This window comes from Rhodoglobus sp. G.S.4 (assembly GCF_056619605.1).
Genome location: NZ_CM152748.1, coordinates 862,422 through 977,764, shown reverse-complemented (window position 1 = coordinate 977,764; position 115,343 = coordinate 862,422). Strand labels below are relative to the sequence as shown.

Here is a 115,343-nt window from a genome sequence, read left to right as displayed (position 1 = left end):
CTGGAGCAAAGATGTTCAGGAGTCCAAGTGCGAGATGGACAGCAACAAAGGTGAGTCCGAGCGCTAATGCTCCGGCAGACCGCATGGCACTCACTCGGAAGCGGCGACGGAAAGGTCGCCAGCGGCAAGTTCCGCAATCACGGCGGGCACGGCTCGACAGAGGTCAAGAATCGTCAGTGGTCCGCCAGCGCTGGCTCGCTGCGCGGCCCTGCCATGAACGTACGAGGCTGTTGCTGCGAGACCGACGAGCAGGCTGGGGTCATCAAGCACCCGCCCACTGTGGGTTGCCACCAGCGAACCGAGGATGCCGCCGAGCGCGTCTCCCGCGCCCGCGGTTGCCAACCACGCTGGCGCTGCCTCAATCGCGACAGTGGTGGTTCCATCGCTCACGTAGGTGGTGTGACCTTTGAGGAGCACAGTCACTCCGAGTCGCTGGGCTGCCTCAATAGCCCACTTCTGAGGATCAGCGGCGACAGCGTCGGCACGCTCATCCAGCAACCTTCCGAGTTCGCGATAGTGCGGGGTTATCACGACGGGGCTAGATACGCGGTGTACGACGTCTAACGCACCGCCATCGAGCACAAAAGGGACGTTCTGGGTGAGTGCGTGCGTGATGCGCTCATCTGCAGCTGCTTCGCGATTCGCGAAGTCCATGCCTGAACCAATGAGCCATGCTTGAACACGCCCGTCTGCCATCACAGCTTCAGGCCGGCGTTGCAAGATGAGATCTTGCGCACGCTCTGGCCCGACATAGCGAACCATGCCGACGCCAGTATGCAGCGCCGCATCAACACCCAGCACTGCTGCGCCGGGATACTGAGCAGAGCCAGTGATCACACCGAGAACTCCGCGAGTGTATTTATCGTCGCTGAGCTTGGGCACAGCAATGTGACGTGCTGCTTCCTTCGCACCCCACGTCGCGTTTCGTCCCATGGTCGTTAACGATAGTTGACTGGGCTCTTAGCGTCGCCGGGTCGCGTCTTGCACCTCACCGACAAGCACTTCGATGATGTCCTCAAGAAACAGCACTCCCGTGGTCTCACCGGAGGCATCAAAGCTGCGGGCAACGTGAACTCCCGAGCGACGCATTGTCGCTAGCGCATCTTCAATGTCGGTCTCTTGGTACATCGAAATCAACTGGCGAATCCGCTTAGGCGGAACCGGCTCGCTGAACTCGCTCTCGTCAAGATCGATCACGTCTTTCAAATGCAGGTAGCCTGTCGGCTCGCCAGCATCATTCAGCAGGATGTAGCGCGAGAACCCGCGCTGAGCAACAGCTTTCTCGAGATCGGCTGGTGCGGCATCCTCAGGCAAGGTCACAAGACCAGACATCGGGATCGCGACGTCCTGCACCTTCTTCGAGGTGAATTCGAACGCTCCAGTCAGGGTCCCACCAGCATCGTGAAGCACTCCTTCACGAGTGGACTGCGCAACGATCGTGGCCACCTCATCGAGGGTGAACACACTGTTCGCTTCACTCTTCGGCGTCACTCCGAACATTCGAAGGATGCCGTTTGCCGCTGCGTTCAAGGTAACGATGATCGGGCGGAACACCGTTGCGATAAACACCAACGGGGGTGCGAGCAAGAGAACAGCTCGGTCGGGAACAGAGAACGACAAGTTCTTCGGAACCATCTCACCCAAAACAACGTGCAAGAACGACACGATAATGAGCGCGAGAATGAACGCAATAGTGCCGATGAGCTCTTCGCTCAATCCGGTCAGTGCAAGCGGGATCTCCAAGAGGTGGTGAATCGCCGGTTCTGACACGTTCAAGATGAGCAGAGACGCGATCGTAATTCCGAGTTGGCACGCCGCCAACATGAGCGTGGCATGTTCCATCGCCCACAGCGCAGTCTTTGCCGAACGAGAGCCAGAGTGAGCCAGCGGTTCAATCTGAGATCGACGTGCCGAAATGACGGCAAACTCAGCCCCAACGAAGAACGCGTTAACGAGCAAAAGCACGCCAAGCCAGACAATTCCCCAGACGTCCATCAGTTGGTCACCTCCGTGTCACTAGCGCTGACAATCGGATCGGGGGTAAACCTCACGCGGTCGATTCTTCGGCCTTCCAATCGTTCGATGCGGAACACCCCACCAGCGGCAGTAATCGTGTCGCCCGTGCGCGGAACGCGACCGAGTTCACTCATGAGCCAACCAGCAACAGTCTCGTACGGGCCCTCTTCTGGCACCTCGACTCCTGTGCGCTCTAAGAGTTCATCAGGGCGCAAGATGGCGGGAAAGGTAAACCAGTCTCGAGATCGCACAACATCGGCCTTCGACCGGTCATGTTCGTCAGACACCTCACCGACAAGCTCTTCGACGAGGTCTTCTAGCGTTGCGACACCCGCGGTTCCGCCGTATTCATCAACGACAACTGCCATTTGGTATCCACGGCCACGCAATTCGGCAAGGAGGGCATCCAACCGCATCGTCTCGGGAACAAGGAGCGCTTCAGTCTGCAGCGCTGAAACAGGAACGTCGGCGCGTTTCTTGTGGGGAACCGCTACCGCCTGCTTCACGTGCACAAAGCCAACAACGTCGTCGATGCTGTCGTCAATTACAGGAAAGCGCGAGAAGCCGGTGCGCTTAGCAAGATCGATGACATCTTGAGCACTATCGGTGCGATCGATACTGTCAACGCGCGGGCGAGGAGTCATCACATCCTGTGCCGTGTGATCGGCGAACGCGAGAGTGCGTGCCAATAGTGTTGCGGTGTCGTTGTCGAGGCTTCCCTGGCTGGCCGATCTCCGCACAAGTGACGTGAGCTCCTCCGCGGTACGGGCACCAGAGAGTTCCTCTTTCGGCTCGATACCAATGCTGCGAAGAATACCGTTTGCCGTGTTGTTCAGGAGAGTGACCGCGGGACGAAAGACAGCGGTGAACACCACTTGAAATGGCACAACAGCCTTCGCTGTGGCCTTCGGAAGAGCGAGCGCAAAGTTCTTGGGAACGAGCTCGCCAATGATCATGGAAAGCAATGTCGCGAATGTGATCGCCACGATGGACGCGACAATCGTTACCGCAGCCTCTGGCAGCACTGCACCGAACGGAACCGACAACCAGGTGCTGAACGCTGGCTCGAGCGTATAACCCGCGAGCAGGGTTGTCAGAGTGATGCCCAATTGCGCGCTAGAGAGATGCGTCGACGTGTGCTTCAACGCGGAGATTACAGGGGCGAGTCGCTTCTCGCCACGCTCCTGCCGAGCTTCCAGCTCGGAGCGATCGAGATTAACGAGTGCGAACTCTGAGGCGACAAAGAGTCCGGTGCCTATCGTGAGAACGATGCCAGCGGCAAGGAGCAGCCACTCATTCATGAGTAGTCACCCCACAGCGGGAGTGAGAGAAAGGGCGAGAGACAGGTGATGATCGCGCGGGATTTCGGCCCCGGCGACAACTAGAGGGAGGGTCGTCCATTATGGGCTTGAGTATAGGCCAAATTCCTGCGAAACCGCTGCTGAGTTACCAACTCACGGGCAACGCTTTGCCTTCTTCATAGCCTGCTGCCGACTGGATTCCCACCAGAGCCCGATCGCGGAACTCACTGAGTTGTGATGCTCCCGCATAGGTGAACGAACTGCGAACGCCCGAGGTAATCATGTCGACCAGATCATCAAGAGATGGCCGCGACGGATCGAGGTAAATTTTTGACCCCGAAATTCCTTCAGCGAACAGTTCCTTGCGTGCTAGCTCATAGGGATCGAGACCACCGAAACGAGCACGGACAGCCTTCGTCGATGCCATTCCCCAACTGGTCTTATAGAGCGCACCAGCATCATCGTGGCGCAACTCCCCCGGGGCTTCGATCGTGCCAGCAAACCACGAACCAACCATGACGGATGCCGCACCAGCAGCGAGTGCCAAAGCGACGTCTCGCGGGTAGCGAACTCCCCCATCGGCCCACACGTGGGCTCCGAGTTCACGCGCGGCTGCCGCTGTCTCCAGTACTGCTGAGAACTGTGGACGGCCAACCGCGGTCATCATGCGAGTCGTGCACATCGCGCCGGGGCCAACACCGACCTTAATAATCGTTGCACCAGCGTGTACAAGGTCGCGAACCGCGGCAGCAGTCACGACGTTTCCGGCCGCAATGGCGACCCCAAGATTGAGGGCGGCGACTTTCTCTACTGCTCGGACCATGCCATCTTGGTGGCCGTGGGCCGTATCGAGCACGAGGGTGCTCACTCCGGCGTCGACGAGGGCGCGAGCACGAGTCGCAACATCACCATTGATTCCGAGCGCAGCAGCAACCGCGAGTTTTCCCTCGCTGTCCAGTGCCGGTGTGTACAGCGTCGAACGGAGAGCACTCTTGACGCTAGTAGCGCCAACTACCGTGTCGCCGTCGGTGACAGGAACGAAGTCAAGATCCCGCTCGATGAGCAAGTCGAAGAGCTCACGCGCACTCGAAAATTCTGAGCGGTCGATGGCTTTGGTGTCGTGCCGCGCCAGATCGCCAAGGGCTGCCGCAGGCATGGCCTCGCCGAGGCGTTCAGCATCGATGACGCCTGCGAGCGCACCATTCTCGATCAGCACCACTCCGTGCCCGGCGAGCGGGGGAACCTGTAGCAATGCCTGCTCTACCGAATCACTCGGGCTGAAATAGACAGCCGAATCAAGGTCGATCGGTTGCGAACGCACCCACGCGATTGCGGCATCCATATCTTCGCCACTGAGATCTTGGGGCAAAACGCCAAGGCCACCGCGCCGCGCAATGCTAGCCGCAAGGCGTGGGCCCGTGACAGAGTTCATGTTGGAGGCAACGAGCGGAATAGTCGCCGAGGTTCCATCTCCCGGGGCAAGGGAAACAGCCATTCGGCTACCAACCGAAGAGTGGCTGGGAACCAGAAACACGTCTGAATAAGTCAGGTCGTGCCGTGGGGTTGTTTCATAGAAATCCATAGTTACTAGCGTAATCGCCGCGGAATGGGAACATTCGTGAAAATTGCGTCAAAAAAGCACGATCTGTGCGTCTCGCGGCCAGCGGACACACAACAAAGCGATTAAGATTGATCGGGATGTCCGGCGTACGGAATGTGCGCCACTTTTTCACACACCAGAACTGAAAGTAGGCGGTTTGACGTGTCAGGCCAAGTAACCGGAATCGCACCAGAAGGTGACTCCTCGGGCGAGTTCGGGGCCAACGAATGGTTGGTCGACGAGATGTACGAAAAGTACCTCGAAGACAAGAATCTTGTGGATGAAGCGTGGTGGCCGTTCCTCGCGAACTATCAACCAGCGGTAGACCCCACGCCGACAGAGGACTCTTCCACCGCGACCGTAGACACTCCAGCCGCTGCACAGGCAGAGTCGCCTCAGGCAGCGAAGGCAGCAGAGCCCTTAACAACCGAGGAGCCAGAGGCCCCCGAGCCGAAGGCTGCTGCGCAAGCTCCTGCCGACGAGAAGCCGTTCGTCGACGAAGCCAATCCGAGCACCGGCAGCCAGCCCGTCGCACGCACGACGTCTGTAGAACCGAAGCCTCAGCCGATTCCGGCCGAAGCGCCGACCACAACGCCGGTCGATACGACCCAGACACCTGCTGCCCCGAAGCCACAAGCCGAGAATGTTGTTGCGCCTCTGCGCGGTGCCGCAAAGGCACTCGCGTCGAACATGGACTCAAGCCTCACTGTCCCGACCGCAACAAGCGTTCGTACGATCCCGGCCAAGCTCATGATCGACAATCGCATTGTCATCAACAACCACCTCAAGCGTGCTCGCGGTGGAAAGGTGTCGTTTACGCACCTCATTGCGTGGGCGATCATCCAGACTCTCAAAGAGTTCCCCAGCCAGAACGTCTACTACGACGAGCCAGAGGGCAAGCCTTCGGTTGTAACCCCGGCTCACATCAACTTGGGTATCGCTATCGATATGCCCAAGCCCGATGGCACTCGCGCGCTCGTTGTTCCCGGCATCAAACAGGCCGAGACAATGGGATTCGGTGAATTCCTTGTTGCATATGAAGATGTCGTTTCGCGTGCCAGAGCCAACAAGCTCACCGGTGCCGACTACATGGGCAACACGATTTCGTTGACGAACCCCGGAGGCATCGGTACTGAACATTCTGTTCCTCGCCTCATGCGCGGTTCGGGAACAATCGTCGGCGCTGGCGCGCTGGAATACCCGGCGGAGTTCCAAGGCGCAAGCCTTCGTACGCTCACCGAGTTGGGTATCGGCAAGACCGTAACGCTGACGAGCACGTATGACCACCGCGTCATCCAGGGCGCCGGTTCTGGTGAGTTCCTTAAGAAGATTCACGAGCGCCTCATTGGCGAAAATCACTTCTATGAAGACATTTTTGCCGCGCTACGCATCCCCTACGACCCCATTCACTGGGCAAATGACATCAGTGTCGACCTCGCGGACAACGTCAATAAGACGTCGCGCGTTCAAGAACTCATCAACTCGTTCCGGGTTCGTGGCCACCTCATGGCAGATACCGATCCGCTCGAGTACCGCCAGCGTTCCCACCCCGACCTCGATATTTCGAGTCACGGCCTGACGTTCTGGGATCTTGATCGTGAATTCGTCACGGGTGGATTCGGCGGCAAGCGTCAGGCTCTGCTGCGCGAGATTCTCGGAATGCTGCGCGACGCATACTGTCGCACTGTCGGTATCGAGTACATGCACATTCAAGACCCTGAGCAGCGTCGCTGGATTCAGGATCACGTCGAGAAGCCGTACACCAAGCCTGGCCACGACGAGCAGATGCGCATCCTCGGCAAGCTCAATGAAGCCGAAGCATTCGAGACGTTCCTTCAGACCAAGTATGTCGGCCAGAAGCGCTTCAGCCTTGAGGGTGGAGAGTCAACAATCGCCCTGCTGGATGCCGTCATTCAGAAGGCAGCAGAAGCAAACCTTGAAGAGGTCGCCATCGGCATGGCGCACCGTGGTCGCCTCAGCGTTCTCACGAACATCGCTGGCAAGACTTACGGTCAGATCTTCCGCGAATTCGAGGGCACTCAAGACCCGCGCACCGTTCAGGGTTCTGGCGATGTGAAGTATCACCTCGGCACCGAGGGAACTTTCACTGCTGCCGATGGCCGACAGATCCCTGTCTACCTTGCGGCTAACCCTTCACACCTTGAGGCCGTCGATGGCGTTCTTGAGGGCATCGTTCGGGCAAAGCAGGATCGCCGCCCGATTGGGTCCTACGCTGTTCTTCCTGTGATGGTTCACGGTGATGCTGCTATGGCTGGTCAGGGCATTGTCGTTGAGATTCTGCAGATGTCTCAATTGCGTGCGTACCGCACCGGCGGAACCATCCACGTGAACATCAACAATCAGGTTGGCTTCACTACCCCTCCCGGCGAGGCACGCACTTCGCAGTATTCCAGCGATGTCGCTAAGACGGTTCAGGCACCGATCTTCCACGTGAACGGCGACGACCCCGAAGCTGTGGTTCGCGTTTCTGAGCTGGCTTTTGCGTACCGTCAGAAGTTCCACCGCGACGTTGTCATTGACCTGATTTGCTACCGCCGCCGTGGCCACAACGAGGGCGATGACCCCTCGATGACGCAGCCGCTGATGTACAACCTGATCGAGGCCAAGCGTTCCGTTCGTACTCTCTATACCGAGGGTCTCGTCGGTCGAGGCGATATCACGCAGGAAGAATACGAAGCCAGCCACCAGGACTTCCAAGATCGTCTTGAGCGCGCATTTGCGGAGACTCACGCGGCACAGACCGGTTCCATGCCGATCCTTACTCAGGATGGAAATGCAACGTCTGATCTAGAGCGTCCAGGCTCGCAGCGCGATGATGCTGTTGGTGAACCCATCACCACCGGTATCGACGAAAGCATCGTTCAGCTCATCGGTGACGCGCACGGCAACCCACCGGCGAACTTCACGGTTCACACCAAGCTGCAGGCTTTGCTGCGCAAGCGCGTCGATATGAGCCGCAAGGGTGCTATCGACTGGGCATTCGCCGAGTTGTTGGCGATTGGTTCAGTGCTGCTGGAAGGCACTCCGGTCCGCATGGCCGGTCAGGATGCTCGCCGCGGCACGTTTGTACAGCGTCACGCCGTTCTCCATGACCGCCAGAATGGTCAAGAGTGGCTTCCTCTGCAGAACCTCTCCGAAAACCAGTCGCGTTTCTGGATCTACGACTCCCTGCTCAGCGAATACGCCGCTTTGGGCTTCGAATATGGCTACTCAGTGGAGCGTGCGGACGCTCTCGTCATGTGGGAAGCCCAGTTCGGTGACTTCGCTAACGGCGCCCAGATCGTGATTGACGAGTTCATCTCCAGCGCCGAACAGAAGTGGGCGCAGCGCTCGAGCGTTGTCATGCTGCTTCCGCACGGTTATGAGGGCCAGGGGCCAGATCATTCGTCTGCCCGCATCGAACGCTACTTGCAGATGTGCGCCGAGAACAACATGATCGTGGCTCGCCCGTCAACACCTGCGTCGTACTTCCACTTGCTACGTCGTCAGGCCTATTCGCGTCCACGCCGCCCGCTAATCGTGTTCACCCCGAAGGCGATGCTTCGTCTGCGCGGTGCAACGAGCGATGTTGCTGACTTCACGAGTGGTCGCTTCGAACCCGTTATCGATGATGTCCGTCTCGAAGACAAGTCGGGCGTCACACGCGTCATCGTGACTTCAGGAAAGACGTACTACGACATCGTTGCCGAGCTCGACAAGCGCGAGATCAAGCACATCGCGGTAGTGCGCATGGAGCAGTTCTACCCGCTGCCCGTTACTGACATGACAGAGGTACTCGCGAAGTACCCGAACGCTGACATCGTGTGGACTCAAGATGAGCCCGAAAACCAGGGTGCTTGGCCGTTCATTAGTTTGGAACTGGCTCGTCACCTCAAATCAGGCGAAATCAAGCTTGCGTCACGTCCAGCTGCCGCCTCGCCGGCAACCGGATCGTCGAAGCGCAGCGCGCTTGAGCAAGCAGAACTGATCGATCACGCGATTACGCAGCCTTAGGGTCGCGGTTACGCCTTAACAGCGAAAGCGGGCGCCTTCTTCGGAGGATGCCCGCTTTCGCTGTTAAAGCGTTACTTCACGAGTACTCACTTATAGATCGCTACAAGTGACGTAAACGATAGAGCGATTTAGGCGTCTGCCAGCTTCGACAGGATCGCGTTACGCAGATCTTCTGGAGCCTTCTCGCGGCATGCCTGCTTGACTTTCAACTTCAGTGCGAGAGCAACGAGATGTTCACTCGAGCATGATTCGCAGTTATCCAGATGATCAGAAACATCTTGGAAATCGGCTTCGTTCAATTCGCGGTCGAGGTATTCCTCGAGCTCCGCTTTCGCTTTCTCGCAACCACAGTCGGTCATTTCGTGCTCCTAGATGATGCGGGCGTGCCGGGGGTGCGGTCACGCGCATAGTCGGCCAGTAGTTCACGCAGCATGCGACGGCCACGGTGCAGTCGGCTCATTACGGTCCCTACGGGGGTTTTCATGATGTCGGCGATCTCTTGATAAGAGAAGCCTTCAACGTCGGCAAAGTAGACAGCGAGTCGGAAATCTTCGGGGATCGACTGAAGAGCATCCTTCACGGCGCTATCGGGCAAGTGATCGATAGCTTCCGCCTCAGCAGAACGCGTGGAGACTGACTGGGTTATCGATTCTGCGCCACCCAGTTGCCAATCTTCCAGCTCATCAATGGTGCCTTGGTAAGGGCTGCGTTGGTTCTTGCGGTAAATATTGATGAACGTGTTGGTTTGGATGCGGTACAGCCAAGCCTTCAGGTTCGTGCCCTGCTGAAACTGCCCGAATGCCTGAAACGCTTTAACAAACGTCTCTTGCACAAGGTCGGCAGCGTCGCTGGGGTTACGGGTCATGCGCATCGCGGCGCCAAAGAGCTGGTCCATATACGGCAGCGCTTGTTCTTCGAATTGCCGTCGTTTGTCCGCCGCTGCGGTGTCGGTATCGCTCTGCTCAACTTCGTCGGTAGTCATCAGCGACAATTCTAGTTCGCTGATCACGGCATCCTGCTGAGTGCTCAGTAATGCAGTCATGCTGGTGCCTCCTCCGTAGTGGGTAAAACGTCGATACTCTTAGTAACTAATGTTCGTATCCAAGTATTCCAACCCAGAGTTCAGCCCCTACGACGACGACTCGGTTCCTGAGACGACGGTGCCCGGCAATTGGCCAGCACCGACGGTTACTCACGCCTTGGCAGAATCGTTGAGCCTCCCTGGCAGCAAGAGCCTGACGAACCGTGAGCTTGTTCTGGCAGCTTTGGCAGATGGCCCGTCGGTGCTGCATTCACCGCTTCACTCTCGTGACAGCGCGCTCATGATTGAGGCGTTACGCGCTCTCGGCGTCGGAATCACCGAAATCCCCACGGGCAACGTCTTTGGTCCGGATCTTGCCATTACCCCAGGCGAGCTCCAAGGTGGAAGCTCGATCGATTGTGGCCTCGCTGGTACCGTTATGCGTTTCTTGCCTCCAGTAGCAGCACTTGCTCTCGGGCCCATCGCCTTTGACGGGGATGAGGCGGCGCGCCGGCGACCCATGCGCACCACAATCGACTCGCTGCGCGCGCTTGGCGTTGATGTGTCCTCCGATGGACGAGGAACTCTTCCCTTCAGCCTCTACGGCATGGGGTCGGTCGCTGGCGGCGAAATTAGCATCGATGCGTCAGCCTCTAGCCAGTTCGTTTCCGGTCTGCTTCTCGCGGCTGCGCGTTTCGATAACGGCCTCACGCTGCGTCACACGGGCGAAAAACTACCAAGCATGCCTCACATCGAGATGACTATCGCCTGCCTAGCGGCGCGCGGTGTGATCGTTGACAGCCCAGAACCCGGGGTGTGGATTGTCCCGGCCGCTCCGATTCGGGCAATCGATGTCGCGCTCGAACCCGATCTTTCAAATGCTGCTCCTTTCTTAGCTGCTGCCGTAGTCGCGGGCGGAACAGTCACGATAGAGGGCTGGCCAGCATCCACGACACAGGTCGGTGCAGACCTCGAGCACCTACTAACGCTCTTCGGCGCTACGGCAACGCGCTCCGATGGTGCACTCACGATCGACGGCGGCGCTGGCATCATCGGCGGCGTCAGCTATCCAGGAATCGACCTCGACTTGAGCACCGGTGGTGAGCTCGCACCCGCAATCGTCGCGTTGGCTGCGCTCGCGTCATCGCCGAGCACGATCACGGGCATCGGTCATCTGCGAGGTCACGAAACAGATCGCCTCGCAGCGCTCAGCGCTGAAATCAACGCCCTCGGCGGAGCCGTAACAGAACTCGATGATGGCCTGCACATTGAGCCGCGCACACTCCATGGCGGAGTGTGGCACAGCTACGAAGACCACCGTATGTCGACCGCCGGCGCAATCATCGGCCTTGCAGTCGAGGGTGTCGAGGTCGAAGGTATCGACGCAACCGCAAAAACTCTGCCGCAATTCCCCGCACTTTGGGCAACGCTCGTTGGCGATGCCCCGCTCACGACCACCAGTCTTGGGTTGCTGTAACGATGAGTTGGCTCAGCGGAGATGACGAAGACGACGACCGCAAATACAGCGAATACGACGAGAGTTCGATTCGCATGCGTCCGAATCCCAAAGCGAACAAGCCGCGAAGCAAAATTCGCCCCGAGCACGCCGACGCCATCGAGGGTCGCGTGTTCAGCGTCGACCGCGGACGCTACGGAATCTGGGTTGCTGAAGGCACCGACGACGAACGCCAAATCATTGCCGCACGTGCCCGCGAACTGGGGCGAAATCAGCAAGGCAAAGTCTCGGTCGTCCCCGGCGACTGGGTCGACCTCGTCGGAGACACGAGCGGAACAGAAGGAACGTTGGCGCGTATCGTTCGCATCCGCGAGCGCAAGACCCTACTTCGCCGCAGTGCAGATGACACGGATGCCGTAGAACGCATCATTGTGGCCAACGCCGACCAGATGCTCATTGTCGTTGCCGCCGCCGACCCTGAGCCGCGACCGCGTCTGGTCGACCGCTATCTGGTGGCGGCTTACGACGCCGGAATTACTCCCATCCTGTGCATCACTAAGACTGACCTGCAAGATCCGGCTGAGTTCTTGGAGAACTTTGCGGGGCTCGAGTTTCGGGTAATCGCGAGCCGGTCAGATGAGGTTCCGCTTGAGGAGCTTCGGCAAATCTTGGATGGCCACACCACGGTGGCTGTCGGTCACTCGGGTGTCGGAAAGTCCACGCTGGTAAATGCGTTGGTTCCTGATGCGAATCGTGCTGTCGGCCACGTGAATGCGGTTACCGGCCGGGGGCGCCACACCTCATCTTCAACGATCTCTTACCGTGTTGGCTCTGGTTGGGTGGTCGATACTCCCGGAGTGCGTTCCTTCGGTTTAGGTCATATCGACCCTGGCAAGATTTTGTCGTCGTTCACCGATTTAGCGGTTCTTGCTGAGGAGTGCCCCCGCGGCTGCACCCATCTTCCGGATGCTCCAGACTGTGCAATCGCCGAAGCGGTGGCCGCTGGCGATCTTGGCGAGGTCGGAAAACTGCGATTGGATTCCTTCCAGCGACTCATCACGACGCTGGGTTCCACTAGCGTGTAGGGGTGACCGAATACACTCTCGCTGACGATCTTTCTCTTGCTCTCGCGCTGGCGGGAGATGCTGACCTCATCTCGCTCGATCGCTTCACGGCGCTCGATCTTGAGATCACCACCAAGCCTGACCGCACACCGGTAACGGATGCCGACAAGGCTGTCGAGCGAAGCATCCGTGCCGGTATTGCTGCTGCGCGCCCGGGAGATTCCATTCTCGGCGAAGAGTACGGTGAGGCAGGCAACTCGAGCCGTCAATGGATTATCGATCCCATCGACGGAACATCAAACTTTCTCCGCGGTGTTCCCATCTGGGGCACCCTGATCTCGCTCGTCATTGATGGCGTGCCTCAGGTCGGAGTCGTCAGCTCGCCCGCTCTCGGCAAACGCTGGTGGGCCGCAACCGGTCATGGTGCTTTTGCTCAGGCACACGATGGAGAGCCAGAACAGATCTTTGTGAGCAAAGTTGCGTCGCTTGAGGCCGCCTCCATTAGCTACAACAGCCTTTCCGGCTGGGATGGCGTTGGTCGACTCGATGCGGTCATCGCTCTAACTCGGGCTACCTGGCGTTCGCGGGCGATTGGCGACATGTGGGCGTATATGCTGCTGGCCGAGGGCGCGTTGGATGTCGTTGGCGAGTTCGATCTCCAGCCGTATGACATGGCTGCGCTGATTCCCATTGTGCTCGAAGCGGGTGGACAGTTCACCTCGATTGAGGGCGAGGCTGGGCCGTGGCATGGGAGCGCTTTGGCGACTAACACACTGCTGCACGATGAAACGCTAGAGCTGTTGCGTTCTTACCAATAGTTCACCCGTTTGGGGTACCTGTGAATACGCTGAGTTGACTAGGCTTAACTTATCCTCGGCATTTTTACATTCTCACGAAAGCGACTGACCCTAATGACGACAGAAAAAATCTGGCGCCGGGCGTTCGTAATCGCAACAGTGGCTACCGCAACGGTAGCCCTCAGCGGTTGCAGCATCCTCACTCTTGTAGCCAATGGATTTTCGGATGCCGTAGATCCCGGCCCCGGCACGACTCAAGATGTTTTCAGCCTCGTCGTTGGGGACTGCGAAGCCGGTGCTCCCGCTGAGGGCGAAGTCTCCCAGACGAAGACAATCGACTGCGCTGAACCTCACGAAGGCGAAATTTACGCGGCTTCGTATCTGGCAGAGGGCGATTTCCCCGGTGACGACGTCATCGCCGCTCAAGCGGAAACCGATTGCCTTGTCGAGTTCGAGTCGTTCATCGGTGTGAATTACGAGGATTCGATGTACGACTACTCCTGGTATTACCCCACTGAGAGAAGCTGGGCTGACGGAGATCGCGAGATTCTTTGCATCGCCTATGACTATGAGGGAAACCAGATCACAGGGTCTCTCGCTGGAGTCGCAAAATAAGACTGCGTGCGAGCGGCTGTCGAAGATCTGTATCTTCGATAGGCGCTCTATTCGTCAAGGGAACAATTGGTGACCGCGATGGTGTTGCAACCAGTAGCCGGATGAGAAACGCTGGTAGTTCCTCGAACACAGGGCGGTAGCAACAATGAAGATCGAATTTCCGGGATCCGACGACACTATGCTCGCTGCCCGACTGGAACTTCCTGAGGGCACACCAGCAGCATTCGCGCTGTTTGCCCACTGCTTCACGTGTTCAAAAGACTCGTTCGCCGCCTCCCGTATTTCGCGAGCGCTCGTTGACTACGGGGTCGCAGTTCTGCGCTTTGACTTCACAGGGCTTGGCGGATCTGACGGTGACTTTGCCAACACAAACTTCACGTCGAACATTGAAGATGTCGTTGCCGCGACTGAGTTTTTGCGAGACAACTACCGCGCGCCATCGTTGTTGATCGGGCACTCGCTCGGCGGCGCTGCCGTTCTCGCTGCCGCCCATCGCATTCCTTCAACTCGCGCGGTGGTGACGATCGGCGCCCCAAGCGACCCTTCGCACATCACAAACCTGTTCGGTGCTGCGAACGCTGAAATCGAGAGTCGCGGCGAAGCCCAGGTTCAGCTTGGCGGGCGTGAGTTTCGCATTCGCAAGCAATTGCTCGACGACATTGCCGCTCAGCCGCAGTCCGCGAGGTTGCGAGATTTGGATGCAGCACTCCTCGTCGTTCACTCCCCCATCGATCAGACGGTGGGCATCGACAACGCACGCGAGATTTTCGAAACTGCTCGGCACCCCAAATCCTTTGTTGCACTCGACGGAGCGGATCACCTGCTCAGCAACCGCGACGATGCGACCTTCGCTGCAAGCATCATCGCGGCCTGGGCTGCTCGCTATGCCTTCGACGGTGCTGAGACCCCGACTTCAGCCGAAGGCCCGATGACCGTCATCGAGCCGAGCGCCGCTGTCACTACCGACGGTCGTTCAGTTATTGTCCGCGAAAGCGGTCCAGCTCGATATGAACAGCGAGTACTCGCATCGGGGCATGAGTTCATCTCTGACGAGCCTGCACCGCTCAGCGAAAACCACGGACCGAGTCCCTACGATTTGATTCTTGCCGGTCTCGGAAGCTGCACGTCGATCACCATCCGCATGTACGCCGATCGCAAGAAGATGCCCTTGACGGGGGTGAGCGTGCGCTTGACTCGCGAGCGACTGGATGCCGCGACCTGCGAGCATTGCACGGCCACCGAGGGAACCGTCGAGCACATTACGCGCGAGCTCACTCTTGACGGCGATCTCAGCGACGAGCAACGTCAGGCGCTTCTCGTGATTGCCGATAAGTGTCCGGTGCATCGCACCTTGGAGGGCGAGATTTCAATCACAACCAGCGTTACCGCGGCGACAGGGTAGCGACCACCTATCGACATCGCCTAGAACTCTCAGCAGTCTCGCTATAGAGTTATTAGGCAACCCTTATTTTAAGATGAAATGAGCCGGCCCTCGCGCCAACCGCCTATGACCATTGAACGCGATTCCGCCAAGCACCCCCTAATCATCCGCCGGGTCACTGTTAGCGCGGTGAGCCACCCCACGCCGACCATCGCTCGCATCACCCTGAGCGGTGACGAACTCGACGGGTTCGTGGCCAGCGGACCTGCCGACCACGTCAAAATCTTCTTTCCTGACCCCTCGACTGGAGAGCTTTCCGCTCCCGTCATGACCGAGTCTGGCATCAGCAAGCCCCAGGGCGGTGTCGTGATTTCCCGCGATTACACGCCTCTCGGTTTCCGCAGCTCAGAGGGTCAGCACGAGCTTGATATTGATTTTGTTGTTCACGGCGATGAAGGTCCCGCTTCCGCTTGGGCCGGCCACGCCCGCATCGGGGATCCTCTCGTGATCGCTGGACCCCGTGGGTCAAAGTTGCTCCCCCGTGGCGCAACGCACGTAATCCTTATCGCTGACGAAACCGCTCTGCCAACCAGCTCGCGGTGGATCGATATGCTTCCCACTTCGGTGCACGTCACTGCGTTGTTTGATGTTGCCGATGAGACCGTCGAGAGCTATTTCAGCCCCGAACAGAAAGCACGCATGTCTGCTGAGTGGTTCTACCGCCGCGACGGGCTCGGCCAACTCGACGCTGCGCTCCGGGCACTCGGAGAGATTGGCGAATCGACCTACATTTTCCTCGCTGGCGAAGCCACAACGCTTGTCCCTTTGCGCCGCTACCTACGCCGAGAACTGGGTCTGCCCAAACAGCAGGTTTCAGCAGATGGCTACTGGCGTCGAGGAGTCACGAATGCTGACCACCATGAACCGCTCGATCCCACCGATCCGGAAGACTAAAAGAGGCACGCACTCGCGCTGCGCATCCTGACTGCTTGCTCAATTGCGCCTCAGCATCCGCCAGATAGCCGGTCGTCGTTCTCGACCGAAGTGTATGCTGATGGCACAAGTGAACAGCCGTCATACCGCTGCGGGAGAGCCCTTCCGATCGTTGGTTGGCGCCGTAGGAGCAAACCCTCTCCGGGAATCTCTCAGGCACCAGTACCGCAGTGGCTAGGCAACTCTGAAAAGTAGTCGGCCCTGTCCGACTCGCCGACGGGGCAACGTAACGCCACAAGCGTGCGGAAACTCTCAGGCCCGATACAGAGCGGAGAGGACTCAACGACGCCCGCACGAAGATGTGTGGTGAAGAAATGGAGTCACCGTGCCAATTCGCAATCTGACGCCCCGAACCGAAGTACCGACACCCTCGCTCGAAGAGGTGCCCCTCAGCAGCTTCGACCTGTTCACGGTCGGCATTGGCCCATCTAGCTCCCACACCGTCGGCCCCATGCGTGCTGCCGCATCATTCGCTGCCGACCTTGCCGAACACGGGATGCTCGACGCTGTCACGTCGCTCCAGGTCCGGCTCTATGGTTCTCTCGCCGCTACCGGTGCTGGTCACGGCACGATGAGCGCTGTGCTCATCGGGTTGGAGGGCAAACTACCCGACCAGGTTCTTCCAGCAGAGATGGAAAAGATTCTCGAACGAATTGAGAGTACGGGCGTCCTGCAGCTTGCGGAGACACACGAAGTTCCGTTCACGGAGGGCGCGATCGCACTCCACCCGCTCACAGTTCTCGACGGACATCCGAACGGTATGCGATTTGCCGCATACGACAAAGATGACATCGCAGTCCTTGAAGCGACCTACTTCTCCATTGGTGGCGGCTTCATCTACCGGGAGGGTGACAACCGCGACGGCAGCTCGTCCACCGGCCCCGCAGCGGTTGCTGATCCCCTACCCTTCCGTACTGCGGCCCAGCTCTTGGCTCACTGCCGGGCTGAGGGCCTGAGCTTCAGCGGCGTGATGCTTCGAAATGAACTCGCGCGCCGCAGTTACGACGAAGTCGCTGCAGGACTCCTTCACATTCGTGACGTCATGGATGAGTGTAAGAACAATAGCCTTGAGCGCACCGGCAACCTTCCCGGCACTCTGAATGTGCGTCGACGGGCACCCGACTGGCACGCTCGTCTCCGCCGCGAAGACCCCGACCGTGACCCCGCTTTCTGGCAAGAGTGGGTCAACTTGGTCGCTCTCGCCGTCAACGAAGAAAACGCTTCTGGTGGTCGCGTCGTCACGGCACCAACAAACGGCGCAGCAGGCATCATCCCCGCGGTGCTGTTTTATGCCACTCACTATGCTCCCGGCATGAGAGACGCTGACCAGGCAACAAAGGATGATGCGACAGTGCGCTTCCTGCTCGCCAGCGCCGCCGTTGGGGTGCTCTATAAGCGCATGGCATCGATCTCGGGTGCTGAAGTTGGATGTCAGGGTGAAGTTGGTTCCGCATCATCAATGGCCGCGGCGGGACTAGCCGAGATCTTGGGCGGAACACCAGAACAGGTAGAAAACGCCGCCGAAATCGCGATGGAACACAATCTTGGTCTGACCTGTGACCCGATCGGTGGTCTTGTACAGATCCCCTGCATCGAGCGAAATGCTATTGCGGCGGCCAAGGCAATCAACGCCGCAAAAATGGCACTGTGGGGCGACGGCACGCATCGGGTTTCACTCGATGAGGTCATTATTACGATGGCTGAAACGGGCAAGGACATGAGTTCTCGCTACAAAGAGACTTCCATGGGCGGTCTCGCTGTCAATGTTGTGGAGTGCTAACGCGCGGCACGCACATAGCGAAGTAGTAGTGCGCCGTCATCGCCACCGAGTGCTTGCGCCAGTGCCATCTCTTGCGGGGCTGCATCGGCAGCGTCCACAATGCGGCGGGCAGAACCGCCTTCGATGCGCGGGCTAATAGTCAGACAGAGTTCGTCGACCACGCCTTGAGCGATCATCGTCGCAAATAGTGTTGGCCCGCCCTCACTATGCAATTGGGGGTAGCCGCGATCGGCAAGGAGATGCTTCAACTCGACAGTATCGACCTCGGTGTCGCCGGCAACGACTACATCGGCGACTTCCTCCAGTGCGGCACGCGCCTGCGGTGACGCGCTCTCCGTTGTGATCACGAATGGACGCACAGCGTAGCCAGCAAGATCCTTGGGCTCAAGCCTCAAGGATGCACTAACGATGGCAAACCGCGGTTGGGCAGCGAGGCCGTTGGCCACTCTCCATTCCGCTGCATCATGGTCTAAGGCCAAATTTCGGTAGCCTTCCTGACGAACGGTTCCCGCACCAACGACAATGACATCGGCAAGCCGTCTCAAGAGTGCGAAGACTCGCGCGTCCGTCGCAGTCCCGAGTGGGCCTGATGTTCCCTCGTGGGTTGCTGCACCATCAATGCTTGAGACAAAGTTGGCCCGTAACCACGGCACCGAACGATCCGCGACCGCATAGCTTGCCAGTAGCTGTTGGTCGCTCAGTTCGCTGCCAGCAGTCAATGCACGAATTTCGGATGCGGCCTCCATCAGGTTCTACCTCTCATTTGCGTCGGACATGTTGTGTTTCAGCTGCGCAGGCTCGCGCAATCCTAAAATGGCTTCAGCGATGCGTATGGCTGCGACGCTCTCTGCCACTTCGTGCACCCGAACCACTCGCGCACCGTTCAATACGCAAGCCACGGCTGCGGCTAGTGAACCTTCGAGGCGCTGAGATTTCGGTTTGTCGAGCACTTCGCCGATGAAGTCTTTATTAGAAAGCGCCACGAGTGTTGGCAGGCCGAGTGCGGTGATGACATCGAGGTGTCGTGTGAGTTCAAGACTATGCAGGGTGTTCTTATTCAGGTCATGTCCTGGGTCGACAAATAGTCGTTCTTCGGAGATGCCCGCGGCAGTGGCGCGCTGCACCCGTTCGGCCAAGAAGTCACGGACTTCCTTGGCGACGTCCTCGTATTGAGGTCGCGCGAATTGGGTCCGCGGCCGCGCGCGCGAGTGCACAAGCACGAGGGATGCATCGCTCTCAGCCACTATGGCGGCGAGGTCGGGGTCGCTCAGGCCAGTGGTGTCATTGATCACGTTGGCACCGGCCGCAATGCTGCGACGCGCAACCTCTGCGTGAAAAGTATCGACGGAGATTACGACATCAGATTGCGCCCGCAGCTCTTCCACTACAGGAACAACACGCGCTGCTTCGTCCTCAACGCTCAGAGGGTCACCTGGCGCAAAGGGAACTCCCCCGATGTCGACCCAGTCAGCTCCCTGCTTCACTGCGAGAATGGCCGCAGCGACGGCATCCTCAAGGGCGAAGTTGGCCCCCGAATCGTAGAAGGAGTCAGGGGTTCGATTGACGATCGCCATCACCGCAACCTGCCGGGAAAAATCGAACGGGCGGTTACCAATGGTGCGACGGGGATGCCGGAGCGGCGGCAGCGCAAAACTCATACTCCCTATACTGGGCGATGATGCTGACAAGCGCATCGAGAGCACCCCCCTGAAGTAGGTTCTTGGTCGCATTCTTCTTTTTTGCGACGACCCGACTATCCGTCAACGACGCAGGAGTGCCGTTGAGAGGGGCCTTAGCCGATGAACAGCAGCGTTCCCGCCACAACGGATGCTGCGGCAATAAGCAACGCGATAGCGAGCAGCACCGCGTGCACCCGGTAGAACGCCGTCGGCTTGCCGGCCGCATCCCGTGCCCGAGAGTCAGCGCTTACGCGTCGGAAGAACTGGGGCCAGGCTACAACGTTGAAGGCAGCACTGACAAAGAGGATGATTGCGGCAAACAGCTCCATGATGATCCCAGCCTACGCGGCCCAGCGGCGATCTCACGTCACGCTGCTGCTCTGACGTGCGCGACAATGGGCTGATGGAGGAGCTCACTTTACGCGGCGGCATCGGCGCTCAAGTCCAGTCGGAGTTCGAGGTCAAACGCTCCCGATTTGTTGGCCGCATTGTGCGCGTTGCTACTGAGGCTGAGGCCCGCGAAGTCATTGAGACAGCCCGCAAGGAGCACTGGGATGCACGCCATCACTGCTCTGCCTTCATACTGGGATCGAGCGCAACTCCTCATCAGGTGCGGCGATCGAACGATGATGGCGAGCCGTCCGGAACGGCTGGCCGCCCAATTCTCGATGTGCTCTCCGGTCGCAATCTGATCGATTGCGTTGCCGTAGTCAGTCGCTATTTCGGCGGAACTCTGTTGGGCACTGGCGGCCTCATCCGGGCCTATTCGGATGCCATAGCACTTGCGGTCGACGACGCTAGGGCGAAGAAAATGCTCGTGCTTCGTGAGCGGCGCGAGCTTTTTCGTTTGACACTTCCCCATTCGGATGCGGGTCGCATTGAGGCGGAACTTCGGCAGAATGACGTTGCCGTTCTCGGCACTGACTATGGAGTCTCTGCTGTGATGACTGTCGCATCAACGATCGATGACGAAGGTGCGTTGGCTGCCATGGTTGCCGGCATCACCTCGGGTCATCACTCGCTCGAGCCTGCTGGAAGTGAATGGATTGACGCGGAACTGCAAGCCTAAGTAACCGAGCGTATGTCGGACCTGCGGTGTCTTCGACGGTCAATCGCTGGCGTGAGCGTCAAACTCGCGGTTTGTTCTGTGGCGGAGTTGCGCTGTTGTTGGGTGGTTAACGCAAAATAGCCACACCCCGAAGGGTGTGGCTATTTTACAATTGAAGTCCGGCGGTGTCCTACTCTCCCACAAGGTCCCCCTTGCAGTACCATCGGCGCAGAGAGTCTTAGCTTCCGGGTTCGGAATGTAACCGGGCGTTTCCCTCTCGCTATGGCCGCCGAAACACTATTGATTTATGTATCAGTCTGGGCCAGTTCACATCACAGAGCTTCCACCTAGGGTGGGGCTCAGCAGTGTGTGCTGGGCGCAGTTCCCGACCGTAAATCGGGAACCACAAAGTGGACGCGAGAATTCTTCTCAGTCACCATTCGACAGTCAAAGACTGCCCAGTGAGGTGGGGTGTTATCAATTTATCGACTTATTAGTACTGGTCAGCTCCACAGGTCGTTAGTCCCTGCTTCCACATCCAGCCTATCAACGCAGTAGTCTAGCTGCGAGTCTCTCGGCCTAAGCCATGGAAATCTCATCTTGAAGCTGGCTTCCCGCTTAGATGCTTTCAGCGGTTATCCATTCCGAACGTAGCTAATCAGCGGTGCTCCTGGCGGAACAACTGACACACCAGAGGTTCGTCCATCCCGGTCCTCTCGTACTAGGGATAGATCTTCTCAAATTTCCTGCGCGCGCAGAGGATAGGGACCGAACTGTCTCACGACGTTCTAAACCCAGCTCGCGTACCGCTTTAATGGGCGAACAGCCCAACCCTTGGGACCTACTCCAGCCCCAGGATGCGACGAGCCGACATCGAGGTGCCAAACCATGCCGTCGATATGGACTCTTGGGCAAGATCAGCCTGTTATCCCCGAGGTACCTTTTATCCGTTGAGCGACAGCGCTTCCACAAGCCACTGCCGGATCACTAGTCCCGACTTTCGTCCCTGCTCGACTTGTCAGTCTCACAGTCAAGCTCCCTTGTGCACTTACACTCGACACCTGATTACCAACCAGGTTGAGGGAACCTTTGGGCGCCTCCGTTACTTTTTGGGAGGCAACCGCCCCAGTTAAACTACCCACCATGCACTGTCCCTGAACCGGATCACGGTTCGAAGTTAGATATCCAATATGACCAGAGTGGTATTTCAACAATGACTCCACCTGAACTAGCGTCCAAGCTTCACAGTCTCCCACCTATCCTACACAGGCCACACCGAACACCAATACAAAGCTATAGTAAAGGTCACGGGGTCTTTCCGTCCTTCTGCGCGTAACGAGCATCTTTACTCGTAGTGCAATTTCGCCGAGTTCGCGGTTGAGACAGCTGGGAAGTCGTTACGCCATTCGTGCAGGTCGGAACTTACCCGACAAGGAATTTCGCTACCTTAGGATGGTTATAGTTACCACCGCCGTTTACTGGGGCTTAAATTCACAGCTTCGCCTTACGACTAACCGTTCCTCTTAACCTTCCAGCACCGGGCAGGCGTCAGTCCGTATACATCGTCTTGCGACTTAGCACGGACCTGTGTTTTTAGTAAACAGTCGCTTCCCACTGGTCTCTGCGGCCCTGCAGCGCTCCCGGAGTAAATCCGTTCACGCCTTAGGCCCCCCTTATCCCGAAGTTACGGGGGCATTTTGCCGAGTTCCTTAACCACGATTCTCTCGATCTCCTTAGTATTCTCTACCTGATCACCTGAGTCGGTTTGGGGTACGGGTAACTTGAACCTCGCGTCGATGCTTTTCTTGGCAGCATAGGATCACTGATTTCGTCTTGACGACTACCCATCGGGTCTCAGGCTTAATGAACGACGGATTTGCCTATCGTTCGCCCTACATCCTTAGACCGGGACAACCATCGCCCGGCTCAGCTACCTTCCTGCGTCACACCTGTTAATACGCTAACCGCACCAGAATAGGGTCGTACGCTAGGCCCCACGCCTCACCCCGAAGGGATTGGTCTAGGGGATTCAGATACTTAGCATTACTGGATTAGTTGGGACGGTTCTTCGTCAGTACGGGAATATCAACCCGTTGTCCATCGACTACGCCTGTCGGCCTCGCCTTAGGTCCCGACTTACCCAGGGCGGATTAGCCTGGCCCTGGAACCCTTGATCATTCGGAGGACGGGTTTCTCGCCCGTCTTTCGCTACTCATGCCTGCATTCTCACTCGTGTAGGCTCCACGGCTGGTTTACACCGCCGCTTCACTGCCCACACGACGCTCTCCTACCACTCCGTACGGCTGAACCACGAAGGCTTACCTATAATACGAAATCTACAACTTCGGTGGTGTGCTTGAGCCCCGTTACATTGTCGGCGCGGAATCACTTGACCAGTGAGCTATTACGCACTCTTTCAAGGGTGGCTGCTTCTAAGCCAACCTCCTGGTTGTCTGTGCAACTCCACATCCTTTCCCACTTAGCACACGCTTGGGGACCTTAGTTGGTAGTCTGGGCTGTTACCCTCTCGACGATGAAGCTTATCCCCCACCGTCTCACTGCTGCGCTCTCACTTACCGGCATTCGGAGTTTGGCTAACGTCAGTAACCTTTTAGGGCCCATCAGCTATCCAGTAGCTCTACCTCCGGCAAGAAACACGCAACGCTGCACCTAAATGCATTTCGGAGAGAACCAGCTATCACGAAGTTTGATTGGCCTTTCACCCCTATCCACAGCTCATCCCCTCCATTTTCAACTGAAGTGGGTTCGGTCCTCCACGTGCTCTTACACACGCTTCAACCTGGCCATGGATAGATCACTTCGCTTCGGGTCTAGAACCAGCGACTATTTCGCCCTATTAAGACTCGCTTTCGCTACGGCTGCCCCACACGGGTTAACCTCGCCACTGATCACTAACTCGCAGGCTCATTCTTCAAAAGGCACGCTGTCACAGCTACTAAGGCTGCTCCAACGGTTTGTAAGCAAACGGTTTCAGGTACTATTTCACTCCCCTCCCGGGGTACTTTTCACCTTTCCCTCACGGTACTTGTCCGCTATCGGTCATCTGGAAGTATTTAGGCTTATCAGGTGGTCCTGACAGATTCACACGGGATTTCTCGGGCCCCGTGCTACTTGGGATACTCTTCGAACCATTGCAACATTTCGACTAAGGGGCTGGCACCCTCTATGGCGTGGCTTTCAATCCACTTCGTCTATATCACTTTGTAATTCTTGCTGTACGGCAGTAACAGCTGAAAAGTCCCACTACCCCGACCATGCAACGCCTGCCGGCTATCACACATGATCGGTTTGGCCTCTTCCGGTTTCGCTCGCCACTACTAACGGAATCACGGTTGTTTTCTCTTCCTGTGGGTACTGAGATGTTTCACTTCCCCACGTTCCCTCTACCCGCCCTATATATTCAGGCGGGAGTCACTGAGTCGTCTTGCAACGCCCAGCGGGGTTTCCCCATTCGGAAATCCTCGGATCACAGCTCTATTATCAGCTCCCCGAGGCTTATCGCAGATTTATACGTCCTTCTTCGGCTCCAGATGCCAAGGCATCCACCGTTTGCTCTTAGAAAATTGATATCACATGAGTATAAGAATCGATCGCGGCACCTAAATGCCGAGATTGACCAATGAACTGCCACACCCAAAGGCATGACAGCAATTGTTATTTCTTGTGATCCGACCTTTCGGTCGAATCTAAGATGCTCGCGTCCACTGTGTAGTTCTCAAAATACGGGCGGTATCCTCCCTCATCCCCCAACCTGCAGGAAACAAGACCAGGATCCATCAGACCCAAAGACACCTTTCGATGTCCCAGGTCCTAAGGTACGAACACGAACCTTTCAGTCCGAGCCCGGTCCCTCAGGACCCAACAACGTGCAAAGACCAGCACCCCCATAAACCCTCGTTCCTACCAACCGAAGTCAGCGTACTGAAGAGAAAATAGTTCCTCTGGCCACAATGTCAATGTTCCACCCATGAGCGCCGTCTACCCCGAACAGGGCAGTACGACTTGGCAACATAATGCGTTTCCTACTAACCCTGTGTATACCGCAGGGACGAAAAAACGCGTTGCACATGCTCCTTAGAAAGGAGGTGATCCAGCCGCACCTTCCGGTACGGCTACCTTGTTACGACTTAGTCCTAATTACCAATCCCACCTTCGACAGCTCCTCCCCTTGCGGGTTAGGCCACTGGCTTCGGGTGTTACCGACTTTCATGACTTGACGGGCGGTGTGTACAAGGCCCGGGAACGTATTCACCGCAGCGTTGCTGATCTGCGATTACTAGCGACTCCGACTTCATGAGGTCGAGTTGCAGACCTCAATCCGAACTGAGACCGACTTTTTGGGATTCGCTCCACCTTGCGGTATTGCAGCCCTTTGTATCGGCCATTGTAGCATGCGTGAAGCCCAAGACATAAGGGGCATGATGATTTGACGTCATCCCCACCTTCCTCCGAGTTGACCCCGGCAGTCTCCTTTGAGTTCCCACCATTACGTGCTGGCAACAAAGAACGAGGGTTGCGCTCGTTGCGGGACTTAACCCAACATCTCACGACACGAGCTGACGACAACCATGCACCACCTGTTTACGAGTGTCCAAAGAGTGAACTATTTCTAGCCCGTTCTCGTATATGTCAAGTCTTGGTAAGGTTCTTCGCGTTGCATCGAATTAATCCGCATGCTCCGCCGCTTGTGCGGGCCCCCGTCAATTCCTTTGAGTTTTAGCCTTGCGGCCGTACTCCCCAGGCGGGGAACTTAATGCGTTAGCTGCGACACAGAAACCGTGGAATGGTCCCTACATCTAGTTCCCAACGTTTACGGCATGGACTACCAGGGTATCTAATCCTGTTCGCTCCCCATGCTTTCGCTCCTCAGCGTCAGTAACGGCCCAGAGATCTGCCTTCGCCATTGGTGTTCCTCCTGATATCTGCGCATTCCACCGCTACACCAGGAATTCCAATCTCCCCTACCGCACTCTAGTCTGCCCGTACCCACTGCAGGCTGGGGGTTGAGCCCCCAGTTTTCACAGCAGACGCGACAAACCGCCTACGAGCTCTTTACGCCCAATAATTCCGGATAACGCTTGCACCCTACGTATTACCGCGGCTGCTGGCACGTAGTTAGCCGGTGCTTTTTCTGCAGGTACCGTCATGATGTGACAAGCACATCGCTTCTTCCCTACTAAAAGAGGTTTACAACCCGAAGGCCGTCGTCCCTCACGCGGCGTTGCTGCATCAGGCTTGCGCCCATTGTGCAATATTCCCCACTGCTGCCTCCCGTAGGAGTCTGGACCGTGTCTCAGTTCCAGTGTGGCCGGTCACCCTCTCAGGCCGGCTACCCGTCGTAGGCTTGGTGAGCCATTACCTCACCAACTACCTGATAGGCCGCGAGTCCATCCTTGACCGAAATTCTTTCCAGCTCCTAGCCATGCGGCTGAAGCTCGTATCCGGTATTAGACGTCGTTTCCAACGCTTATTCCAGAGTCAAGGGCAGGTTACTCACGTGTTACTCACCCGTTCGCCACTAATCCACAGAGCAAGCTCTGCTTCATCGTTCGACTTGCATGTGTTAAGCACGCCGCCAGCGTTCATCCTGAGCCAGGATCAAACTCTCCATAAATGTTTTTTAGCAACCACAAGCAAGCTTGCAGAAGCACATTGTGTGCAAGGACTAACCGGAATAGGTCAGAACCTTGCAAGTTTGAAACTGACAGAACAAATCAATACTGACTTGCTTTGTTGTTTATATCTTTTCCAAAGGAATCCGCTGCACCAGCAATCACGACCCGAAATGGGACGATTTCACTAAGCACAGTCGGGTTTTTGGCATTTGACATTGTGCACGCTGTTGAGTTCTCAAGGATCGGACGCTCCTGACCTCCACCGCACAACGGCTTCACCCCAGGGCTTTCAAACCTGTGTTGGCAACCCCCACATACATGCGGAAGGCAACCTGTCTAACTTACCAGCTTCACCGCGCTTGTCAAACCAACCATCCGGCACCAGAACGGCACCCAACAACTGACCAACACGCGAATAAAGCGGGTTCTCATCCTAAGATCTGACACCGAAACCCACAAGAGGTAAAACGATGTTTGACTCGACCCGAACCATAAAAGATTCCGGAGAATGGTGGTCCCCACTTGAGGCCGGAAACCTAGCAGCAGAACTGCCCGGGACTTCCGCACCTTTGGGGTGACAAGAGGAAACATTACGTGCATTCCTGCCCCCTCACCAACACCAACCACATCCCGGGCGTGTCTTTGCAACATCCTCAACAAAACACTGAGACCTAGCTAACGAAGGGACTCCGGAAACAGACAACCACGCCACAGTTTTGGAAGCAGCAATAGGACGTACTGCGAGAAGATAGTTCTATGCCCAGTTTCACCACACGCGCCGCGCGGCTCGATGATGCCGAAGAGCTCGCCTCCGTGCATACGAAATCGTGGAAAGAGACCTACACCGGGCAGTTCCCCGAACAAGCTTGGAGCGACGAAGCGCGACTTCGTCGAGAAGCAATGTGGAACGAACTACTCCTCGACGCGAACGTGACAACAGTGGTCGCTGAGATCGACGCACGAATCGTGGGGTTCGCACACGCGGAACACAACCGGGATGAACCAGCTTTGCCTGCCGAAGAACTCAAGATGATTTATGTTCTGGCGGAAGCGCATGGCTCTGGTGCCGGCCAAGCACTCCTCGACGCTGCACTGGGCGGCGCAGCGGCAAGCGTGTGGGTGCTTGAGCAGAATCTTCGAGCTCGATCGTTCTATGCCCGAAACCGATTCATGCCGGACGGCAAAGTGCGAGAGATGGATTTCAATCCGAACATCCGGGAACTTCGTCTCGTTCGCCGCTGAGGTCGGGCGCGCAGAAGACTGAGGTTGGACGCACGAACCTATTAGTCATACAATTGGATCGCTCGCAGAGTGAAAAGCTGCAATCGTGGCTGGACCACTGCCCAGACACGAGGAATCCCGATGACTTGGTTGGTAACCGGCGGCGCCGGCTATATAGGCGCACACGTCGTTCGCGCATTAGTTAACGCTCAGATGGACGCCATCGTCGTCGATGACCTCTCGAGCGGTTTCGAGGGCTTCATTCCTGACGGAGTGCCCTTCATCCAGGCGAGCATCCTCGACAAGGACGCTCTTGCCGCAGCGATGATCGCCCACAACGTTACTGGCGTCGTCCACGTTGCTGGATTCAAATATGCCGGAGTCTCAGTCGAACGACCACTGCACACCTACGCGCAGAACGTCACCGGCACCCTCTCCCTGCTCGAAGCAATGCAGGAATGCGCCATCGAGCAGATCGTGTTTTCGTCAAGCGCCGCAGTCTTCGGAACGCCAGACGTCGACCAGGTCACCGAAAGCACAGCGAAAGCTCCCCTCTCCCCCTACGGCGAATCTAAACTCATCGGCGAATGGCTACTTCGTGACCAAGCAGTAGCGGCAGGGCTGCGGCACACCTCGTTGCGATACTTCAACGTCGTCGGCTCCGGAGATCCAACGATCTACGACACCAGCCCCCACAACCTCTTTCCACTCGTGTTCGAAGCCCTCGTCGAAGGTCGCGTACCGCGCATCTACGGCAACGACTACCCGACACCGGACGGCACCAACGTGCGCGACTACGTGCACGTTGCCGACATTGCGGCCGCCCACGTCGCCGCCGCTCGTCGGCTCGACTCTCGCCAAGAAATCGAGCCCGCCTACAACCTCGGAAGTGGCGATGGGCTATCTGTGGCTCAAATCATGAGCGCTGTGGCATCCGTCACTGGAATCGAATTCACTCCAGAAATAGCACCGCGCCGCGCTGGTGATCCGCCCCGCATCGTCGCCAACGGCGACCTAGCCACTCGAGACCTCGACTGGAAAATGCGGCATACCGCAGAAGAAATGGTTCGTAGCGCTTGGGAAGCACGCCTTCGTGCCACAACCGCCAACGGCACAAACGGAAGTGCAGAATGAGCCCCACAATCACGAAACGACCAACGACTCTTGCCGATGGCCGAGAGCTCATCTACTTCGACGACGCAGACACCACTCTCGGCGAAGAACGATCCGTCGACAGCCGCACCCTCGATCCTCGACCGGCCACCGCAACCATGAGGCAAGACATCATGACCGGCGAATGGGTGTCGATAGCGGCCGCTCGCCAGAACCGTGTCTTTCTTCCCCCCGCCGATCAAGACCCCCTTGCGCCCCAAACAGCGAATAATCCCTCAGAGGTTCCGGCGCTCTATGACGTCGCCGTTTTCGAAAACCGTTCGCCATCCTTTGGTCCAGCACTTGCCGGCAGTGAAAACAGTCCGACCGGTCTTGACGATCTCGCCGAGCTCGGGCTCGGACGCACTCGGAGTTCCATCGGGCGCTGTGAAGTGGTGTGCTTCAGCCCCGACCACGAAGGATCGTTCGGCACCCAGACGGCCAGTAGGGCACGAACAGTCATCGAAGCCTGGGCCGACCGAACGGAAGCCCTATCGGCACTCGATGGCGTGCAGCAAGTGTTTCCGTTTGAGAACCGCGGAGAAGCAATCGGCGTAACCCTTCTCCACCCCCATGGCCAGATCTACTCTTACCCCTACATCACACCGAAGACGCAACGCACCCTCGACTCGATCGAGCTAATCGGCTCCGACATGTTTCAGCGCATCCTCGACTTCGAACGTGCAGGAGACCGCGTTGTACTTAGCGGAGAACACTGGACAGCTTTCGTGCCATTCGCCGCTCGCTGGCCCATCGAGATCCACATGCTTCCGCATCGCCAAATCCCCGACTTCGCGGCAACCTCAGACGCAGAACGAGACGAACTCGCCACGCTCTACCTGAAACTGCTCACAGGCGTCGATGCAATCTACGACTCCCCCACGCCATACATTGCCGCGTGGCACCAGGCTCCCGTTAATCGCGCGCGCGATACCTACCGGCTCCACCTTCAACTAACGTCGCCTCGTCGCGCGGCAGACAAACTGAAATATCTTGCAGGCTCGGAATCGGCAATGGGCGCGTGGATCGCCGACGTCACACCCGAAGCCGCTGCCGCAAACATCCGAAAGGCAATTGAACGAGCATGAGCGACACAGTGGAACAACTAAGCGAACGCTTCGTCGCCGTCGCCGGGCACGCTCCGAATGGCGTGTGGTCGGCACCGGGGCGCGTCAACCTCATCGGTGAGCACACCGACTACAACGAAGGTTTCGTTCTCCCGTTCGCGATTGACCGCAGAACCCGTGCCGCCGTTGGTCTTCGCACCGACGGAATAATTCGCGTAACCAGCACCTTCGATGACACCTCGGTGGAGTTTCCGTTAGCAGATCTCGACGCGGCACGTATCGCTGGACGTATCACCGGATGGAGCGCGTACCCCCTCGGAGTCGCCTGGGCACTCGGACAACACGGCGCAGACCTCACCGCAGTTGCGGGTGTGGATATCCTCATCGATTCCACCGTTCCCGTCGGGGCCGGACTGTCATCATCCGCCGCCATCGAGAGCTCAGTGGCACTTGCGCTCAACGACCTATGGAATCTCGGATTCTCCCGCGAAAAGCTCGCGGAAGTGGGCCAGCTCGCGGAAAACGACGTCGTCGGCGCTCCCACAGGAATCATGGATCAGTCAGCATCGTTGCTCGGGGCGACCGACTCGGCAGTGTTCCTAGATTGCCGTTCGCTCGAAGTCGAAGTGGTGCCGCTCGGACTTGCACAAGCTGAGCTGAGCATCCTCGTGATGGATACGCGCGTATCCCATTCCCACGCCACTGGAGGCTACGCAGAACGCCGCGCTGCCTGCGAAGCAGGAGCGGCAGCTATGGGAACTAGCTCATTGCGCGACGTCAGCGTCGATGACCTCGAGCGTGCGCGCGAACTCCTCGACGACGTTACTTTCCGCCGCGTGCGCCACGTCGTCACAGAAAACCAACGGGTACTCGACACGGTACGTGCACTCAACGCTGACGGTCCATTGGCGATCGGTGCTCTGCTCGATGCTTCGCATGTTTCGATGCGCGACGACTTCGAAATCTCTATCCCCGAACTTGATCTCGCCGTGGAGACCGCTCAAACGCATGGCGCAATTGGCGCCCGGATGACCGGTGGAGGTTTCGGCGGCGCCGCAATCGCACTCGTGCCCCACGCTCGCGTCTCCGAAGTAGAAGCCGCCGTAAAAGTAACGTTCGCCAATCACGGATACATCGAACCGGTCACCTTCACCGTGACGCCCTCCGAGGGCGCCAAGCGCAACGAAGGTCCATCAACTTCAGCGTGAGGCTCGAGGTGCTGTGCCCTGCAGACAGGGCACGGCACCGAAAGAAACTTCACAACGCGACAACGACCGGTGGTGGAGATGGGGGGAATTGAACCCCCGTCCACTGCTGTAATTCTGTGCCTTCTACGGGTGTAGCTTGTGCAGACGTTCTACTCGGCTCTGATCTTTGCCACAAGCACCTAGATCAACAAGCCCAGCCAGAGTGCAAGTCCCACGTAGCCCTCAGGCGTAACTACGCAGCAATCTCTCTAAATTGCGCCAGAGTCCGGGTAGAGAGCATTCCCGGTCTGACGGACTTCTTTAGTGCGCTCGCTTAGGCAGCGAGGGCGAAGTCAGTGCGCTTTGAATTGGCACTTATAGTTTGCAGTCATCGTTAACGAGATAAGGCTGCATTCTCGACCCGCTTCTCACAGTTTTGCAGGCAATGTCGAAACCGATCATCCCCCTGTGTGGGTCGTTGTCGCGCTGTGGAGTTATCAAATTTGCCTAATTAACAGGCAGCCCTCAATTGTAGTTCAGAAAAAGCGCACAAGCTAGCCCGCGACTGGCTCACACGCTGGAAGCGAACGTGGGGCAGAGCATCAGCATCTCGCCCGTAAAGTTGGATTCATGAGTGAAACCACAGAGGCATTGCCAACCAAGATCCAAATGTTCGGCGCGGATTGGTGCCGCGACTGCCGCCGCTCAGAAGCACTCCTCAATTCACTGGGTGTCGAGTGGGACAAGATCGACGTCGAAAAGGATCCAACCGCTGCGGACCGTGCTCACGCCATCAGCGGACGCTTGAACATCCCCGTCGTGCACTTTCCCGACGGAACATTCCAGGTAGAGCCCAGCGACAAAGAACTCACAGCAAAGATCGAAGAACTCGCCGCGATCTAACTGACGCGAGCGACAAGCCAGGGGCTATTCGCCCATGTTCTTGCGGGCAGAGATAGCCCGATCTGACTCACGCTTGTCTTGGCGCTCTCGCAGTGTCTGCCGCTTGTCATACTCACGCTTACCCTTGGCAACCGCGAGTTCGACCTTGGCCCGACCATCCAGAAAATAGATCGACAAAGGCACGAGCGTATAGCCGCCCTGCTTGATCTTGTTGTGAATCTTGAGGATCTGCTCCTTGTGGAGGAGCATCTTGCGCTTGCGACGCGGAGGATGGTTATTCCACGAGCCCTGAAAGAACTCAGGAATGTGCACGGCATCCAACCAAGCTTCAGCATGGTCGTCGATGTAGCCGTAGCCATCGATCAGACTTGCACGACCCAAACGCAGAGATTTGACCTCAGTACCCGACAGCACAAGACCAGCCTCAAAGGTGTCTTCGATGCTGTAGTCATGGCGCGCCTTACGGTTGCTGGCAACAACCTTCCGGTCACCTTCCTTGGGCATGATTCACTTCTCTCTCAGATACGTTGGGGTGCACAATGCTACGACGGATGCCGACAGTGCAGCAGACCAGTCTAGCGCGCGAGCTACCCGCAGCCTAGACCTTCAAATATCGACTGATCGCGACGCCAGCGGAAATCGCGGCAAGACCAGCCCCAGCCACAATCAGGATGGGCACGACCAGTAGTGCTTCATCCATTCCCAACAGGCTCGTATTCACCGGCAGCGTTGAGGCCAAGTAACCCCGCACGAAGAACTGAACGATCGCAACGATCGCTCCCCCGGCCAATACCGAACCGATGAGGGAGGCGAAGACTCCTTCGAGGATGAACGGAGTCTGGATGAAGCGGTTCGAAGCCCCAACGAGCCGCATGATGCCGAGCTCTCTTCGCCGCGAGAACGCACTAAGCCGAATGGTCGTGGCAATCAACAGGACCGCAGCGACAAGCATGAGCCCAGCCACTCCAATCGCCGTGAAACTGGCGGCGTTCAAGATGGAAAAAATTGGTTCAAGATAGGCGCGCTGATCTTGCACACTCTCGACGCCGGCCAGACCAGAAAGACTCTCGATCAACACATCAGCTTGCTCGGGATCAACAAGATTGACCCGGAAACTTTCGTTAAGCGTCTCGGGCGTGATGATCCCGGCGAACGTGGTGTCAGCAAACTGTTCCGTGAAGTTTTCGTAGGCCTGCTCATGAGTCTCGAATTGAACCTCATTGATATAAGGCGCCAACGTCGCGGAATCCAGCTGCTGCTGCACAGCATCAATTTGGTCTTCGGTTGCCTCAGCAAGCGTGCAATTGCCGGTCGTATCAATATCGGTACACATGTAGACCGCAACCTGGGCGCGGTCATACCAGTAGCCCTTCATCTGCCCGATCTGCATCTGCAGCAGAATCGACGCCCCCACGAAAGTGAGGGAGATGAACGTCACCAAAACAACAGAGACCACCATCGAAAGGTTACGACGGAGCCCACTACCAACCTCGCCAAGAATCAGACCGAGCCTCATGCGTCGAGCCCCCCACCGTGCGACCGCGGTGAAACCACAGTCTGGGCCGAACCCGTGGGATCGCTAGCAGCAGGATGCGGAATTCGCTCCTGAACAGGAACCGTCTGCGTTTGGTAGCCACCCTGGCGCTCATCGCGCACAATCTGACCACCAATTAGTTCGATTACGCGGCGCTTCATCTGATCAACAATGCCCGCATCGTGGGTTGCCATAAGAACAGTCGTGCCGCCCAAATTGATTCGCTCAAGCAGCGTCATGATGCCAGCCGCGGTAGCGGGGTCGAGGTTACCTGTTGGCTCATCCGCGAGCATGATGGCTGGCTTATTGACCACCGCGCGAGCGATAGCAACGCGCTGCTGCTCACCGCCAGAAAGTTCATGAGGAAACCGTCCTGACTTGCCGGCGAGACCGACCATCTTGAGAGCATCCGGAACTGCCTCTTGAATGAAGCCACGACTCTTGCCGATCACCTGCAACGTGAACGCCACATTGTCAAAGACAGTCTTGTTTGGCAGCAGCCGGAAGTCCTGAAAAACAACGCCGAGATTGCGGCGAAAATATGGGACCTTGCGGCTCGACAAAGTATTCAAGTGCTGACCCAGCACGTGAATAGACCCCTTAGTTGGGTTCTCCTCCTTGAGGATCAACCGCAAAAAACTTGACTTACCTGATCCAGAAGCGCCAACCAAGAAGACGAACTCGCCCTTGAGAATCTCAAGATCGACCGAGTTCAGCGCCGGCCTGGTGGTGCCCGGATAGGACTTCGAAACAGCATCAAAACGAATCATTTGAAGTCAGCCTAAAGACGTGCAGCACGGAACCGGTCAACGACGCACCGGGTGACGAGACTCACAGGTGGCCCAGTTCAGGTCACACCGTGGCTGAAATGAACTCGCGGGAAGCCACGGTTGGTGAGGTCACTGGTCTGGGGTTACTTGATGACGCGCTTGCGCCACTTGATGCCAGCAGAGATAAAGCCATCCAAATCACCATCGAACACATTCGAGGGATTGTTGACCTCGAACTCGGTGCGAAGATCCTTCACCATTTGATACGGGGCCAACACGTAGCTGCGCATCTGGTCACCCCAGCTCGCGGTGATTACGCCAGCGATTTCCTTCTTCGTTGCCGCCTCTTGCTCACGCTGCAATAAAAGCAACCGTGACTGCAGCACACGCATTGCCGCAGCACGGTTCTGAATCTGGCTCTTCTCATTCTGGCAGCTCACAACAATGCCGGTCGGCAAGTGAGTGATACGCACCGCAGAGTCCGTCGTGTTGACCGACTGACCACCAGGACCGGAAGAACGGAAGACATCAACACGGATGTCGTTCTCCGGAACTTCAACAACATCCGTCGTCTCAATAAGAGGAACAACCTCGACCGCAGCAAAACTCGTCTGGCGCTTGCCCGCAGAGTTGAACGGGCTCATGCGTACCAGACGGTGGGTACCAGCCTCGACACTGAGCGTTCCGAAAGCGAAGGGAGCGTCAACCTCGAACGTCGCCGACTTGATGCCGGCTTCTTCGGCGTAGCTCGTGTCAAGAACACGCGTCGGATACGAGTGCTGCTCGGCGTAGCGCAAGTACATGCGCAACAGCATTTCGGCGAAGTCAGCGGCGTCGACGCCTCCCGCTCCAGCGCGAATGGTGATGACGGCGGGGCGCTGATCGAACTCGCCATTGAGGAGAGTTTGGACCTCGAGGTCGCCGAGAGTCTTCTTGATTCCGGTGAGTTCAGTGCGGGCATCCGCTGCCGCCTGAGCATCACTTTCTTCATTGGCAAGTTGAACCATGATCTCAATGTCATCGAGTCGACTCGAAATGGAATTGATCTTGGCAAGTTCGGCCTGACGGTGGCTGAGGTCACTTGTGACCTTTTGCGCCTTGTCGGTGTCGTCCCAGAGATCGGGGGCACCCGCCAGTTCACTCAGTTCGGCAATTTCTGCCGCAAGTCGGTCGGTGTCGACTACCTGGCGAATGTCCGCAAAAGTGGAGCGTAGTGCCGCGATGTCGTCAGAAAAGTCCAGTTCATCCATGTCACCAACCAGACTACCCGCGATGCCCAAGGGACACCCGATCGGTCGTCCGATCTGGTTGCTGAGGCTGCCAGTGATGCGTGCCCTCACGACATACGATGGACGACGATGAGCACAACAGAACAATCCTTTAGCTGGCGCTCGATAGGGCTGCCCGTTCTTTTACCGACGCTGCTGTTTTCTATTGGTGAAGGCGCGATTATTCCGCTGATTCCGATCGCCGCTGACAGTCTGGGGGCGTCGCTGGCAATTGCGGGCCTCGTTGCGGCGGTTCTGACTCTCGGCGAGTTGTTCGGCAATATTCCGAGTGGATGGCTCATCTCTCGCATCGGCGAACGCCCGGCCATGATCGGCGCTAGTGCACTCTCGATCATCGGAGTTGTTGTCGCAATTCTCGCGCCCAACCCGGTAGCGCTCGGATTCGGGGTGCTTCTCATTGGCCTCGCGGCGGCCGTATTCGCGTTGGCCCGGCACGCTTTTCTTACCAGCTTTGTTCCCGTGTCCTATCGCGCTCGGGCGCTGTCGACTCTGGGCGGCACGTTCCGTCTTGGCGTCTTCATAGGACCGTTCATCTCTGCAGGAATTATCCACCTCACCGGAACGGTGATCGCCGCTTTCTGGATCCACGTCGTTGCTGCCATCGCAGCCGCACTTGTACTCATTCTCTTGCCAGACCCCGCGACCACGTTTGGTGCCGTGCATACCTCACGGGTTAATGATCGAACCCTCCGCGACGGAGAAGCTCTCGTGGAGCAAGAAGCCCACGGACTCTTCGCCACGATCCGACGCAACCGCGCTGTGCTTTCGCGCCTCGGTCTTGGTGCAGCGGTGATCGGTGCAATGCGCGCCAGTCGCCAGGTCATCCTCCCCTTGTGGGCCGTCAGCATAGGCATCGCCGACGCCAACACCGCCATCATTATCGGAATTGCCGGCGCCGTTGACTTCGCTCTCTTCTATACCGGCGGTCAGATCATGGATCGCTTCGGTCGCCTCTGGACAGCAGTGCCATCACTCATTGGCCTCGGAATCGGGCACCTCGTGCTCTCTGTCACTCACGACGTGAGCGCTAACACAGCGTGGTTCATCTTTGCCGCCATGTTCTTGTCTCTTGCCAACGGGCTCGGCAGTGGGATTCTCATGACGCTCGGGGCTGACCTCGCTCCCCCTAAGAACCCGGCACCCTTCCTTGGCGCATGGCGATTCACCGGCGGCGTGGGCCAAGCGGCCTCGCCGCTAATGATCGCGGGAATCACCGCCATCGCATCAATATCATTCGCCGCCGGCGCGGTAGGAATCTTGGGACTGATCGGGGCCGGAATAATGCTGCGCTACGTTCCGCGCTACATCCAGAAGCCGCAGAAGTGATCCCCACCGCAAACCTGATCGCATTCGTCCTGGTGGCCATGCCCATCATCCTGATTCCAGGCCCGAGCGTGCTTTTTCTGATCGGTCGATCTCTATCGTTGGGAAAACTCGGCGGCATCATCAGTTCGCTCGGAAACGCCACTGGCGGAGTTGTGCTTGTGATCGGTGTCGCCTTTGGCGTCGGCACGATCATCGCGCAATCAGTGATCGCCTTTACCGTGGTGAAATATTTGGGCGCTGCGTACCTGATCTACCTCGGAGTGCAGGCGATTCGCCACCGAAATGCTCATGCTGCGACGGATGCCGCTTCCCCGAAGAAGAGCTCGCAGTGGAAGGTTTTCAGCCAAGGTTTCGTTGTCGGAATCACGAATCCCAAAGCGACCGTGTTCTTTGTTGCCGTGCTCCCCCAATTTGTGAGCTTCAGCTCCGGGAGCGTGCAGCTTCAACTGCTCGTGCTCGGCATGCTCTTCATGGGAATCGCCGTGATTACTGACACGACGTGGGCGGTAGCGGCGGGGTTCGCGCGCGACTGGTTTGCGCGTTCACCCCACCGCATAACCACGCTGTCAGCAATCGGCGGTGTTGCTCTTATCGTGCTAGGCGTCGGTTCGTTGTTTATCCCGCACGCTAAGCAATAGCGGCAATAGCCTCGGAGATCGGAGTTGACCCATCCATGAACTCGATGGTCTGCCCGATGGTGTTGTCGCTGTCTATCACCGTGGCAATGACTCGAGCCACATTATCGCGCGCTGCATGCTCGGCCGTCGCGGCAGCGCCAACGTCGATTTTTCCTGATGCGGGTTCGCTGGAGAGCGATCCTGGACCAACAATTGTGTACTGCAGCGGTCCCTTGCGGAGGTGGTCGTCGGCAGCAGCCTTCGATTCGGCGTAGGCGAAGAAGTCATTATCTTCCGGCACACCATGATCGAGGCTCGCGCCCTTGTACGAGAGCATGACGTAGCGGTGAACGCCAGCGTGAGCCGCAGCATCCATCGTTCGAATAGCGGCGTCGCGGTCGACGGCGTAGGTGCGTTCGGGGCTTCCACCACCCGCACCGGCAGCGAAGACTACGGCGTCGTGTCCGGTGAAGATTTCAGATAGCTCTGCGGCACTGAGCGCCTCGATATCTGCGACAACGGGCATCGCACCGGTAGCGCTAATCTCCGCTTCTTGATCGGCGTTGCGAATCAGGGAGTGCACATGGTGACCTTCGCCACTAAGTATTTCTGCGAGGCTCATGGCAATCTTGCCGTGGCCGCCGACGATAACGATTCGTTTCATGGCTATCTCCTTCGTGGGGGTTGCACACTTTCGTCAAGTGCACCCTCTACGCTACGAAGCGAAGCTCCCTGTTTGCTGCACGAACGTTTGCTAAATACTGCTGGAGCGCTTGCTGGGCATGCCCCATTACTGGCTAGGAAAACACCGATCGCGCGGTTGCAGTGACGTCAATTCGGATGCCCTCCGGCACAAGTAGCGAGACGAACGGTGGCTTCCAGTATGCGGAAAGGGAAACTGTCGCACTCGCCGCGTCGTTCGTCGTCGCTTCTTCGATCCGAAGCTCAGAAAATCCGTCGCCGCGATTCGCCGTGACATAACTGGCAACCGCCGAGGCGACTTTCGCGTTGGTGAGTTGTGGCCGATAGCCCGTTGGGGTGAGTTCGACATCATCGAGGTCATAGGACTCGGCACCGACGAGCGCTGCTCCATCGGCGAGAGTAAAGAGTCGTTTTCGTTCGAGGTAGAGCGAAGTGGCGGCGACGACCATAAAGACGAGGACGAGCGAGAGGAAGGAGTAAAAGATCGTGAGGAGGAGCGCCGACCCTCGCTCACCGTCGAATCCCTCTTCTCTCGGTGTCATCGAGAACCTCTAAATTGTGAAACTTGTTGAGTAGCCGTGGCATCAAGGGGAATCTGCGCGGGAAAGTTTCCTGTGAGCACCGGCGGCGCGAGCGGCAAAGCTATGTCAACGGCAATGGTGACCGTGACGTAGCCACGACGAGTGAGACAGTTCGCCGGGTCGGGTGAGCAGACGATCTCTACGGAGGCATCCGAGGGATCGATCCCGTAATTGTCGAGAGCAAATTCGATAGCGCGCTCCGCAGAACTTTCGGCCTCAGCGAGAGTGTCTGCCTGAACGAACACACGCACTGCTTGGCGAGCAGCGCCCTCGGCGGCCAAAGCGCCACCTTGGATCGCAGACATCGTCAGGACCAAATAAACGAGAGGGATGAGCATGATCATTCCCACGGTGATGAACTCAAGGGTTGACGAACCTGCGTCGTCGCCCAGGCTCCCCCATTTGCGTTGAGCGAGCCGGATGACGCTAGCGAACCTGTTCGATGGGGGCAAAGCCAGACACCTCCAAACCGTCGTCAATGCCGATCAAACCGAATAGCGGCAGTGGTGTGCGCACGGTGACAATCACCGAGGGCTGGCCGAGGTGGTTGGTGGCGTTTGCTGTGACGTCGGCGGCATAGCCGGGCGAGAGCGCAGTCGAAATGAGGTCTTGAGAGCGTGCAACACCATCGGCGAGTGAAGTATCGGCGAGTGAAGCGAAGCGCGCACCCTCCGCCGCGGCATCCAACACCGTGTTTCGGATGTGCAGGGCAAGCCCCAACTGGATAACGCTCAGAGTGAGCACCGTCAACAATGCTGATACGAGAACAAACTCGACAATCGCCGAGCCAGTCTCGTCAGCTCGCAGCCGCGCAACGGCCGCGTGGCCCCAAGTGTTTGAGCGCGGTGCGGAGCAAGAGCCGCTAGCAGCGGGGCACACTAGAAGCCTGTTACGCGATCAATCGCCTGTTCGAACACCGAGCTGAGTGCTGGCCCCGCAAGACCCCAAATTATGATCACAAGACCTGCGGTCATCAACGTAATCAGCACCCAGCCCGGCACGTCGCCTCGCTCTGAGTTGAGCGTTCGGGTGCCTCGGGTAAGCCCGCTCGTCAGAATGATTTGAGATGATTTCACTCTGCCATCATTGAGGGAAACACAATTGCTTGCGCGATTTTTCCACAGCTAGTCAGAGCGGGGATCGACCTCGGGCCCGTCCTGTAGACGCTGCACTTCATCTTCAACGATTGCGTCGGCCTGAGCGATGTTGTCTGGCAGGATCAGCCCCTTGTCGGCAAGAATTGCATCCTCTGTTCCCTGCGAGATTCCTCCGCCTGTCTGAACAGCCTTCTTGCGAAGACGATCAAGAGCCGCGCGCAGCGGGTTAGAGGGCTCACGCAGAAGCGGCGCCTCAACTTCGAGGCCGTAGAAATCACCAATGTGGTCGACAAATTGTGCGCGCTGAGCTCGTTCATAGGCCCGTCGCTCCCGGCTAAAGGCGATTACTGTCGCCGCGCACATCATCAACATGACGATACTGAAGGGCAACGCGGAGAGAATTGCTGCGGTCTGCAGGGTTTGAAGGCCACCAGTGATCAGCAAAGCGATCGCCAAGAACGACGCAAGCAGTGCGAAGAAAATCCGTATGCGCTTCGGCGGTTCTGCCGAGCCACCAGTGGCGATCATCGACATCACAAGCGCGCCCGAATCAGCCGAGGTGATGAAGAAGATTCCGATCAGGAGAATCGCACCGAACGTGAGAGCGGTGCCCGCTGGCAATCCGGCGAGCAGGTCGAAGAGAGCCGAGTCGGCATCCACTGACCCGTCAGCGGCAATGAGTCCGCCCTGACCGTAGAGCTCGCGATAGATCGCGTTGCCGCCGAGCACACTGAACCAGAGGAATGTGAGCACGGTGGGAACCAGCATCACACCGCCAACAAATTCGCGCACAGTGCGGCCCTTGGAAACACGGGCGATGAAGACACCAACGAACGGGGCCCACGACATCCACCAACCCCAGTAGAACGTTGTCCAGCCCGCTTGCCACTGTTCGCCAGCATCGCCGGCGTAGGCGCTGACGTTGAAAGCGAGGCCGATGAAGCCTTGGAGGTAGTTACCCATGGACTGCACAAATTCACGGAAAAGGAACGCGGTCGGGCCGACGATCAACAGGAACACAAGCAGCACGGCCGCCAGAAGCAGGTTGGTGGTCGATAACCACTTCATGCCCTTTCCGATACCGGAGACCAGGGAGAGGATCGTGAACGCGACGATAACGATGATGACCATGATCTGGGTGGTCAGGTTCGACTCGGCTACGCCGGTCTTTTCAAGACCTGCCGAGATCTGGAGCACACCTAAGCCGAGCGAGGTAGCAACACCAAAGACTGTTCCGACCAATGCAATGACATCGATGAGGTTGCCCCAACCGCCGCGAACTCGCTTGCCGAGCAGTGGCTCCAGTGTCCAGCGGATCGAGATCGGGCGGCCACGACGGTGAATCGCGTAGGCGAGTGCCAGCCCGACAACCACGTAAATCGCCCACGCGTGCACACCCCAGTGCAGGAAGGTTTGGCTCATCGCTTTTTGCGCGAGCTCAATCTCTGTTCCGGTGACGCCGGGTCGCGGGTTCGCGAAATGACTGAGCGGTTCGGCAACACCGTAGAAGACGAGACCGATGCCCATACCGGCAGCGAAGAGGAAGGAGATCCAGGAGATCATCGAGAACTCAGGCTCGTCGTCATCCTTACCCAGCTTGATGTCGCCAAATCGGCTGAAGCCGAGCCATAGCGCGAAGGCTACAAAGAATGCCGCGATAAGTACGTAGTACCAGCTGAACGAATTGATGACGCTCGACTGTAAAGTGTCGAACACTGTCTTAGAGATCTTGGGCGCGAGCATCGAGAACGCCGTGATGACGATGATGATGCCTGCGGCCGGCCAGAAGACCCACGGTGCAAGAAACTTCGTTGCTTTAGGCCTCTCCGGTGCACCTGGTTCGGTGGGGAGGGTCGATTCTGCGGTCATGGCAACTCCGATCGCGTGGTTTTGACGCTAATCAGCGTACAGACTCATTCCGCTGCACACTCACCATTTCCCCGTATTGGCTGTGCTCGCAACGCGACTTCCTCGTGGTTGATCCGGTGGCGCTACTGCTCCGAATCGAAGCGATATCCCAATTGCCAGCGAGCGCTGTCGATGGTGTCGAGGATGGCGACCGTCTCGTCGAGTGAATGCACGGGTGATTCGGTGAGCCCCTGCGCTACATAACCGGCGAGTGCTGTTGCTTGATAGCTGAGTCCGCGGTGGCCGACAACGCCTGTCTCGTCGTTCCAGTGAATTGATTCCCCACTGAAGCCGGGCTGAGAAAGAGTGAGGCTACTCGGGGTGAAGAAGGCTCCGCCGACCTGAAGTAGTGCAGCGGTGCCCGCAACAAATGCCGTGATGGGAGTGCGTGCGAGCAACGTTGTGCTGAGTTGGGCTTGAGCCGCGCCCTCGTAGCTGAGAGTAAGGAGGGATTGGGCATCCACCCCGGTCTCAATGAGCGAGCCGACGTTGTGGATGGCGGTTGGGGTACCCAGAATTTGCGAAGCGAAGGCGATCGGGTAGATGCCGAGGTCGAGCAGGGCTCCTCCCCCACTCTCGAGCGAGCGAACCCGATGCCCCTCCGGGATGAACTGGCCGTGATCGGCAGTGACGAGGTGGATTTCGCCGAAGGTGCCGTCGGCCATGAGCTGGGTGATGATCGAGGTTTGGGGAAGGTAGCGAGTCCACATCGCTTCCATCGCGAAAACTCCGGCGGCGCGGGCGGCGGCAACAATCTCGCGGGCTTCGGCCCCGGTCATTGCGAAGGGTTTCTCGACCAGAATGTGTTTGCCCGCGGCGATGGACTGAAGCGCGAGATCGCGGTGCACGTGCTGCTGGGCGGCAATGTAAACAACGTCAACGTCGGGATTGGCGAGAAGTTCGGCGTAGTCGCCGTAGGCGTTCGCGATGCCCCAGGTGTTGGCAAAGTCTTGGGCACGGTCGAGGCTGCGGGATGCCACGGCGACAAGTTTTTGCTCGGTGTGGGCTTGCACGGCGGCGGCGAACGTCGCGGCGATTCCACCGGGCGCCAGGATGCCCCAGCGCAGTGCTGGCACGGAGTCTGCAGGAGGAATGATTGGGGCTGGGAACGTGGTGGGGAACAATTTCATCCTTGTCGTTGTCGCGCCACCTGCTTACCGCAGGCCTCGACCAGTCTAGAACCCGAGCGTCACTCCAGAACATGGTGCGGTTGCTGTCAAAAAAGTTAGCGAACTGGCCCCGCACCCGGCATGCTTAAGCGGTGACCGACAATAGTGTGCCCGCGATCGTGTCACTCGAGCGCCTGCGAGCCTCGCTCGCTGATGCTGGCTTGACGGTGACTCTTGACGATGTTGCGGTGCAACGAGAAGCTGCGGCGGCGGCTGTACGACAAATCGATGATTACATTCGCCCACGGCTTGCCGATCTTGATGCTCCTCTCCTTGCGGTGGTCGGTGGGTCGACGGGCGCGGGTAAGTCAACGATCGTGAACGCTCTGCTCGGTGTCGCGACGACGCGTGCCGACGTAATCCGTCCCACCACTCGTCAACCCATTCTTGTTCATGCTCCCGTTGATGCCGGGTGGTTTGCGAGCGACCGAATTTTGCCGGGGCTCGCGCGCGTGCGCGGGCGAATTAGTGCCCCAGGCACGCCAGCGTCGAGTGCGGGAGATGCGCCCGAAAAGTCGCGCATCGGCGAGCTCATGCTGCTTGAGCATGAAAGTGTTCCCCGTTCACTCGCGATTATTGATGCGCCGGACATCGACTCGGTCGCAGACGAAAATCGCGCCCTCGCCTCGCAATTGTTGGCTGCTGCGGATTTGTGGCTGTTTGTCACGACCGCCAATCGCTACGCCGATGCGGTGCCGTGGCGACTACTCGAAAGCGCCGCAGCACGATCGATCACCGTGGGCATCGTTCTCAACCGCGTGCCGCCGGGAGCTGTTGCTGAGGTGTTGCCCGATCTGCGCGAAATGCTCGCTGAGCGTGGTCTTTCCGATGCTCCTGTGTTCTCTATTGACGAGCAGCCGCTCGACGAACTCGGAATGCTTCCCGCTGGTGCCGTCGCCGGTGCGCGCGCTTGGCTCGAGGGAATCGCCAGCGACCGCGAAGCCCGCACGCGCATCGCTGCCCGCACCCTGAGCGGCGCGATCTGTGACCTCGACCGTCACGTGAGGCTCATTGCGGATGCCCGGCAGCAGCAACTCGACTGGCTCGACTCCGTGCATGCTGCCGCCGCTGCGCACTATGAGACCGCAATCAAGGCCGTGGACGAAGCTACTCAGAACGGCGCACTGATGCGCGGTGAGGTGCTGGCACGCTGGCAAGACTTCGTGGGAACCTCCGACTTCTTTCGCAAAGTTGATTCGTGGTTCTCGCGCACCCGCGACAAAGCGACCGCGTGGATTACGGGCAAGCCGAGCCCTGTTGTCGAGGTCGAGACCCAGATCGAGACGGGATTGCAGGCTGTCATCGTTGACCAGGCCGGGCGGGCGGCTGCGGCTGTGTGGGCCGATCTTGAGCGCAGCGCTCCTGGTCGCTCGATCGCGGAGCAGCATCCGACGCTGTCAGCTGAGAGCCCGGAACTGCGTCAGGCCACGACGTCGATGATTCGGGAGTGGCAGGGCGCGCTGATGCAGCTCATTCATGACAATGCGGGCAACAAGCGCATCCGGGCACGCGTGCTTTCGCTCGGCCTGAATGTCGTAACGGTTGCGCTCATGATTGTCGTGTTTGCGTCAACCGGTGGCCTGACGGGTGGCGAGATTGCGATCGCCGGCGGTTCTGCTGTGCTCGGTCAAAAACTGTTGGAGACCGTCTTCGGCGAGGATGCCGTGCGTCACCTTGCGAGCCAGGCCCGCCTCGATCTGCAGGAGCGTGTGCGCGCCCTCTTCGATACCGAGATCGCGCGAGTGGATGCGGCGATGGAACCTCTCCGTTTCGGTGCGGACCCCGCAACCTTGCGACGCGAATCGCAGGTGCTCATCGACGACGTGGCGCGCGCGGCGAGGAACGACTCGTGAGCGCGGCCAAGCCGAGCCTCGATGAGCGCATTGTGGCTCTGCGCACGGTGACCGAGGCGGGGGTTGGGCGCATCCCCTCCGAGCTTATGGATGACGCTCGCGCGCTGTTGCAGCAAGCGGAGGCACGTCGCTCACGCTCATCCGAACACACGGTGGTTGGCGTCTTTGGTGCGACCGGTTCAGGCAAATCGAGTCTCGTGAACGCGCTCGTGGGCGCTGAGGTGGCGGTCGCTCATGTGCGCCGCCCGACCACATCGCAACCCCTTGCCGTGCTCTGGGATGCCGCGGGTTCCGCCGACCTGCTCGACTGGCTAGAGATTCGTGGGCGTGTCGAACGCCCGATGCCGATTGACCCGCGCGCCAGCAAGCTCGTGCTCGTTGACCTGCCAGACGTGGACTCGGTTGAGGCCAGCAATCGCGCGGTCGCCGAACGACTTGCTGGTCAAGTGGATGCTCTGATCTGGGTTGTTGACCCACAAAAGTATGCCGACGACGTGTTGCACGCTCAGTTCATTGCGCCTCATGCCCGTCATGCTGCGGTCACTCTGGTCGTGCTCAATCAGGTGGATCTGTTGAGCGCGGATGATCGTGTCGCTGTCGTAAAGTCGCTGCAAGCGATTGTCGAACGGGATGGCCTCCCCCGTGCCCGGGTGTTGCCGGTGAGCGCCCGCACGGGTGAAGGTATTGATGCTTTGCGCGCCGCGATCGGTGACCTTGCCGCGTCGAAGGCGGTGCGGGATGCGCGGCTGAGCGCTGACGTGCAAACTCTTGCCGCCCGCATTGACGACCCCGGCACCCCGCAGAAGGTGAGCGCGAAGAGCACGGCCCGCCTGCGCGACGAGGTCGGCACCGCTGCCGGTGTCGATCTCGTGGCATCCGCTGTTGCACGCTCGTACCGCAAACGTTCCGGGCAGGCGACGGGCTGGCCGCTCGTGTCATGGATTGGTCGCTTGCGCGCTGACCCCCTCACCCTGCTGGGTCTTGGCCCGAAGCGTCGCGGCGATGACCCCGATGTCCACCGGACGAGTATGCCGCTGTTGAGTGCCGGTGCCCAAGCTCGGATGTCGATGGCGGTGCGCACGTTCACTGACGAAACCGTGGCGAGCGTTTCGCCCCCGTGGCGGGCTGCCGCCCGCACCACTGCGGAGCAGGCTCTCGACGCTCTGCCCTCCACTCTCGATCTTGCGATCGCTCGCACACCTTTGCCCGCGAAGGGTTCCTGGTGGTGGGTGCTGGTCGGCATCGTGCAGTGGATCGCCGTTGTTGTCGGATTGGGCGGAGCCCTGTGGTTGGTCGGTGCGGCGTTGTTGCCCACCTTCGGCTTGCCGACGTTCCCGCTCCCTGCCGTTGAGGAAGGTCCGTTGGCAGGTTGGGCGATACCGACGTTATTGCTAATTGCGGCGGTACTGATCGGCATCGTGCTTGGCTTGCTTTCGGCGGCGCTCAGCGCCCTGACTGCCGGTGGCCGCCGCCGCCGTGCCCGCCGTCGCCTTCTCGCTTCTGTTGACGAGGTTGTGCAGCGGGATGTTGTGGCTCCCGTGGTCGCGGCTCTTGAGCAGGCGCGTGCGGTGTCGGCCGCGCTGCAGATCGCGCGGCGCTAGAACCCGACCTGCAACACGAAGATGCCGGGGAAAATCGCGAACGCGATCGTGATAGGCAAGATAAGGAACACGAGCGGGAAGGTACCGGGACTAAAACACGAATTGCGCTGCTAAGGGTTGCTGAGTGAGCTGAGCGGCGTGCGTGAGTGCGGACCTCGAATCATTGAAAATGATCTTCGGAGTGACGTAGCAAGATTTCAGCACTCTCAACCTCAAACGTCTGAGTCTCGTTTGGCGTTGAACACCCGCGCGGTGGTTAGCTTACTTTTCCCCAACCGCCGCTCTAGGGCGAACAGCCGTGACCGTCGGAGAAGCCTGTGCACATCCTAAAGTCTCACCAAACCGCATTTTGGACATTCCCCGACGACCTGATTGTCCCGCGCGACAGGCTCAACGCGGATCAGGCACCGCTCTCAGTTCGGAGCACCAAAGTGATCGCTCACCTCATTCGTCTGTTTCCGTATCAGTATTGTTAGCTAGCCCAGTCGGAGTAGGGATGACTACGGACGCGTGCGGGCACGAGCGATAACGTTCTGGTTACGCGGGGCGTGCTTTTCAGCAATCTCACAGATATGAGACATATTTATCTCATGACTACCCTACCGACAGACCAAGAATCCCAACCAAGTGTTCCCCCACAGGAAACGAGCCCTGCGAAAGAGAAGAACACCCTTGGCCTTATCGCCTTCATAGTAGCGATCGTCGGGTTCATTTTCGCCTGCATCCCGGGCGCGCTCATTGTTGGCTGGATTCTTTTGCCAATCGCATTTATCCTCGCGATCGTCGCTCTCTTCCTCAAAGGCAGCAGCAAGAAGTTCGCCCTCATAGGACTCATCATCTCTGTTGTCGGAACCATCGTTGCTGCGGTCGTATTCACGGCCGTAGTAGCGAGCGCATTCGACGACGCCTTCTCCGGCGGAGACACTTCAGTGACAGCCCCCGAGGGTCAAACTGAGGAAACTGAAAAAACTGACGACGAGCCGGGGACACGAGCAAATCCGTACCCGATCGGCAGCGCGATCACGCAGGGAGACTGGACAGTCACCATTAACAGCGTGAATCTTGATGCAACCGACGAACTTCTTGCAGACAACATGTTCAACGACTCGCCTGACGCTGGCAGCGTCTACATCCTCGTGAACATGACAGCCACCTACAACGGCACCAACCCAGACGGTGAATCGGTCTGGGCCACTGTGAACTACATCACCGCGGATGGGAACACCATCGACGGCACTTCGAAGTTCCTTTCGGCACCAGAGCAATTCGAAAGCCTCTCTACTCTTTATGAAGGCGCATCAATCACCGGCAACCAAGCGCTTCAGGTACCCGCCGACACCGCAGCCGACGGAGTCCTCGCAGTCAATCCGACGTTGCTGGGCGACAAGGTGTTCGTCGCCGTCAAATAACCTCGCCTCATCAACTGGACCCCCTCGCTGGATCTTCAGCAGGGGGTCCCTCTGGTTTCCTGAAGGACGATCGAGGGCAAAACCTTCATGGCGACCAAACGCAAGGACCACAGTGAAATGCATGTTGCTACAAGGTGAAGTTCATGCCAGGTTCTTTCGACGACGTGCGTGTGAACAGGTCGCTGTGGGCGCCCTAGAGGCGAAGGCATCCCGTAGTGCGATGATTGTGTGATGCGCCTCCCTGCTGGCCCTGAACGTCGCCTTCGGATCGCCGAGGAGGCGTACGATCTCATCGCAAGTGAAGTTCGTCCTTTCCTCTCCGTCGTATTCGCGACGGGCGATGCGATGCAGCTCGACCGTGGTCTGCGAATCGTGGAGCACGTCATCCCAATGAAACGGATCGTGATCGAGATTGTTGACCCACGTGAGGCCGGCCCCCGCTCCAACTCCGTCTCCGACCCGATTGCCGGCGGACCAGCAATATCACCGGACCACCTGATCTCGATCTTCGACCGTCTCCTCGTAAAATGCTGGGTTACCGCTGACGAGCACGACCGACTGAATCGCACAGGCCGAAGCTTCCAATGGGACGCCCCTGATGGCGATGGATGGTCCCGATACAGGCAGGCAGGCGTCACTGCGTACCAGCTCACTGCCGACGGCGACTTGCTGCACGATTAGACACCCGCTCCGCGAATCTAAAAAATCAGAATTCATCAGCGAATGGCTTGGTGAGCTGGCGACTCCACGCCTGCATCGACCACGCGACCCGTGAAAAACCATTTGTGACCTGGAGACTTCTGGAAAGGGCTGGAGCCAAATTCTAGAACCCCACCTGCAACACGAAGATGCCGGGGAAAATCGCGAACGCGATCGTGATAGGCAAGATAAGGAACACGAGCGGGAAGAGCATCGCGACCTCCTTCTTGCCGGCAAGCTCGAGCAGTTCGCGCTTGGACTCTTCGCGAGCATCCTGCGCCTGAGCTTGCAGCACTTCTGATAGAGGGGAGCCACGATCGAGCGCGCCCAGAACCTGGTCGACACAGCGCGCAAACGGTGGGAGTTCGAGCTCGCGCGAAAGCGCACCCAACGTTTCGCCGAACGGGAGTCCCGTGTTCACGGACGCCACAACGCGGGCGAGTTCGCGCGAAAGCTCGCCGCCACTGACCTGCGAAACGCGGCGCACGGCATCCAGAATTCCCTCACCAGCAGAGAGGCTCAATGCGAGGAACTCAAGCACTACTGGCAACTCGGAGGTGAGACGACGGATGCGGTTCTTCGCAGATCGCTGAAGAAGATAATCGCGCACCGTGATTCCGACAACGCCACCAACCACCACCAGCACCGCCTGCGCGACAAGGGGAACCTGCTGCGCGTTCGCGACTGTCACGTCGAAGACGACCCCCAACAGTGCACCGCCGAGCACCGCAAGTAGTTGCTGTGAGCGATAAGTTTCGACGCTCATCTCAGAACCGGCCTGACGCAGACGTCGCGCAATAAGATCGCCACCGCCAGCGACTGACGCCAAACTGCTGCGCAACCAGCGAACCGCAGGGACGAACAGCACCCCCAAGACAGGAAGTGGACCGATCGAGCGCGGGGCGACATGCTCGCGGGCGCCCGCCGAAACGTCGATCACATACGGGGCAACACGGTTTGCGAGTGTCGGCCGACTGAGACGCGGGATGAGACTGAGAATCGACCACAGGCCAAGCCCGCCGGCGATGCCAACAACGATGGCCCAGGCGAGAGAGTCGCTCATGCGAACCACCTCGGCTGCTCGGGAAGTCGGCCGATGCCCGCCATGATTCGGTAGGCAAGAACGGACAGCGCAAGCCCAGCGACTATGAGCGCGATTCCTCCCGTTGAGTTGTAGGCGAGAGCAGCCTCAGGACGGGTGGTGAGCAGAAACAGAACGACCCACGGCGCCGCCAGCCCAAGGCGGGCCGCGTTCATTACCCACGACTGGCGCGCCTCGATCTCGGATCGGATCGCCGCCTCCTGGCGCAAATACACGCTCAAGCTTCGCAAGACGTTGGTGAGTTCACTTCCTCCGACCTCGCGTGACATCCGCAAGGTTTCGAGGATGCGGTCGGCAACGGGATCGGCGAGCGCCACCTTCAATTCGTCGACAGCGATGGAGAAATTGCCGGTCGTTCGATAGCGCTGAGAGAAGGACACGAATGCGCTGCGCGTCACCGCTGGGCCGGTCTGCGCCAGTGTCATGAGGCTGTCGGGGAGGGCAAGCCCCGATCGCACAGCCGAAACCAGCTGATCAACTACGTCTGGCCATACAACCCGGGTTGCTCGACGTCGAACCCGCGCACGCCAACTGATTGCGAGCGTTGGCGCTACGAGCGCGGTTGCCGCGGCACAGACCACGACAGCAAGAACTGTAGTGAGCACAAGCGTGAGCGCGCCAACCGCCAGCGCGAGCACAAGAGAAACGATCACGACCACGGCGGGGCTTGTTGTGGGGAGCCCCGCCTGTACGAGTCGTTCTCGCATCCGGCGAGACCACGCTGAACGTTCACGCGCTTGGCGTTCGCGGCGTGCCGGCCACATAAAGGTCGCAGCGATCAGCACTGTGCCCACCGAGAGTGTGATGCCAAGCAGGAGACTCACGCGACTGCCGTCAACAACAGCGAAACGGGGTCGGTTCCGGCAGCATGGAATTTGGCTAACCGCGCCGGAATTGCACCGGTGTGGACGAGCGTGCCCTGTACCGTGCGAAAGAGAGCCATGCTTTCGACCGCCCCTTCGCTAACTTCACCACTGAGCGACGCGATCTCAACAACCCGCCTAGTGCCCTGTGATGTCAGCTCGCAGTGCACGACGACATCCACTGAGCTGGCAACGGTGGGTACGACAAAGCTGGAGTCGATGTTGCGGCCGGCGAGCAGGGGCAGGGTGCACAGCTTGACGAGCGCTTCGCGAGCACTGTTGGCGTGGATGCTCGACATCCCCGGCAGCCCACTATTGAGAGCGATGAGGAGGTCGAGAGACTCGGCATCGCGCACTTCGCCGACGACGATCCGGTCGGGGCGCATCCGCAACGCTTCTTTGATGAGGCGCCGCAGACTGATCTCACCGGTTCCTTCGAGGCTGGGCTGACGGCACTGCATACCGACGCTGTCGCGACTAGGAACGCTCAGCTCGAACGTCTCCTCAACCGTCACGACTCGTTCGTTGGGCCGCCCGGCAGCAAGCAGCGCATTGAGCATTGTGGTCTTACCGCTCTGCGTAGCACCAGACACCACAATGTTTTGGCCAGACAACACGCACAGTCGCAAATAGTCGGCGGCATGCTGGGTGAGGCTGCCGAGTTCGACCAAACGATCAAGGTCGCGGATGTGTTTGCTGAACTTGCGTACGTTCACCGCCCAGTGTTTGCGAGTGACATCGGGAATGACCACGTGCAGTCGCGAACCATCAGGCAGCGAGGCATCAACAAACGGAGAACTAAGGTCAACACGGCGACCGGAGGTTTGCAGCATCCGCTCGACGAGGTCTCGAACTTGAGAGTCAGTGAGGCGGATGCCCGTGAACTCGGGAACCCCGTTGCGGGCAACAAAGATCTGCTCGGGTCCGTTAATCCAGAGCTCCTCAACGGTGTCATCGTCAAAGAACGGCTGGAGCGGACCGTACCCGGTCAGCGCAGCTACCACCTCGCGGGCAGCCTGCGCCTCGTCCCCGAGCAACGGCACTGAACCACCAAGAGCACGCTCGCTGTAACGCCGCACCTCATCGCGAACGTAACGCGAGGCAAGTTCGCTGTCGCGCGAGAGGTCAACCCCGTCACGACGTACACGTTGGCGAACCTGATCGGCGATGGTCGCCAGAGCGTTAGACATGCTCATATTGTGTCGAGCGGGCGCGAGAACGCCTTCCCGTTGTCCACAGGAACCATTGCGGGGAGGCAGATCGGCAGCGCTCCTATTGTTGATATGATGATTCCATCAAGTCATCAAGCAAAGACGAGGAACGCAGCATGGATCTTCTCGATGAGCGCAGGCCGCTCTACGAAATCAAAGCGAATCTCTTCAAGGGGCTCGCGCATCCGTACCGTATTCGTGTGCTCGAAATCTTGTCGAGCACCGACGAAGCGTCGGTCACCATGATGCTCGTCGATACGGGGCTCGAAGCATCCCACCTCTCCCAACATCTTTCGGTGCTGCGCCGCTACGGCCTCGTCGTCTCCGAACGCCGCGCCAGCGTCGTTTACTACCGTCTCGCGCTCCCCCAGATCGCCGAACTACTGCGCGTAGCCCGCGTGCTCCTCAGCGAGATCCTCACCGATGCCGGCAGCCAACGCGGGCTCGTCGAAAGCCTTCCCGCGATTCCGGATGCCCGATGAAGCGCTCGTGGCGCACACTGCTCCCCAGCCTGAGCGACTACCGCGAACTGCGCACGAGCTGGCGCGGCGACCTGCTCGCCGGAGTCACCGTCGGCATCGTCGCGCTCCCCCTCGCGCTTGCCTTCGGGGTGAGCTCCGGAGTCGGCGCCGAAGCCGGACTCATCACGGCCATCGTCGCCGGCCTCGTCGCTGCCGTCTTCGGCGGCTCCAACATCCAAGTTTCCGGCCCCACCGGCGCAATGGTCGTCGTGCTCGCGCCGATCGTCGTCAGCCAAGGCGTGGAAGCGGTCGCGATCGTCACCCTGCTCGCGGGCATCATCGTCGCGATCGCCGGCGTGCTGCGGCTTGGACGCACCGTCAGCTACATCCCCTGGCCCGTCATCGAAGGCTTCACCGTTGGCATCGGCATCATCATCTTTCTGCAACAACTACCATCCGCGCTCGGCACCGAAGGCACAGACCACCCCACCAACGTCATCCTCGCCGCTGGGGCCTTCATCGCCGCCGCCGAATGGCCCGCCGCCCTCATACCCCTCGCCGTCGTCGCCACCGTGATCGCGATCATGCTGCTGCTCTCACGAATCAGCGGACGCCTGCCCGCATCATTCATCGCCATCGCGGTCGTCACGATCGCCGCTCAAGCCCTCAACCTTCCGCTGGCGACCATCGGCGAACTTCCCGCCTCGCTGCCCGCACCCTCCGTGCCCTCGTTCAACTTCGACCTCACCACCCTCATCGGGCCCGCGTTTGCCGTCGCCGCCCTCGCCGCCATCGAATCGCTACTCTCCGCCCGCGTCGCCTCGAGCATGTCCGACACTGGGCCATACAACGCCGACCGCGAACTCGTTGGCCAAGGTCTGGCATCCGTTGCCTCCAGCTTCTTTGGTGGGATGCCGGCCACCGGCGCCATTGCCCGCACCGCCGTGAACGTGCGGTCTGGCGGTCGCACTCGCCTTTCTGCTGTCGTGCATGCTCTCGCGCTGCTCGTGGTCGTGTACCTCGCCGCTCAGGTCGTCGCGGTCATCCCTCTAGCCGCGCTCTCGGGTGTCCTCATGGCCACCGCCGCCCGCATGGTCTCGCCCACCCTCATAAAAACGATGCTGCGAACCGGCAAATCTGAAGCCGCCGTCTTCGTTATCACCGGTGTGATCACCGTGAGCTTCGACCTCATCATTGCCGTCGGAATCGGCATTGCCGCCGCTGCCTTCTTCGCCCTCCGAGCGATGAGCAAAGCCAGTGGCGTTCACCGCGAAGAACTGCCCGGCTCCCCGGAACCCGGCGACGAACGCATCGCCCTCTTCCGCATCGACGGCTCGCTCTTCTTCGGAGCAGCAGAACGCCTCATCGATCGCATCAACGAACACGAAGGACTCGAAGTCGTCATCGTGCGCCTCTCACAACTGCACCTCATCGATGCCACCGGAGCGCACACCCTCACGGAGCTCATCACCGCCCTCGAAAAGCGCGGCGTGACCGTGATCATCAAAGGCATCCGCCCCGAACATCTCGATGTGCTCAGGCGGCTCGGCGTCATCCGCTCCCTACGCCACCCGAATCACCTGTTCGAAGAGCTCACGCCCGCGATCGAACACGGCCGCTCACACATTCGGCGCGCCATGCTCTCCCCGTAGGCTCGCGCCCTACTTCAGCGCCGGGGTCACCTTGGTCTTAGCCACGTCAGACACCCACAACCCACTGTCTTTCACGATGCGTTCTTGAGTGTCATAGTCGACGCGAACAATGCCGAACCGTTTTGAGTAGCCGTAGCCCCACTCGAAGTTGTCGAGCAGCGACCACACAAGGTAGCCCTGCAGATTCACCCCACGCTCGATAGCGCGATGGGCTGCAGTGAAGTGCCGGTTGAGATAGTCGACCCGCTCGGGATCATGCACCCGACCATCCGTCACCTCATCATCGAACGCGGCACCATTCTCGGTGATCATGAGGGGAAGATCAGGGAAGCGTTCGCCGAGATCGACCAACAACTCTTCGAGACCATCGGGCGCAATATTCCACCCCATCGCGGTATACGGGCCCGGCTGCTCAAGGAACTCGACATCTCTGCTGCCAGGCCACGGTGATCCGCCCATATCTTTGTGACCGTCATTGTTGCTACGCACCGTCAAGCCGTCCCACATCTTCACCGTAACGGTGGAGTAATAGTTGACGCCCAAGAAGTCGAGAGGCTGGTGGATGCTCTCCACATCGCCCGCGTGAACGAACGACCAATCGGTTACCTCACTCGTGTCAGCAATGAGGTCATCGTCGTACCGGCCAAGCAACATGGGGCTCGTGAACGCACGATTGGCGAGAGCATCGATGCGACGGGTCGCTTCGGCATCCCCGCCCCGAATCACATGGAAGTTCAGAGTCGCCGACACCTCGGGCGAACTAGTAGCGGCAGCACGGATGCGCGGAACCGCTAAACCGTGCGCCAAGTTGAGGTGGTGAACCGCGGCGAGCGCATCGGCGCCATCCATGCGGCCAGGAGCATGCGCACCCGAACCGTAGCCGAGATACGCCGAGCACCACGGCTCGTTCAGAGTTGTCCAGGTGTGTACGCGATCGCCAAGCGCTGTCGCCGCGAGTTCTGCGTAGTCCGCAAACCGCAGCGCCGTGTCACGCTCGGGCCAGCCACCCTCATCTTCAAGCTCTTGGGGAAGATCCCAATGATACAGGGTGGCAATGGGGCGGATGCCGCGGCTCAACAATCCATCGACAAGTCTCGAGTAGAACGACACTCCCTCAGGGTTTATCGCACCGGAGCCTCCGGGCTGAAGGCGCGGCCAGGAGATCGAGAAACGGTAGGCGTCGAGTCCCATCTCCGCCATGAGATCGAGGTCAGTCTCGAAACGGTAGTAGTGATCGTCGGCGACATCGCCGGTGTCACCGTTCCACGTCTTGTCCGGTGTGTGACTAAAGGTGTCCCAAATTGATTCAGTGCGACCGCCATCACGAGCGGCACCCTCCACTTGGTAGGCCGCCGTTGCTGATCCGACAATGAAGTTCGGCGGAAAAACGAGGCCACTATCGCGGTAATCAGGATTCATGGAACAACCCTAAGCCTCAGGCCCGCCAAAAAGGCAAACGTTTACACCGCAGAAGGATCGTCCAGGAGGGGCGCAAAGGCGAGTTCGGCGGCACCGATCATCAGTAGGTCTGCTCCGAGCTGCGCTGGAACGATTTTTACTCCCTCGAATGATGCCTCAAGCGCTTGCGAACCTACACGTTCAATGAGGAACTCGGGATCGGCCGAGAAAATGGATGCCAAGAAACCACCAAGCACGATGACTTCGGGATTGAGAACGTTGACAGCGTTTCGCAGCGAGGTGCCGAGCGAAAGCAATTGGCGACGCACAAGCGCACTGACTACAGGGTCGGTGGATTTGCGCAGAGCCGCATCGAAGGTTTCGGAGTCAACATTGGTCAGGCCGAGAGCGTGCAAGAGATCCGCCCGGTTCACCTCCGTCTCAAGGGTCCCCTCTTCACGCGTTCCCGTCTCGGTGGCACTGTTCACCACACGCACGTGACCGAACTCTCCCGCATAGCCGGCACGGCCTGTCAGCGGGAGTCCGCCGCTGATAATGCCGCCACCAATACCGCTGGCACCGCCGTTGAGGTAGATCAGATCAGAAATTCCGCGACCCGCACCATAAATGTGTTCCGCGAGCGCACCAACGCTGGCATCGTTCGCGGTCCAGACGGGGTAGCCGGTTGCTGCAGCCAGAAGCTGGCTTACTGGCTCATCCCGCCATTCCAGGTGAGGTGCCCACCGCACCAAACCGTCTTCGACGCGAACCAAACCGGGAGCAGCAACACCAATGCCGACCACCCGACCGGCAGTCTCGTATTCACCTTTGAGGCTCTCGATGATGACACTTGAGATCTTCACGAACTCAGTCACCGTTGATGGCGTGTCTGTTTCATAGCGGATGCGCTTGAGTAGTGTGCCGTCGAGGCCAACTACTCCAACGGTGATGGCATCGACCTCGGGGTTGATCGCAATCGCGACGGTGCGAGCATCCGCGTTCACCATCGGCGATGGACGACCAACCTGACGCGTGGGATCAGGTTCGCTTTCGTAGGCAAGCCCCAGTTCGCTCAATTCGGCTACAAGAGCCGCGATTGTTGAGCGGTTCAGCCCGGTTTGCGATGTCAGCTGCGACCGCAATTGCGCCCCGCGATGGAGGAGGGTGAGCACGCGTGACAGATTGTGGCGCCGAGTGCGATCGCCCTTGCCACCGGTGCCGCCTGACGGCGGCAGAGAGTTACTGTTCACGGGCTGATCCACTCGGTTAGCAACGAATACGTGCGACTAAGCCTAGCGACGTCCCGCGCGACGCTTGCTCATGACATCGAAAGCGACGGCGAGCAACAGCACGAGTCCCTTGATGGCCTGCTGCCACGCGGCATCCACGGAAAGAATTGACAAGCCCATATTGAGCACGCCCATGATGAGCGCCCCAATGACAGCACCGATGACTGTTCCGACACCACCGGTCACGGCAGCACCACCGATGAAGACTGCAGCAATTGCATCGAGTTCGAAGTTTTGCCCGGCAGACGCAACTGCGCCACCGGCCCGGGCTGTTGTGACGACCCCGGCAAGTCCAGCCAGCACGCCCATGTTCACGAAGACGAAGAAGTTAATCCACGAGGTCTTCACGCCGCTCATTTGGGCGGCGAACAAGTTTCCCCCGATCGCATACACGTGACGGCCGAACACCGTTTGATTGAGCACAAAAGTGAACAGCAGGATGAGCACAGCCAGAATGATCAGGATGATCGGTGTGCCGCGGTAGGCCGACAGCTGGAACGTCAGCGCGATAATGGCGACCGCAGCGATAACATTCTTAGCCCAGAACGAGATCCCGCTCTCGACCGGCAATTCGAGGCGGCGCTGTTTTGCGCGGTTGCGCAACTGCTGACCGATGAGCAACGCCGCAGCGAGAACACCGAGCAGAATCGTGAGGATGTCGCGATCACCACGCCCCTCACCGATCGTGCCAAACAGCTCAGGCAACCAGCCGCCACCAATAGCGTTGAACTCGCTGGGAAGAGCATTGATCGTTCCACCGGTCAGAAAGACCAGGGTGAGGCCGCGGAAGAGGAGCATGCCGGCCAGCGTCACAATGAAGGCTGGGATGCCGACGAAGGCAACCCAGAACCCTTGCCACGCGCCGACAGCAGCCCCCAAGAGAAGCGCGAGGATTACAGCGCCCCACCAGGGAAGCCCCCACTGGGTCATCGAGATCGCTGAGACCGCACCGACCATGGCAACCAGCGAACCGACCGAGAGGTCGATGTGGCCGGCGATGATCACGATCACCATGCCTACAGCAAGGATGAGGACGTAGGCGTTCTGCTGGATCAGGTTGTTGATATTACCGGGCAGCAGCAGCCGGCCATCCGTAAGCACTTGGAAGAGTAGGACGATTACGGCGAGTGCCGCAAGGATGCCGTACTGCCGAAGGTCGATCTGAACTTTGGGTCGCTTGCGGGCTTTAGTGGTGTCGCTCATCGGGTTAGTCCTTTCCCGCGGTCATCAAGTGCATGAGTCGTTCTTGGGTTGCTTCGGCGCGATCGACCTCGCCAGTGATTGTGCCCTCGGAGATCGCATAGATGCGGTCACACAGCCCGAGGAGTTCCGGGAGTTCAGACGAGATCACGACGACCGCTTTGCCCTGCGATGCCAAGTCGTTGATGATTCCGTAGATCTCGTATTTGGCACCGACATCGATTCCTCGCGTCGGTTCGTCGAGGATCAGGATGTCGGGGCCAGAGAACATCCACTTGCTCAGGACAACCTTTTGCTGGTTTCCGCCAGACAGGTTTCCCGAAAGCACAGAGACATTGGGAGTCTTGATGTTCATTTGTCCGCGGTAGCCCTCTGCCACCTTGTTTTCAGAGAAGCGGTCAACGATTCCCCAGCGCGAGATTTTCGATAGCGCTGCAGCCGAAATGTTGACGGCGATGCTGCCGATCAGATTGAGGCCGAAGTGTTTGCGATCTTCGGTGGCATAGGCAATTCCGTGGCGAATTGCTTCGCTGACAGTCTTGACCGAAATCTCGGCACCCTTTTTATAGGCAGTGCCGCTGATATGGCTGCCGTAGGACCGCCCGAAGATACTCATGGCCAACTCGGTGCGGCCAGCCCCCATCAGGCCGGCAAAACCAACGATCTCTCCGGCTCGAACCGAGAATGATGCGTTCTCGACCACCTTTCGAGTCGTATCGACCGGATGATGCACCGTCCAGTTCTCCACCCGAAACAACTCTTCGCCAATCTCTGGCGTGTGCGGCGGGAACATGCTGTCGAGGTCACGCCCGACCATTGCGCGGATGATTCTGGCTTCCGAAGCATCCTGTTCATCCATCGCGAATGTCTCGATCGTCTTGCCGTCGCGAATGATCGTGACTTTGTCCGCAATGTTGCGAATCTCTTTGAGCTTGTGCGAAATGATGATGCACGTGATGCCTTGACCGCGCAGGCTGCGAATGAGATCGAGTAGATGCGCAGAGTCTTCATCGTTGAGAGCCGCCGTCGGCTCATCCAGAATCAACAGCTTGACCTTCTTGGAGAGCGCTTTGGCGATCTCCACGAGTTGCTGCTTGCCGACACCAAGTTCAAGAACCCTCGTGCTTGGCTGCTCGTCGAGACCGACGCGGGCGAGCAAGAGCGTTGCTTCGCGATTGGTCTTGGCCCAGTCGACAACGCCCCTGGTGGCGATCTCATTGCCGAGGAAGATGTTTTCCGCGATAGAGAGGTAGGGACTCAACGCGAGTTCCTGATGGATGATGACGATGCCGTCGTGTTCAGAGTCATTGATCGACTTGTACGCGGTTTCGTGGTTTTCGAAGGTGATGCTGCCGTCATAGCTGCCCGCGGGGTAGACCCCACTGAGCACCTTCATAAGGGTTGATTTTCCGGCGCCGTTTTCGCCGCAAATAGCGTGAACGTGCCCGCGCTCGACCTCGAGGCTGACGCCGTCGAGTGCGCGGACTCCGCCGCTGAAGTCTTTGGTAATCGTGTTCATGCTGAGGATTGCAGTCATGATTAGCTCCGCTCGCAGTGACTTTCAGGGGACGGCAACTGCGCCGTCCCCTGATCGTCGAATCGTATTGCTTCTGACTCAGTGCGGGCTAGAGTCCTACGTCTGACGCCTTGAGGAAGCCGGAGTCAATGAGCTTGGACTGAACGTCATCCTTGACTACAACCTCAGGAGTGATGAGGAACGAAGGAACAACCTTTTCACCGTTGTCGTACGTTTCGGTGTCGTTGATCTCAGGCTCATCGCCGTTGAGGATTGCTTCGACAAATCCGAAGACAACCTTGCCGAGTTCACGGGTGTCTTTCCAGACTGTCATCGACTGCTCACCGGCGAGGATGTTGACCACGCTGGCTTTGTCACCGTCTTGACCTGTCAGCAGGGGCCAGTCGTCGCCGACCGTGTAGCCAGCGCTACGAAGTGAAGCTGCGATGCCTTGCGCCAAGCTGTCGTTCGGGGAGAGAACGACGTCGATCTTGTCTCCACCGGTGTAGAACGATGCAATGCGGTTGTCGAGCTCGGCCTGAGCCGAGTCTGACTTCCAGCCGAGGATTCCGATGCTTGCCCAGTCGTCATTGCTGGCGGGCGACTTACCGGAGGGAACAACCAACTGTCCGCTCTCGACGTAGGGAAGCAGAACATCCCAGGCACCGGAGAAGAAGAACTTCGCGTTGTTGTCGTCGGGGCTGCCGGCGAAAGGCTCGAGATTGAATGGACCTGCGCCATCAGCCAATCCGAGCTGTGCCTCGATGAATTCACCCTGGAGCTGGCCCACCTTGTAGTTGTCGAATGTTGCGTAGTAGTCAACGTCGGGCGTTCCATTAATGAGACGGTCGTAGGCGATGACGGTGATGTCTTGCGCCTTGGCGTCTGCAAGCACGGGGGCAAGCAGCTTTCCGTCAATCGCGGCGATGACAAGAACGTCGACGCCAGAAGCAATCTGGTTCTGAATCTGGCTAATCTGAGTGTCAGCCTTGTCGTCTGCATACTGAAGGTCTGCAGAGTAGCCGGCATCTTCGAGCTGAGCCTTGAGGCCCTCGCCGTCATTGATCCAGCGTTCGAGGCTTCGCGTCGGCATCGAAATTCCGACGCTGCCGAGGTTGTCGCCGCCGGCGCCTGAGCCACCGCTGCTGCAGGCAGCGAGCCCGAGTGCCATCACAGTCGCCGCTGCGACCGCAATTATCTTCTTCATTGACATCGTGTTGTCCCTTTCGAATGTGATTGCCGTACAAGAGCCGGAAGCACTGCGAGTGTTGCCGGCAGAGGGCCGAGCGTGTTCCTCGCGAAAGGGAAGGTGTCGCATCGGTTGCCCGAGGCGTGCGTTACTTCGTTGTATCGCGAGGGCTGCGCTGGGCACCCCTTTTGTTGACATTGAGAACATATATGGGTTTACGGGTTGAACGCAACATCAATTCCGAAAATCGCATAACAATTCGCTGTTAACCGCAGTAGTCGCCGAGTGTTGAGCATGCGAGCTCCACATTGACGGAATGGCTTCACCCCAGTAAGTTGTTACAAATAACTTATTGCCACAGTCGTCAACGGAGATCAAAAATGTCTACACAACCAACCCCAGCCGACAAGTTCTCCTTCGGGCTCTGGACAATCGGCTACAACGGCGCAGATCCGTTCGGCGGCCCCACCCGTGCCCCCCTCGATGTTGTGCACGCTGTCGAGAAGCTCGCCGAATTGGGCGCCTACGGCCTCACATTCCACGACGACGATCTCTTCGACTTCGGAACAACCGACGCCGAGCGCCAAAAACAGATTGACCGCCTCAAGCAGGCCCTCAGCGACACCGGGATGATCGTTCCGATGGTCACAACCAACCTCTTCAGCGCCCCCGTCTTCAAAGACGGCGGCTTCACTTCCAACGACCGCGGTGTTCGTCGCTTCGCAATGCGCAAAGCAATGCGTCAACTCGAACTCGGCGTTGAACTCGGCGCCAAAACCTTCGTCATGTGGGGCGGACGCGAAGGGGCAGAGTACGACTCCGCCAAGAACGTGCGTGCCGCGCTCGAGCGCTACCGCGAAGCCCTCAACCTCTTTGGCGACTACGTCACAGAAAAGGGCTACGACATCCGCTTCGCTATCGAGCCCAAGCCCAACGAGCCACGCGGCGACATCTTGCTGCCCACAGTTGGTCACGCGATGGCCTTCATCGAAACCCTCGAGCGCCCAGAACTGTTCGGAGTGAACCCCGAAGTTGGGCACGAGCAAATGGCTGGATTGAACTTTACGTCGGGCATCGCCCAGGCGCTTTACCAAGACAAGCTCTTCCACATCGATCTCAACGGCCAACGCGGAATCAAGTACGACCAAGACCTCGTCTTCGGCCACGGCGACCTCCACAACGCGTTCTCGCTCGTCGACCTGCTCGAAAACGGTGGGCCAAACGGTGGCCAGAGCTACACCGGTCCCCGCCACTTCGACTACAAGCCGAGCCGTACCGAAGATGAAACCGGTGTGTGGGATTCCGCAGCAGCCAACATGCGAACCTACCTGTTACTCAAGGAGCGTGCCGCGGCATTCCGCGCCGACCCTGACGTTCAAGAAGCACTGGTCGCAGCGCGCGTCTTCGAGCTCTCGGAGAACACTCTCGGCGAGAATGAAAGCTATGACGACCTGCTCGCCGACCGCGCATCGTACGAAGACTTCGACACCGATGCCTACTTCAATGGCAAAGGCTTCGGCTTTGTGCGCCTTCAGCAGCTGGCGACCGAACACCTCATGGGTGCCCGCTAAATGACGCTCGTCGCGGGGGTTGACTCGTCAACCCAGTCCTGCAAAATTGTGATCGTGGATGCCCTGACCGGAGCGCTCGTCCGCTCCGGTCGCGCGTCTCACCCCGCAGGCACCGAAGTTGATCCCGAATATTGGTGGTCGGCCCTCCGCGACGCAATTTCGGATGCCGGAGGCCTCGAGGACGTCTCCGCGATTTCGGTCGGTGGACAGCAGCATGGCATGGTCGTTCTGGATGCCGCCGGCCGCGTCATCCGCCCCGCCCTGCTGTGGAATGACACTCGCTCTGCTGCTGCCGCCAACACCCTCAGTTCGGAGTTCCCCGATCTTACCGAGCGCACAGGCTCCGCGCCGGTCGCATCGTTCACGTCAACGAAACTGCGCTGGTTGCGCGATAACGAGCCGGAGAATGCCGCTCGTGTTGCGGCGGTCTGCTTACCCCACGATTGGCTAACCTGGCGCTTGCGCGGTTTCGGCCCCGAGAATGCCGACCTGACCCAACTGACCACTGACCGATCAGATGCCAGCGGAACGGGCTATTTCAGCTCGGTGACGAACGAGTACGACGACGAGGTGCTCACCGCTGCCCTTGGTCGCGGCATGGCAGCCGATGGGGTGGTACTGCCCCGCGTCATTGCCCCAGGTGAGCCTGCTGGAACCGTGGCAGGAACTGCGACCCAGATTGCGTGCGGAGCTGGCGACAATGCCGCGGCCGCACTGGGGCTTGGCGCACGCGCCGGGGATGTCGTCGTCTCCATCGGCACGAGCGGCACAGTTTTCGCCGTTGCCGAGACTCAGGTGCCTGACGCCTCCGGCACAGTGGCCGGATTCGCGGACGCCAGCGGAAACTTCCTTCCCCTCGTCGCGACGATGAATGCGGCCAGAGTGCTTGACAGCACGGCGGCTCTCCTTGGCGTCGATCACCACGAACTCGGCGCACTCGCGCTCGTAGCTGAAGCCGGTTCTGGCGGTCTCGTTCTGCAGCCCTATTTCGAAGGCGAACGAACCCCTAACCTTCCGGATGCCACGGCAACCCTGTTCGGCATGACTCTCGCGTCAACGACCCGCCCGTCACTCGCGCGCGCCGCCATCGAGGGCCTGCTGTGTGGTCTCGCTGATGGTCTCGACGCTCTCCGCACCCAAGGAGTCTCAGCTCACCGCATCCTGCTCATCGGTGGTGCTGCCCAAAATCCTGCCGTGTCGACAATTGCGTCTCAAGTTTTCGTCGTGCCTGTCGTTGTCCCCGAGCCTGGTGAATACGTCGCGCTCGGCGCTGCAGCGCAGGCCGCGTGGGTGCTGACCGGGGCTCGACCAGACTGGAAGATTGCGACAGTGGCGGAACCGGCATCCGATTATCGCCCGGTGATTCGCGAGCAGTACGCCCGCTACTCGGTCTGAGCCGGGCCACTTTCGTGCGCGCCGAGAAGTGCACCAAGTAACTTCTCGAGTTGGCGTCTCTCGGCAGGAGTGAGCGACTCGAGCAGGCGTTCTTCGTTCTCGATGTGATCGGCGAGCGCAGCTTCGATGACTTCCGCGCCGCGCTCAGTGAGAGCCACGCATACTGCGCGGCGGTTCTCGGGGTCGATTTCGCGCGAGATGAACTCTTTTGCGACGAGTCGATCCAGTCGATTGGTGATGGCCCCTGAAGTGACCATGGCGCTGTCGGAGAGGGCTCCGGCGGTGAGTCCGCGGGGTCCAGCATCGGAGCGCAATAGCGTGGCAAGGATGTCAAACTCCCCCGGCTGCAAGCCGTGCGTCGCAAACACGTCGCTCTGCGCTCGCTCGAGCAGGCGCGTTACTCGGGAGAGGCGCCCAAGGACGCCCATCGCTGAGACGTCGAGCTCTGGTCGCACGTGTGCCCATTGGGCGAGGATGCGATCGACGCTGTCTGCCATGAGCTTCCCTAATCCCTCAACGTTGAACTGTTTGACGGATTCAGCATAACTCTCTATATTGTTTAACGTTCAACTATTTAGCATTGAGGAATTATGACGCAGCTACGCGACACCATGGTCACCGCGATCGCACCAATTGCCTGGGGCACCACGTACATCGTGACTACACAGCTGCTGCCCGATGGCCATCCGCTATTTGCCTCACTCGTGCGCGCCTTACCCGCGGGTCTCATAGCGCTCGCCCTCGCGCGACAATTGCCCAGCGGCGCGTGGTGGTGGAAGTCGCTCGTGCTCGGCATCCTCAATATCGGCGCCTTCTTCCCCCTCCTCTTCATCGCTGCATATCGCCTACCCGGCGGCGTCGCCGCCACCCTCGGTGCCGCCCAACCACTGATCGTCGCTGTACTTATCGTCGTGATTTTGCGCCAGAGTGCACCCTGGCGACTCGTCATCTGGGGCATCGTTGGCGCGCTCGGCGTGGCACTGATTGTGCTGCGAGCAACGGCGCAACTCGACACTCTCGGGCTTGTCGCCGGACTCGCGGGCACGGCATCCATGGCAGTCGGCGTAATCTTGTCGAAGCACTGGGGAAAGCCACCCGAGGTGTCGGCCCTCGGATATGCAGGCTGGCTTTTGACCGCCGGCGGAGTGTTCCTATTGCCGATCACCATCATCAGCGAAGGAATACCGGCAGCCCTGGATGGGCCAGCAATCGCTGGCTATGCGTGGCTCGGCATCGTCGGCGGCCTCGTAGCGTACACACTCTGGTTTCGGGGAATACGCCTCGTGCCGCTGACCTCAGTGGCAGTGCTCGGATTGCTCTCGCCGTTAACGGCAGCAGCACTCGGCACGCTTCTTCTCGGAGAACGCTTCAGCCCCCTGCAACTAATCGGCTTTGCGCTTGCCTTGGCCGCGATTGTCGGAGCTCAGATTCCCTCCCGGTCCGCTCGAGTCGCTCGACCAGCTCCAGAACGTACCCCGATGTACCCCGATTCTTCTCGCTAAATTGGTCTAGAAATAGGGCGAATTCTCAGCAACGGCCCCACGTGTTGAGGGGACAGACAGAACGTTCTATGCAGTAATTGTCTAGGCAATTTTCACCGACACCCAAACGGGGGGCTACTACCCCGCATCGGGGGCTTGCATGCTTCAGTAAGAAAGAAGCATAAGAACTACTCCTGGGGGGAGGTATCAGATGTCAGAGCACGTAATCCTGTTTGCAGGGCCCATGGGCGCAGGTAAAACCACTGCCATCCGTGCCCTCAGCGAGATCGAAGTTGTCAGTACAGAAGCCGCGAACAGCGACCGAGCTTCAGCAGACAAAGCGACAACAACGGTTGCTCTCGACTACGGCGAGATCAGCGTCAACGACGCAGAAAAGGTTCGCCTCTACGGCATCCCTGGCCAGAAGCGCTTTGACTTCATGTGGACCATCCTCGCGGAGCGAGCCGAAGGTCTCGTGCTCCTCGTCAACGCCGATGCCGAAAACCCCGTCGAGACCGCTATCGAGTACGTCAAAGAATTCTTCGCCCTCTATGAGCGCGGTGGAATTGTCATCGGGCTCACTCGTGCCGATCTCGTGCCCCAAGCACTCATCGAGGAGTACGCCAACACCCTGGCCGACGAAATGCCCGATGTTCTTATTCCGGTATTCACCGTGGATGCTCGTTCGAACGCAGACATGAACGTGCTGCTCATGACGGTGGTTGCCAACGTCGAACTCAAACGTGCTGTTGCCGCCAACTCAGCACTGACATCAGGGAGGGCACGATGATTGTCGCAACCCACCTGGACCCCACATACATTTCGCGCGGCGAACTTGCCCTCAGCGGACTCAAAGAACTTGCCCCGTCACTGGCCTACGCCACGGTCCTCACCGAGGATGGCTTCAGCGTCGTCAGTGTTGAAGGCAACGCAGTCGACAGCAACCGCTTCGCGAGCATGGCCAGTTCAACTCAAGCCCTCGCCGATGCTGTTGCCCGAGAACTTCAACTCGGAGACAACGAGTTTGTGATCGTCGCGGCCCAACAGGGCCACGTCGTGCAGGTACGAGTCGACGGCCATCCGCTGGTGCTCGCTGCCCTCTTCACCGACAAAGAGACGATCGGCAAATCACTTGCCGCTGCTCGGCGAACTGCACGAAGGCTCACCGTCTTTCTTACCGTCGAGTAACACACAGTTTTCACCCGCATAACCCGAACCACCCGAAGCAGGACCAGGAAATACGAACAGCGAACGATCACTCGTCTAACCCGCAGATCGAACGCTGAATCGAGGAATTTTACCCGCGAGCAGGACCGCGGTGCACCCTCGGCACCGTACACAAATTCACGCAGGAGGCGTGAAGATGACTACATACGCAACCCACATCCCTGCCGGCTGGTACCCCGACCCGCTTGGACTCCCCCAGCTTCGCTGGTGGGACAACCACACGTGGACTGACCAGATCTCTGGAGCACGCGCCCCCCTCGTGCACCAGCTTGTTGACTTCGCTGACCCCACAGAGCTCGAGGGCGACGCCACCATTCACGCCGCTGCCGAACCCGAGTCGGCAGCGACGGGTGGCGCCGTCCCTCCTGAATCAACCTCTACAACGAGCACGCTTCGCCAGCTTGAAGCACCGCTTCCCGAGGACGCCGTAGATTCGGCGACTGCAGGCGATCCCACCGCCGGCTACCGCGATCCCTCCGATGACGACACCGACTTCACCGTTGTCGCCTCTGAGTGGGCTCAGGTCGCCGAAGCCATCAAGATTGCGTCAAGCAACAAGCAAGCAACGGTGTTGGCGATCACGTCATCCAGCTTTCCCATGCTCGTCATCGATGTATTCGAACGTTCGTACTGGTGGAAAGCCGAAATCGCTGACTTCCCCATGTTCCCAGTGAGCATCAACATCCGCAGCCATGTTCGCGATGAGGTAATCATGCCCACTGGTGCAGGGTTCGATCTGAGCTCGCTGCTGTGGATGGTAGGCCTCAACGCCTACGCTCACGCTCCCGCTCCGTGGCTCACTGACGGTGCACGCTACCGTTTGCGCCGCTGGCCAAACATTACGAATCTTCCGCACGATGCCGACCAGCTGCGCATGACCTCGATCCTGAGCCACGCCCCACTCTCGGCGAAAGAACTGGCTGCCATCGCAGAGACTGAGCCTCGTTCGGCCCACGCTCTCGTTGCTGCCCTCAGCCTGATGAACATCCTGCGGGTTCTTCCCGGTGCGAACGAAGAAGAATTTGGGGCCGCCCCAGCAACACCGGCACCCCGCGGATTCTTCGCTCGCCTGCGTGGTCGCCACAGCAAATAGCACTTAACGCACGAACGCGGGCCGTCTGCCTGAGCAGACGACCCGCGTTGTGACGAACCAGCTAGCCGTAGGGCTAGCGTTGGCTCGCTATGAATCCGTGCCTTTAGCTGTGGACCGCAGCGAGCGTGCGACGATCCTCCAGCAGCTGTGGCCAGAGCTTGCGGCGGTCGCGAACAACGAAGCCACGCGCAATGAAACGGTCCTTACCGTCGAAGCGGGGGGCATACATGGAGCGACCGTGCATAGCACGCAGGTTGTCGAGCATGAGCAAGTCACCCGCCTGCAACACGTGAGCATCGCGGTGTTCGATGTAGGTCTCAACAACCTTGCCGAGAAGGCGCTGGGCTTCAGCAGTGATGCCGTGCATGAGGTCCTGGTCAACGAGAATGTACGGGTCATCTTCTGGACCGGTGAGGATCGGGAAGGGGCCGCGTACGTCATCCGGACGAGGAATGTATGGCTGGAAGGACTCGTCAATTGTGGTTGCCCACAGCGGCTGGCGCAGCTTTGCTACGTCTTCGGCTGACATGTGCTGCACAAGCTTGCGACCCGAGAATGCATAGGTCTTAGCGTTTTCGTCGCCACGAAGGGCACCGAGGATGACGTAGTCAGGCTTGAAGACCGAGAAGCATTGTTCGGTGTGGGCTTCAAGCTCAACCTTCGAGCCCTGCGACTGCTGGGTGACAGCAAGCTTCGGGTTCGGAACCATGTCTTGGATGAGGTGGCCGTTGCCCTCAGCCTCGTAAGCGACCATGCTTCCGAGGAGGTGCGCGAGCATCCCCATCTCCTTAGCGAAGACGGTGCGAGCACCGAGACCGCTCTTGTTATCGAGCGGGGTATCTGTCAGGTCTTCATCGACGTACAGTCCACGCACAACCATGATGCCGGCTTCAGAGCCAACTTCAGCAAAATTCAGAACAGCTGCACGAACCTCTTCGGGCAAGCTAAACGCTGCCGCCAGAGCCTGGCGACCGAAGTCATCCGGGTTCTCATTCGGGTGAGCGGTAATTCGCTCTGCAGCAGTATGGATCGCTTCGGCGGTAGCCGAGTCGAGAGTGAACAGGCTCGATTGGAGCTCGTGAACGGTAATGTCGCTCTCCTTGCTTCGTGCGGCGCGCAAGCTGTGGCTCATATGGCTCTTGGCAGGCGCGATCGCGGACATCGTCTCCATAGGGAAGACACCTCTCAAATTACACCCTTCGGGCCCAAAAGTAAGGGCGTCGTCAACGAATCTCGGGGCGTGCACAGCAAAAACGAAGCATTAGCAGAGGTGAACCACGGCGCCCATTTCTCGCGATAAGATTGTCCGGCCAGCGGGAGTGGTGAAATTGGTATACACGCAGGATTTAGGTTCCTGTGCTTTCGAGCGTGCGGGTTCAAGTCCCGCCTTCCGCACAACCGTTTTTCATCCATTCCGGGGGTAATCCCCACAGCGGTGACTCCGTGACTCGCGATACTCTTCTGGTAGTTCATTGCTAACGTCGCCGACTACGCGCACCTAGCCGACGATTCTGGAGAAGCTCTTGGTAGGCACCGCCCTCATCCCCTGGCTAGACCCGAACAACCTCATTGAAGGTTTCGGAGCCTTTGCCTTGCTCGGTGTTGCCTTCATCGTTTTCGCGGAAACGGGACTACTCGTCGGCTTTCTCCTGCCCGGTGACACCCTTCTGGTCATTGCCGGCGTCCTCACGTTCACCGGCGTTATCGGTTTCGACATCTGGTGGGTCTGTCTGGCCATAAGCGTCGCTGCATTCCTCGGCGGCGAAGTCGGATACCTGATTGGGCACAAGGTGGGCCCTCGGATATTCGAGCGAAAAGAAACCGGGCTTTTTAGCGTCGAAAATGTGAAACGCACCAACGCCTTCTTCAGCCGCTTCGGCGGCCTCGCCGTCATTCTGGCTCGCTTCGTTCCTGTCGTGCGCACCTTCGCCCCGGTCGCTGCTGGCGTTGGCCACATGGACTACCGCAAATACTCCATCTACAACGCCATTGGAGCGCTTATCTGGGGTTCAGGCCTCACGTTCGCAGGCTACCTGCTCGGCTACATTCCGCCGTTGCGTGACTTCATCGTCGAATACATCGACCTCATTCTTCTCGCCGCTGTCACCGTCTCAGTGCTCCCCACCGCGTACCACTACTTCCGGTCGTCCTACAAAGCGAAAAAGGCACGCGATGCGGGTCGGGCAGACGCCATCAGCGATGCCGAAGCAGAGCAGCTTTCGCTGCACCCCAAAGACTTCGACCAGAACCTCGACGACTAAGCGGGGTCTGCTCAGCGGGGTCTGCTACTCGGGTCTGCTGAGCGAGTTCTGCTAACCGAGACGCTTACGAAGAGCAGCGACAGCCTGCTGAGCGCTGCGACGAACTTCAATGTCTTCATCCTTGACGAGGGCAGACATCGCATCGATATCGTCAGCTGTGCCGACCGTGCCCAGGGCGCGGGCGGCTGAGGCGCGAACGCGGGGAGTTTCATCCGAGAGGAGCGCCACAAGCTGCTCACGAGCGTCGAGTCGACGAGTGGCAACGACACGCGTCGCCATCTCACGCACTCGCCACGCTTGATTGCTGAGGGCGGTGACTACGACATCCGCAGCACTGTCATCCCAGGCGTGCAGCAGGGCACGGGTGCCCCACAGTTCGGGCCAATAGAGCACAGGGGCGCCGTCGAGAATGCCCTGAGCATGCTCTCCTCCGACGATCAGCAGAAACTCTTTGCCCTCGTTGTTGCCCGCGATAAGCGAGACGGCGCGTTCGACAATGACAGCTTCACCATGTCGTTCGCTGGCGGCCGCGATGCGGGCGGCAATGGGGAGTTCAAGATCTACGGCGTGGGGATCATCATGTTCAGACACCCCACAACTGTACGTTGTTGTGCTGTGTGTGCCGACCGAAGCCCGCGTTTTAGCTTGTGCCGAGCAGTTGAGCGCGAACCGTGGGCATAAGTGCGGTGAATGCCTGAGCTCGGTGGCTGAGGGCGTCTTTCTGCTCTGATGTCAGATCTGCCGATGTTCCCTGCTGACCGTCCGGACGAAAAATGGGGTCGTAGCCGAAGCCCTCAGCACCACTGCGCTCGGTCGCGATCGTGCCAGGCCAGAGCGCGAGTTCAACAAACTCGTGAGTCTCAGCACCGGTGATGGCTGCAGGAACCACGAGGGCGGCGGCACAGGCAAACTGGGCGGCGCGATCATCCACGCCGTCCATATTCGCGAGCAGTAACTCAAGGTTGTCGGTGTCATCGCGCGTGCCCGCGTACCGCGCCGAATGGATGCCTGGGGCACCGCCAAGCGCATCAACACAGATTCCGGAGTCGTCAGCGAGCGCCGGTAATCCGGTGTGGGCGGATGCTGCCCGTGCCTTGATCAACGCGTTCGCCTGAAACGTGTCGCCATCCTCTACCGGCTCTGGCCCGTTGTAGGCGACGAGTTCGAGGCCGTCGAGCGCTGGGCCAAGGATGCGGCGCAACTCAGCGACTTTGTGAGCGTTGTGGGTGGCGAGGACGACTTGCATTAGTTGGCGACTGCTCCAGTGGCATCTGCATCAGGAGTGTCTCCGGCGAGCGATGCGACTTGCATTGCGGTGAGGTCAACAGCTCCGGCGAGCGCAAGGTCGAGAAGGGAGTCGAGTTCGCGACGGTCGAATGGTGCGCCTTCGGCTGTGCCCTGAACCTCGACGAAGAGACCGCGGCCGGTGACGACAACGTTCATGTCGGTCTCGGCGCAAACGTCTTCGACGTAGGCGAGGTCGAGCATCGGCTCACCGTCGATGATTCCGACGCTGACGGCAGCGAGCGAGTCAAAGAGGGCCTTCGAGTTCTTGCCGATGAACTTCTTCTCGCGACCCCACTCGATCGCGTCAGCGAGTGCAACATAGGCACCGGTGATGGCGGCCGTACGGGTACCGCCATCGGCCTGAAGAACGTCGCAGTCAATCACGATCGTGTTCTCGCCGAGAGCCTTCATGTCGACCACGGCGCGCAGGCTGCGACCGATGAGGCGCGAGATCTCGTGAGTGCGGCCGCCAACCTTGCCCTTGACGGCTTCGCGGTCCATACGGCTGTTCGTGCTGCGGGGAAGCATCGAGTACTCGGCCGTGACCCAGCCCTTGCCCTTACCCGCCATCCACCGCGGAACGCCATTGGTGAAGGAAGCCGTGCACAGCACCTTGGTCTTGCCGAAGGAAATCAGCGCTGAGCCCTCAGCCTGGTCGCTCCACCCGCGCTCGATCGTGACTTTGCGGAGTTCGTTGTTTTCGCGACCATCGTGACGTGTCATGTGCTTCTCTCTATCGGTAATTAGGGGTCGTGGTGAAGCTGCTCAGGGCAGCGGCGGGAGATTAATCACGCCAGTATCAAAAGTTTCGACGCGCACAACGTTTGGCCCCATGAATCGGGATGCCAAACGGGTGAAGCCTGACTTGTCTGGCCCGGTCGCTTCAAAGGTGTGAGTCGCTGGTTGAGAGGGGTCGCGCAGCAGATCGTGCGCCACAAGGGTGCTGTAGACGTCAAAGGCGGTCTCTTCAGCACTCGAGACGAGGGTAACGTCGCGGCCCATCACATACTGAATTGCGGCCGAAATGTGCGGATAGTGGGTGCAGCCAAGCACGAGAGTGTCAATCTCGGCGGCTTTGAGCGGTGCAAGATATTCCTCGGCCACCGCGAGCACTTCCGGCCCGGTCGTGACTCCCGCTTCTACAAACTCCACAAATCGTGGGCAGGCTTGAGTAAATAGTTCGATGTCGGATGCCGCAGCAAAAGCATCCTCATAAGCACGCGACTTGATCGTGCCCTCGGTGCCAATCACTCCGACGCGACGATTGCGGGTCTGACGCACTGCCGCCCTCGTGGCGGGCTGGATCACTTCAACAACCTCGATGCCATACGCCTCGGTGTACCGCTCGCGTGCATCCCGCAGCATCGCAGCAGAGGCGGTATTGCAGGCAATCACGAGCAACTTCACCCCATCGTCAACGAGACGATCCATCACTTCGAGGGCATAGCGCCGAACATCCGCTATCGGCTTGGGTCCATACGGCGAGTGAAGAGTGTCACCAACGTAAACGATCGACTCGTGGGGCAACTGGTCGATGATGGCACGGGCTACGGTGAGGCCGCCAACTCCGGAGTCGAAAACGCCAATGGGTGCATCAGTCACGCTCTCAATCGTAGTGGGGGATGTCCGTTGAGACCCTGACAGCCCTCACGGTCTGTCGCGTACGCTAATCAGGTGAGTACCGCTCTGCTAACTGACCAATACGAGCTCACCATGCTCGACGCCGCAATCGGCAGTGGCCGCCATGAACGCCCCTGCGTTTTCGAAGTGTTTGCCCGCCGACTTCCCGACAGCCGTCGCTACGGCGTTGTCGCTGGAACCGGTCGCCTTCTTGAACTGGTTGAACAGTTTCGTTTCGGCGACGACGAGTTGTCGTTCTTGAAGCAGAACAAGATCGTTGGACCAAACACCATCGACTGGCTAGCCAACTACCGCTTTACCGGAAACATCACGGGCTACCGCGAAGGTGATGCCTACTTCCCCGGCTCTCCCGTGCTCATCGTCGAGGGCTCATTTGCTGAGGCTGTACTGCTCGAAACTTTGGCGTTGAGCGTGCTCAACTATGACTCCGCCGTGGCATCCGCTGCTGCGCGCATGGTGTCTGCCGCCGACGCGCGACCTATCGCCGAGATGGGATCACGTCGCACGGGCGAACGTTCTGCCGTGGCATCCGCTCGCGCCGCCTATATTGCCGGGTTCAGCGCAACGAGCAATCTCGAAGCCGGTCGCAGTTGGGGCGTGCCAACGATGGGTACCGCAGCCCACTCATTCACGCTCTTGCACGATTCAGAAGAAGAAGCATTTCAGGCACAGGTTGATGCTTTTGGGCCTTCGACGACACTGCTCGTCGACACCTATGATGTCGAAACGGCAGTAGCGCTTGCGGTCAAGGTCGCTGGCCCTGACCTTGGCGCGGTGCGAATCGACTCTGGTGACCTTGCCGTTCAGGTCGCTGCCGTTCGCGCTCAACTAGATTCTCTCGGAGCAACCAACACCCGCATTACGGTCACCAACGACCTCGACGAGCATGCGATTGCTGCGCTGCGGGCGGCACCTGTCAACTCGTTTGGTGTGGGAACTTCGGTCGTAACCGGCTCGGGGCATCCCGCTGCTGGCATGGTCTACAAGCTGGTGGCCCACCACAACGACGCCGGTGAGTGGGTGTCTGTTGCCAAGAAATCGACAGCAAAAGCTACCGTCGGTGGGCACAAAGCTGCCATCAGAACTCTCGAAGGCGGTCTGGCCGAAACCGAGTTGATTTATCAGGCTTCTGAGGGCCGCCCCGCGGTGACGGGTCGCGACCTCATTGTTGACCTGGTCTCGAATGGGTTGGCGGATGCTCGTTGGCTCGGTCGCGAAGGAACCCTTGCCGCACGGGAGCACCACCAGAACGCTCTGGCAGAGCTTCCCCAAAACGCTTTCCGGCTGTCACGAGGCGAACCCGTTGTGCCAACCGTGTACCGCTAAGAGCTAGGCTTTCATCTTTTCGTAGACCTCTTTGCAGGTCGGGCACACAGGAAACTTCTCAGGGTCGCGGCCCGGGGTCCACAGCTTTCCGCAGAGTGCGCGGATGGGTTTGCCGGAGAGCGCTGATTCCATGATTTTGTTCTTGGGCGCATAGTGCGAGAAGCGTTCGTGGTCGCCCTCTTCAACCTGCTCTTGATTGAGCAGTTCTTCAAGTTCGCGGTCGAGAGTGTCGGTTCCGCCGCCAGTGTGATCGGTGTCAGCCATGCGTCAATTCTACTTCTGCAGAACCCATTTTAGTTCTGTGAAGAAAGTGCGAGCAGTTCTGGGCCTCGACGCACCATAATGCGGCCGCCCCAGTACACGCCGATGACCATGATGATCAACCCAAGCGAAACGCCAACCAAGAGCGCGGCCCAGTGGGGTTGAAGGTCGGTGAACGGGTTGAAGAACACTACGGCGAGCACGGGGACCGCGAACAGAAGGGTCAACGCGAAGGTCAAACTTTGCACTGTTGCAGCATTGGAGACGAGCGCTTGGGGCTGCATGAATGCGCCGTGACCCGGAAGCGGCGCGGCGTACGGGAACGCGGCCGAACTGACGCTCGAAATTCCGAGCCCAGTGAAGAGAACGCAAAGGCTGAGCCCGATCAGTCCTGGCAGCGCAACGGAGTTGCCAACGATGAGAACGGTGACGATGCTCCCGATGATGGCTAGGGAAATTCCGACCATCAAGTTGGGAACAATTCGCCCCCAGCGGTCGTCAGCACCGCGAGTGTGAGCTGATACGTGAGTCCACAGCGCGGTGTTGTCATGCGCTACGTCATTGTGCGCGCTCCAGCCGAGGAACAGACACATGACGGGAACGGGGATCCACGCAATGACGTCAGCTCCGATTCCTCCAACGAGGAGGGCGGCAACCATACCGATAGGAATGATGGGGATGGCAGCAAGCGCAACGAAGTAGCGGGCGTCACGCGCCCAGTAGCTGAGGCTTCGTGCCGCAATCGCCCCTAGCGGTGTTGATGGCATGACGCGGAACCAGCCCAAGCCAGAACGATAGGTCTCTACGGCACTTCTTTCCGGGCGCGAAAGCACGTAGCCGAGCAGAAAATACCATGCGGCGGCGAGCACAACAAGGAATCCCAAGGCCATCCCGAGCCGAGCGGCCGCTCCGCTTGAGTCGCCGGCTGCGCTGGCGGCCGGCGCGCTGAAGGCGACCCCCAGCGGCGTCCATTCGAGAACGGAAGCTACTCGGCGTAGCACTGGCAGTACTTGCGATTGGTAGTCAGCTAGTGCGAGCAGCACGGCGATGGGCAGCGACGCAACGACGAGGGTCACTGCTGCGAAGCCGAAGCCTTCGCGCAGTCGGCGAGTGCTCAAATAGCGTGCTGCGATAAGGCTTGCTAGGCGGGAACCAATAACTGCGGTGGCGATCACGATGAGGCCAGAGACAACGGCGACGAGGGCGGATGTAACTGCTCCCGACCAGGCAACGACCTGAGCAACCACCAAACCAACCAACATGAGGGTGGGGATGCTGATGGCGCCGGCGAGCAGTAACAGCAGCGCGAGCCGGAGCCGGCTGAGCGGCAGGTAGGAGAACCGGCGGGGGTCTAGCGCATCATCCGCGTTCCAGCCGAGCGGCATGAGGAGGAATCCCGCGAGCAACACTGACCCGAAGACAATTAGCGTGCTACTGGCGACTTCTGCGGTGGTTTCACGCAGGTTTGCGACGGCAATGACCGCAATCACAAAAAGGGCAGCGCTATAGAGCAGCACCAAGACCATGCTTGAGGCAACGAGTGGCCCTCGACGGAACGTGTTCGCGAGGAGGGTCAGTTTCAGTCGGAGAAACTGCTCAACCACTCGAGCCCTCCCCCACTGGAGTTTGTTCCGGTCAACTGCACGAAGCGATCTTCCAGCGACATACCGTTGCGAACTTCATCAATTGTTCCGTCGGCCAGCAGAGTGCCTTCAACAATTACGGCGACGTGGCTGCAGACACGCTGCACAAGTTCCATGCGGTGGCTGGAGAGCAGCACAGTTCCGCCAGCGTTCACATACTGCTTGAGGATGCGGGTGACAGTTGCGGCGGACACCGGGTCAACGGACTCAAATGGTTCGTCGAGCACCAGCAGTCGCGGTGAGTGAATCATGGCGGCGGCGAGCGCGACCTTCTTGAGCATGCCGGATGAGTAGTCGCTCACGAGCCGGCCCATCACGTCATCAAGACCGAATGCTGTTGCCAAGTCTGAGGAACGCTTGCGCACCTCAGCGGCGTTGAGGCCACGCAATACTCCCGAGTAGTACAGCAACTGCGAGCCTGTCAGGCGATCGAAGATGCGAAGACGGTCGGGAAGCACACCGATAGAGCGTTTGGCGATCTCTGGGGAATCCCACACATCGATCCCATTGACGCTTGCCGTTCCCGAATCTGGGCGCAAGAGGCCTGTAATCATCGACAGGGTTGTCGTTTTTCCTGCACCGTTTGGGCCGACGATGCCGTAAAAGACTCCAGCACGAACGTTGAGATCGATGTCGTTAACAGCAACCGTCTCGCCAAAGTCTTTCGTCAGACCGCGAACCTTCAAAACGATGTCGCCGGATGTCGGCTCAAGTGCATGAGACAGCGTCTGAACGGCAACCACACCGTCACTCTCGGACACAAGCTCTGGCTCAGGTTCTGCCTCTGGTGAGGGCTCCGGCACCAACTCGGGTTCCGGCTCTGGCTCAGGCTCTGGCTCAGGCTCTGGCTCTGGCTCTGGCTCTGGCTGAGGCTCGATTTCGGGTACGAGAACAGGCTCGAGAACAGGCTCAGGTTCGACTTCAGCCTCGAGAGCTAACCCTCGTTCGAGTTCTTCGTCGTCTGGCTCTGGCTCGGCGACTTTCTCGGGTGCGGGTGCAGCAACAGCAAATTGAGCCGCGAGCGCGCGCAACCGAGCAAGGCCTACGAGAACAGCGTCGGGCTTTTCCGTAGGTTCAGGAGCCGCAGCCTCGACTTCAGCGCTCGTGGCCTCAGCTTCAGGTGCGATCGTCGTTTCCGCAGCCACTTCCGTGACTTCGGTGGGCTCAGCATCAGGTTCTGACGTCACAGCGGGCTCAGCAGCTGCAGGAACTACCGATACTGATTTCTCGAGGTGGGCGGCAGTTGTTGCCTCGCCAGAAGAACTATGTGGGGAAGGAACAGCCTCCGCTGCGTTGGGGACGGAGTCACCAGGTGTCGCGCTAGTCGGCTGCGATTCGCTGGCGTTCGACACAATCGGCTTCCGCACCCCTGATCGTGGCGCCCTCGGCTTGGGGTCTGTCGACCTTGGCACCGTCGGCTTGGGGGCAGCTGGCTTAGGAGTCGTTGAGCGCGGCGTTGACGTTCGTGACGCTGTCGGCGTCGCGCCAGCAGCTTTCCCCGTCGACGCGCCCGATCCTGCTGCTTTACTTGCGGCAGCCTTAGTGGCGGCAGCCTTCGCCGCAGCAGCGCTCTTAGCAGGAGCGGTTTTGGATGCGGCGGGTTTCTTGGCGGCAGGCTTACGAGTAGCAGAGGATGTAGACGTGGCGGGGCTCGATTGTGCTTGAGTTCCGCGGGCCGCAGCGGGCTTCCGGGGGCTCGTTGCGGGCTTCGTTGCCGGCGTTTCTACAGTCTTCTTGCCCTCGTCGGGTGTTTGGGCGTTTTCCACTGTCCAAACCTACCAATCAGATGCCGAGCGCATGAGCGAGTATCACAAATAGACAACAACCCCGCAAAATCGATGGAGTTCTCGGCGGGCACCGTTAGCCTGACTATCGCACAAGGGTGTGTCGATATTACCAATCTCGGGTGAACAACAGGTTAATCACTTAGCCTCATCCCCGAATCCCAGAACTACTGAGGAGACCACCATGACTACACAAGTCGTAATTTTAGCTGCCGGAATGGGCAGTCGCTTGGGCCGTTCGCTCCCGAAGCCGCTTACTGAGCTCAATGATGGCCGCACCATCATGCAGCAGCAGTTCGACAACATCCACCACGCGTTTGGCACCAACGTCAAGGTGACCATCGTTGTTGGCTACAAGCTTGAGCACATCATCGAAGCGTTCCCCGAAGCATCGTTCGTATACAACGAGCAGTACGACCAGACCAACACGTCCAAGAGCCTCATGCGTGCACTGCAGGCATCAACTCCCGGTGGAGTTCTCTGGATGAACGGTGACGTTGTCTTCGACCCGACCGCTCTTGAGCGCGCCGCCGTCGTGGTCGCTCGCGACCAGTCCTTCGTGAGCGTCAACACGGCAAAGGTTTCTGACGAAGAAGTCAAGTACACGACCGACGCCGAGGGCTTCATCAAGGAACTCTCCAAGACCGTCAAGGGCGGCCTCGGCGAAGCCGTTGGCATCAACTACATTTCGCGCGACGCCAAGGCAACACTGTTGCGCCACCTCAAGAAGGTTGGCGACCAGGACTACTTCGAGCGCGGCATCGAGCTCGCAATTGACGAAGATCGTCTGCTCATCGAGCCGATCGATATCTCAGACCTCTACGCCATTGAGGTTGACTTCGCTGAAGACCTCGAGCGCGCAAACCTCTTCGTCTAGGCAAAACTTTTCGGCTCCACGAGCCATGCAGCAACGCCCGCCCCGCACACAGTGCAGGGCGGGCGTTGCTGATTAAAGCGAAGAATCGCTCACCCTGCTGCGAATGAGTACAGCTTCTGTCGAATTGCCCGCTTACTATTGGGGCGTGGCGAACACAGCATTGGGCCGGCCAGCATGGTCTCCCCTCACCCGATATCGCCGCACTCTCTGGTTGCTCACTGTCCGTGACCTGCGCGTGCGGTACTCCACCTCAGCCCTTGGCTACGTGTGGAGCATCCTCGACCCCCTGGTAATGGCGGGCATCTACTGGTTCGTTTTCACACAGGTCTTTGACCGCACCGTTGGCGAACAGCCGTACATCGTTTTCCTCCTTACCGCCCTATTACCGTGGATGTGGTTCAACGGCGCTGTGTCGGATGCCACCCGCGCCTACCTGCGTGAGGCCAAGCTCATCCGGTCCACCAAAATCCCTCGCACGATCTGGGTCGCGCGCCTCGTACTTTCCAAGGGAATCGAGTTCATTGCTAGCCTGCCGGTGCTCGCGTTCTTTGCCATCGCCACTGGAGCGGTCTTGCACTGGGAAGCGGTGTACTTCGTTCTGGGAGTAGTGCTCCAGGCGATTCTTACCGTTGGTGTCGGACTCATCGTCGCGCCGCTCGTGGTCTTTTTCCGCGATCTTGAGCGAGCAACCAAGCTTGCTTTGCGCTTTCTGTTTTATGCCTCCCCCATTATTTATGGCATCCCCGATCTTGCGAGGTTGGGGCTCGACGGACTCGCTGCGTTCAACCCGCTCGCCGGGATTTTTTCGCTCTACCGAGCAGCATTCTTCCCTGACCAACTCGACTGGTACGCCGTGCTCATCGGAGCTCTCATGAGCCTCATTTTGGTTGCCGTCGGAATTCTTGTCTTCGTGCGCACCGAACGTGCCGTGCTGAAGGAGATCTAGTGTCCGACAATTTTGTGATTCAGGTGCAGGATGCTGGCATCCGTTTTCGGCTCAATCGACGATCCCGTCGCAACTTCAAAGACCTTTTTGCCGGTCGCAAACGCCGCGCACGCGCCGATGAGTTTTGGGCGCTGCGCAATGTGAGCTTCGATGTCACCGCCGGCGAAGCAATCGGCGTCGTAGGACGCAACGGTCAAGGCAAGTCGACCCTCCTCAAACTTGTTGCAGAGGTCATGCTCGCCGACGAAGGCCATGTGCAGGTTGGCCAAGGAGTCGCCCCGCTCATCGAGATCACGGGAGGTTTCGTTGACGATCTCAGCGTGCGCGACAATGTGTACCTGACCGCTGGGCTGCACGGCATGACGAAACGGGAAATCAGCGAGCGATTCGACGAGATCATCGGTTTCGCCGAGATTGAACGCTTCATCGATACGCCGTACAAACATCTCTCGAGCGGAATGAAGGTGCGCATTGCCTTCGCAGTAATTTCCCGCCTTGAAGAACCCATCATTCTGGTGGATGAGGTTCTCGCGGTCGGGGACAAAGCGTTCCGCGAAAAGTGCTACCGCCGCATAGAAGAACTCCTTGAGGGCGGGCGAACTCTCTTCTTCGTCTCCCACAATGAGCGAGATCTGCGCCGCTTCTGCAGCCGCGGACTCTACCTCGATAAGGGTGAACTCGTGCTCGACGGACCCATCAACGATGTGCTGGCGCGATACAACGAAGATTACGGTTCCTCAACACCAACCTAATTCTCGGGATGGCATCAGATCACTCCGGTACGGTTAAACCCATGGCTTCTAGCGAACTAAACACGTCGCACCCCATGGTCGTGCGTGGCATTGACCGCGTTCTCACGGTTCAGCGCCCCGTCGTGCTCGCTCACATTCGTAGCATCCGAAAAGGCAAGCCGAACGCGAGCACCGATGAAATCATCGCGATTCTAGAACGACGCTATCTTGCCGCAGTGACAACCGGCGGTGCCCTCGTTGGCGCCAGCGCTGCCATTCCGGCAGTCGGCACCGGAGCGTCGTTGGCGCTCTCCAGCGTCGAAACGGCTGGCTTTCTGGAGGCAAGTGCCCTCTTCGCCCAATCTGTCACCGAAGTTCACGGAATCGTCGTTGACGATCCTGACCGCGCACGAGCCCTAGTAATGACAATGGTGCTTGGCACCGCCGGCAGCGACCTCGTGAAGCAGCTCGCCGCTCAAGCCACGGGAACCGGCGCTGTTCGCTCTGCCTATTGGGGTGAAACCCTCGCCAAGGGAGTGCCTACCGCGCTGATGGGCCCCCTCGCCGACCGCATCAAACGCACCTTCATGAAAAAGTTCGCAGCAGCCCAGGGCACCAATATTGTTGGTCGACTCATTCCCTTCGGTATTGGCGCTGTGATCGGCGGTGGTGGCAACCACATTTTGGGGCGACAGATCATCCGCACCGCACGCCAAGGTTTTGGTCCAGCACCAGCCACCCTGCCGTCGTGGCTCGAACCCGTACTCGTCATCAAGGCGGCCAAGATGCCCAAGCCGGCCAAAGAACCCAAAGCGCGGGGCGACCGCAAGCGTGCACGACCATTGAGCACGTTGCGCAAAAAGACAGGGTGGGTCGAACTGGAGAGCTTCGCCGACCTCAACGATCACGTCGACATTGATGCCCTAACGGATGACCGCCCCTAGTCGCTACTCGGCAGCAGGTGACTCGTCGTCGTCATCCTCAAAAGGATCGCCTTCGCTGCCCTGACGGTCACCAATGTGGATCTGGGCGTGACGGTGCCAGAGCGCTACCAGCGACTCCACTGCGTCGTGGAACCGGGCTGTCGCAGCACCGGGACTGGTATCGCCAAAGTGACGTTCCGCCCAATACCCCAAACGTTCTTGCGCTTCAGCATCAAACTGAACTCGCTCGACGATCGACAAAATATTTTCTGCCTGATCAGCGGGCAACCACTCGCACGCTCCTAGGTACCCTGCCTCATCGATATCGGCCAAAGGCGATGCCGGGCGAGCAACAATCAACGGTTTGCCCGTGGCGAGCCGGTCATAGACCATTGCCGAAACGTCAGTGATCGCGACATCCGCCGCCACCAACTGCCAACCCAGCTCATTTCCGTCATCGTAAATGTGCTGAACTGAAGGATCAGTCTCGTTGGCTTCAGCAATCGCCGCAATGATCGCAACGTTCGCATTCTTGTACTCCGTGTCAACAACGCCACTTCGGGGGTGCGGACGGTAAATGAAGCGGTGCTTGTCGCTGGCAAGCACAGCTGTGGCCAGAGCAACACCGTGAGTCGCAATGGAACCGTATGCCGCAGCTTCGCGGTCGCCCTCCCACGTTGGCGCATAGAGAACGACAATGCGGTCATCCGGTGTGTAAGGCAGCTCACCAGCGAAATGATCGGCCTGCGGTCGCCCGATCGGGATGGCCCGTTTCTTGAGATCGAAATCCCAGAGCTTATGGCTGAGGCGATCAAGGGCAGCCTCACCGGCCACGAAACTGAAGTCGTAAGCCTTGAACTGGTTGGTCGTCATGTACATCTTGTCGCTCTCACCATGATTGATGAAAACGTGCCACATGCGGCCATAGCGGAACATCTGAAAGTTTTTGGCATTCTGATTGACGTAAAACACAATCTTCAGCGGCTGCTCCGAAACGAACTGTTCAAGCTCAGAAACGCGACGCAGGTAAACAGTGGGAACTGGCGCCTCATCCCACAACGCCAACACCGAACTGGGCGACCGGGCGATGATCGAAACCGGAAAACGCTTAGAGAGCTCGGCAAGCGGTGCGTACCACTGACGCATTTGGTAAAGATTTACTTTGGTGTCAGCAAAATAGACGGCGATGCTTACGGAGCCAGGAGTCGGTAGCGGATGTTCGCCAACGATCTGGGCGACTCGACGTCTATTGCGGCGCGAGCGCAGCATTGTGCGCACCACTTTGCGGGCAGTCGTGAAGTCTTTCAGTAGCGCCATGGTCTCAATCAAATCAGTGGTGGGCCGGTGCAACGCACTTCCCACCACACCGTTATCGAGCCGATGCTGATGCGGTGGAGTGAAATTGGGCCGCTCTTTCGATAGTACTCGCCATCGTTGATCTGGCATTGGTGGGGCAGAGTACTGGAATCCGCAGGTTTTCGCAGGTTTAGAAGGTACGATTGATAGAATGACCGATTCTGATTCAACCGCACCGTCTGACTCCACCGAGACCGCGATCACTTTCTCCGACCTCGCGCTCAGCGATGCGGTATTGAAAGCGGTCCGTGACATTGGCTACGAGACGCCTTCGGCTATCCAAGCAGCCACTATTCCTACTCTTCTGGAGGGGCGTGACGTAGTCGGCCTCGCCCAGACCGGCACGGGAAAAACCGCAGCGTTCGCGCTGCCAATTCTCTCGCGCCTCGACGTTTCCCAGAGCAAGCCCCAGGCTCTCGTGCTCTCCCCTACTCGCGAACTCGCGTTGCAGGTGTGTGAGGCTTTCGAGAAGTACGCAACCCACATGCGTGGCGTACACGTGCTTCCCGTTTACGGCGGCCAGGCCTACGGCGTGCAGCTGTCGGCCCTGCGCCGCGGTGTTCACGTTGTTGTCGGTACTCCCGGCCGCATCATGGACCACCTCGCTAAGGGCACCCTTGACCTTTCCGAGCTCAAGTACCTCGTTCTCGATGAGGCCGACGAAATGCTCAAAATGGGTTTCGCCGAAGACGTTGAGACGATCCTCGCCGATACCCCAGATGACAAACAGGTTGCACTCTTCTCAGCCACGATGCCGGCTCAGATCCGCCGCATCTCCAAGAAGTACCTGAACAACGCTGAAGAAATCACCGTCAAGTCGCAGACCACGACTTCGGCAAACACGAGCCAGCGCTACCTCGTTGTCTCGTACCCGCAGAAGGTCGACGCGTTGACGCGCATCCTCGAGGTTGAAAACTTTGAGGGCATGATCGTCTTCGTTCGCACCAAGAGCGAAACCGAAAACTTGGCTGAGAAGCTGCGGGCTCGAGGCTACTCGGCTGCAGCAATCAGTGGTGATGTAGCTCAAGCTCAGCGTGAGCGAACCGTCAACCAGCTCAAGTCGGGCAAGCTCGACATCCTCGTCGCAACAGACGTTGCTGCTCGTGGGCTCGACGTTGACCGCATCAGCCACGTCGTCAACTTCGACATCCCGGTTGACACTGAGTCGTACGTTCACCGCATTGGTCGCACCGGCCGCGCAGGTCGCAGCGGTTCAGCAATCAGCTTTGTGACCCCTCGCGAGCGTCGATTGCTCACCGCAATCGAGAAGGCAACGCGCCAGCCACTCACCCAGATGCAGCTTCCCTCCGTTGAAGATGTCAACTCCACGCGACTCACTCGCTTTGATGACGCCATCACTGAGGCGCTCAACCAGCAGCCGCGCATTTCTGCTTTCCGCGACATCATTGCCCACTATGTTGAGCACCACGATATTCCTGAGGCGGATGTTGCTGCCGCCCTTGCCGTTGTAGCTCAGGGTGAGACTCCCCTGCTGCTGTCGGCAGAAGAGGAACGCGCCCAGCGGTTCACGGAGCGCGAGGAGCGCAATTCGCGCAACGACCGCCCCGAGCGTGGTGGCGACCGCGGCAGTGACCGCGGCGACCGCCCAGAACGTCGCCCACGCTCTACCAAGCCGATGACGGCGTACCGCATTGAGGTTGGCAAGCGCCAGCGCGTTGAGCCCCGCCAGATCGTTGGCGCTCTCGCCAATGAGGGTGGGCTAAACCGTGACGACTTCGGTCACATCCAGATTCGTCCAGACTTCTCGCTCGTCGAGTTGCCCGCCGACATGTCGAAAGATGTGTTGGATCGCCTCCGCGATACCCGCATTAGCGGAAAGCTGATCGAGATCAGCCCCGACCGCAAGGCAAATGGCGGCGGAGCACGGGGCGGCGACGGAAAGTACCCGAGCCGCGATCGCTCCTTCGAGGGTGGCGCTCGCGCCAACCGCGAACGTGAAGAGTCACGTGGCTACAACAAGCGCGACTCGAGCCCTCGTGATGACGCTGGACGTGACAGCGGTTCTCGTGACAGCGGCAGCCGGTACGAAGATCGTCCGACGCGCAAGCCACGCAGCTAGCAGCATCTTTGCTTCAGCGGCAGCCTCGACACGGAAACGTGGAGGCTGCCGCTGAGTCAGTTAACGGGTGTTAGAGGAACTAGATCACCGGAGGGCGACCGGCACGGGCCATCCGCATCACGGTTTCCCAACTGAGGCTGCGACGGCCACCAGGATTCTGGCTCCATCCCGCAAACCAACCGCCCCACCACGCTCGCATGCCGACAGGGTTTCTCGCTGATCTCAGAATCTGTATTGCCGTCCAACTGGCGACATAGACGGGAACGAGGAGCACCGGCAGGTTGCGTTTCGCTATCCAGATGCGGTTGCGGGCGTTGAGTCGGTAGTAGTAGCTGTGGCGGGCAGGGTCGATAGCGGGATGATTCGCGACCAGATCGCCGGCATACCAAGCTCGCTTTCCCGCTCCCCACACTCTCCACGCAAGCTCTATGCCTTCATGGGCATAAAAGTACGGGTCGCCCCAGCCGCCGATCTCATCGAACAGGGCGCGAGGCATGAGCACAGCGCCCTCCCACACCGAAAAGACGTCACTGGGGTGCCGCGGGTCGCCCTTGCGAATGCGTGGGATCCAGCGGCGAGGATTCTCTTTGCCTTCAGCATCTTCGACGCGCGGCTGCAGAAGCCCAATTGTGGGATCAGCAACTATCTTCTCAACAGCATCGCGCAAGAATGTTGGTGACGGGATGCTGGCATCGTCGTCGAGGAAGAATATCCAGTCACCGTGCACGTGGTCGACGCCGCGATTGCGACCAGCGGGAATCCCCAGGTTGTCGGCCAGGTGTAGGCCGCGCACGCCATCCGGGAGCCCAACCGGTTCCCAGCCGTTGCCGACGACGATGATGTCGAGATCAACATCCTGCTGCGCCTGAAGGGTGGCCAGTCCTCGGGCGAGGTCGTCGGGGCGCTTTCCCTGCGAAAGGGAAACAACACCAATTCGGTGGATCATGAGCGAACGCGCTTGGACGCCATAATCGCTACGAAATGCCCAGCCAACGCGAGTGCTGCGAGTGGAAGCAGGATGAGGAGCACGGTGCGTTCTGCAGCGAGTGCGGGCACAAAGAGGGCGATGATTGCTGTTGCAAACGCGATCATCGTCAGTTCTACCGAGTGGTACAGGCGGTGGAAGGGAACGAATCGCGCGAGCCGACGCAGTTTCGCGACGAGGCTGTGGCTGGGTTCTGCTTCGCCCTTGCGGTCGCTCAGTTTCTCAAGACCGGCATTGGCGCGTGCGACATGAACCATGTCGTTGAGTGCTTTGTTGAGCACGATGAGGAGTGCGAGCGCGAAGCCTGCGGTTGTCCAGGCGAAGTCTGCAGGAAAGTCGAGAGGCCAGCCTGCAGCCCGGATTCCGAGAGCAATGGGGATGAGGGCTTCGGTGCTGTAGTGCCCGACCTTGTCGAGGAACACTCCCGCTGGTGAGCGCGTGTTCCGCCAGCGGGCGACTTCACCGTCGCTGCAGTCGACGAGCATTTGCATTTGGCCGAGGATGAGAGCGAGGGCGGCGCCGGTGAATCCGGGGATGAGGAGGGCGGCGGCGGTTAGCCAGCCGGTGAGGATCATGAGGCCGGTTACGCCGTTGGCGCTGATGGATGTCTTCAGCAGCATCCAGGTCAGGTACGGCGAGATGTCGCGTAGGTAGAGCGAGGCCGTCCAGTGTTCGGCATTGGCACGCATCCGAACTTCTGGTGGTTGCGTTACTTCTCGTAGTTGCGCGATGCTCTGCGGTCGGGCTGAGGGGTCTGCTGGTGTGGGGGTGGACACGCTGTTACCTTCCCGTATGCGCAGTGATGTTCTTGGTGAGCTTGAGGAATCCGAGGATGAAGCCGGTGCCCCATCCGAAGTGGATGCACGGCAATACGATCAGATACCAAAGACCTGATCGTAGCCCCTCTTTTGCTGCGGCGATGCCGGAGGCGGCGAGCACGAAGAGTGCGTAGATGATCGGGGCGATGTAGGCGAGGCTCAGCCAGCTCGCGTTTGTGGCGCTGCCAGTGATTCCCAGGATGAGTCCGAGGAGCGTGCCGAGCACGGCTAGGGGTGGCGCAAAGTAGCGCAGAGAGTTTGCGGTGCCGAAGCGGCGGGCGAGTTCTCCACGCCAGATTCCGGTGGCCACAAATTGGCGGATGAGTTTGCGAAGACTTGAGCGCGGACGGTAAACGACTTGAAGTTCTGGGGTGAACCACACTGTTCCGCCGCTTGCGCGGAGTCGACGGTTGAGTTCCCAGTCTTGACCGCGTTTGATGTCTTCGTCGAAGAGCCCCACTTCGACGAGGCGGTCACGTTGAAACACTCCGAGGTAGGCGGTGTCTGCTGGTCCAGATTTTCCCCCGGTGTGGTGTTGGGTTCCGCCGAGACCTTCTGGTGAGCCGTAGGCGTGGGCGACGGCACGCTCGAACGGCGTGCGGCCTTCAGCTTTCATGATGCCGCCAACGTTGTCGGCACCGGTGCGTTCGAGCGTTTCGACAGCGATGCGGGTGTAGCTGGGTGGCAGCACGGAGTGGGCGTCTACCCGCACAACGATGGGATGGGTTGAGGCGCGAATGGCGGCGTTGAGGCCACCAGGGGTGGAACCAAGTTCGTTGGGGATGTGACGGATGCGCGGATCGAGGCGCGCCATTTCGTCGATGACAGCGTTTGTTCCGTCGACGCTGGGGCCGAGCGCAAGCACGATTTCGAAGGAGCCTTCGTAATCTTGCGCGGTGAGGCTGTCGACGGCGGCCTCAATGTGCTCAACTTCGTTGAGTACGGGCATCACGTATGAAACACCCGTGAGGGCTTGAGCCTTCTTTGCCATGTGTTCCAATACGTCAGACTGAATTGTCGGTCGAGCTTATCGCGTTGGCCGCCGACTGCGGTGGTTACACACGTAAACGGCACGCACAGGCGTTGGCCTGTGCGTGCCGCGCACGTGGTTCGGTTCGCGTTACTGGAGCGAACCTAGGGTGACGTCGACGGTGTATCCCTTGCCGTCGCGCATGTAGGTGATGCTGGTGGTTTCGCCGGCCGAGGACGCGCGTACTTGGGCGGTGAGGTCAGTTTTGTTGGTGATGGGGAGACCGTCGAAGCTGGTGACGATGTCGCCTACTTTGAGTCCGGCATCCGCTGCTGCTCCGCCGTCTGAGATGCCGACGATGCTTGCACCAACGACTTCGGCATCGCTCTGGGCGGGGTCGTCTGTGACGTCGGCGACGGATGCTCCGAGAAGGCCGTGGGTTGCTGTGCCGCTTTCGAGGATTTCGTTTGCGACGCGGCTGGCCAGATTTGCGGGGATCGCGAATCCAACACCGATGCTGCCTGCGGTGCCACCAGAGGAGGCAATGGCTACGTTGATTCCGATGAGTTCACCGTCTGAGTTCAGTAGTGCACCTCCGGAGTTTCCGGGGTTGATGGCGGCATCCGTTTGGATCACCGAGAGCGCCACTGAGGCTTCGTTCGCTGTACTTTGACCGCTGCCGTTGCCGTTTTCGCCGAAGAGGTCAAAGTTCCACAGGTCGGGGGCTTGGCTTCCGTCGGGCTCTGGAGCGGTTTCGGGGTCTTCTGGCAGGGCCGATGATGCGATGGTGATGCTGCGGTTGAGGGCACTGACGATTCCGCTGGTGACGGTACCGGAGAGTCCGAGGGGTGCACCGATAGCGACGGTGGCGTCTCCGACGTTGAGTTTGCTGGAGTCTGCAATGTCTATGAAGGGCATATCGCTAGCGTCATCGATGTGGATGACGGCGATGTCTGAGATGGAGTCGAAACCGACGACTGTTGCTGAAAGGAGGCGGCCATCGTTGGTGGTGACTGTGACTTTCGGGTCTGCGACTTTGCCGTCGAGGGTCACGACGTGGGCGTTCGTGATGACGTTGCCGTCTGCGCTGATAATGACGCCTGATCCGCTGCCGCCGGTGTTTTGCCCGCTCACGTTGATGGTGACGATGGCGGGTGCTGCTTTTGCTACCACGGAGGTGACGAGGGTGGCGTTGCCGGGGTCGTTGACGGTGATGGCGGCGGGGCTTGTTGATCCGCTAACGGCTGAGGTTGCTTGGTTGCCGACTGCCCAGAGTGCTACGCCTGCTCCGGATGCGCCTCCGAGGAGCGTGACGATGGCGAAGCCAGCGACGAGTCCGAGTGTCATGCCCGATTTCTTTTTGGGGGCTGCAGTTTCTGTGTTGGCGTCAGCGGCGGCGGCGGTCGCGCCGGGGCCGAAGCTTGCTCCGGTTGCAGCGTTGGGCGTACCTGCCGGGGCTGGGTAGGCGCTGGTGACGGCGGTGCCGGGTGTCGCGGGTGCTGCGGGTGCTGCTTCCACTGGTGCGGTTTCGTTTGCTACGGCATCTGTGGATGAAGTTTGTGTGGGTTCGGGGTTGTTGCTTGGGGTGCTGTTTTCTTCGGGGTTGTTGCTGGGGTCGGATTCTTGGGGGTTTTCGGTCATGGGGTGCTCCTTTCAGCGGTGCTAGCCTCCATCGCCAACCTGTGCATTCTATTTAGGTCGGCTGTGGGTGGGCTGCGCGCTAGGCAGGAGTTCGTCGGGGTGTTGCGTTGTTGTTGGTGGGTTGGTGGCTGTTGTGGTTGTTAGCAGCCGATTCCGGTGGGGTTGGTGTTGCAGTCTTGGTCGACGAGCACTGTGGTGGCGTGGCCGGCTGTTGCGGTGAGTGGTGGGGCGTTGATGGTGAGGGTTCCGATGACGTTTTGCCAGTTGGTTCCTGCGACCCGGTATTCGGCGGTGTAGGTGACGGCGAGGGTAATTGTGTAGTTGCCGGGTTGGTTGTAGATGTGGCTTGTTGGTGTTGGGTCGAATTCGGCGATCTTGTATTTGGCCCAGGTTGTGCCTGCGGAGTTGAGGCTTGCGGTGGTTCCATCGCCATAGTTCCAGTTGTATCCAACGGGCGTGAATCGCACTTGGGCGGTTCCACCAAAGAGGGTGCCGTTGACGATGTGGGCGGATGCGGTGGCATAGAAGTTGGTGTCTAGACCCACGATCATCCACTGGTTGGGTTGCATTGCCGCGACTGGCGTTTGCGGTCGGAAGCTTGCGATGTCAGAGATGGTGATGGGGCCGGACGCTGTGTCAGCGGCGGGTGGCGTCCACGGCACGCACGGAAGTCGCTGAAGATCACACCAACTCTCCCCCACAGAGTTGACTGGCTCTATGGGAGCCTCAAAACTGACGCCATCCGCAGAGTTGTCGTTCGGCGCGGTGCCGCCCGTCGCGGGCACCTCGGTTGTGGCGCCGAGCTCGACGGCGCCATCGGCGACTTCTGCGCTGGGGCATCCCGCTGCAAGAAGGACCCGAGAACAAGAGTTGTTTTGAGAGCTCAAGGCGGGGCCGGAACCTATGCTCCCTGTAATCGCCAGAAAGCTGAGAGAAATGGCAAGCCCGACTCTCAACATGGATCTTCGCTCCAACGTTCAACGCCAGAAACGCTCAGCGAGTCCTTCGACGGGACGAAATCAAAGACCACTTGCAGCATGAGAGTATCGTCGCGGTCGCTCGGCACTATCGATTTACCGGAATCATCCAGTACATCGAGCCCAGAAACGTCCTCGCACAGATAGACGACGACTATTTCGAGAGGGCTACCGACGGGCGAGTACCGCTGGAGTGTCGTGCCGCTAAAACTTGATTCGCCGCGCCCTTTCAGCCCCTTTTCCCTCACTTCAGCGAAAGACTCGAGAGACAAGTCAAGAAAGGCGCCAGTCGTGACTTCAGAAATACGCTCCGCTTCATTCCCGCCAGCGTTGAGAATCTGAGTAGACACTCTTGAGTACTCCGCATAGGCCTCCTCCGCCGCCGCAAGGGCTTCTTCGTCGGTCGCGTAGGGCGCAACGAAGGTGGAGGTCGGTTGAGGTGGGGCCGCAGCATCGGGCGGCGCGCATCCGCTCAGCAAAGTGAGGAGGAGCGCGCCACCCGACGCACGTACGAGGTTCGGTAGCCGCATATGTCGACGCTAAACAGCCCACACGAATGAGGTGCTCGACTTTCCACAGCCAAAAACTGAAACCGGCCCCGCAACTCGTTAGGCTTGCGGAACAATGACTGTTACTGGATCTTGGGAACGCGCCGCCAATGGCGCCATGCTGCTCGGCACCGACGGGCAATTGAGCCAAACAATCTTCGCCGAAATGTCGGCACTCGCCGTGAGCACCGGCGCCATCAACCTCGGGCAAGGATTCCCGGACGAAGATGGCCCCATCGAAGTTTTGGATGCCGCACGCAAAGCCATCAGCGATGGTGTCAACCAATACCCGCCAGGCAATGGCCTTCCCGTGCTGCGCAATGCAATCGCCGAACACCAAGAGCGTTTTTACGGAATCGAAATTGATCCAGACACCGAAGTGCTCGCGACAGCAGGTGCAACCGAAGCGCTAGCAGCAACAATCCTCGCACTCACTAACGAAGGCGACGAGGTCATCACCCTCGAACCCTTCTACGACGCCTACGGCGCCATAATCAACTACGCGCGCGCCACCCACGTGACCGTTCCGCTGCGGGCCCCCGACTTTCAGCCCAACCACGACGACATCGAAGCAGCGTTCAGCGGACGCACCCGACTGATCATCCTCAACAGCCCCCACAACCCCACTGGCAGCGTTCTCAGTCGCGAAACCCTCGAACTCATCGTTGAACTCGCGCACAAATACGATGCCCTCATCGTGACCGACGAAGTCTACGAACACATCACCTTCGGCCACGAACACATCCCCATCGCGAGCCTGCCCGGTGCCTTCGACCGCACCATCAGCATCTCCAGCGGCGGAAAAACGTTCAACACCACCGGCTGGAAAATTGGCTGGATCACCGCACCACAGCCCATCCTGCAAGCCATCATGGCGGTCAAGCAGTACCTCACCTACGTCAACGGTGCACCATTCCAACCCGCAATCGCTGTCGGTCTCGGGCTACCAGATGACTACTTCGACGGCCTCGCCAGCGGTCTCGCCAGCAAACGCGACACCCTCGGCGCAGGTCTACGCAGTGCAGGATTCGACGTCACCACACCCCAAGCTGGCTACTTCATCATCGCGGATGCCGCACCCCTCGGAGTCACGGATGCTGCCGACTTCTGCCGCACCCTGCCCGACCTCGCGGGTGTCGTCGGAATCCCCGTCACCGCCTTCGTACACCCCGAAAACCATGGCGACTACAACACGCTCATCCGCTTCGCGTTCTGCAAACAAACCGACGTGCTCGACCGCGCTGCCGCCCAGCTCTCCGGAATGAAACCGCGCCACTAAGTCCTGGGAGCGCTACCGCTCTTCGCGCGGATGCACACCATAACGGCGCAGCTCCAGCGCGGGATTGATCGCCCTCACCTCATCAAGGCGAGCGTGCTCAATGTGGGCGACCGCGACATCCGTTCGCTCACCAATCGTCACCAACTCAACGCCCATCGGGTCGACGACCATGCTGTGGCCAACACCAATTGGCGGTGCATGATCGGCGGCCGCCACAAAAATAGTGTTCTCAATCGCCCGTGCCGTGAGAAGTGTGCGCCAGTGATACTCCTTCAGCGGCCCACGCACCCACTCGGCAGGCACGACAATGAGGTTGGCTCCGGCATTCACCAAACGGCGAGACACTTCAGGGAAACGGATGTCGTAACAGGTCTGCAAACCGACAGTGAAGCCCTCCCACGAGAACGTCTCCGGCGCACCAATCGACCCCGGAATGACCCAGTCGGATTCTCGCTGACCAAACGCATCGTAGAGATGCTGCTTGCGGTAAGTCGCAACCAGAGCACCTGTCGGAGCGATCGCCACGAGAGTGTTCGAGAAGCGGCCGATTTCATTGCTCGACTCCAACATTCCGGCAGCGACATGAATGCGCAACCGCTGCGCTAATGACGTCAGCGCCTGAACGAAAGGACCATCGAGAGGTTCGGCCGCCGCCAACCAGTCATCACCCATTGTCGGCGTGAAGTAGGCCGAGTACTCGGGGAACACCACAAAGCTCGCACCACGTGACGCCGCCCGCTCAGCAAGCTCAGTGATCGTCGCGATGTTCCCATCGCGATCGTCACCGGGGGCGAACTGGGCTACAGCAATAGTCGAAGCGGAAGTCATTCCCCCACCCTACGACCCGACCCCAGCAACAGGCCGGGAACGAAAGCAGAAAAGCTAAACGCCACCCTCAGCAATGAGTTTGCGATACGGCAGCAGCGCGGCCTTCATGCCAACACCCAGCACGCCAACGAGACGGTTGTCGCGGTAGTAGCCCACGGCAGCCTGCTCGGTGAGATCCCCTTCGAGGATGCGGATGTCATCATCCGACACCAAACCCAAAAGGCCATAAGCCTGCAGCTTGATCTCGAACTGGTTCGACCAGAATGAGGGCATCGGAGCGAACGGTTTCGCCACGACCTCAGCAAAGGTTTCATCGTCGGCCAGGCGCGCCGCCAACACAGCACCAGCACGCTTGCCGGTGTCAGTCGGAATATTCCAGTGCTCGATTCGACGCGGAACATCATCGAACATGGGGTTCGGAAAGCGCGCAATATCGCCAACGACATAAACATCATCGCGAGCGACACCATCGACAGTCACCGCGCGCATCGCATTATCGGCGAGCACCCCATCACTCAAATCGAGATCAGTGCCCTCAAGCCACTCAATGTTGCAGTCCGATCCGACCGACTCGATCAGAACGTCAGTATCAATGACACGGCCGTCGCTCAGCTCAACAGACTCAACCGAAGTCTCGCCATTGATCGCCGCAACCGTCACGCCAGAGAAAATGTCCACGCCCTCCTCGGTGAGCCGGCGGCGCATTTCTTTCGCCACCAACGACCCAAGTGGACGAATCATCGGTTCAACGCTCGGCGTCACAATCGTGACCGAGCAACCCAACTTGCGAGCGGTTGCGCTCAGTTCGCAACCCAAGAAGCCCGAACCGACAACAACAACGCGCGCACCCTCAGTGAGCTCTGCGCGCAACGCCATCGCGTCATCCAGTGAACGAACAACGTGACGGCCAGCAATCGGGGCAAAATCCAAGCGGCGAGCTCGCAGGCCCGTCGCGATAACGAGCGCACGCCACTCCTGCACGTTGCCGTCGTCAGTGGTCAGGGTTCGCGCATCAAGGTCGACCGCGGATGCCCGCACCCCGAGCATCCACTCAACATCACCCATCTCAGCGCGCGACGGAAACGCCACAGCCTCGTGGGTCACGTCCGTGGCCAACACCTCTTTCGACAGAGGCGGACGGTTATAGGGCGCATGCAGCTCGTCGCCAACTACGCGGATCGCACCGGTGTAGCCCGAACGACGAAGAGACTCCGCCGCGCGCAGCCCACCCATCGCCGCACCGACAATAACGACCGGTGCGGCGGGGTTAGCCTCAGACACTATTCGACGATTCGAATGGCCTGCATCGGGCACACATCAACAGCGGCTTCAATGTTGTCGCGCTCCGAGTCGGGCGCTTCCGCCACATACTCAAGCTTGTCGTCGTCGTTGAGCTTGAAGTTGTCTGGTGCCTCGAACACACACTGGCCGTAGTGCTGGCACTGGTTCATGTCGACTTCAATTTTGATCATCGCTTTTCCTCAACTTTCGACGGGTAGAGATCTTTCGACGGAGTTCGAATGCCTCGGAACTCCCAGTCGCCACCCATTGCGGTCGACATTACCTCTTCACTCTCCGTGGGCTGTGCCCCCACGTCGGTGCGGATCGGAGTCGGGCCCGTAACGATACGGTTCGTGAGCTTGCCCAGGCCTTCAACTTCGACCTCGACAACGTCGCCAGGCTGCACCGGACGCGAGAACGCTGGCGTTCCCGAGAACAGCATGTCGCCGGGGCTCAGCGTGATCGTGCGTGCGATGTCGGCCACGAGGTAGTTCATGTCCCACTCCATGTTGTCGGTGTTGTCGTCTTGCTTGACCTCACCGTTCACGATGGTGCGCAACTGCTTGCCGCGGAAATCCCAGTCCGTGACGAGACCGGGGCCGACCGGGGCGAGCGTGTCGCTTCCCTTGACGCGCAGCATTGAACCGGCATCCGTGTCTCGGAAATCGTGCAGACCGTAGTCGTTGCCGATCGAGTAACCGGCGATATAGTCGCTGGCCTGCTCTGGCGAAACGTTGCGGCACGTACGACCGATAACGATGACAATTTCACCCTCGAAGTTCAACCACTTGCAGCCTTCAGGCCGCACAACATCACCCTTGTGGGTGTTGAGTGCGGTAACCGGCTTCTGGAAGTAGGTCGGAGCCGACGGCAGCTTCGTCATGAACTCTTCAGTGCGACTCGCGTAGTTCAAGTGCACAGCGATGATCTTGCTCGGCTCGGTCGGCGGCAAATGGATGGCATCTTCGACGCCAACCTCGCGGCCGTCGCCAGCGACGAGAGTCTCGCCGTGGCGCGTTACCTGCGTCGGGTATCCATCAAGAAGTATTCTGCGGAGTTCAGTCACGAGAGAGAACCACATCCTTTGCTGCTGGGAAGCCACCTTCTGGCTTCGGGAACCACACGTGCACCTGACCGGTGCCGATGGAGTTTTCGTAATCGCTGTACATTACGCCGGGAGCGGTGCACGCTTCTTCGCCAATGGCGCCAGCGGTCATGAGCCAGTGGCCGAACATGGCCTCGGGGCGAACCTTCTGGAACGCCGGCATTGTCTCAAGTACCTGAGCGTGATCGCCAGCCTTGAACCACTCGAGACGTTCGTAATCTGCCTCGCGGGCAGCATCCGAGAAAATGTGGGCCGGATCGGCCATCTCGTGCTTGCGCAGATCGCGCAGCTTGTAGAACGTGTGCGAAAGTGCACCAGAAGCGAGCAGGATGACGCGACGGTCGCTCTTGGCGATCGCCTCACCAATGGCACGCCCCGCGCGCAAGAAGTCTTCATCGGTCGCGGTCTGGCAGATCGAGACGCTCACCCACTTCTTGTCGGGGAGACCCTTGCCCAGGTACTCCCACAGGTTGATTGTGGCGTACATGATCGGCAGATATTCGTCGTCGATCGGAGTGATCCAGGTGCCGTTCTTTTCGGCCTGCTCCCCCATGAGCTTTGCGAGCTCGGGGTCTCCAATGAAGTCGTAGGGAACGCCGCTCATTCCGCGGGGCAGCTCTTCTGACGTGAACTTGCCGTGACGACGCTCGTGCGCCGTGACAACAAACTCAACCGTGGTCGCCCAGTGGCTATCGAGTACGACGACTGTGTCGTAATCGTCATTCTCGAAGTAGTCCTTGCGGAGTCGTTCGAGGCCTTCGACGAGCGTTGAATCTTTGCCCTCATTGAGTTCCATGCGGATCTCTTTGGGCAACATGATCGTAGGTACGTGAGCGATCAGCCCAGCGCCAACAACTTCTCCCATGACTATTCCTTCCATCCGTTCGGTGAAACCACCGTGTTCTTTACATCTGCGTAGAAATCAAACGACCAAGTGCCGCCCTCGCGGCCAACCCCCGACTTCTTGGAGCCGCCGAAGGGGGCCCGCAAGTCGCGCACGAAGAAGCAGTTGACCCAGATCGTGCCGGCCACCAGCTGCTTGGCGATAACGTCGGCGTGCTCGCGGTTGCCCGAAACGAGAATGGCGGCGAGACCGAATTCGGTGCCGTTCGCCATGTCGACGAGTTCGTCATCCGTCGTGAAGGTCTGCATCGTCAGCACCGGCCCGAAGACCTCCTGCGTGACAATTTCACTGCCGACCTCGGGGTTCTTGACGAGCGTCGGCGAGAAGTAGAGCCCGCCGAGTTCAGCGTTGGGGCCGCCTCCGAAGAGGATGTCTGCTCCGCCTTCTTTCGCGCGATCGACGAATCCCTTAATGCGCTCGAAGTGCACGCGGTGAACCTGCGGACCGATGTCGGTCTCGAGGTCGCGCGGGTCACCCTGGCGCAGGGTCGCGACCTTGGCCTTGAATGCTTCGGCAAAGGCATCCGCAATGTTCTCGTGAACAAGAATGCGCGTGCCCGAGAGGCAGACCTGCCCAGCGTTGTCGTACTGCTCAACCGCGAGGGTAGCCGCGAGTTCAAGGTCGGCGTCTTCCATCACGATGCAGGGGCTCTTACCGCCGAGCTCGAAGCTGCACGGAGTGAGGTTGTCAGCGGCCGCGCGGGCAATCGACTTGGCCGTCGGCACCGAGCCGGTGAACGAAATGCGGCTGAGGTCGGGGTGGGCGACAAGCGCGGCGCCCGCTTCTTTTCCGTACCCCTGAACGACGTTGAACACGCCGGCGGGAAGGCCAGCTTCGGCGGTGATGTCGGCGAAGAGGGAGGCCGTGAGCGGCGTCCATTCGGCCGGCTTCAGCACGACCGTGTCGCCAGCGGCGAGCGCCGGGGCGATCTTCCACGTGGCGAGCATCAGCGGTGCGTTCCACGGCGTGATGAGCGCGGCGACTCCCGAAGGGTCCCACGAGACGTGGTTGTTGTGGCCTCGAGTTTCGAAGTCGGGATGCCCGAGGTCGTTCACGAGGTAGTCAGCGAAGAAACGGAAGTTGTGGGCCACTCGCGGCATCACGCCGCGCAGGTGGCTGCGCAGCAGCGCGCCGTTGTCCATCGTCTCAACGTTGGCGAGGTCGCTGACACGTTCTTCGACGAGGTCGGCGATCTTGTGCATGATCGCTGCACGGTCCTGGGGGCTGGTGGCAGCCCAGCCGGGGAAGGCGGCGCGAGCGGCGGCGACGGCCAGGTCAACTTCGCGTTGACCGCCTCGGGAGATCTCACCGAGTGCGCTGGCATCGATCGGTGACACGTTGGTGAAGGTGTCGTCTGAGGCGACGCGTTCTCCATTGATGAAGTGCCGCGTATCGACGGTCACTCCGGCTACTTCAACGTTGGTCATAGTGTTCCCGTCTCGAATCGCTCGCCGTTAAGTCATTCGGATGCTAATGACTTACCTTAGCGAGTGATTCGAGCCCAAACAAGAGTTCGGGGCATCCGGCAACTAAAAAACCGCGGGAAAGCTAGTTCTTTGGCTCGACACCAGCGGTAATCACTCGAAGCATCTCCGCGAGCTCTTCACGCTTGTTGGGATCTACGGGGCCAGTAACGGCCTGCTCCTGCAGGTTGAACGCAGGAAAAAGCTCCACCATCAGTTCGCGGCCGCGATCAGTGAGCTTCACCACAACTAGACGACCGTCACTGACGCTGCGAGCGCGAGTGAGCCAGCCACGACGCTCGAGAGTGGAGAGAACGCCGGTGAGAGTGGCTTTCGAAAATCCTCCTTCGAGCGCGATCTGGCGCGTCTCGATGGGCTCCCAAATCCACGTGACCCACAGCACAACAAAAGCCGTCCACGACAGGTTGTGCTCAGAAAGCACCGTGCGTTCAAAGTGGTTCCGCACGGCGTTCGCTGCGCGAAACAGATTCGAAGCAACTGCCATCGCCGAGTAGTCCAGCGGTAACCCGCCAACTTTCTCCTGCACTTGACGCTCTGTTTCAGTGAGTGTGTGTGGTCCGGCCACGGAGGGTCCCCTCGCTCGCATTTAGCTGTCGTTACTCTATCCAACCCCCGGCGTTCAGAAAGTTTTTGTCCGCATCGCTCGCAGAATCGTGACGATGTGGCATATTGTTTGTATCCAAACAACCCACGGAGGATTGAGTTGACTTCAATGGCGAACGTCACCCTGGCAGACCTAGATCTGTTCGAGAACGGCACACCCTGGAACGTATTCGACAAGCTTCGAGCAGAGGCACCCGTGCACTGGTCGGAAGAACCGGCGCCCAACCACGGCTTCTGGTCGCTCACTCGGTACCACGACATCGTCTCCGTGTTGCGAGACACCGAGACGTTCTCGAGCGAACGCGGAACCGTCAACCTCGAAGAACTCGACGCTGACCAAATCGAAGCACGCAAATCGATGCTCGAAACCGATGGCGTTCGTCATCGTGCGCTGCGTCGTCTCATGCAGGGCGAGTTCACCCCTCGGGCGGTTGCGGGCTACGAGACCTTCCTCCGTGGTCTCACCGCCAGCACTCTCGATGCGGCATTCGCGAACAAAGAATTCGAATTCGTTGACCAGGTCGCGGCCGACTTCCCCATCCGTGTGCTCGCCAAAATGCTTGACGTGCCAGACACCGATATCTACAAGCTCATTGACTGGGGCAACCGGATGATCGGCAACGACGATCCGGAACACGCCGATGTTCTCGCGAGCTCCGCTGAGAGCGAGCAGTACCGGCTCTTGCCGTTCCGCTCCCCCGCCGCCCTCGAAGTGTTCGAATACGGCAACGCTCTTGCCAACGAACGCCGCGGCAAAGACGGCACCGACCTCGTCTCGCGCCTCGTCAATCAGACGCCAATGGACGGCAAGGAACTCAGCGAGCGCGACTTCAACAGCTACTTCCTGCTGCTCGTCGTCGCCGGCAATGAAACCACGCGCCACACGATCACTCACTCCATGAACTACCTCATGGACAACCCTGACCAGATGGCTCTCCTGCAGGAAAAGCCCGAGCTGATCCCCTGGGCTGTTGAAGAATTCCTGCGCATGGCCAGCCCGGTCTACCACTTCCGTCGCACTGCGACGAAAGACACCGAGATCAACGGCCAGGCCATCAAAGAAGGCCAGAAGGTCGTCACGTGGTTCGCTGCAGGCAACCGTGACCCCGAAGTGTTCGAAAACCCATACAAGATGGATGTCACCCGTAACCCCAACGAGCACATGGCATTCGGTCGCGGAGGCCCGCACATGTGTCTCGGAAACTCTCTTGCACGGCTAGAGATCCGTATCATGTTCGAGAACCTGTTGCCCCGGATCTCCGGAATGACGAAGCTCAGTGAACCTGACCGTCTGCGCAGCAATTTCGTCAACGGAATCAAACGACTCCCGGTAAGCGTCGAACTAGCAAAGTAGGCCCATGAGCGAGGTAGTCACATGAGTGAAGTTCGGCCACAAGGCAGACCACACGCAGTATGGGGCGACGAGACTGAAGTAGTACAGCTCGCCCTCGACTGGACCGCCAAGCGAATGGTTCGCGAAACCGACCCACTGTCGACAGCACGGCCTGCGGCCGAGTTGGCGGCAGCGGTCGGCGACGCGATCCGCCCGGAAGGCATTGGTGGCGCAGAAGCACTGCGCATTTTTGACGAAATTCTTGAGCCAGCAACCCGCGCTCAAGATGACCCGCTCAACCTCGCCTACATTGCTGCCGCTCCCACCCGAGCTGCAGTCGCCTTCGACCTCGTCACGAGTGCCGCCAATATTTTTGGCGGCCTCTGGGAGTCCGGTGCTGGCGCAATCTTTGCCGAAAATCAAGCCCTTGAGTGGATCATCAGCCTGCTCGACTGGCCAGACACCGCCGGCGGCACGTTCGTCTCTGGTGGCACCTCCGGCAACCTCTCCGCGCTCATGACCGCGCGCGAAACGGCCAAGACTCGTCGCGGCGGACGCCCGGCCGGCGGTTGGCAACTTGCCTGCACCACGAACGCTCACTCATCGATCAACTCCGCCGCGAAAGCGCTCGACGTCGACGTCGTCGATGTCCCCATTGACGAGCGAGGGCACATGACCGGGGCAGCCCTGCGGGCCGTTCTCGAACAGTCACCCAACGTCTTTGCTGTCGTGGCATCCGCTGGAACAACCAACGAAGGCCTCGTCGACGACCTTGCCGACATCGCCGAAGTGTGCGAAGAGTTCGGTGTGTGGATGCACGTCGACGGCGCCTATGGCGGTGCAGGGCTCGCAGCCCCGAGCATCCGCCATCTCTTCGACGGAATTGAACGGGCAGATAGCTTTATCGTCGACCCCCACAAGTGGCTCTTTGCGCCCTATGACTGTTGTGCCCTCGTGTATCGCCAGCCTGAGCTAGCGCGCGCCGTACACTCCCAGCACGCCAGCTATCTGGATGCGATCGACCGCAATGAGTGGAACCCAAGCGAGCTCGCCCTGCACCTCTCGCGTCGCGTGCGCGGGCTGCCGCTGTGGTTCAGCCTCGCCACCCACGGCACCGACAAGTATCGAGATGCCATCGAAAGCTCGGTGACGACGGCGCGCGAAGTCGCCCGTGCGATTGAGGCGACCGACTACCTCGAAATCGTGCGCGAACCCGAACTCTCGGTGCTGCTTTTTGTGCGCACTGGCTGGACCGCTGAGCAGTATTCCGAGTGGTCTAAACAGTCTGCGCACGACGGCGTCATCCTGTGCGTGCCGACCTCCTGGCGCGGCCAAAGCGTGTTGCGGCTTGCTTTCGTGAACCCTGACACCGAGACCGTCACAGTGATGGCGGCCCTCGAAACGCTGCGCTGAGGCGGCCCTGCGGTAGCTTTACCCTAGGGCGCAGTGCGGCGACCCGAGCAGGAAGGGCGTCACGAAATGAAGACAACGGTTTCTTTGACTGAGATGGCAGCGACGGAATTGGCGAGTGCTGTCGCGTCGAATAATGGGCGCAGCGCCGTGACCATCTGCGGTGGACGCGATGCCCAGCTCCGACAGACCCTAATGGCCCTTCGCGCCGGTGAGGGCCTCTCCGACCACTCCAGCCCCGGAGAAGCTACGTTGCAAGTTCTCCTTGGCCACATCACGCTGCGCACCGCCGACGAGTCGTGGGAGGGCACGCCAGGTGATCTCCTGCCGATCCCGACCGCGATTCATGCCGTGGACGCGCTCGAAGATTCTGTGTTTCTCCTCACCGTGGTCAAAGCTCAACCGTCAGAATCCTGAAGACTCTTTTGTCGCGATCGTGCTGTTAGCCGAGCTTGGCTACGCGGTCGAGGAAGGCATCAACGAGTGCAGCAGTGCGCTCCCCCGCGACCACTTCTTCCGCGCGCGTTTGCGCGATCATGGCCGCAGGGTTCTGCCCGTCGGCGACCACTTCGTCGATACCGCCCTGATCGAGCCAGCCCTCGAGAATTGCGGCGTTGAGCTCGGGATGAAACTGCACGGCAAGACTTCGGCCGTAGGTGAATGCTTGAGGCGCAACCGGGTTGCGGGCAATTTCGACGGCGCCGGCGGGCATCGTCCACTGGTCATAGTGAAACTGAAACCACGGGCCATTCGATACAAGCGAGGTGTCGTCACTGTGAATCGCCGTCCAGCCGATCTCAGCCTTTTCGCCCCGCGCTACGGTGCCGCCGAGGGCGCGAGCAATGAGCTGGCCTCCAAAGCAAATTCCGAGCACCGGGATGTCCGCCTCGATAGTCGCACGCACCCAGTCAAGTTCCGGAGCCAACCATCGGCCGATGCAGGTGTCATCCCACGCCCCCCACGGCGCACCCATGGGAATCACAAGGTCGTATTGCGACACATCCGGAAATTCGAAGTCCACATTGGGGTTATCGAAATTCTCCTCGGCGACAACCATGATTTCGTCAATCTCAAAGCCGCGCTCACGCAGTCGATCGCCGACTGGGCCGCTGGCGGTGACGTGATCGTGTTGCACCAAGAGAGCTCTCATCTGTGTACCTTTCAGGTAAATTTCTCGCGATGAGTGGACAGCCACACCGCTATGTGGCTTAGTATCTCACTAATCGTTCAGTGCCGAACGATTTATTTTTCGGAGGAAGAATGACTCTCGACATAGCAGCGCTTCAAGCAGACTTGCAGGCAAAAGGGATCGATGTTCTGCGCCTGATTTTCCCGGACGTGCTCGGAATTACCCGCTCAAAAGATCTTCTCGTCAGCCAACTGCACCACAGCAAGTCACCGCTGTTTTGCCAAGGAGTCTGGGTCACAACCACGGGCGGCGATGTGCTCGATGGCAACGACATCATGACATCCGGTCTTCCCGACCTTCTGACCCAGATCGACCCGAATACGCTGACGATGATGCCGTGGGAGCCTGGTGTCGCGATGGTGGTCGGTGACGCCTTCAACCCCGACCACAGTGTCAGCGAGGTTGCGCCCCGATCCGTTCTGCAGAGTGTGATCGCCCAATACAAAGCCATCGGCCTCACCCCCACCCTCGGCCCAGAGCTTGAGTTTTATATCGCGAATTACGACGAAGAGAACGGCTGGAGCCGCAGCCTCAGCCGCACCGGTCGCGTCTACACAACCGGCGAAAGCGTCGACCCAGGCGGACAGTTTCTCCACCTCATGCGCATGCTCGACGGTATGGATATCGGTGTCTTCGCCGGCAACCACGAATTCAGTCCCTCGCAGTACGAGATCAATCTTTGGCATTCCGAAGCTCTGGATGCCGCCGACCGAACCTTCCTCTTCAAAACGGCAGTCCGCGACATCGTCGCTCACACTGGCAAGCACGCTCTCTTCGTTGGCAAGCCGTGGGACGACGAAGGCGGAAGTGGATTCCACCTTCACTTCTCGGTCGTCGACGAACAGGGAAACAACATCATGTCGGATGGCGGGCAAGGCCTCTCGGAGGTCGCCAACCACATGATTGCTGGCATCCTCGAAAACGCCGGAGCCATCGCAGCGCTCTCGAACCCCACGGTAAACGCCTACAAGCGACTTGGACCAGACACGCTCGCTCCGTACCGCGCCAACTGGGGCCACGATAACCGCAGCGCAATGCTGCGAGTTCCGCCCGAGCGCGGCGCCGGCACCCGACTCGAAATGCGACTCGGGGATGCTGCCGCAAACCCGTACCTGCTCATCGCCTCCGTTCTGGCCGCCGGCCTTGACGGCATCACACGGAGCCTCACAGCCCCAGCGCCGGTCGCAGGATGGGCGTACGAAGACAACTCCGCCCCCATCCTGCCGATGTCGCTCAAGGCCGCTCTCGACGTCTTAGACGACGACACCGTCATGCGAAGCGCAATGGGCAGCACAATCATCGATGTCTTCAGTGTGCTCAAGCGTGACGAAGTGCGCCGCTACGAGGACTCAGTCGCCGACAACAACACCCGCGACGTAAGCCAATGGGAGATCGACGAGTACTTCGCCGACTACTAAATCGCTAGCGCGAATGTGTGTCTGCGACGCCCGCCTCTTGACAGAGTGTCAGTCGTCGCAGGCACACTAATTTCATGACAAATATCGCGTTGTTTCACTCCGTTCTTGGCGCACGCCCTGGCTTTGATGATGCGGCCGAGCGGCTGCGAGCCGAGGGTCACAACGTCACCGCTGTCGATCAGTACGGTGGCCGCACCTTCGACTCGTATGACGAAGCGAGCGAGTTCGCCGAAGCCATTGGTTACCCAGCGCTCATGAGTCTCGCCGCGCAGGCCGTCGAGCACCTGCCTGATGGTTTCATCACGGCAGGGTTCTCCAACGGCGGCGGCATGGCGGAGTACGTAGCGACCCAACGAATTGTGGCTGGAGTTCTGATGTTCTCGGGTGCGTTAGATCTGTCGATGCTCGGCGTCGACGCCTGGCCCGCCGGGGTTCCCGCTCAAATTCACTACGCGCTCGATGATCCTTTTCGCAGCCAGGCCGAGATAGACGCGGTCACGCAATTGGTGCGCGCTGCGGGAGCGCCAGTCGAGGTGTTCGACTATCCGGGTGCCGGCCACTTGTTTACCGACAGCTCCCTGCCAGCAGAGTTTGACGCAGAATCCACTGAACTGCTGTGGTCCCGTGTGCTGCCGTTCTGCGCGTCGCCTCCGGCCTAGCGCGTAGCGTTCATTTTTCTGGTCCCGGGCTCAATAACGCACGAAGCCCCGCCGAGCAGGTCGGCGGGGCTTCTCTTGGTACTAAAGAAACTTAGATCGCCTGTGAGCGGTCCTCTACGAGTTCGCCACCATTGAACGTGACACCGATCTCGCGATAGTAGCCGCCGAGAATCTCTTCGACGGGCAGAATCGAGTGCAGTTCATCCCACTGCGAGTCACCCAAGTGAAGTTCCGCATCGCCCTTCCAGGTTTCGCCGATCTCAACATCAGTGCCACCCATGGTGATGAGCTGGTCGAGCGACATGCCGGCATCCTTGCTAATGGATGGCATGAACCGGCTGTGCAGCATCTTGTGCCCGTTGACAAAACCATTGCTCTCGGCAGGCTCGCGCAGCGTAACAACCGCGGACGCGAGGCGGTGATCGTAGGCCGCGATGGAGGCACCGAATTGGCCGCCGTTCTCGAGCTTTGGCGTTGCCTTGCCGGCATTGAACACCCGCGTGACCGCGATGTTGCCGAGCTTCTTGGGGTAACCCTGGAACCAACCACGGCCGATGGCGAAGTCTTTGTTCACCCAAATGGCGACGCAGCGGCTGTACACGATGCCCTTGTGCGAGCAACGCACAACCATGAACGCTTCGAGATACTGGGCGCGCACGGGGTCCAGCAACTCGAGGCCGCCAGTGCTGCACGATTGCCAGTCAGCCCAGACGATGGCAACGGCGCCAGGCTGCTCAGGGGCAAGGTCAATATCGTCAGGAAGAATCGCGCGCACGTTTGCTGGATCGGTCAAATACTCGACAGTGAGTAGCGTTCCCGAGTAGTACCAGGGCATCTTCGGCACGAGCGAACTTGACCCTTGCGGGGTGAGCGGGGGAAGGAATCCTTTGAGTTCGGTCATGCGCCAGAGTGTAGCCCAAAACGGTTCGTATCCGAATGAATTTCCTAAATAGCTTGACTAAGACACCCTGTCTTCGCCATTGTTGTACCCAACTCGTTCGGATACGGACGACTTGATTCAGAACTCAACGAGGAGTTTCACCATGGCGCTTGACCAGAAATCCCAGGAAAGCCCCGATCGGACCCTGCGCAAAGGGCGACTCGGCGTAATCGGAATTGTCTTCTTTGTTGTGGCAGCAGCCGCACCGCTCGTCGGAATGACGGGCGCGGTACCCGTCGCCATTGTTCTTGGCAACGGAGCAGCAGCCCCCGGTGCTTACCTATTCGCGGGAATCATCCTTCTCTTGTTCAGTGTCGGCTATGCCGCAATGAGCCAGCGTGTAACCAACGCCGGAGCTTTCTTCGCGTACATCGGGCGCGGACTCGGTCGCAACGCCGGAATCGCAGGATCATTCGTTTCGGTGCTTGCCTACCTCACGATTCAGCTCGCAATCTACGGCTTCTTCGGCGGCGTCATGGCCGGCCAGGTCGGGCTGCTCCCCTGGTGGGGCTGGACACTTCTCGCCTGGCTCGTCGTTACCGCGCTCTCACTAGCGCGAGTCGACATCGGCGCCAAGCTGCTCGGTGTGCTGATGCTCGCCGAACTTACGGTGCTCATCATCGCGGCCGTCGCGATCCTCGCCGATGGTGGCCCAGAAGGGCTCAACTGGGCAGCATCCTTCTCCCCTGACCTGATTCTGGCCGGTGGCCTTGCCGGTTCCGCCGGAATCGCCTTCGCCTTCGCCTTTGCATCGTTCATCGGATTCGAAGCAACTGCCATCTACGGCGAGGAAAGCAAGGACCCGAAGCGCGCAGTACCCCGCGCTACGTACCTCGCGGTTGGCCTCATCACGGTGCTCTTCGCGTTCACCGCATTCGCACTTGTCACCGGAATGGGCGCCTCAAACGTTATCGAAGAGACCCTTGAACGCTCGGCAGGTCTCGAAGACCCCGCCGCAGTACTGTTCACCCTGGCCAGCCAATATGTTGGCCCGTGGCTCGCAACGCTCATGAGCATCCTCGTACTATCGAGTCTGTTTGCTGGACTTCTCGCCTTCCAGAACGCGGCAAGCCGGTACCTCTTCGCCCTCGGCCGCGGTGGCGTCATCGCCAGCTCAGTCGGAACCGTGAACGGTCGCGGAGCTCCTGGCCGCGCATCCATCATCGTGTCGGTCATCACCGGAATCGTGATGTTCCTCTTCGCTGTCTTCCAGCTCGACCCCATCGGCAACATGTTCTTCTGGTTCAGTGGCCTCGCAGTTGTAGCGATTGTGCTGATTGAAGCGCTCGTCTGCATCGCGATCATCCGCTTCTTCCTGCAGAATAAGGGCACCGAAAACATCTTCGTCACGATGATCGCGCCGATCCTGGCCTTCATCGGTCTCGTGCTCGCCGAGTACCTACTGATGTCGCGCTTCGGCCTCCTTGCCGGTGAACTCACGCTTAATGCCGGTGTTGACCCGACGGTCACCGCATTCGGACTCAACGCCTTCGGTTGGTTCCTCGTGCTCTCCCCATTCATCGTTCTCGTGATCGGCTACATCGTGTCGCTGACCCGCAAGAACCTCAACGAAGAACTACTGCAGGACGTTATTTCCTAACCTCTGCACACGAAGGGCCTCGACACTGCGGTGTCGGGGCCCTTCGTGGTTAACAGGACAGGCGCGACGTTGCGAGCTACGCAGTGGTTCGAGTTACGGGGTAGCGCCGGTCGCGACCGGTCGCTCGGGCTGGTTGGCCCACGCCGACCAGGAACCAGGAAAGAGCGCCGGTCGGAAGCCAGCAACGGTCAACGCCAGAGCATCGTGCGCCGCCGTAACGCCAGAGCCGCAATACACCCCAACCGCCCGATCGAGGCTGACACCGAGAGCCTCGTAGCGCTCGCGCAACGTTTCTGGATCGAGGAAGTGACCAGCGTCATTGAGGTTGCCCGAGGCGGGTGCACTGATCGCTCCCGGGATGTGACCGGCTCGGGGATCGATTGGCTCGACCTCACCGCGGTAGCGCTCGCCCGCCCGCGCATCAAGCAGCACACCAGTCTCGGCAAGAGCGGCAGCGTCATCCGTGCTCAATACAGGTTCGTTGCCGGTACTCAGCGTTACCGTGCCGGGTTGAGCGTTCGTGATGTCAGCTAAACCTGCTGCGAGTGGATGCCCTGCCGCCGTCCACGCGGAAAGCGCACCATCGAGCACCCGCACGTTCTCGACACCCATGTAGCGCAGCAGCCACCAAGCGCGGCCCGCGGCGAGACTATTCCAGTCGTCGTACACAACAACGGTGTCGCCATCGTTGATCCCCCAGCGTCGCGCGACTGACTGGAAATCAGCCACAGCAGGAAGAGGATGGCGACCTTCGTGAGGTTCACCGTGACGCGCGAGTTCGGTATCAAGATCGACATAGACGGCTCCGGGAATATGACCCGCCTCATAGAGAGGCAGCCCGTCTGGTCCGCCCAAACTCCAGCGCACATCGAGAACGCGAATGGGCGCTCCCCCACTGGCTGCGTCGTCGAGCAGCGCAGCGAGTTCATTCGCGGTGATGAGGGGGTGAGGCATCCGATGCTCCGATCATTGGGGTGGTTCCATGATCGCACTCAGAGCAGTCATTCGCTGCGGTGAAATTGTGTTCCCGTCGACGCGACGAACGCAGCCGACGGGAACACAAGAACTCCTTAGATGCGGGGTTCGTCCCGACCGTCGGTGGCGAGGAGTTCCTCCTCGACGGCACCGCCATAGCCCTCCTTCTGAGGATCGCCGTGGAGACCGCCAGAGATTGCGTACTCCTCCTCAGGCGAAAGCACGAGACGCTTGCGACCGTAGAGGGCAAAGATGACGAGCATCACGATGTAGACCACCGCAATTGCACCGATGGCGGGGCGAGCGGGTTCGTTGATGAAGAACCCAAAGAAGATCGCCAACGAAAGAACGCCGGCGATGATCGCACCGGGAACACCCCAAGGGCTGCGGTACGGGCGGCTCGCGTTCGGGAACTTCTTGCGCAGGATCAAGAACGACACCATCTGCAGAACGTAAGCGATCACGGCACCCCACACGGCAATGTTCAGAACGATCGCACCGGCTACACCGTCAGCGCCACCGAGCGAATCAACAAGCACGAGCGCCACGTAGCCGATGATCGCGCCTACGAGCAGGGCGACCGCGGGAGTCTGGCGCTTACCCGTGAGCGAAAGGAACTTCGGGTAGTAGCCAGCACGTGAGAGTGAATACATGTTGCGCCCATAGGCGAACATGATTCCCTGCAGCGATGCGAGTAGTCCGATCAGTGCAAACAGGGCTAGAGCTGCAGCGGCCTGGTCGCCCACAATGGCGCGGAAGCCGTCGAGCAGTGGCTCGCCCGAGCTCGAAATCGTGTCGGCTCCGACGATGCCCGTGTTAAGGAACAGCACCAACAGTCCCGTGATGATCAGGGTTGTGCGTGCGATCAAACCAGCCTTGGGAATGTCGCGAACCGGGTCGTGTGCCTCTTCAGCGGCGAGAGGAAGTTCCTCAATGCCGAGGAAGAACCACATCGCGTAGGGAAGCGCGAACAGGATCGGAATCACGCCGTGCGGCAGGAACGATGACTGCCCAGGATCCGGAGCGATGTCGAACAGGTTGTCCCAGCTGAAAAGGCCGGAGAATGCTGCCATCGCCGAGAACACAAGAAGGATAGCGATCGAAATTACCGCAACAATGATCGCGAATTTGAAGGAAATCGCCGCACCCGCGGAGTTGAGGCCGATGAAGACGGCGTAGAGGATTAGCCACCAGACGGGGGTGGGAAGCGAGAAGTCCAACAAATTGCTTGTAATGAAATCTACATAGCCCGCAGAGAAGTAGACGATTACCGCGGTAGTTGCGACGTATTCGATTGTCTCAGCGAGGCCGGTGACGAAACCGCCCCAGGGTCCCATTGCTGCTCGGGCGAAGGAATACGCGCCTCCCGTATGCGGCATGGCCGAGGCCATCTCACCGATGCTGAAGATCATTCCGTAGTACATGAAGATGAGGAGTGCGAAAGCGATCAGCATTCCGCCGAAACCGGCAAAGCCGATTCCGAAGTTCCAACCGGAGAAGTCTCCTGAGATAACGGCGGCGACGGCGAGACCCCAAAGGCCCCAGATTCCGGCGGTGCGTTTGAGGGTGCGTTTTTCGAAATACCCGGCCTCAGCCGTGGTGTATTTCACCCCGGAGACGTTCAGTGTGTCTTTGGACATCCTGTTTCCTTTGCGCTCTGGTTGGGTGCAACGACGGGTCGGGCACACAACTCTGTGAGAATCCTTGCGATGACTATACGGCGATCAATGGTTGTTGACTACCCATAATCACGAGAATTTTGCCGGTTTGACGCGAGTATTGTGACCACATCTCTCGGGTATCTGTGTTCTAATGGTTGGAAAGTGCACCATTTGACTCGCTCAATGAGGAGAAGTTTATGACCGCCCACTCCGGAAACCTCACGCTCGATGAACTGTCGGCAGACGTCGCGTCCGGCGCGATCGACACAGTCCTCGTGGCATTCACTGACATGCAGGGGCGACTCGTGGGCAAGCGACTGTCGGCACGACTCTTTCTGGAGGATGCCGCCGCTCTCGGTGCTGAGTGTTGCAACTACTTGCTCGCTGTAGACGTCGACATGAACACCGTCGAGGGCTACGCGATGTCGAGCTGGTCGCGCGGCTACGGCGACATGGTCATGGTTCCAGATCTGGCAACCCTTCGTCGTGCTCCCTGGCTCGTAGCCACTGCGCTTGTTACCGCCGACCTCCAGTGGCACGACGAATCGCCCGTCGCGCCCTCGCCCCGCCAGATTCTCAAAGCCCAGCTTGATCGTCTCGCCGAGCGCGGCCTCGACACCTTCGTCGCTACAGAGCTCGAATTCATCGTCTTCGATGACAGCTATCGGGACGCATGGAAGAAGGGCTACCGGGAGCTCTCCGCTGCCACCGACTACAACATTGACTACAACGTATTGGCGTCTACGCGCATGGAACCGCTGCTCCGGGACATCCGTAACGGCATGGATGGCGCCGGAATGTACTGCGAAGGAGTCAAAGGCGAGTGCAATCCTGGCCAGCAAGAGATCGGCTTCCGCTACGCCTCAGCACTCGACACCTGCGACAACCACTCGATCTACAAGAACGGCGCGAAAGAAATCGCCGACGCCCACGGCAAGAGCCTCACCTTCATGGCGAAGTACAACGAGAAGGAAGGCAATAGCTGCCACATCCACATCAGCCTGCGGGGAACGGACGGAACCGCAGTGTTTGCCGACAAGGATGCCGAACATGGCATGTCAAAAATGTTCCGCCATTTCATCGCCGGTCAACTCGCGGTCATGCGCGAACTCACCCTCTTCTCTGCCCCGAACATCAACTCCTACAAGCGCTATGTTCCGGGAAGCTTTGCGCCGACCGCGCTGGCCTGGGGGCTCGACAACCGCACTTGTGCGCTTCGCGTCGTCGGTCAGGGACACGGAATGCGAGTAGAGAACCGCGTTCCCGGCGGCGACGTGAACCAGTACTTGGCCGTCAGCGCCCTCATCGCAGCAGGGCTCTATGGGATCGACAATGAGCTCGAACTCGACGATGCCTACGAAGGTAATGCGTACACGAGCGACGTAGCCCGAGTGCCGTCCTCGCTACGGGAAGCCACCGAACTGTTCGCGGCCTCGACGTTCGCCAGGGAAGCGTTTGGCGATGAAGTGGTCGACCACTACCTCAACTACGCCGCCGTTGAGCTAGCGGCCTACGACTCGGCAGTTACCGATTGGGAAAAGGTGCGTGGCTTTGAGCGTCTCTGATCGGCCCGTTATCGGCCTGACTACCTACCTCGAACAAGCTCAGACCGGTGTGTGGGATGTTCCCGCCGCGTTTCTACCGAAGGCCTACTTCGAGGCGGTCACTCGCGCTGGCGGCATCGCGGTGCTACTTCCGCCACAGCCCGTGAGCCCAGAAATCGCCCGTCGGGTGCTTCAAGGGCTTGACGGACTCATCATCACCGGGGGCAAAGACTTCGACCCAGCGCGCTATGGCCAAGAACCGCACCCGACCACCGACGAACCTCGACTCGACCGCGACGCGTGGGAAGACGAACTCGTTCGCCAAGCGCTCGATGCCGACCTGCCGTTCCTTGGCATCTGCCGTGGTGCTCAAGTGCTCAACGTCGCCCTCGGTGGCACCCTGCACCAGCACCTACCTGACGTCGTTGGCCACGGAAATTACCAGGTGGGTGGCGGCATCTTCAGCCATCTTCCCGTCGAGATAGAAGCCAATTCGCAGATCGACCAAGTGCTCGGCGGTCAAGCTGAGCCTCTTGTTGTTCCGCTCTATCACCACCAAGCAATCGATCGCCTCGCCGACGGACTCGTCGTCACGGCACGCACGAGCGACGACGTGATTGAAGCTGTCGAACTGCCGTCGGCAACCTTCGCGGTCGCCGTTCAATGGCATCCCGAGGCAGCACCAGAAGACATCCGACTGTTCGAAGGGCTCGTCGAAGCGGCCCGTCACTACCGAAAGGCTCTCGCGTGAGCACCTACACCGTCATCAACCCAGCGACTGAGGCCGAGATCGGCACAGTCGATCTGCTCGATATCGAAGCGACGGATGCGGCAATCGCCCGTGCCGCCGTCGCCCAGAAGGCGTGGGCTCGCGTCTCGCCCGCCGACAAGGCGCTGATGTTGCGCCGCTTCGCGCAGACGGTAGACGGCGACCTCGAAAATCTTGCTGCACTGGAGGTCAGCAACTCCGGGCATCCGATCTCGCAGGCTCGCTGGGAAGCCGGCCATGTGCGCGACGTTCTCAACTATTACGCTGCAGCCCCTGAGCGGATGTTCGGCCAGCAGATTCCCGTGGCTGGCGGCCTCAACGTGACGTTCCACGAACCTCTCGGCGTCGTTGGTGTTATTACGCCGTGGAACTTTCCCATGACGATCGCGGCATGGGGATTCGCGCCGGCCCTTGCGGCAGGCAACGCTGTGGTGCTGAAGCCTGCTGAGTGGACTCCGCTCACGAGCATCCGACTGGGCGAACTCGCTCTCGAAGCCGGCCTTCCCGAGGGACTGTTCCAGGTTCTACCCGGCAAGGGTTCCGTCGTCGGCGAGCGCTTCGTCACCAACCCCACCGTGCGCAAAATCGTTTTCACCGGGTCGACCGCTGTGGGCAAACAGATTATGGCCGGATGCGCGGACCAAGTGAAACGGGTCACGCTCGAGCTCGGCGGAAAGAGCGCCAATATCGTGTTCGCGGATGCCGACCTGGAGAAGGCAGCCGCTGCAGCACCCTACGGAGTTTTCGAAAATGCTGGCCAGGATTGCTGCGCCCGCAGCCGCATCCTCGTCGAACGCAGTGCTTACGACCGTTTCATGGAACTTCTTGAGCCTGCCGTTGCCGGCGTGCGCGTTGGCGACCCCAATGACGAAGCGACCGAGATGGGTCCGCTGGTTTCAGCCAAACACTTGGCTTCGGTGCAGTCGTATGTGCCCGCGGATGCGCCCGTCGCGTTCCGCGGAAACGCCCCGGACGGGCCGGGCTACTGGTTCGCGCCCACCGTGCTCACCCCTGAATCGCGCCAGGACCGCTGTGTCACCGACGAGATCTTCGGGCCCGTCGTCACGGTGCTGCCGTTCGACGACGAGTCCGACGCACTCCAATTAGCCAACGATTCTGAATATGGGCTCTCTGGTTCTATCTGGACGAGGGATGTCAGCCGGGCCATCCGGGTTTCTCGCGGCGTCGAAGCCGGCAACCTGTCGGTTAACTCGCACTCGTCGGTGCGGTACTCGACGCCGTTTGGCGGCTTCAAGCAATCCGGCCTCGGCCGCGAACTCGGTCCCGATGCACCACTGAACTTCACCGAAACCAAAAATGTTTTCATCGCCGTCGACTGACAAATTCACCCCTTCCCACTCAAGGAGCACCGAATGAGCATCACCCCTATCGACCTCACGCAGCGCCTCGCCGGCAAAGTCGCCGTCATCACCGGCGGCGCGAGCGGAATCGGTCTCGCCACTGCGCGCCGATTCGCTGCCGAGGGTGCAACCGTCATCATCGGTGACATGGACGAGACAACAGGTCTCGCGGCCACTGAGCTTGTTGGTGGCCACTTCATCAAGGTCAACGTAACCAACGAGGAACAGGTGAATGCGCTCTTCGATACCACCGCCAGCACGTACGGGTCAGTCGACATCGCTTTCAACAACGCCGGCATTTCACCGCCGGAAGACGACTCGATCGTCACTACGGAGTTGCCGGCGTGGGAGAAAGTTCAAGACGTCAACCTCAAGTCGGTTTACCTCTGCTGCCGTGCAGCCCTCCGCCACATGGTCAAGCAGGGCAAGGGCTCGATCATCAACACGGCATCCTTCGTCGCTATCATGGGATCAGCGACCAGCCAGATTTCCTACACGGCGTCTAAGGGTGGCGTGCTAGCGATGAGCCGTGAGTTGGGCGTGCAGTTTGCCCGGGAGGGAATTCGAGTCAATGCACTCTGCCCCGGCCCCACGAGCACTCCCCTCCTCCAGGAGCTTTTTGCCAAGGACCCTGAACGGGCCGCTCGCCGTCTCGTCCACATCCCCATGGGCCGCTTCGCTGAGGCAGAAGAACTTGCTGCCGCGGTTGCGTTCCTTGCTAGCGATGACTCATCGTTCATCACCGCGTCGACGTTCATCGTCGATGGTGGCATCAGCTCTGCCTACACGACGCCTCTGTAATGGATGAGCCGACCGGTCTCCACGGCGAGTTGCTGCTGCGCCCTGTGCGCGGGGGCAACTCGTTCGAGGAGACCGTTCAGCGCCTCCTCCAGACGGTTCGTCTCGGGCTCGTCGCTCCCGGCGAACGGTTGCCCGCCGAACGGGAACTCGCCACGATGCTCTCGGTCAGCAGAGACACCGTGCGTGACGCTATCGCCTCGCTCAGCGACGCTGGCTATTTGGTGTCTCGACGCGGTCGCTACGGGGGAACGTTCGTCAGCGATGTTCTGCCGACACATATTCCGGGAACAGCTCACGACGATGCGCTCGAACCGGCACGCGACCTATCCCCGGAAGCTATCGAAGACACGCTGACCCTGCGAGAAATTCTTGAAGTCGGAGGGGCGCGCCACGCAGCGGGTCGTGCCCTCACCCAGAGCGAGCGCGAACTGCTGTGGCTGAGTCTTGCTGAGGCGAATGCCGCCACCGATGAGGAATATCGCCGCCTTGATTCGCGCTTCCACCTTATGATTGGCGAACTTGCCGGATCTGCCTCGCTAACACCGCTCATCGCAGACGTGCGCATGAGGGTGAACGAACTACTCGACAACATTCCCTCGCTCGGCCCCAACATCGCGCACTCGAACGCTCAGCACGAGCAGATCGCTATCGCTATCCTGACCGGGCGACCTGACGCCGCGGCACAAGCAATGAGCGAACACCTAGCAGGGACTGCTCTCCTGCTACGCGGGTTCCTCGAGTAGCAGTTACTCGTAACCAATTCGGTCTCCTGTCGTGCCCGCTACTCAGAAATCGGGCATACGCTGAAGGCATGCTCACCCCACCTGAAGCCGCAAAGGTTCCTACCGAACGCATCCAGCATGGCGACCACTACGTCGACAATTACGAGTGGATGCGCGACAAAGAGAGCCCCGAGACCCTCGCGCATCTCCATGCCGAGAATGCCTTCACATCGGCCCGCACGAGTCACCTCAGTGTGTTGCAAGAGCAGATCTTTGAGGAGATCAAGGCCCGCACGCAGGAGACCGATCTGAGCGTTCCGGTTCGCCGGGGTCAGTGGTGGTATTTCAGCCGCACTGAAGAGGGCAAGCAGTACCCGATCCACTGCCGCGCACCGATCGCGGATGCCACTGACTGGAATCCCCCGACGATTGCCGAGCCTGCTGCTGGTGCGGATGCTGCTGGCGTTCCCGCCACGCTCCCGGGCGAGCAAATACTCCTCGACGACAACATCGAAGCTGAGGGTCACGACTTCTTCAGCCTTGGCTCGTTCTCGCTCAGCGACGACGGAACGCTGCTGCTCTACGGCGTCGACACTGAGGGCGATGAGCGCTACACGTTGCGCGTGCGCCAACTCGGTGACTCCGCTGCGGCAAGCACCGCGAGCAGCGCCACTGACGCGGACGCCGTCATCCGCTTCAGTGCAGCCAATGACCTGCCTGACGAGATTCCGGGCACCGCGGGCGGCGCGCTTTGGGATGCCACGGGCAAGTATGTCTTCTATACGACGGTTGATGATGCGTGGCGCCCCGATACCGTCTGGCGCTACGAGCTGGGCACTGCTGCGGCATCCGCGGTGCAGGTTTTTCATGAACCTGACGAAAGTTTCTGGGTGGGCGTTGGTCGTTCACGCAGTGGCAAGTATGTGGCGATCGAGGCAGGCTCGCGCCTGACGAGCGAGACGCGACTGCTCGACACGAGCGACCCGACCGGCGAGTTCGAGATTGTCTGGCCGCGCGAAGTTGGCGTTGAGTACGACGTCGAGCATGTTGTGGTTGGCACGCAAGATCGACTGCTGATTGTGCACAACAAGGACGCAATTAACTTCGAATTGGTCAGTGTTGCGGCGGCGGATCCCCTCGGCGAGCGCCGCGTGATCCTCCCCCACAACGAAGCAGTGCGCCTCGAGGGTGTGGATGCCTTCAAGGACTTCGTGGCAATCGAGTACCGTCGTGAAGGCCTCACTCGTGTGGCGATCGCAATCGTTCCGAAGAATGGCGGACGGTACGA

At 59.4% G+C, this 115,343-nt stretch carries 103 protein-coding genes, 1 tRNA gene, 3 rRNA genes, 1 other RNA gene, 1 pseudogene and 1 riboswitch (2 of these 110 cut by a window edge); of the genes and pseudogenes, 49 read left to right on the top strand and 60 right to left on the bottom strand.

Annotated elements, in window-relative coordinates:
- From AC061P_RS04740 to guaB1, 5 genes are all read right to left on the bottom strand, one after another.
- On the bottom strand, nucleotides 1-85 hold the start of the coding sequence (locus AC061P_RS04740) for a glycosyltransferase 87 family protein (protein ID WP_480392158.1). 1,187 nt of this gene lie to the left of the window's left edge; 85 of the gene's 1,272 nt are visible here — the first part of the coding sequence; the start codon lies at nucleotides 83-85; its stop codon lies off the left edge, out of view.
- 5 nt (nucleotides 86-90) lie between these two features.
- Nucleotides 91-933: an ADP-dependent NAD(P)H-hydrate dehydratase gene (locus AC061P_RS04735; RefSeq protein ID WP_480391961.1), complete on the bottom strand. Its 843-nt coding sequence runs from the start codon at nucleotides 931-933 to the stop codon at nucleotides 91-93.
- Nucleotides 934-960: 27 nt separating this feature from the next.
- Complete coding sequence (locus tag AC061P_RS04730; RefSeq protein ID WP_480391960.1) at nucleotides 961-1,995, bottom strand: hemolysin family protein; 1,035 nt, start codon at nucleotides 1,993-1,995, stop codon at nucleotides 961-963.
- Entirely contained in the window at nucleotides 1,995-3,317 is a 1,323-nt protein-coding gene (locus AC061P_RS04725) for a hemolysin family protein (RefSeq protein WP_480391959.1), read from the bottom strand. Before AC061P_RS04725 ends, AC061P_RS04730 begins: the two co-directional genes overlap by 1 nt.
- Nucleotides 3,318-3,462: 145 nt before the next feature.
- Entirely contained in the window at nucleotides 3,463-4,899 is a 1,437-nt protein-coding gene (gene guaB1, locus AC061P_RS04720; RefSeq protein WP_480391958.1) for a GMP reductase, read from the bottom strand.
- Between the two features lie 180 nt (nucleotides 4,900-5,079).
- Here guaB1 and AC061P_RS04715 point away from each other — a divergent pair, with 180 nt between their 5' ends.
- The gene (locus AC061P_RS04715) at nucleotides 5,080-8,931 is read left to right on the top strand and encodes a multifunctional oxoglutarate decarboxylase/oxoglutarate dehydrogenase thiamine pyrophosphate-binding subunit/dihydrolipoyllysine-residue succinyltransferase subunit (RefSeq protein WP_449648801.1); all 3,852 of its coding nucleotides are present in this window, start codon (nucleotides 5,080-5,082) and stop codon (nucleotides 8,929-8,931) included.
- A gap of 128 nt (nucleotides 8,932-9,059) precedes the next feature.
- Here AC061P_RS04715 and AC061P_RS04710 read toward each other — a convergent pair whose 3' ends face one another.
- Nucleotides 9,060-9,290, bottom strand: a complete 231-nt coding sequence (locus tag AC061P_RS04710) for a zf-HC2 domain-containing protein (protein ID WP_339621957.1) — start codon at nucleotides 9,288-9,290, stop codon at nucleotides 9,060-9,062.
- Nucleotides 9,287-9,913, bottom strand: coding sequence for a sigma-70 family RNA polymerase sigma factor (locus tag AC061P_RS04705; protein WP_449649005.1), 627 nt, complete (start codon nucleotides 9,911-9,913; stop codon nucleotides 9,287-9,289). The genes AC061P_RS04710 and AC061P_RS04705 overlap by 4 nt, the downstream gene beginning before the upstream one ends.
- A gap of 109 nt (nucleotides 9,914-10,022) precedes the next feature.
- Here AC061P_RS04705 and aroA point away from each other — a divergent pair, with 109 nt between their 5' ends.
- The 7 genes from aroA (at nucleotide 10,023) to AC061P_RS04670 (ending at nucleotide 18,038) form a co-directional block, all read left to right on the top strand.
- A complete protein-coding gene (gene aroA, locus AC061P_RS04700) occupies nucleotides 10,023-11,429 on the top strand; it encodes a 3-phosphoshikimate 1-carboxyvinyltransferase (RefSeq protein ID WP_480391957.1) in 1,407 nt (468 codons plus the stop codon).
- Between the two features lie 2 nt (nucleotides 11,430-11,431).
- On the top strand, nucleotides 11,432-12,493 hold the full coding sequence (rsgA, locus tag AC061P_RS04695; protein ID WP_480391956.1) for a ribosome small subunit-dependent GTPase A: 1,062 nt from the start codon (nucleotides 11,432-11,434) through the stop codon (nucleotides 12,491-12,493).
- A 2-nt stretch (nucleotides 12,494-12,495) separates the two neighbouring features.
- Nucleotides 12,496-13,290, top strand: a complete 795-nt coding sequence (locus AC061P_RS04690; RefSeq protein ID WP_449648798.1) for an inositol monophosphatase family protein — start codon at nucleotides 12,496-12,498, stop codon at nucleotides 13,288-13,290.
- A 93-nt stretch (nucleotides 13,291-13,383) separates the two neighbouring features.
- Nucleotides 13,384-13,884 (top strand): septum formation family protein, encoded by a 501-nt coding sequence (locus tag AC061P_RS04685; protein WP_480391955.1) that lies wholly within the window; start codon nucleotides 13,384-13,386, stop codon nucleotides 13,882-13,884.
- Between the two features lie 145 nt (nucleotides 13,885-14,029).
- A complete protein-coding gene (locus tag AC061P_RS04680) occupies nucleotides 14,030-15,286 on the top strand; it encodes a bifunctional alpha/beta hydrolase/OsmC family protein (protein WP_449648796.1) in 1,257 nt (418 codons plus the stop codon).
- A gap of 105 nt (nucleotides 15,287-15,391) precedes the next feature.
- The gene (locus AC061P_RS04675) at nucleotides 15,392-16,219 is read left to right on the top strand and encodes a siderophore-interacting protein (RefSeq protein ID WP_449648795.1); all 828 of its coding nucleotides are present in this window, start codon (nucleotides 15,392-15,394) and stop codon (nucleotides 16,217-16,219) included.
- Between the two features lie 121 nt (nucleotides 16,220-16,340).
- Nucleotides 16,341-16,436: riboswitch (glycine riboswitch) on the top strand.
- Nucleotides 16,437-16,583: 147 nt separating this feature from the next.
- A complete protein-coding gene (locus AC061P_RS04670; RefSeq protein ID WP_480391954.1) occupies nucleotides 16,584-18,038 on the top strand; it encodes an L-serine ammonia-lyase in 1,455 nt (484 codons plus the stop codon).
- Here AC061P_RS04670 and AC061P_RS04665 read toward each other — a convergent pair.
- The 3 genes from AC061P_RS04665 to AC061P_RS04655 all read right to left on the bottom strand — a co-directional run bounded on the left by AC061P_RS04665 (nucleotide 18,035) and on the right by AC061P_RS04655 (nucleotide 20,046).
- The gene (locus AC061P_RS04665) at nucleotides 18,035-18,784 is read right to left on the bottom strand and encodes a pyrimidine reductase family protein (RefSeq protein ID WP_449648793.1); all 750 of its coding nucleotides are present in this window, start codon (nucleotides 18,782-18,784) and stop codon (nucleotides 18,035-18,037) included. The two genes, AC061P_RS04670 and AC061P_RS04665, sit on opposite strands and share 4 nt — an antisense overlap.
- A 6-nt stretch (nucleotides 18,785-18,790) precedes the next feature.
- Nucleotides 18,791-19,696 carry a dihydropteroate synthase gene (gene folP / locus AC061P_RS04660; RefSeq protein ID WP_449648792.1) on the bottom strand — a complete coding sequence of 302 codons (906 nt, stop codon included), beginning with the start codon at nucleotides 19,694-19,696 and terminating at the stop codon, nucleotides 18,791-18,793.
- 134 nt (nucleotides 19,697-19,830) lie between these two features.
- A complete protein-coding gene (locus AC061P_RS04655; protein WP_449648791.1) occupies nucleotides 19,831-20,046 on the bottom strand; it encodes an SCO4848 family membrane protein in 216 nt (71 codons plus the stop codon).
- Nucleotides 20,047-20,120: 74 nt separating this feature from the next.
- On the opposite strand from AC061P_RS04655, the gene AC061P_RS04650 reads away from it, so the two are divergent.
- Complete coding sequence (locus tag AC061P_RS04650; RefSeq protein WP_449648790.1) at nucleotides 20,121-20,786, top strand: IMPACT family protein; 666 nt, start codon at nucleotides 20,121-20,123, stop codon at nucleotides 20,784-20,786.
- Nucleotides 20,787-20,942: 156 nt separating this feature from the next.
- Here AC061P_RS04650 and rrf read toward each other — a convergent pair.
- The 3 genes from rrf to AC061P_RS04635 form a co-directional block, all read right to left on the bottom strand.
- Nucleotides 20,943-21,059: ribosomal RNA gene (rrf, locus tag AC061P_RS04645) — 5S ribosomal RNA — on the bottom strand.
- Nucleotides 21,060-21,238: 179 nt separating this feature from the next.
- Nucleotides 21,239-24,355 (bottom strand): 23S ribosomal RNA (locus AC061P_RS04640).
- Between the two features lie 509 nt (nucleotides 24,356-24,864).
- Nucleotides 24,865-26,400 (bottom strand): 16S ribosomal RNA (locus tag AC061P_RS04635).
- Together the 16S, 23S and 5S rRNA genes form the textbook arrangement of a ribosomal RNA operon.
- A 757-nt stretch (nucleotides 26,401-27,157) precedes the next feature.
- Here AC061P_RS04635 and AC061P_RS04630 point away from each other — a divergent pair.
- From AC061P_RS04630 to galK, 4 genes are all read left to right on the top strand, one after another.
- Nucleotides 27,158-27,643, top strand: a complete 486-nt coding sequence (locus AC061P_RS04630; protein ID WP_449648515.1) for a GNAT family N-acetyltransferase — start codon at nucleotides 27,158-27,160, stop codon at nucleotides 27,641-27,643.
- 120 nt (nucleotides 27,644-27,763) lie between these two features.
- Nucleotides 27,764-28,756 carry a UDP-glucose 4-epimerase GalE gene (gene galE / locus AC061P_RS04625; protein WP_449648516.1) on the top strand — a complete coding sequence of 331 codons (993 nt, stop codon included), beginning with the start codon at nucleotides 27,764-27,766 and terminating at the stop codon, nucleotides 28,754-28,756.
- A complete protein-coding gene (galT, locus tag AC061P_RS04620) occupies nucleotides 28,753-29,862 on the top strand; it encodes a galactose-1-phosphate uridylyltransferase (RefSeq protein ID WP_449648517.1) in 1,110 nt (369 codons plus the stop codon). Before galE ends, galT begins: the two co-directional genes overlap by 4 nt.
- Entirely contained in the window at nucleotides 29,859-31,049 is a 1,191-nt protein-coding gene (gene galK / locus AC061P_RS04615; protein ID WP_449648518.1) for a galactokinase, read from the top strand. Before galT ends, galK begins: the two co-directional genes overlap by 4 nt.
- 70 nt (nucleotides 31,050-31,119) lie before the next feature.
- Here the strand turns inward: galK and ssrA are convergent.
- Nucleotides 31,120-31,494, bottom strand: a transfer-messenger RNA (tmRNA) gene (gene ssrA, locus AC061P_RS04610).
- 164 nt (nucleotides 31,495-31,658) lie between these two features.
- Here ssrA and AC061P_RS04605 point away from each other — a divergent pair.
- Nucleotides 31,659-31,931 carry a glutaredoxin domain-containing protein gene (locus AC061P_RS04605; protein WP_449648519.1) on the top strand — a complete coding sequence of 91 codons (273 nt, stop codon included), beginning with the start codon at nucleotides 31,659-31,661 and terminating at the stop codon, nucleotides 31,929-31,931.
- Nucleotides 31,932-31,955: 24 nt separating this feature from the next.
- Here AC061P_RS04605 and smpB read toward each other — a convergent pair whose 3' ends face one another.
- The 4 genes from smpB to prfB form a co-directional block, all read right to left on the bottom strand.
- Nucleotides 31,956-32,435, bottom strand: a complete 480-nt coding sequence (smpB, locus tag AC061P_RS04600; RefSeq protein ID WP_009771737.1) for an SsrA-binding protein SmpB — start codon at nucleotides 32,433-32,435, stop codon at nucleotides 31,956-31,958.
- Between the two features lie 94 nt (nucleotides 32,436-32,529).
- On the bottom strand, nucleotides 32,530-33,447 hold the full coding sequence (ftsX, locus tag AC061P_RS04595) for a permease-like cell division protein FtsX (RefSeq protein WP_449648520.1): 918 nt from the start codon (nucleotides 33,445-33,447) through the stop codon (nucleotides 32,530-32,532).
- Nucleotides 33,444-34,235 (bottom strand): cell division ATP-binding protein FtsE, encoded by a 792-nt coding sequence (gene ftsE / locus AC061P_RS04590; protein WP_449648521.1) that lies wholly within the window; start codon nucleotides 34,233-34,235, stop codon nucleotides 33,444-33,446. The genes ftsX and ftsE overlap by 4 nt, the downstream gene beginning before the upstream one ends.
- Before the next feature lie 143 nt (nucleotides 34,236-34,378).
- Nucleotides 34,379-35,485, bottom strand: coding sequence for a peptide chain release factor 2 (gene prfB / locus AC061P_RS04585; protein WP_449648522.1), 1,107 nt, complete (start codon nucleotides 35,483-35,485; stop codon nucleotides 34,379-34,381).
- A gap of 108 nt (nucleotides 35,486-35,593) precedes the next feature.
- Here prfB and AC061P_RS04580 point away from each other — a divergent pair, with 108 nt between their 5' ends.
- On the top strand, nucleotides 35,594-36,850 hold the full coding sequence (locus tag AC061P_RS04580) for an MFS transporter (protein ID WP_449648523.1): 1,257 nt from the start codon (nucleotides 35,594-35,596) through the stop codon (nucleotides 36,848-36,850).
- Complete coding sequence (locus AC061P_RS04575; protein ID WP_449648524.1) at nucleotides 36,847-37,488, top strand: LysE family translocator; 642 nt, start codon at nucleotides 36,847-36,849, stop codon at nucleotides 37,486-37,488. Before AC061P_RS04580 ends, AC061P_RS04575 begins: the two co-directional genes overlap by 4 nt.
- Here AC061P_RS04575 and AC061P_RS04570 read toward each other — a convergent pair.
- The 7 genes from AC061P_RS04570 to AC061P_RS04540 all read right to left on the bottom strand — a co-directional run bounded on the left by AC061P_RS04570 (nucleotide 37,478) and on the right by AC061P_RS04540 (nucleotide 42,885).
- Nucleotides 37,478-38,131, bottom strand: coding sequence for an SDR family oxidoreductase (locus tag AC061P_RS04570; protein ID WP_480391953.1), 654 nt, complete (start codon nucleotides 38,129-38,131; stop codon nucleotides 37,478-37,480). The genes AC061P_RS04575 and AC061P_RS04570 overlap by 11 nt on opposite strands.
- Before the next feature lie 133 nt (nucleotides 38,132-38,264).
- Nucleotides 38,265-38,711 (bottom strand): Tad domain-containing protein, encoded by a 447-nt coding sequence (locus tag AC061P_RS04565; protein ID WP_449648526.1) that lies wholly within the window; start codon nucleotides 38,709-38,711, stop codon nucleotides 38,265-38,267.
- On the bottom strand, nucleotides 38,708-39,202 hold the full coding sequence (locus tag AC061P_RS04560; RefSeq protein WP_480391952.1) for a hypothetical protein: 495 nt from the start codon (nucleotides 39,200-39,202) through the stop codon (nucleotides 38,708-38,710). The genes AC061P_RS04565 and AC061P_RS04560 overlap by 4 nt, the downstream gene beginning before the upstream one ends.
- Nucleotides 39,177-39,629 carry a TadE family protein gene (locus tag AC061P_RS04555; RefSeq protein WP_480391951.1) on the bottom strand — a complete coding sequence of 151 codons (453 nt, stop codon included), beginning with the start codon at nucleotides 39,627-39,629 and terminating at the stop codon, nucleotides 39,177-39,179. Before AC061P_RS04555 ends, AC061P_RS04560 begins: the two co-directional genes overlap by 26 nt.
- A complete protein-coding gene (locus tag AC061P_RS04550; RefSeq protein WP_449648528.1) occupies nucleotides 39,629-39,826 on the bottom strand; it encodes a hypothetical protein in 198 nt (65 codons plus the stop codon). The genes AC061P_RS04555 and AC061P_RS04550 overlap by 1 nt, the downstream gene beginning before the upstream one ends.
- A gap of 48 nt (nucleotides 39,827-39,874) precedes the next feature.
- Nucleotides 39,875-41,716: a BCCT family transporter gene (locus tag AC061P_RS04545; protein ID WP_449648529.1), complete on the bottom strand. Its 1,842-nt coding sequence runs from the start codon at nucleotides 41,714-41,716 to the stop codon at nucleotides 39,875-39,877.
- Nucleotides 41,717-41,838: 122 nt separating this feature from the next.
- Nucleotides 41,839-42,885, bottom strand: coding sequence for a Gfo/Idh/MocA family protein (locus AC061P_RS04540; RefSeq protein WP_449648530.1), 1,047 nt, complete (start codon nucleotides 42,883-42,885; stop codon nucleotides 41,839-41,841).
- A gap of 131 nt (nucleotides 42,886-43,016) precedes the next feature.
- On the opposite strand from AC061P_RS04540, the gene AC061P_RS04535 reads away from it, so the two are divergent.
- From AC061P_RS04535 to AC061P_RS04520, 4 genes are all read left to right on the top strand, one after another.
- On the top strand, nucleotides 43,017-44,777 hold the full coding sequence (locus tag AC061P_RS04535; RefSeq protein WP_480391950.1) for a dynamin family protein: 1,761 nt from the start codon (nucleotides 43,017-43,019) through the stop codon (nucleotides 44,775-44,777).
- The gene (locus tag AC061P_RS04530; protein ID WP_480391949.1) at nucleotides 44,774-46,378 is read left to right on the top strand and encodes a GTPase family protein; all 1,605 of its coding nucleotides are present in this window, start codon (nucleotides 44,774-44,776) and stop codon (nucleotides 46,376-46,378) included. The genes AC061P_RS04535 and AC061P_RS04530 overlap by 4 nt, the downstream gene beginning before the upstream one ends.
- Nucleotides 46,379-46,968: 590 nt before the next feature.
- Nucleotides 46,969-47,787 (top strand): hypothetical protein, encoded by an 819-nt coding sequence (locus AC061P_RS04525; RefSeq protein ID WP_480391948.1) that lies wholly within the window; start codon nucleotides 46,969-46,971, stop codon nucleotides 47,785-47,787.
- Between the two features lie 231 nt (nucleotides 47,788-48,018).
- Complete coding sequence (locus AC061P_RS04520) at nucleotides 48,019-48,468, top strand: hypothetical protein (RefSeq protein WP_480391947.1); 450 nt, start codon at nucleotides 48,019-48,021, stop codon at nucleotides 48,466-48,468.
- 142 nt (nucleotides 48,469-48,610) lie between these two features.
- Here the strand turns inward: AC061P_RS04520 and AC061P_RS04515 are convergent, their stop codons facing one another.
- From AC061P_RS04515 to AC061P_RS04505, 3 genes are read right to left on the bottom strand one after another with little or no spacing between them, the layout of a single operon-like run.
- Nucleotides 48,611-49,549, bottom strand: a complete 939-nt coding sequence (locus AC061P_RS04515) for a type II secretion system F family protein (protein WP_480391946.1) — start codon at nucleotides 49,547-49,549, stop codon at nucleotides 48,611-48,613.
- Complete coding sequence (locus AC061P_RS04510) at nucleotides 49,546-50,412, bottom strand: type II secretion system F family protein (protein WP_480391945.1); 867 nt, start codon at nucleotides 50,410-50,412, stop codon at nucleotides 49,546-49,548. Before AC061P_RS04510 ends, AC061P_RS04515 begins: the two co-directional genes overlap by 4 nt.
- Nucleotides 50,409-51,641 carry a TadA family conjugal transfer-associated ATPase gene (locus tag AC061P_RS04505; protein WP_449648535.1) on the bottom strand — a complete coding sequence of 411 codons (1,233 nt, stop codon included), beginning with the start codon at nucleotides 51,639-51,641 and terminating at the stop codon, nucleotides 50,409-50,411. The genes AC061P_RS04510 and AC061P_RS04505 overlap by 4 nt, the downstream gene beginning before the upstream one ends.
- A gap of 137 nt (nucleotides 51,642-51,778) precedes the next feature.
- Between AC061P_RS04505 and AC061P_RS04500 the strand changes: the two genes are divergently transcribed.
- Nucleotides 51,779-52,144: an ArsR/SmtB family transcription factor gene (locus AC061P_RS04500; protein ID WP_449648536.1), complete on the top strand. Its 366-nt coding sequence runs from the start codon at nucleotides 51,779-51,781 to the stop codon at nucleotides 52,142-52,144.
- The gene (locus AC061P_RS04495) at nucleotides 52,141-53,775 is read left to right on the top strand and encodes a SulP family inorganic anion transporter (protein WP_449648537.1); all 1,635 of its coding nucleotides are present in this window, start codon (nucleotides 52,141-52,143) and stop codon (nucleotides 53,773-53,775) included. The genes AC061P_RS04500 and AC061P_RS04495 overlap by 4 nt, the downstream gene beginning before the upstream one ends.
- A gap of 9 nt (nucleotides 53,776-53,784) precedes the next feature.
- On the opposite strand, the gene AC061P_RS04490 is transcribed toward AC061P_RS04495, so the two are convergent.
- From AC061P_RS04490 to chvE, 5 genes are all read right to left on the bottom strand, one after another.
- Nucleotides 53,785-55,194 carry a GH1 family beta-glucosidase gene (locus AC061P_RS04490; RefSeq protein WP_480391944.1) on the bottom strand — a complete coding sequence of 470 codons (1,410 nt, stop codon included), beginning with the start codon at nucleotides 55,192-55,194 and terminating at the stop codon, nucleotides 53,785-53,787.
- A 41-nt stretch (nucleotides 55,195-55,235) separates the two neighbouring features.
- The gene (locus AC061P_RS04485) at nucleotides 55,236-56,423 is read right to left on the bottom strand and encodes an ROK family protein (protein ID WP_480391943.1); all 1,188 of its coding nucleotides are present in this window, start codon (nucleotides 56,421-56,423) and stop codon (nucleotides 55,236-55,238) included.
- Nucleotides 56,424-56,465: 42 nt separating this feature from the next.
- Nucleotides 56,466-57,665 (bottom strand): multiple monosaccharide ABC transporter permease, encoded by a 1,200-nt coding sequence (mmsB, locus tag AC061P_RS04480; protein ID WP_449648540.1) that lies wholly within the window; start codon nucleotides 57,663-57,665, stop codon nucleotides 56,466-56,468.
- A gap of 4 nt (nucleotides 57,666-57,669) precedes the next feature.
- A complete protein-coding gene (mmsA, locus tag AC061P_RS04475) occupies nucleotides 57,670-59,199 on the bottom strand; it encodes a multiple monosaccharide ABC transporter ATP-binding protein (protein ID WP_449648541.1) in 1,530 nt (509 codons plus the stop codon).
- 88 nt (nucleotides 59,200-59,287) lie between these two features.
- A complete protein-coding gene (gene chvE / locus AC061P_RS04470) occupies nucleotides 59,288-60,391 on the bottom strand; it encodes a multiple monosaccharide ABC transporter substrate-binding protein (RefSeq protein ID WP_449648542.1) in 1,104 nt (367 codons plus the stop codon).
- Between the two features lie 356 nt (nucleotides 60,392-60,747).
- On the opposite strand from chvE, the gene xylA reads away from it, so the two are divergent.
- Together xylA and xylB are read left to right on the top strand one after the other, a co-directional pair.
- Nucleotides 60,748-61,938, top strand: a complete 1,191-nt coding sequence (xylA, locus tag AC061P_RS04465; protein WP_449648543.1) for a xylose isomerase — start codon at nucleotides 60,748-60,750, stop codon at nucleotides 61,936-61,938.
- On the top strand, nucleotides 61,939-63,333 hold the full coding sequence (xylB, locus tag AC061P_RS04460; RefSeq protein WP_449648544.1) for a xylulokinase: 1,395 nt from the start codon (nucleotides 61,939-61,941) through the stop codon (nucleotides 63,331-63,333).
- Here the strand turns inward: xylB and AC061P_RS04455 are convergent.
- Nucleotides 63,321-63,830 carry a MarR family winged helix-turn-helix transcriptional regulator gene (locus tag AC061P_RS04455; RefSeq protein ID WP_449648545.1) on the bottom strand — a complete coding sequence of 170 codons (510 nt, stop codon included), beginning with the start codon at nucleotides 63,828-63,830 and terminating at the stop codon, nucleotides 63,321-63,323. The two genes, xylB and AC061P_RS04455, sit on opposite strands and share 13 nt — an antisense overlap.
- 93 nt (nucleotides 63,831-63,923) lie before the next feature.
- Between AC061P_RS04455 and AC061P_RS04450 the strand changes: the two genes are divergently transcribed.
- From AC061P_RS04450 to AC061P_RS04435, 4 genes are all read left to right on the top strand, one after another.
- Nucleotides 63,924-64,835 carry an EamA family transporter gene (locus AC061P_RS04450; RefSeq protein WP_449648546.1) on the top strand — a complete coding sequence of 304 codons (912 nt, stop codon included), beginning with the start codon at nucleotides 63,924-63,926 and terminating at the stop codon, nucleotides 64,833-64,835.
- Nucleotides 64,836-65,025: 190 nt separating this feature from the next.
- The gene (locus AC061P_RS04445; RefSeq protein WP_480391942.1) at nucleotides 65,026-65,604 is read left to right on the top strand and encodes a GTP-binding protein; all 579 of its coding nucleotides are present in this window, start codon (nucleotides 65,026-65,028) and stop codon (nucleotides 65,602-65,604) included.
- Nucleotides 65,601-66,002 (top strand): roadblock/LC7 domain-containing protein, encoded by a 402-nt coding sequence (locus AC061P_RS04440; RefSeq protein ID WP_449648548.1) that lies wholly within the window; start codon nucleotides 65,601-65,603, stop codon nucleotides 66,000-66,002. The genes AC061P_RS04445 and AC061P_RS04440 overlap by 4 nt, the downstream gene beginning before the upstream one ends.
- A gap of 175 nt (nucleotides 66,003-66,177) precedes the next feature.
- On the top strand, nucleotides 66,178-67,134 hold the full coding sequence (locus AC061P_RS04435; RefSeq protein WP_480391941.1) for a DUF2510 domain-containing protein: 957 nt from the start codon (nucleotides 66,178-66,180) through the stop codon (nucleotides 67,132-67,134).
- A 103-nt stretch (nucleotides 67,135-67,237) separates the two neighbouring features.
- Here AC061P_RS04435 and AC061P_RS04430 read toward each other — a convergent pair whose 3' ends face one another.
- Nucleotides 67,238-68,305: a TauD/TfdA family dioxygenase gene (locus AC061P_RS04430; protein WP_449648550.1), complete on the bottom strand. Its 1,068-nt coding sequence runs from the start codon at nucleotides 68,303-68,305 to the stop codon at nucleotides 67,238-67,240.
- 142 nt (nucleotides 68,306-68,447) lie between these two features.
- Here AC061P_RS04430 and AC061P_RS04425 point away from each other — a divergent pair.
- Nucleotides 68,448-68,529, top strand: a tRNA-Leu gene (locus AC061P_RS04425).
- A 128-nt stretch (nucleotides 68,530-68,657) separates the two neighbouring features.
- The gene (locus AC061P_RS04420) at nucleotides 68,658-69,395 is read left to right on the top strand and encodes a DedA family protein (protein ID WP_449648551.1); all 738 of its coding nucleotides are present in this window, start codon (nucleotides 68,658-68,660) and stop codon (nucleotides 69,393-69,395) included.
- A gap of 51 nt (nucleotides 69,396-69,446) precedes the next feature.
- On the opposite strand, the gene AC061P_RS04415 is transcribed toward AC061P_RS04420, so the two are convergent.
- From AC061P_RS04415 to murI, 4 genes are read right to left on the bottom strand one after another with little or no spacing between them, the layout of a single operon-like run.
- Nucleotides 69,447-69,986, bottom strand: coding sequence for a HEAT repeat domain-containing protein (locus AC061P_RS04415; RefSeq protein ID WP_480391940.1), 540 nt, complete (start codon nucleotides 69,984-69,986; stop codon nucleotides 69,447-69,449).
- Between the two features lie 49 nt (nucleotides 69,987-70,035).
- Nucleotides 70,036-70,641, bottom strand: coding sequence for an RdgB/HAM1 family non-canonical purine NTP pyrophosphatase (rdgB, locus tag AC061P_RS04410; protein ID WP_449648553.1), 606 nt, complete (start codon nucleotides 70,639-70,641; stop codon nucleotides 70,036-70,038).
- Entirely contained in the window at nucleotides 70,641-71,405 is a 765-nt protein-coding gene (gene rph, locus AC061P_RS04405) for a ribonuclease PH (protein WP_480391939.1), read from the bottom strand. The genes rdgB and rph overlap by 1 nt, the downstream gene beginning before the upstream one ends.
- A 42-nt stretch (nucleotides 71,406-71,447) precedes the next feature.
- Nucleotides 71,448-72,284 (bottom strand): glutamate racemase, encoded by an 837-nt coding sequence (murI, locus tag AC061P_RS04400; protein ID WP_480391938.1) that lies wholly within the window; start codon nucleotides 72,282-72,284, stop codon nucleotides 71,448-71,450.
- Nucleotides 72,285-72,350: 66 nt separating this feature from the next.
- On the opposite strand from murI, the pseudogene AC061P_RS04395 reads away from it, so the two are divergent.
- Nucleotides 72,351-73,649 (top strand): annotated as a pseudogene (locus AC061P_RS04395) (nicotinate phosphoribosyltransferase); the annotation flags it as partial.
- 3 nt (nucleotides 73,650-73,652) lie between these two features.
- Here AC061P_RS04395 and AC061P_RS04390 read toward each other — a convergent pair.
- Genes AC061P_RS04390 through AC061P_RS04380 form a run of 3 tightly spaced genes read right to left on the bottom strand, consistent with a single transcriptional unit; the run spans nucleotide 73,653 to nucleotide 77,319 of the window.
- On the bottom strand, nucleotides 73,653-73,913 hold the full coding sequence (locus AC061P_RS04390; RefSeq protein ID WP_449648556.1) for a DUF3039 domain-containing protein: 261 nt from the start codon (nucleotides 73,911-73,913) through the stop codon (nucleotides 73,653-73,655).
- Nucleotides 73,914-73,942: 29 nt separating this feature from the next.
- Nucleotides 73,943-75,514 carry a hypothetical protein gene (locus AC061P_RS04385; RefSeq protein ID WP_480391937.1) on the bottom strand — a complete coding sequence of 524 codons (1,572 nt, stop codon included), beginning with the start codon at nucleotides 75,512-75,514 and terminating at the stop codon, nucleotides 73,943-73,945.
- Nucleotides 75,490-77,319, bottom strand: a complete 1,830-nt coding sequence (locus AC061P_RS04380; protein WP_480391936.1) for an ABC transporter ATP-binding protein — start codon at nucleotides 77,317-77,319, stop codon at nucleotides 75,490-75,492. The genes AC061P_RS04385 and AC061P_RS04380 overlap by 25 nt, the downstream gene beginning before the upstream one ends.
- A 202-nt stretch (nucleotides 77,320-77,521) precedes the next feature.
- Here AC061P_RS04380 and AC061P_RS04375 point away from each other — a divergent pair, with 202 nt between their 5' ends.
- From AC061P_RS04375 to AC061P_RS04360, 4 genes are all read left to right on the top strand, one after another.
- Nucleotides 77,522-78,214, top strand: coding sequence for a phosphocholine cytidylyltransferase family protein (locus AC061P_RS04375; RefSeq protein ID WP_480391935.1), 693 nt, complete (start codon nucleotides 77,522-77,524; stop codon nucleotides 78,212-78,214).
- Nucleotides 78,215-78,359: 145 nt separating this feature from the next.
- Nucleotides 78,360-79,160, top strand: a complete 801-nt coding sequence (locus AC061P_RS04370) for an ABC transporter permease (RefSeq protein ID WP_449648560.1) — start codon at nucleotides 78,360-78,362, stop codon at nucleotides 79,158-79,160.
- Nucleotides 79,160-79,912, top strand: coding sequence for an ABC transporter ATP-binding protein (locus tag AC061P_RS04365; protein WP_480391934.1), 753 nt, complete (start codon nucleotides 79,160-79,162; stop codon nucleotides 79,910-79,912). Before AC061P_RS04370 ends, AC061P_RS04365 begins: the two co-directional genes overlap by 1 nt.
- A gap of 41 nt (nucleotides 79,913-79,953) precedes the next feature.
- Complete coding sequence (locus AC061P_RS04360) at nucleotides 79,954-80,835, top strand: hypothetical protein (protein WP_480391933.1); 882 nt, start codon at nucleotides 79,954-79,956, stop codon at nucleotides 80,833-80,835.
- 3 nt (nucleotides 80,836-80,838) lie between these two features.
- On the opposite strand, the gene AC061P_RS04355 is transcribed toward AC061P_RS04360, so the two are convergent.
- A complete protein-coding gene (locus AC061P_RS04355) occupies nucleotides 80,839-82,131 on the bottom strand; it encodes a CDP-glycerol glycerophosphotransferase family protein (RefSeq protein ID WP_449648563.1) in 1,293 nt (430 codons plus the stop codon).
- Between the two features lie 190 nt (nucleotides 82,132-82,321).
- Here AC061P_RS04355 and AC061P_RS04350 point away from each other — a divergent pair, with 190 nt between their 5' ends.
- Nucleotides 82,322-84,250 (top strand): DEAD/DEAH box helicase, encoded by a 1,929-nt coding sequence (locus AC061P_RS04350; protein ID WP_449648564.1) that lies wholly within the window; start codon nucleotides 82,322-82,324, stop codon nucleotides 84,248-84,250.
- 79 nt (nucleotides 84,251-84,329) lie between these two features.
- Here AC061P_RS04350 and AC061P_RS04345 read toward each other — a convergent pair whose 3' ends face one another.
- The 6 genes from AC061P_RS04345 to AC061P_RS04320 all read right to left on the bottom strand — a co-directional run bounded on the left by AC061P_RS04345 (nucleotide 84,330) and on the right by AC061P_RS04320 (nucleotide 90,171).
- A complete protein-coding gene (locus AC061P_RS04345) occupies nucleotides 84,330-85,196 on the bottom strand; it encodes a glycosyltransferase family 2 protein (protein WP_480391932.1) in 867 nt (288 codons plus the stop codon).
- Nucleotides 85,193-86,011 (bottom strand): CDP-alcohol phosphatidyltransferase family protein, encoded by an 819-nt coding sequence (locus AC061P_RS04340; RefSeq protein WP_449648566.1) that lies wholly within the window; start codon nucleotides 86,009-86,011, stop codon nucleotides 85,193-85,195. The genes AC061P_RS04345 and AC061P_RS04340 overlap by 4 nt, the downstream gene beginning before the upstream one ends.
- Before the next feature lie 4 nt (nucleotides 86,012-86,015).
- Nucleotides 86,016-87,044 (bottom strand): glycosyltransferase family 2 protein, encoded by a 1,029-nt coding sequence (locus tag AC061P_RS04335; RefSeq protein ID WP_480392157.1) that lies wholly within the window; start codon nucleotides 87,042-87,044, stop codon nucleotides 86,016-86,018.
- A gap of 129 nt (nucleotides 87,045-87,173) precedes the next feature.
- A complete protein-coding gene (locus AC061P_RS04330; protein WP_480391931.1) occupies nucleotides 87,174-88,664 on the bottom strand; it encodes a S1C family serine protease in 1,491 nt (496 codons plus the stop codon).
- 140 nt (nucleotides 88,665-88,804) lie between these two features.
- On the bottom strand, nucleotides 88,805-89,551 hold the full coding sequence (locus tag AC061P_RS04325; RefSeq protein WP_480391930.1) for a PKD domain-containing protein: 747 nt from the start codon (nucleotides 89,549-89,551) through the stop codon (nucleotides 88,805-88,807).
- Nucleotides 89,552-89,616: 65 nt separating this feature from the next.
- The gene (locus AC061P_RS04320; protein WP_480391929.1) at nucleotides 89,617-90,171 is read right to left on the bottom strand and encodes a hypothetical protein; all 555 of its coding nucleotides are present in this window, start codon (nucleotides 90,169-90,171) and stop codon (nucleotides 89,617-89,619) included.
- 94 nt (nucleotides 90,172-90,265) lie between these two features.
- Here AC061P_RS04320 and AC061P_RS04315 point away from each other — a divergent pair, with 94 nt between their 5' ends.
- Nucleotides 90,266-91,468 carry an aminotransferase class I/II-fold pyridoxal phosphate-dependent enzyme gene (locus AC061P_RS04315; protein ID WP_449648570.1) on the top strand — a complete coding sequence of 401 codons (1,203 nt, stop codon included), beginning with the start codon at nucleotides 90,266-90,268 and terminating at the stop codon, nucleotides 91,466-91,468.
- A 12-nt stretch (nucleotides 91,469-91,480) separates the two neighbouring features.
- Here the strand turns inward: AC061P_RS04315 and AC061P_RS04310 are convergent, their stop codons facing one another.
- The 7 genes from AC061P_RS04310 to AC061P_RS04280 form a co-directional block, all read right to left on the bottom strand.
- Entirely contained in the window at nucleotides 91,481-92,296 is an 816-nt protein-coding gene (locus AC061P_RS04310) for a carbon-nitrogen hydrolase family protein (protein WP_480391928.1), read from the bottom strand.
- A 54-nt stretch (nucleotides 92,297-92,350) separates the two neighbouring features.
- Complete coding sequence (locus AC061P_RS04305) at nucleotides 92,351-93,577, bottom strand: NAD(P)/FAD-dependent oxidoreductase (protein WP_449648572.1); 1,227 nt, start codon at nucleotides 93,575-93,577, stop codon at nucleotides 92,351-92,353.
- Complete coding sequence (locus AC061P_RS04300; protein ID WP_009774276.1) at nucleotides 93,577-93,768, bottom strand: ferredoxin; 192 nt, start codon at nucleotides 93,766-93,768, stop codon at nucleotides 93,577-93,579. Before AC061P_RS04300 ends, AC061P_RS04305 begins: the two co-directional genes overlap by 1 nt.
- Entirely contained in the window at nucleotides 93,765-94,643 is an 879-nt protein-coding gene (locus AC061P_RS04295) for a fumarylacetoacetate hydrolase family protein (RefSeq protein WP_449648573.1), read from the bottom strand. Before AC061P_RS04295 ends, AC061P_RS04300 begins: the two co-directional genes overlap by 4 nt.
- Nucleotides 94,636-95,547, bottom strand: coding sequence for a DODA-type extradiol aromatic ring-opening family dioxygenase (locus AC061P_RS04290; RefSeq protein ID WP_480391927.1), 912 nt, complete (start codon nucleotides 95,545-95,547; stop codon nucleotides 94,636-94,638). The genes AC061P_RS04295 and AC061P_RS04290 overlap by 8 nt, the downstream gene beginning before the upstream one ends.
- Nucleotides 95,548-95,549: 2 nt before the next feature.
- Nucleotides 95,550-97,013 carry an aldehyde dehydrogenase gene (locus tag AC061P_RS04285; protein ID WP_449648574.1) on the bottom strand — a complete coding sequence of 488 codons (1,464 nt, stop codon included), beginning with the start codon at nucleotides 97,011-97,013 and terminating at the stop codon, nucleotides 95,550-95,552.
- A gap of 121 nt (nucleotides 97,014-97,134) precedes the next feature.
- Nucleotides 97,135-97,635, bottom strand: coding sequence for a MarR family winged helix-turn-helix transcriptional regulator (locus AC061P_RS04280; protein WP_449648575.1), 501 nt, complete (start codon nucleotides 97,633-97,635; stop codon nucleotides 97,135-97,137).
- 147 nt (nucleotides 97,636-97,782) lie between these two features.
- Here AC061P_RS04280 and AC061P_RS04275 point away from each other — a divergent pair, with 147 nt between their 5' ends.
- The 3 genes from AC061P_RS04275 to AC061P_RS04265 all read left to right on the top strand — a co-directional run bounded on the left by AC061P_RS04275 (nucleotide 97,783) and on the right by AC061P_RS04265 (nucleotide 100,833).
- On the top strand, nucleotides 97,783-99,027 hold the full coding sequence (locus AC061P_RS04275; protein ID WP_449648576.1) for a cytochrome P450: 1,245 nt from the start codon (nucleotides 97,783-97,785) through the stop codon (nucleotides 99,025-99,027).
- Between the two features lie 21 nt (nucleotides 99,028-99,048).
- Entirely contained in the window at nucleotides 99,049-100,419 is a 1,371-nt protein-coding gene (locus tag AC061P_RS04270) for a pyridoxal phosphate-dependent decarboxylase family protein (protein WP_449648577.1), read from the top strand.
- 66 nt (nucleotides 100,420-100,485) lie between these two features.
- On the top strand, nucleotides 100,486-100,833 hold the full coding sequence (locus AC061P_RS04265) for a cupin domain-containing protein (protein WP_480391926.1): 348 nt from the start codon (nucleotides 100,486-100,488) through the stop codon (nucleotides 100,831-100,833).
- Between the two features lie 25 nt (nucleotides 100,834-100,858).
- On the opposite strand, the gene AC061P_RS04260 is transcribed toward AC061P_RS04265, so the two are convergent.
- Nucleotides 100,859-101,566: a type 1 glutamine amidotransferase gene (locus AC061P_RS04260; protein ID WP_480391925.1), complete on the bottom strand. Its 708-nt coding sequence runs from the start codon at nucleotides 101,564-101,566 to the stop codon at nucleotides 100,859-100,861.
- Between the two features lie 110 nt (nucleotides 101,567-101,676).
- On the opposite strand from AC061P_RS04260, the gene AC061P_RS04255 reads away from it, so the two are divergent.
- Both AC061P_RS04255 and AC061P_RS04250 read left to right on the top strand, forming a co-directional pair.
- Nucleotides 101,677-103,023 carry a glutamine synthetase family protein gene (locus AC061P_RS04255; protein WP_480391924.1) on the top strand — a complete coding sequence of 449 codons (1,347 nt, stop codon included), beginning with the start codon at nucleotides 101,677-101,679 and terminating at the stop codon, nucleotides 103,021-103,023.
- Nucleotides 103,024-103,097: 74 nt separating this feature from the next.
- Complete coding sequence (locus AC061P_RS04250; protein ID WP_480391923.1) at nucleotides 103,098-103,682, top strand: dienelactone hydrolase family protein; 585 nt, start codon at nucleotides 103,098-103,100, stop codon at nucleotides 103,680-103,682.
- A gap of 91 nt (nucleotides 103,683-103,773) precedes the next feature.
- On the opposite strand, the gene AC061P_RS04245 is transcribed toward AC061P_RS04250, so the two are convergent.
- Complete coding sequence (locus tag AC061P_RS04245; RefSeq protein WP_449648582.1) at nucleotides 103,774-104,583, bottom strand: acetoacetate decarboxylase family protein; 810 nt, start codon at nucleotides 104,581-104,583, stop codon at nucleotides 103,774-103,776.
- 142 nt (nucleotides 104,584-104,725) lie between these two features.
- Here AC061P_RS04245 and AC061P_RS04240 point away from each other — a divergent pair, with 142 nt between their 5' ends.
- Nucleotides 104,726-106,222 (top strand): APC family permease, encoded by a 1,497-nt coding sequence (locus AC061P_RS04240; RefSeq protein WP_480391922.1) that lies wholly within the window; start codon nucleotides 104,726-104,728, stop codon nucleotides 106,220-106,222.
- A 93-nt stretch (nucleotides 106,223-106,315) separates the two neighbouring features.
- Here AC061P_RS04240 and AC061P_RS04235 read toward each other — a convergent pair whose 3' ends face one another.
- A complete protein-coding gene (locus AC061P_RS04235) occupies nucleotides 106,316-107,176 on the bottom strand; it encodes a sulfurtransferase (RefSeq protein ID WP_480391921.1) in 861 nt (286 codons plus the stop codon).
- Nucleotides 107,177-107,292: 116 nt separating this feature from the next.
- Complete coding sequence (locus tag AC061P_RS04230; protein ID WP_449648585.1) at nucleotides 107,293-108,837, bottom strand: amino acid permease; 1,545 nt, start codon at nucleotides 108,835-108,837, stop codon at nucleotides 107,293-107,295.
- Nucleotides 108,838-109,055: 218 nt separating this feature from the next.
- Between AC061P_RS04230 and AC061P_RS04225 the strand changes: the two genes are divergently transcribed.
- From AC061P_RS04225 to AC061P_RS04200, 6 genes are all read left to right on the top strand, one after another.
- Nucleotides 109,056-110,423, top strand: coding sequence for a glutamine synthetase family protein (locus AC061P_RS04225; RefSeq protein WP_480391920.1), 1,368 nt, complete (start codon nucleotides 109,056-109,058; stop codon nucleotides 110,421-110,423).
- Nucleotides 110,404-111,153 (top strand): gamma-glutamyl-gamma-aminobutyrate hydrolase family protein, encoded by a 750-nt coding sequence (locus tag AC061P_RS04220; RefSeq protein ID WP_449648587.1) that lies wholly within the window; start codon nucleotides 110,404-110,406, stop codon nucleotides 111,151-111,153. The genes AC061P_RS04225 and AC061P_RS04220 overlap by 20 nt, the downstream gene beginning before the upstream one ends.
- Nucleotides 111,150-112,511, top strand: coding sequence for an aldehyde dehydrogenase family protein (locus AC061P_RS04215; RefSeq protein WP_480391919.1), 1,362 nt, complete (start codon nucleotides 111,150-111,152; stop codon nucleotides 112,509-112,511). The genes AC061P_RS04220 and AC061P_RS04215 overlap by 4 nt, the downstream gene beginning before the upstream one ends.
- Nucleotides 112,512-112,544: 33 nt before the next feature.
- Nucleotides 112,545-113,333, top strand: coding sequence for a 3-oxoacyl-ACP reductase (locus AC061P_RS04210; RefSeq protein WP_480391918.1), 789 nt, complete (start codon nucleotides 112,545-112,547; stop codon nucleotides 113,331-113,333).
- Nucleotides 113,333-114,076 carry a FadR/GntR family transcriptional regulator gene (locus AC061P_RS04205; RefSeq protein ID WP_449648590.1) on the top strand — a complete coding sequence of 248 codons (744 nt, stop codon included), beginning with the start codon at nucleotides 113,333-113,335 and terminating at the stop codon, nucleotides 114,074-114,076. The genes AC061P_RS04210 and AC061P_RS04205 overlap by 1 nt, the downstream gene beginning before the upstream one ends.
- A 68-nt stretch (nucleotides 114,077-114,144) precedes the next feature.
- On the top strand, nucleotides 114,145-115,343 hold the 5' portion of the coding sequence (locus AC061P_RS04200; RefSeq protein WP_480391917.1) for a S9 family peptidase. Its footprint extends 1,006 nt past the window's final position; only the first 1,199 of its 2,205 coding nucleotides appear in the window; it begins with the start codon at nucleotides 114,145-114,147; the stop codon falls past the right edge of the window.

Bases quoted from the DNA above. Each gene is read 5' to 3' on its own strand.
- galT (WP_449648517.1), top strand. From the start codon at position 28,753: ATGAGCCCCACAATCACGAAACGACCAACGACTCTTGCCGATGGCCGA.
- AC061P_RS04290 (WP_480391927.1), bottom strand. From the start codon at position 95,547: ATGGGAGAAGTTGTTGGCGCTGGGCTGATCGCTCACGTACCTACGATC.
- AC061P_RS04345 (WP_480391932.1), bottom strand. From the start codon at position 85,196: ATGATCCACCGAATTGGTGTTGTTTCCCTTTCGCAGGGAAAGCGCCCC.
- AC061P_RS04210 (WP_480391918.1), top strand. From the start codon at position 112,545: ATGAGCATCACCCCTATCGACCTCACGCAGCGCCTCGCCGGCAAAGTC.
- AC061P_RS04300 (WP_009774276.1), bottom strand. From the start codon at position 93,768: ATGATCAAAATTGAAGTCGACATGAACCAGTGCCAGCACTACGGCCAG.
- chvE (WP_449648542.1), bottom strand. From the start codon at position 60,391: ATGTCAATGAAGAAGATAATTGCGGTCGCAGCGGCGACTGTGATGGCA.
- galK (WP_449648518.1), top strand. From the start codon at position 29,859: ATGAGCGACACAGTGGAACAACTAAGCGAACGCTTCGTCGCCGTCGCC.
- AC061P_RS04240 (WP_480391922.1), top strand. From the start codon at position 104,726: ATGGCGCTTGACCAGAAATCCCAGGAAAGCCCCGATCGGACCCTGCGC.
- smpB (WP_009771737.1), bottom strand. From the start codon at position 32,435: ATGCCCAAGGAAGGTGACCGGAAGGTTGTTGCCAGCAACCGTAAGGCG.
- AC061P_RS04335 (WP_480392157.1), bottom strand. From the start codon at position 87,044: ATGGCAAAGAAGGCTCAAGCCCTCACGGGTGTTTCATACGTGATGCCC.
- AC061P_RS04360 (WP_480391933.1), top strand. From the start codon at position 79,954: ATGGCTTCTAGCGAACTAAACACGTCGCACCCCATGGTCGTGCGTGGC.
- ftsX (WP_449648520.1), bottom strand. From the start codon at position 33,447: ATGAGGCTCGGTCTGATTCTTGGCGAGGTTGGTAGTGGGCTCCGTCGT.
- AC061P_RS04245 (WP_449648582.1), bottom strand. From the start codon at position 104,583: ATGACCGAACTCAAAGGATTCCTTCCCCCGCTCACCCCGCAAGGGTCA.
- rsgA (WP_480391956.1), top strand. From the start codon at position 11,432: ATGAGTTGGCTCAGCGGAGATGACGAAGACGACGACCGCAAATACAGC.
- AC061P_RS04435 (WP_480391941.1), top strand. From the start codon at position 66,178: ATGACTACATACGCAACCCACATCCCTGCCGGCTGGTACCCCGACCCG.
- AC061P_RS04515 (WP_480391946.1), bottom strand. From the start codon at position 49,549: ATGAGCGACTCTCTCGCCTGGGCCATCGTTGTTGGCATCGCCGGCGGG.
- AC061P_RS04655 (WP_449648791.1), bottom strand. From the start codon at position 20,046: ATGGAGCTGTTTGCCGCAATCATCCTCTTTGTCAGTGCTGCCTTCAAC.
- AC061P_RS04520 (WP_480391947.1), top strand. From the start codon at position 48,019: ATGCGCCTCCCTGCTGGCCCTGAACGTCGCCTTCGGATCGCCGAGGAG.
- AC061P_RS04525 (WP_480391948.1), top strand. From the start codon at position 46,969: ATGACTACCCTACCGACAGACCAAGAATCCCAACCAAGTGTTCCCCCA.
- AC061P_RS04310 (WP_480391928.1), bottom strand. From the start codon at position 92,296: ATGACTTCCGCTTCGACTATTGCTGTAGCCCAGTTCGCCCCCGGTGAC.
- AC061P_RS04730 (WP_480391960.1), bottom strand. From the start codon at position 1,995: ATGGACGTCTGGGGAATTGTCTGGCTTGGCGTGCTTTTGCTCGTTAAC.
- AC061P_RS04570 (WP_480391953.1), bottom strand. From the start codon at position 38,131: ATGAAACGAATCGTTATCGTCGGCGGCCACGGCAAGATTGCCATGAGC.
- AC061P_RS04500 (WP_449648536.1), top strand. From the start codon at position 51,779: ATGGATCTTCTCGATGAGCGCAGGCCGCTCTACGAAATCAAAGCGAAT.
- AC061P_RS04375 (WP_480391935.1), top strand. From the start codon at position 77,522: ATGACTACACAAGTCGTAATTTTAGCTGCCGGAATGGGCAGTCGCTTG.
- AC061P_RS04230 (WP_449648585.1), bottom strand. From the start codon at position 108,837: ATGTCCAAAGACACACTGAACGTCTCCGGGGTGAAATACACCACGGCT.
- AC061P_RS04675 (WP_449648795.1), top strand. From the start codon at position 15,392: ATGACCATTGAACGCGATTCCGCCAAGCACCCCCTAATCATCCGCCGG.
- AC061P_RS04725 (WP_480391959.1), bottom strand. From the start codon at position 3,317: ATGAATGAGTGGCTGCTCCTTGCCGCTGGCATCGTTCTCACGATAGGC.
- AC061P_RS04705 (WP_449649005.1), bottom strand. From the start codon at position 9,913: ATGACTACCGACGAAGTTGAGCAGAGCGATACCGACACCGCAGCGGCG.
- AC061P_RS04430 (WP_449648550.1), bottom strand. From the start codon at position 68,305: ATGGAGACGATGTCCGCGATCGCGCCTGCCAAGAGCCATATGAGCCAC.
- AC061P_RS04315 (WP_449648570.1), top strand. From the start codon at position 90,266: ATGACTGTTACTGGATCTTGGGAACGCGCCGCCAATGGCGCCATGCTG.
- AC061P_RS04225 (WP_480391920.1), top strand. From the start codon at position 109,056: ATGACCGCCCACTCCGGAAACCTCACGCTCGATGAACTGTCGGCAGAC.
- mmsA (WP_449648541.1), bottom strand. From the start codon at position 59,199: ATGACTGCAATCCTCAGCATGAACACGATTACCAAAGACTTCAGCGGC.
- AC061P_RS04255 (WP_480391924.1), top strand. From the start codon at position 101,677: ATGACTCTCGACATAGCAGCGCTTCAAGCAGACTTGCAGGCAAAAGGG.
- AC061P_RS04565 (WP_449648526.1), bottom strand. From the start codon at position 38,711: ATGACACCGAGAGAAGAGGGATTCGACGGTGAGCGAGGGTCGGCGCTC.
- AC061P_RS04665 (WP_449648793.1), bottom strand. From the start codon at position 18,784: ATGGAGGCCGCATCCGAAATTCGTGCATTGACTGCTGGCAGCGAACTG.
- mmsB (WP_449648540.1), bottom strand. From the start codon at position 57,665: ATGAGCGACACCACTAAAGCCCGCAAGCGACCCAAAGTTCAGATCGAC.
- AC061P_RS04545 (WP_449648529.1), bottom strand. From the start codon at position 41,716: ATGACCGCAGAATCGACCCTCCCCACCGAACCAGGTGCACCGGAGAGG.
- xylA (WP_449648543.1), top strand. From the start codon at position 60,748: ATGTCTACACAACCAACCCCAGCCGACAAGTTCTCCTTCGGGCTCTGG.
- AC061P_RS04540 (WP_449648530.1), bottom strand. From the start codon at position 42,885: ATGAAATTGTTCCCCACCACGTTCCCAGCCCCAATCATTCCTCCTGCA.
- aroA (WP_480391957.1), top strand. From the start codon at position 10,023: ATGTTCGTATCCAAGTATTCCAACCCAGAGTTCAGCCCCTACGACGAC.
- rdgB (WP_449648553.1), bottom strand. From the start codon at position 70,641: ATGCAAGTCGTCCTCGCCACCCACAACGCTCACAAAGTCGCTGAGTTG.
- AC061P_RS04330 (WP_480391931.1), bottom strand. From the start codon at position 88,664: ATGACCGAAAACCCCCAAGAATCCGACCCCAGCAACAACCCCGAAGAA.
- galE (WP_449648516.1), top strand. From the start codon at position 27,764: ATGACTTGGTTGGTAACCGGCGGCGCCGGCTATATAGGCGCACACGTC.
- rph (WP_480391939.1), bottom strand. From the start codon at position 71,405: ATGACACGTCACGATGGTCGCGAAAACAACGAACTCCGCAAAGTCACG.
- xylB (WP_449648544.1), top strand. From the start codon at position 61,939: ATGACGCTCGTCGCGGGGGTTGACTCGTCAACCCAGTCCTGCAAAATT.
- AC061P_RS04735 (WP_480391961.1), bottom strand. From the start codon at position 933: ATGGGACGAAACGCGACGTGGGGTGCGAAGGAAGCAGCACGTCACATT.
- AC061P_RS04495 (WP_449648537.1), top strand. From the start codon at position 52,141: ATGAAGCGCTCGTGGCGCACACTGCTCCCCAGCCTGAGCGACTACCGC.
- AC061P_RS04205 (WP_449648590.1), top strand. From the start codon at position 113,333: ATGGATGAGCCGACCGGTCTCCACGGCGAGTTGCTGCTGCGCCCTGTG.
- AC061P_RS04580 (WP_449648523.1), top strand. From the start codon at position 35,594: ATGAGCACAACAGAACAATCCTTTAGCTGGCGCTCGATAGGGCTGCCC.
- AC061P_RS04260 (WP_480391925.1), bottom strand. From the start codon at position 101,566: ATGAGAGCTCTCTTGGTGCAACACGATCACGTCACCGCCAGCGGCCCA.
- AC061P_RS04250 (WP_480391923.1), top strand. From the start codon at position 103,098: ATGACAAATATCGCGTTGTTTCACTCCGTTCTTGGCGCACGCCCTGGC.
- prfB (WP_449648522.1), bottom strand. From the start codon at position 35,485: ATGGATGAACTGGACTTTTCTGACGACATCGCGGCACTACGCTCCACT.
- AC061P_RS04275 (WP_449648576.1), top strand. From the start codon at position 97,783: ATGGCGAACGTCACCCTGGCAGACCTAGATCTGTTCGAGAACGGCACA.
- AC061P_RS04235 (WP_480391921.1), bottom strand. From the start codon at position 107,176: ATGCCTCACCCCCTCATCACCGCGAATGAACTCGCTGCGCTGCTCGAC.
- AC061P_RS04490 (WP_480391944.1), bottom strand. From the start codon at position 55,194: ATGAATCCTGATTACCGCGATAGTGGCCTCGTTTTTCCGCCGAACTTC.
- AC061P_RS04455 (WP_449648545.1), bottom strand. From the start codon at position 63,830: ATGGCAGACAGCGTCGATCGCATCCTCGCCCAATGGGCACACGTGCGA.
- AC061P_RS04390 (WP_449648556.1), bottom strand. From the start codon at position 73,913: ATGGCTGACACCGATCACACTGGCGGCGGAACCGACACTCTCGACCGC.
- AC061P_RS04710 (WP_339621957.1), bottom strand. From the start codon at position 9,290: ATGACCGACTGTGGTTGCGAGAAAGCGAAAGCGGAGCTCGAGGAATAC.
- AC061P_RS04350 (WP_449648564.1), top strand. From the start codon at position 82,322: ATGACCGATTCTGATTCAACCGCACCGTCTGACTCCACCGAGACCGCG.
- AC061P_RS04355 (WP_449648563.1), bottom strand. From the start codon at position 82,131: ATGGCGCTACTGAAAGACTTCACGACTGCCCGCAAAGTGGTGCGCACA.
- folP (WP_449648792.1), bottom strand. From the start codon at position 19,696: ATGAGTTTTGCGCTGCCGCCGCTCCGGCATCCCCGTCGCACCATTGGT.
- AC061P_RS04630 (WP_449648515.1), top strand. From the start codon at position 27,158: ATGCCCAGTTTCACCACACGCGCCGCGCGGCTCGATGATGCCGAAGAG.
- AC061P_RS04650 (WP_449648790.1), top strand. From the start codon at position 20,121: ATGGAGGAGCTCACTTTACGCGGCGGCATCGGCGCTCAAGTCCAGTCG.
- AC061P_RS04685 (WP_480391955.1), top strand. From the start codon at position 13,384: ATGACGACAGAAAAAATCTGGCGCCGGGCGTTCGTAATCGCAACAGTG.
- AC061P_RS04265 (WP_480391926.1), top strand. From the start codon at position 100,486: ATGAAGACAACGGTTTCTTTGACTGAGATGGCAGCGACGGAATTGGCG.
- AC061P_RS04680 (WP_449648796.1), top strand. From the start codon at position 14,030: ATGAAGATCGAATTTCCGGGATCCGACGACACTATGCTCGCTGCCCGA.
- AC061P_RS04285 (WP_449648574.1), bottom strand. From the start codon at position 97,013: ATGACCAACGTTGAAGTAGCCGGAGTGACCGTCGATACGCGGCACTTC.
- AC061P_RS04505 (WP_449648535.1), bottom strand. From the start codon at position 51,641: ATGTCTAACGCTCTGGCGACCATCGCCGATCAGGTTCGCCAACGTGTA.
- guaB1 (WP_480391958.1), bottom strand. From the start codon at position 4,899: ATGGATTTCTATGAAACAACCCCACGGCACGACCTGACTTATTCAGAC.
- AC061P_RS04440 (WP_449648548.1), top strand. From the start codon at position 65,601: ATGATTGTCGCAACCCACCTGGACCCCACATACATTTCGCGCGGCGAA.
- AC061P_RS04445 (WP_480391942.1), top strand. From the start codon at position 65,026: ATGTCAGAGCACGTAATCCTGTTTGCAGGGCCCATGGGCGCAGGTAAA.
- AC061P_RS04320 (WP_480391929.1), bottom strand. From the start codon at position 90,171: ATGCGGCTACCGAACCTCGTACGTGCGTCGGGTGGCGCGCTCCTCCTC.
- AC061P_RS04450 (WP_449648546.1), top strand. From the start codon at position 63,924: ATGACGCAGCTACGCGACACCATGGTCACCGCGATCGCACCAATTGCC.
- AC061P_RS04270 (WP_449648577.1), top strand. From the start codon at position 99,049: ATGAGTGAAGTTCGGCCACAAGGCAGACCACACGCAGTATGGGGCGAC.
- AC061P_RS04605 (WP_449648519.1), top strand. From the start codon at position 31,659: ATGAGTGAAACCACAGAGGCATTGCCAACCAAGATCCAAATGTTCGGC.
- ftsE (WP_449648521.1), bottom strand. From the start codon at position 34,235: ATGATTCGTTTTGATGCTGTTTCGAAGTCCTATCCGGGCACCACCAGG.